At 34.6% G+C, this 115,343-nt stretch carries 102 protein-coding genes, 2 tRNA genes, 1 rRNA gene and 1 riboswitch (1 of these 106 running past the window's edge); of the genes, 20 read left to right on the plus strand and 85 right to left on the minus strand.

Features of this window, described 5'->3' with window-relative positions:
- The 21 genes from BUB90_RS14590 to BUB90_RS14690 all read right to left on the minus strand — a co-directional run.
- A 16S ribosomal RNA gene (locus BUB90_RS14590) occupies window positions 1–154 on the minus strand; the annotation flags it as partial.
- 716 nt (window positions 155–870) lie between these two features.
- Window positions 871–1,971, minus strand: coding sequence for a non-hydrolyzing UDP-N-acetylglucosamine 2-epimerase (wecB, locus tag BUB90_RS14595; RefSeq protein ID WP_073289328.1), 1,101 nt, complete (start codon window positions 1,969–1,971; stop codon window positions 871–873).
- Between the two features lies 1 nt (window position 1,972).
- Window positions 1,973–4,432 (minus strand): 6-pyruvoyl-tetrahydropterin synthase-related protein, encoded by a 2,460-nt coding sequence (locus tag BUB90_RS14600; protein WP_073289093.1) that lies wholly within the window; start codon window positions 4,430–4,432, stop codon window positions 1,973–1,975.
- A gap of 12 nt (window positions 4,433–4,444) precedes the next feature.
- Entirely contained in the window at window positions 4,445–4,882 is a 438-nt protein-coding gene (locus BUB90_RS14605; protein WP_073289096.1) for a 6-carboxytetrahydropterin synthase, read from the minus strand.
- Between the two features lie 53 nt (window positions 4,883–4,935).
- The gene (locus tag BUB90_RS14610; protein ID WP_073289098.1) at window positions 4,936–5,340 is read right to left on the minus strand and encodes a GtrA family protein; all 405 of its coding nucleotides are present in this window, start codon (window positions 5,338–5,340) and stop codon (window positions 4,936–4,938) included.
- 81 nt (window positions 5,341–5,421) lie between these two features.
- Window positions 5,422–6,510, minus strand: a complete 1,089-nt coding sequence (locus BUB90_RS14615) for a hypothetical protein (protein WP_073289101.1) — start codon at window positions 6,508–6,510, stop codon at window positions 5,422–5,424.
- Between the two features lie 28 nt (window positions 6,511–6,538).
- Window positions 6,539–7,321, minus strand: a complete 783-nt coding sequence (locus BUB90_RS14620; RefSeq protein WP_073289103.1) for a glycosyltransferase — start codon at window positions 7,319–7,321, stop codon at window positions 6,539–6,541.
- Window positions 7,311–8,699 carry a TIGR03111 family XrtG-associated glycosyltransferase gene (locus tag BUB90_RS14625; RefSeq protein WP_073289106.1) on the minus strand — a complete coding sequence of 463 codons (1,389 nt, stop codon included), beginning with the start codon at window positions 8,697–8,699 and terminating at the stop codon, window positions 7,311–7,313. Before BUB90_RS14625 ends, BUB90_RS14620 begins: the two co-directional genes overlap by 11 nt.
- Window positions 8,686–9,276 carry an exosortase family protein XrtG gene (xrtG, locus tag BUB90_RS14630; protein WP_073289108.1) on the minus strand — a complete coding sequence of 197 codons (591 nt, stop codon included), beginning with the start codon at window positions 9,274–9,276 and terminating at the stop codon, window positions 8,686–8,688. The genes BUB90_RS14625 and xrtG overlap by 14 nt, the downstream gene beginning before the upstream one ends.
- Window positions 9,277–9,392: 116 nt before the next feature.
- Complete coding sequence (locus BUB90_RS14635; RefSeq protein ID WP_073289110.1) at window positions 9,393–10,397, minus strand: Firmicu-CTERM sorting domain-containing protein; 1,005 nt, start codon at window positions 10,395–10,397, stop codon at window positions 9,393–9,395.
- Window positions 10,398–10,421: 24 nt separating this feature from the next.
- Window positions 10,422–10,874 (minus strand): 6-carboxytetrahydropterin synthase, encoded by a 453-nt coding sequence (locus BUB90_RS14640; RefSeq protein WP_073289111.1) that lies wholly within the window; start codon window positions 10,872–10,874, stop codon window positions 10,422–10,424.
- A gap of 144 nt (window positions 10,875–11,018) precedes the next feature.
- Window positions 11,019–12,161 carry a CAP domain-containing protein gene (locus BUB90_RS14645; protein WP_073289113.1) on the minus strand — a complete coding sequence of 381 codons (1,143 nt, stop codon included), beginning with the start codon at window positions 12,159–12,161 and terminating at the stop codon, window positions 11,019–11,021.
- Window positions 12,162–12,371: 210 nt separating this feature from the next.
- A complete protein-coding gene (locus BUB90_RS14650) occupies window positions 12,372–13,745 on the minus strand; it encodes a YjiH family protein (RefSeq protein WP_073289114.1) in 1,374 nt (457 codons plus the stop codon).
- A gap of 177 nt (window positions 13,746–13,922) precedes the next feature.
- Window positions 13,923–15,713 carry an ABC transporter ATP-binding protein gene (locus tag BUB90_RS14655; RefSeq protein WP_073289116.1) on the minus strand — a complete coding sequence of 597 codons (1,791 nt, stop codon included), beginning with the start codon at window positions 15,711–15,713 and terminating at the stop codon, window positions 13,923–13,925.
- A complete protein-coding gene (locus BUB90_RS14660) occupies window positions 15,713–17,467 on the minus strand; it encodes an ABC transporter ATP-binding protein (RefSeq protein ID WP_073289117.1) in 1,755 nt (584 codons plus the stop codon). The genes BUB90_RS14655 and BUB90_RS14660 overlap by 1 nt, the downstream gene beginning before the upstream one ends.
- Before the next feature lie 313 nt (window positions 17,468–17,780).
- Window positions 17,781–19,931 (minus strand): DUF6449 domain-containing protein, encoded by a 2,151-nt coding sequence (locus BUB90_RS14665; RefSeq protein ID WP_073289119.1) that lies wholly within the window; start codon window positions 19,929–19,931, stop codon window positions 17,781–17,783.
- The gene (locus tag BUB90_RS14670; protein ID WP_073289120.1) at window positions 19,906–20,808 is read right to left on the minus strand and encodes an ABC transporter ATP-binding protein; all 903 of its coding nucleotides are present in this window, start codon (window positions 20,806–20,808) and stop codon (window positions 19,906–19,908) included. The genes BUB90_RS14665 and BUB90_RS14670 overlap by 26 nt, the downstream gene beginning before the upstream one ends.
- A complete protein-coding gene (locus BUB90_RS14675) occupies window positions 20,801–21,178 on the minus strand; it encodes a GntR family transcriptional regulator (RefSeq protein WP_073289122.1) in 378 nt (125 codons plus the stop codon). Before BUB90_RS14675 ends, BUB90_RS14670 begins: the two co-directional genes overlap by 8 nt.
- A gap of 260 nt (window positions 21,179–21,438) precedes the next feature.
- On the minus strand, window positions 21,439–22,242 hold the full coding sequence (locus BUB90_RS14680; protein WP_073289123.1) for a class I SAM-dependent methyltransferase: 804 nt from the start codon (window positions 22,240–22,242) through the stop codon (window positions 21,439–21,441).
- Window positions 22,243–22,841: 599 nt separating this feature from the next.
- Entirely contained in the window at window positions 22,842–24,326 is a 1,485-nt protein-coding gene (locus tag BUB90_RS14685) for an aminotransferase-like domain-containing protein (protein WP_073289124.1), read from the minus strand.
- Window positions 24,327–24,359: 33 nt separating this feature from the next.
- Window positions 24,360–25,259: a D-alanine--D-alanine ligase gene (locus BUB90_RS14690; RefSeq protein ID WP_073289126.1), complete on the minus strand. Its 900-nt coding sequence runs from the start codon at window positions 25,257–25,259 to the stop codon at window positions 24,360–24,362.
- Between the two features lie 303 nt (window positions 25,260–25,562).
- Here BUB90_RS14690 and BUB90_RS14695 point away from each other — a divergent pair, with 303 nt between their 5' ends.
- The 5 genes from BUB90_RS14695 (at window position 25,563) to BUB90_RS14715 (ending at window position 30,791) form a co-directional block, all read left to right on the plus strand.
- Window positions 25,563–25,961, plus strand: a complete 399-nt coding sequence (locus BUB90_RS14695) for a BlaI/MecI/CopY family transcriptional regulator (protein WP_073289127.1) — start codon at window positions 25,563–25,565, stop codon at window positions 25,959–25,961.
- Between the two features lies 1 nt (window position 25,962).
- Window positions 25,963–27,966, plus strand: a complete 2,004-nt coding sequence (locus BUB90_RS14700) for a M56 family metallopeptidase (protein WP_073289129.1) — start codon at window positions 25,963–25,965, stop codon at window positions 27,964–27,966.
- Window positions 27,967–28,086: 120 nt separating this feature from the next.
- Complete coding sequence (locus BUB90_RS14705; RefSeq protein ID WP_073289130.1) at window positions 28,087–28,716, plus strand: TetR/AcrR family transcriptional regulator; 630 nt, start codon at window positions 28,087–28,089, stop codon at window positions 28,714–28,716.
- Complete coding sequence (locus BUB90_RS14710) at window positions 28,713–29,963, plus strand: cation:proton antiporter (RefSeq protein ID WP_073289132.1); 1,251 nt, start codon at window positions 28,713–28,715, stop codon at window positions 29,961–29,963. Before BUB90_RS14705 ends, BUB90_RS14710 begins: the two co-directional genes overlap by 4 nt.
- 309 nt (window positions 29,964–30,272) lie before the next feature.
- Window positions 30,273–30,791 carry an ECF transporter S component gene (locus BUB90_RS14715; protein ID WP_073289133.1) on the plus strand — a complete coding sequence of 173 codons (519 nt, stop codon included), beginning with the start codon at window positions 30,273–30,275 and terminating at the stop codon, window positions 30,789–30,791.
- A 182-nt stretch (window positions 30,792–30,973) separates the two neighbouring features.
- Here the strand turns inward: BUB90_RS14715 and recQ are convergent, their stop codons facing one another.
- Both recQ and metF read right to left on the minus strand, forming a co-directional pair.
- Window positions 30,974–32,806: a DNA helicase RecQ gene (recQ, locus tag BUB90_RS14720; RefSeq protein WP_073289135.1), complete on the minus strand. Its 1,833-nt coding sequence runs from the start codon at window positions 32,804–32,806 to the stop codon at window positions 30,974–30,976.
- A 71-nt stretch (window positions 32,807–32,877) separates the two neighbouring features.
- A complete protein-coding gene (metF, locus tag BUB90_RS14725) occupies window positions 32,878–33,744 on the minus strand; it encodes a methylenetetrahydrofolate reductase [NAD(P)H] (protein ID WP_073289137.1) in 867 nt (288 codons plus the stop codon).
- Between the two features lie 383 nt (window positions 33,745–34,127).
- Between metF and BUB90_RS14730 the strand changes: the two genes are divergently transcribed.
- The gene (locus BUB90_RS14730; protein ID WP_073289138.1) at window positions 34,128–35,675 is read left to right on the plus strand and encodes an AbgT family transporter; all 1,548 of its coding nucleotides are present in this window, start codon (window positions 34,128–34,130) and stop codon (window positions 35,673–35,675) included.
- Between the two features lie 274 nt (window positions 35,676–35,949).
- On the opposite strand, the gene BUB90_RS14735 is transcribed toward BUB90_RS14730, so the two are convergent.
- The 6 genes from BUB90_RS14735 to BUB90_RS14760 form a co-directional block, all read right to left on the minus strand.
- Window positions 35,950–36,213, minus strand: coding sequence for a zinc ribbon domain-containing protein (locus BUB90_RS14735; RefSeq protein ID WP_073289140.1), 264 nt, complete (start codon window positions 36,211–36,213; stop codon window positions 35,950–35,952).
- An 83-nt stretch (window positions 36,214–36,296) separates the two neighbouring features.
- Window positions 36,297–37,229 (minus strand): helix-turn-helix transcriptional regulator, encoded by a 933-nt coding sequence (locus BUB90_RS14740; RefSeq protein WP_073289141.1) that lies wholly within the window; start codon window positions 37,227–37,229, stop codon window positions 36,297–36,299.
- Window positions 37,230–37,300: 71 nt separating this feature from the next.
- A complete protein-coding gene (locus BUB90_RS14745; RefSeq protein ID WP_278277299.1) occupies window positions 37,301–37,546 on the minus strand; it encodes an aminotransferase class I/II-fold pyridoxal phosphate-dependent enzyme in 246 nt (81 codons plus the stop codon).
- Window positions 37,547–37,897: 351 nt separating this feature from the next.
- On the minus strand, window positions 37,898–38,347 hold the full coding sequence (locus tag BUB90_RS14750) for a hypothetical protein (RefSeq protein ID WP_139241778.1): 450 nt from the start codon (window positions 38,345–38,347) through the stop codon (window positions 37,898–37,900).
- A 210-nt stretch (window positions 38,348–38,557) separates the two neighbouring features.
- Window positions 38,558–39,514 carry a peptidase U32 family protein gene (locus tag BUB90_RS14755; protein ID WP_073289147.1) on the minus strand — a complete coding sequence of 319 codons (957 nt, stop codon included), beginning with the start codon at window positions 39,512–39,514 and terminating at the stop codon, window positions 38,558–38,560.
- On the minus strand, window positions 39,492–40,352 hold the full coding sequence (locus BUB90_RS14760) for a hypothetical protein (protein ID WP_073289150.1): 861 nt from the start codon (window positions 40,350–40,352) through the stop codon (window positions 39,492–39,494). The genes BUB90_RS14755 and BUB90_RS14760 overlap by 23 nt, the downstream gene beginning before the upstream one ends.
- 250 nt (window positions 40,353–40,602) lie before the next feature.
- On the opposite strand from BUB90_RS14760, the gene BUB90_RS14765 reads away from it, so the two are divergent.
- Window positions 40,603–41,163, plus strand: coding sequence for a GNAT family N-acetyltransferase (locus tag BUB90_RS14765; protein ID WP_242952555.1), 561 nt, complete (start codon window positions 40,603–40,605; stop codon window positions 41,161–41,163).
- 103 nt (window positions 41,164–41,266) lie between these two features.
- Here BUB90_RS14765 and BUB90_RS14770 read toward each other — a convergent pair.
- Window positions 41,267–41,351: transfer RNA gene (locus tag BUB90_RS14770), tRNA-Leu, on the minus strand.
- A 232-nt stretch (window positions 41,352–41,583) separates the two neighbouring features.
- Between BUB90_RS14770 and BUB90_RS14775 the strand changes: the two genes are divergently transcribed.
- Together BUB90_RS14775 and BUB90_RS14780 are read left to right on the plus strand one after the other, a co-directional pair.
- The gene (locus tag BUB90_RS14775) at window positions 41,584–42,675 is read left to right on the plus strand and encodes a PfkB family carbohydrate kinase (protein WP_073289154.1); all 1,092 of its coding nucleotides are present in this window, start codon (window positions 41,584–41,586) and stop codon (window positions 42,673–42,675) included.
- A 37-nt stretch (window positions 42,676–42,712) separates the two neighbouring features.
- Window positions 42,713–43,633 (plus strand): pseudouridine-5'-phosphate glycosidase, encoded by a 921-nt coding sequence (locus BUB90_RS14780; protein ID WP_073289156.1) that lies wholly within the window; start codon window positions 42,713–42,715, stop codon window positions 43,631–43,633.
- A 184-nt stretch (window positions 43,634–43,817) separates the two neighbouring features.
- Here the strand turns inward: BUB90_RS14780 and BUB90_RS14785 are convergent, their stop codons facing one another.
- A complete protein-coding gene (locus BUB90_RS14785; RefSeq protein WP_073289158.1) occupies window positions 43,818–44,249 on the minus strand; it encodes a DUF523 domain-containing protein in 432 nt (143 codons plus the stop codon).
- 414 nt (window positions 44,250–44,663) lie between these two features.
- Here BUB90_RS14785 and BUB90_RS14790 point away from each other — a divergent pair, with 414 nt between their 5' ends.
- A complete protein-coding gene (locus BUB90_RS14790; RefSeq protein ID WP_073289160.1) occupies window positions 44,664–46,730 on the plus strand; it encodes an LTA synthase family protein in 2,067 nt (688 codons plus the stop codon).
- Between the two features lie 349 nt (window positions 46,731–47,079).
- Entirely contained in the window at window positions 47,080–47,973 is an 894-nt protein-coding gene (locus BUB90_RS14795; protein ID WP_073289163.1) for an AraC family transcriptional regulator, read from the plus strand.
- Window positions 47,974–48,030: 57 nt separating this feature from the next.
- Here BUB90_RS14795 and BUB90_RS14800 read toward each other — a convergent pair whose 3' ends face one another.
- The 17 genes from BUB90_RS14800 to BUB90_RS14880 all read right to left on the minus strand — a co-directional run bounded on the left by BUB90_RS14800 (window position 48,031) and on the right by BUB90_RS14880 (window position 61,684).
- Window positions 48,031–48,501, minus strand: a complete 471-nt coding sequence (locus BUB90_RS14800) for a cupin domain-containing protein (RefSeq protein WP_073289165.1) — start codon at window positions 48,499–48,501, stop codon at window positions 48,031–48,033.
- Window positions 48,502–48,512: 11 nt separating this feature from the next.
- Window positions 48,513–49,601, minus strand: coding sequence for an ethanolamine utilization protein EutH (gene eutH / locus BUB90_RS14805; protein WP_073289167.1), 1,089 nt, complete (start codon window positions 49,599–49,601; stop codon window positions 48,513–48,515).
- Complete coding sequence (locus BUB90_RS14810; protein ID WP_073289169.1) at window positions 49,598–50,170, minus strand: BMC domain-containing protein; 573 nt, start codon at window positions 50,168–50,170, stop codon at window positions 49,598–49,600. The genes eutH and BUB90_RS14810 overlap by 4 nt, the downstream gene beginning before the upstream one ends.
- Window positions 50,167–50,439: a EutN/CcmL family microcompartment protein gene (locus BUB90_RS14815; protein WP_073289171.1), complete on the minus strand. Its 273-nt coding sequence runs from the start codon at window positions 50,437–50,439 to the stop codon at window positions 50,167–50,169. Before BUB90_RS14815 ends, BUB90_RS14810 begins: the two co-directional genes overlap by 4 nt.
- Window positions 50,440–50,453: 14 nt before the next feature.
- Complete coding sequence (locus BUB90_RS14820; protein ID WP_073289173.1) at window positions 50,454–51,119, minus strand: hypothetical protein; 666 nt, start codon at window positions 51,117–51,119, stop codon at window positions 50,454–50,456.
- 13 nt (window positions 51,120–51,132) lie between these two features.
- Window positions 51,133–51,765 (minus strand): ethanolamine utilization phosphate acetyltransferase EutD, encoded by a 633-nt coding sequence (eutD, locus tag BUB90_RS14825; RefSeq protein WP_073289176.1) that lies wholly within the window; start codon window positions 51,763–51,765, stop codon window positions 51,133–51,135.
- Between the two features lie 34 nt (window positions 51,766–51,799).
- On the minus strand, window positions 51,800–52,609 hold the full coding sequence (locus BUB90_RS14830; RefSeq protein ID WP_073289178.1) for a cobalamin adenosyltransferase: 810 nt from the start codon (window positions 52,607–52,609) through the stop codon (window positions 51,800–51,802).
- An 8-nt stretch (window positions 52,610–52,617) separates the two neighbouring features.
- Window positions 52,618–52,917, minus strand: a complete 300-nt coding sequence (gene eutM, locus BUB90_RS14835) for an ethanolamine utilization microcompartment protein EutM (RefSeq protein ID WP_073289180.1) — start codon at window positions 52,915–52,917, stop codon at window positions 52,618–52,620.
- Window positions 52,918–53,028: 111 nt separating this feature from the next.
- Window positions 53,029–54,510, minus strand: coding sequence for an acetaldehyde dehydrogenase (acetylating) (locus BUB90_RS14840; protein WP_073289182.1), 1,482 nt, complete (start codon window positions 54,508–54,510; stop codon window positions 53,029–53,031).
- A gap of 12 nt (window positions 54,511–54,522) precedes the next feature.
- On the minus strand, window positions 54,523–55,170 hold the full coding sequence (locus tag BUB90_RS14845; protein WP_073289184.1) for a BMC domain-containing protein: 648 nt from the start codon (window positions 55,168–55,170) through the stop codon (window positions 54,523–54,525).
- A 3-nt stretch (window positions 55,171–55,173) separates the two neighbouring features.
- Window positions 55,174–55,830 carry an ethanolamine utilization microcompartment protein EutL gene (eutL, locus tag BUB90_RS14850; RefSeq protein WP_073289186.1) on the minus strand — a complete coding sequence of 219 codons (657 nt, stop codon included), beginning with the start codon at window positions 55,828–55,830 and terminating at the stop codon, window positions 55,174–55,176.
- A gap of 32 nt (window positions 55,831–55,862) precedes the next feature.
- Window positions 55,863–56,750, minus strand: a complete 888-nt coding sequence (gene eutC / locus BUB90_RS14855; RefSeq protein ID WP_073289188.1) for an ethanolamine ammonia-lyase subunit EutC — start codon at window positions 56,748–56,750, stop codon at window positions 55,863–55,865.
- A 14-nt stretch (window positions 56,751–56,764) separates the two neighbouring features.
- Window positions 56,765–58,129 (minus strand): ethanolamine ammonia-lyase subunit EutB, encoded by a 1,365-nt coding sequence (locus tag BUB90_RS14860; protein ID WP_073289191.1) that lies wholly within the window; start codon window positions 58,127–58,129, stop codon window positions 56,765–56,767.
- Between the two features lie 69 nt (window positions 58,130–58,198).
- Window positions 58,199–59,632, minus strand: coding sequence for an ethanolamine ammonia-lyase reactivating factor EutA (gene eutA / locus BUB90_RS14865; RefSeq protein ID WP_073289194.1), 1,434 nt, complete (start codon window positions 59,630–59,632; stop codon window positions 58,199–58,201).
- Between the two features lie 49 nt (window positions 59,633–59,681).
- Window positions 59,682–60,125: a EutP/PduV family microcompartment system protein gene (locus BUB90_RS14870; RefSeq protein ID WP_073289196.1), complete on the minus strand. Its 444-nt coding sequence runs from the start codon at window positions 60,123–60,125 to the stop codon at window positions 59,682–59,684.
- Window positions 60,126–60,177: 52 nt separating this feature from the next.
- On the minus strand, window positions 60,178–60,543 hold the full coding sequence (locus BUB90_RS14875; RefSeq protein WP_330393801.1) for a BMC domain-containing protein: 366 nt from the start codon (window positions 60,541–60,543) through the stop codon (window positions 60,178–60,180).
- Between the two features lie 10 nt (window positions 60,544–60,553).
- Entirely contained in the window at window positions 60,554–61,684 is a 1,131-nt protein-coding gene (locus tag BUB90_RS14880) for a 1-propanol dehydrogenase PduQ (RefSeq protein WP_073289198.1), read from the minus strand.
- Between the two features lie 265 nt (window positions 61,685–61,949).
- Here BUB90_RS14880 and BUB90_RS14885 point away from each other — a divergent pair, with 265 nt between their 5' ends.
- A complete protein-coding gene (locus BUB90_RS14885) occupies window positions 61,950–62,573 on the plus strand; it encodes a chromate transporter (protein ID WP_073289200.1) in 624 nt (207 codons plus the stop codon).
- On the plus strand, window positions 62,567–63,133 hold the full coding sequence (locus BUB90_RS14890) for a chromate transporter (protein WP_073289203.1): 567 nt from the start codon (window positions 62,567–62,569) through the stop codon (window positions 63,131–63,133). Before BUB90_RS14885 ends, BUB90_RS14890 begins: the two co-directional genes overlap by 7 nt.
- A gap of 220 nt (window positions 63,134–63,353) precedes the next feature.
- Here the strand turns inward: BUB90_RS14890 and BUB90_RS14895 are convergent, their stop codons facing one another.
- From BUB90_RS14895 to BUB90_RS14975, 17 genes are all read right to left on the minus strand, one after another.
- A complete protein-coding gene (locus BUB90_RS14895; RefSeq protein WP_073289205.1) occupies window positions 63,354–64,220 on the minus strand; it encodes a hypothetical protein in 867 nt (288 codons plus the stop codon).
- 86 nt (window positions 64,221–64,306) lie between these two features.
- Window positions 64,307–64,795: a restriction endonuclease gene (locus tag BUB90_RS14900; RefSeq protein ID WP_084139290.1), complete on the minus strand. Its 489-nt coding sequence runs from the start codon at window positions 64,793–64,795 to the stop codon at window positions 64,307–64,309.
- 20 nt (window positions 64,796–64,815) lie between these two features.
- A complete protein-coding gene (locus tag BUB90_RS14905) occupies window positions 64,816–67,107 on the minus strand; it encodes a CDP-glycerol:glycerophosphate glycerophosphotransferase (RefSeq protein WP_073289207.1) in 2,292 nt (763 codons plus the stop codon).
- 174 nt (window positions 67,108–67,281) lie between these two features.
- A complete protein-coding gene (locus BUB90_RS14910; RefSeq protein WP_073289209.1) occupies window positions 67,282–68,766 on the minus strand; it encodes a methyltransferase in 1,485 nt (494 codons plus the stop codon).
- Between the two features lie 104 nt (window positions 68,767–68,870).
- Complete coding sequence (locus BUB90_RS14915; RefSeq protein WP_073289211.1) at window positions 68,871–69,998, minus strand: aldo/keto reductase; 1,128 nt, start codon at window positions 69,996–69,998, stop codon at window positions 68,871–68,873.
- Window positions 69,999–70,187: 189 nt separating this feature from the next.
- On the minus strand, window positions 70,188–70,388 hold the full coding sequence (locus BUB90_RS14920; RefSeq protein WP_073289213.1) for a hypothetical protein: 201 nt from the start codon (window positions 70,386–70,388) through the stop codon (window positions 70,188–70,190).
- A 442-nt stretch (window positions 70,389–70,830) separates the two neighbouring features.
- On the minus strand, window positions 70,831–71,667 hold the full coding sequence (locus BUB90_RS14925) for an HNH endonuclease (RefSeq protein ID WP_073289215.1): 837 nt from the start codon (window positions 71,665–71,667) through the stop codon (window positions 70,831–70,833).
- A 325-nt stretch (window positions 71,668–71,992) separates the two neighbouring features.
- Window positions 71,993–72,077: transfer RNA gene (locus tag BUB90_RS14930), tRNA-Leu, on the minus strand.
- A gap of 182 nt (window positions 72,078–72,259) precedes the next feature.
- Window positions 72,260–74,617, minus strand: a complete 2,358-nt coding sequence (locus tag BUB90_RS14935; RefSeq protein WP_073289217.1) for a SpoIID/LytB domain-containing protein — start codon at window positions 74,615–74,617, stop codon at window positions 72,260–72,262.
- Window positions 74,618–75,059: 442 nt separating this feature from the next.
- Window positions 75,060–75,188, minus strand: a complete 129-nt coding sequence (locus BUB90_RS14940) for an AgrD family cyclic lactone autoinducer peptide (RefSeq protein WP_084139293.1) — start codon at window positions 75,186–75,188, stop codon at window positions 75,060–75,062.
- Window positions 75,172–75,771 (minus strand): accessory gene regulator B family protein, encoded by a 600-nt coding sequence (locus tag BUB90_RS14945; protein ID WP_073289219.1) that lies wholly within the window; start codon window positions 75,769–75,771, stop codon window positions 75,172–75,174. The genes BUB90_RS14940 and BUB90_RS14945 overlap by 17 nt, the downstream gene beginning before the upstream one ends.
- 92 nt (window positions 75,772–75,863) lie before the next feature.
- Complete coding sequence (locus BUB90_RS14950; RefSeq protein ID WP_073289221.1) at window positions 75,864–77,201, minus strand: sensor histidine kinase; 1,338 nt, start codon at window positions 77,199–77,201, stop codon at window positions 75,864–75,866.
- Window positions 77,201–77,914 (minus strand): LytR/AlgR family response regulator transcription factor, encoded by a 714-nt coding sequence (locus tag BUB90_RS14955; RefSeq protein ID WP_073289223.1) that lies wholly within the window; start codon window positions 77,912–77,914, stop codon window positions 77,201–77,203. Before BUB90_RS14955 ends, BUB90_RS14950 begins: the two co-directional genes overlap by 1 nt.
- Window positions 77,915–78,176: 262 nt before the next feature.
- Entirely contained in the window at window positions 78,177–78,932 is a 756-nt protein-coding gene (gene dapB, locus BUB90_RS14960; protein WP_073289225.1) for a 4-hydroxy-tetrahydrodipicolinate reductase, read from the minus strand.
- 51 nt (window positions 78,933–78,983) lie between these two features.
- Window positions 78,984–79,868 carry a 4-hydroxy-tetrahydrodipicolinate synthase gene (dapA, locus tag BUB90_RS14965; protein WP_073289227.1) on the minus strand — a complete coding sequence of 295 codons (885 nt, stop codon included), beginning with the start codon at window positions 79,866–79,868 and terminating at the stop codon, window positions 78,984–78,986.
- 455 nt (window positions 79,869–80,323) lie between these two features.
- Window positions 80,324–80,497, minus strand: a riboswitch (Lysine riboswitch).
- Between the two features lie 164 nt (window positions 80,498–80,661).
- Entirely contained in the window at window positions 80,662–81,153 is a 492-nt protein-coding gene (locus tag BUB90_RS14970) for a cob(I)yrinic acid a,c-diamide adenosyltransferase (RefSeq protein ID WP_073289331.1), read from the minus strand.
- Between the two features lie 232 nt (window positions 81,154–81,385).
- Window positions 81,386–82,018, minus strand: coding sequence for a single-stranded DNA-binding protein (locus tag BUB90_RS14975; RefSeq protein WP_073289229.1), 633 nt, complete (start codon window positions 82,016–82,018; stop codon window positions 81,386–81,388).
- A 520-nt stretch (window positions 82,019–82,538) separates the two neighbouring features.
- On the opposite strand from BUB90_RS14975, the gene typA reads away from it, so the two are divergent.
- A complete protein-coding gene (gene typA, locus BUB90_RS14980) occupies window positions 82,539–84,371 on the plus strand; it encodes a translational GTPase TypA (RefSeq protein ID WP_073289231.1) in 1,833 nt (610 codons plus the stop codon).
- A 110-nt stretch (window positions 84,372–84,481) separates the two neighbouring features.
- On the opposite strand, the gene BUB90_RS14985 is transcribed toward typA, so the two are convergent.
- The 9 genes from BUB90_RS14985 to clpX form a co-directional block, all read right to left on the minus strand.
- On the minus strand, window positions 84,482–85,282 hold the full coding sequence (locus tag BUB90_RS14985) for a type II toxin-antitoxin system antitoxin SocA domain-containing protein (protein ID WP_073289234.1): 801 nt from the start codon (window positions 85,280–85,282) through the stop codon (window positions 84,482–84,484).
- Window positions 85,283–85,681: 399 nt separating this feature from the next.
- Window positions 85,682–86,830 carry a sporulation integral membrane protein YtvI gene (ytvI, locus tag BUB90_RS14990; RefSeq protein WP_073289236.1) on the minus strand — a complete coding sequence of 383 codons (1,149 nt, stop codon included), beginning with the start codon at window positions 86,828–86,830 and terminating at the stop codon, window positions 85,682–85,684.
- 65 nt (window positions 86,831–86,895) lie between these two features.
- A complete protein-coding gene (locus BUB90_RS14995; RefSeq protein ID WP_073289238.1) occupies window positions 86,896–87,756 on the minus strand; it encodes a DUF368 domain-containing protein in 861 nt (286 codons plus the stop codon).
- 104 nt (window positions 87,757–87,860) lie between these two features.
- The gene (hisC, locus tag BUB90_RS15000; RefSeq protein WP_073289240.1) at window positions 87,861–88,919 is read right to left on the minus strand and encodes a histidinol-phosphate transaminase; all 1,059 of its coding nucleotides are present in this window, start codon (window positions 88,917–88,919) and stop codon (window positions 87,861–87,863) included.
- 12 nt (window positions 88,920–88,931) lie between these two features.
- Entirely contained in the window at window positions 88,932–90,116 is a 1,185-nt protein-coding gene (locus tag BUB90_RS15005) for a pyridoxal phosphate-dependent aminotransferase (RefSeq protein ID WP_073289242.1), read from the minus strand.
- Window positions 90,117–90,337: 221 nt separating this feature from the next.
- Window positions 90,338–90,610, minus strand: a complete 273-nt coding sequence (locus BUB90_RS15010) for a hypothetical protein (RefSeq protein ID WP_073289245.1) — start codon at window positions 90,608–90,610, stop codon at window positions 90,338–90,340.
- Between the two features lie 26 nt (window positions 90,611–90,636).
- Complete coding sequence (locus BUB90_RS15015; protein ID WP_073289247.1) at window positions 90,637–91,314, minus strand: beta/alpha barrel domain-containing protein; 678 nt, start codon at window positions 91,312–91,314, stop codon at window positions 90,637–90,639.
- A 116-nt stretch (window positions 91,315–91,430) separates the two neighbouring features.
- Window positions 91,431–93,155: a S8 family peptidase gene (locus BUB90_RS15020; RefSeq protein ID WP_073289249.1), complete on the minus strand. Its 1,725-nt coding sequence runs from the start codon at window positions 93,153–93,155 to the stop codon at window positions 91,431–91,433.
- 116 nt (window positions 93,156–93,271) lie between these two features.
- On the minus strand, window positions 93,272–94,735 hold the full coding sequence (clpX, locus tag BUB90_RS15025) for an ATP-dependent Clp protease ATP-binding subunit ClpX (RefSeq protein ID WP_073289251.1): 1,464 nt from the start codon (window positions 94,733–94,735) through the stop codon (window positions 93,272–93,274).
- Window positions 94,736–95,010: 275 nt separating this feature from the next.
- Between clpX and BUB90_RS15030 the strand changes: the two genes are divergently transcribed.
- Complete coding sequence (locus tag BUB90_RS15030; protein ID WP_073289253.1) at window positions 95,011–96,156, plus strand: ROK family transcriptional regulator; 1,146 nt, start codon at window positions 95,011–95,013, stop codon at window positions 96,154–96,156.
- A 66-nt stretch (window positions 96,157–96,222) separates the two neighbouring features.
- Here the strand turns inward: BUB90_RS15030 and BUB90_RS15035 are convergent, their stop codons facing one another.
- Window positions 96,223–97,062, minus strand: coding sequence for an Mrp/NBP35 family ATP-binding protein (locus tag BUB90_RS15035; RefSeq protein ID WP_073289256.1), 840 nt, complete (start codon window positions 97,060–97,062; stop codon window positions 96,223–96,225).
- Between the two features lie 284 nt (window positions 97,063–97,346).
- Between BUB90_RS15035 and rpoD the strand changes: the two genes are divergently transcribed.
- The gene (gene rpoD, locus BUB90_RS15040) at window positions 97,347–98,465 is read left to right on the plus strand and encodes an RNA polymerase sigma factor RpoD (protein ID WP_073289258.1); all 1,119 of its coding nucleotides are present in this window, start codon (window positions 97,347–97,349) and stop codon (window positions 98,463–98,465) included.
- A gap of 331 nt (window positions 98,466–98,796) precedes the next feature.
- Here rpoD and BUB90_RS15045 read toward each other — a convergent pair whose 3' ends face one another.
- The gene (locus tag BUB90_RS15045) at window positions 98,797–99,930 is read right to left on the minus strand and encodes a DEAD/DEAH box helicase (protein WP_073289260.1); all 1,134 of its coding nucleotides are present in this window, start codon (window positions 99,928–99,930) and stop codon (window positions 98,797–98,799) included.
- Window positions 99,931–100,527: 597 nt separating this feature from the next.
- Here BUB90_RS15045 and BUB90_RS15050 point away from each other — a divergent pair.
- Window positions 100,528–101,283 carry a lysophospholipid acyltransferase family protein gene (locus tag BUB90_RS15050; protein ID WP_073289261.1) on the plus strand — a complete coding sequence of 252 codons (756 nt, stop codon included), beginning with the start codon at window positions 100,528–100,530 and terminating at the stop codon, window positions 101,281–101,283.
- 83 nt (window positions 101,284–101,366) lie between these two features.
- On the opposite strand, the gene BUB90_RS15055 is transcribed toward BUB90_RS15050, so the two are convergent.
- Both BUB90_RS15055 and BUB90_RS15060 read right to left on the minus strand, forming a co-directional pair.
- Window positions 101,367–103,304 (minus strand): hypothetical protein, encoded by a 1,938-nt coding sequence (locus BUB90_RS15055; protein ID WP_073289262.1) that lies wholly within the window; start codon window positions 103,302–103,304, stop codon window positions 101,367–101,369.
- 13 nt (window positions 103,305–103,317) lie between these two features.
- Complete coding sequence (locus BUB90_RS15060) at window positions 103,318–105,390, minus strand: efflux RND transporter permease subunit (protein WP_073289263.1); 2,073 nt, start codon at window positions 105,388–105,390, stop codon at window positions 103,318–103,320.
- A gap of 283 nt (window positions 105,391–105,673) precedes the next feature.
- On the opposite strand from BUB90_RS15060, the gene BUB90_RS15065 reads away from it, so the two are divergent.
- The gene (locus BUB90_RS15065) at window positions 105,674–106,282 is read left to right on the plus strand and encodes a TetR/AcrR family transcriptional regulator (protein WP_073289264.1); all 609 of its coding nucleotides are present in this window, start codon (window positions 105,674–105,676) and stop codon (window positions 106,280–106,282) included.
- Here the strand turns inward: BUB90_RS15065 and BUB90_RS15070 are convergent.
- From BUB90_RS15070 to BUB90_RS15095, 6 genes are all read right to left on the minus strand, one after another.
- Complete coding sequence (locus BUB90_RS15070) at window positions 106,272–107,441, minus strand: DHHW family protein (protein ID WP_073289265.1); 1,170 nt, start codon at window positions 107,439–107,441, stop codon at window positions 106,272–106,274. The genes BUB90_RS15065 and BUB90_RS15070 overlap by 11 nt on opposite strands.
- Before the next feature lie 18 nt (window positions 107,442–107,459).
- Complete coding sequence (locus tag BUB90_RS15075) at window positions 107,460–108,872, minus strand: MBOAT family O-acyltransferase (protein ID WP_073289266.1); 1,413 nt, start codon at window positions 108,870–108,872, stop codon at window positions 107,460–107,462.
- A 4-nt stretch (window positions 108,873–108,876) separates the two neighbouring features.
- On the minus strand, window positions 108,877–109,503 hold the full coding sequence (locus BUB90_RS15080) for a hypothetical protein (RefSeq protein WP_073289267.1): 627 nt from the start codon (window positions 109,501–109,503) through the stop codon (window positions 108,877–108,879).
- Entirely contained in the window at window positions 109,493–110,080 is a 588-nt protein-coding gene (locus tag BUB90_RS15085; protein WP_073289268.1) for an RNA polymerase sigma factor, read from the minus strand. The genes BUB90_RS15080 and BUB90_RS15085 overlap by 11 nt, the downstream gene beginning before the upstream one ends.
- Before the next feature lie 249 nt (window positions 110,081–110,329).
- Entirely contained in the window at window positions 110,330–110,887 is a 558-nt protein-coding gene (locus tag BUB90_RS15090; protein ID WP_242952556.1) for a DUF4358 domain-containing protein, read from the minus strand.
- 122 nt (window positions 110,888–111,009) lie between these two features.
- On the minus strand, window positions 111,010–112,386 hold the full coding sequence (locus tag BUB90_RS15095) for an MATE family efflux transporter (protein ID WP_073289269.1): 1,377 nt from the start codon (window positions 112,384–112,386) through the stop codon (window positions 111,010–111,012).
- A 364-nt stretch (window positions 112,387–112,750) separates the two neighbouring features.
- Here BUB90_RS15095 and BUB90_RS15100 point away from each other — a divergent pair, with 364 nt between their 5' ends.
- Complete coding sequence (locus BUB90_RS15100) at window positions 112,751–112,975, plus strand: hypothetical protein (RefSeq protein ID WP_073289270.1); 225 nt, start codon at window positions 112,751–112,753, stop codon at window positions 112,973–112,975.
- Between the two features lie 187 nt (window positions 112,976–113,162).
- On the opposite strand, the gene BUB90_RS15105 is transcribed toward BUB90_RS15100, so the two are convergent.
- Complete coding sequence (locus BUB90_RS15105) at window positions 113,163–114,845, minus strand: S1C family serine protease (RefSeq protein ID WP_073289271.1); 1,683 nt, start codon at window positions 114,843–114,845, stop codon at window positions 113,163–113,165.
- A gap of 346 nt (window positions 114,846–115,191) precedes the next feature.
- On the opposite strand from BUB90_RS15105, the gene BUB90_RS15110 reads away from it, so the two are divergent.
- Window positions 115,192–115,343 carry the start of an undecaprenyl-phosphate glucose phosphotransferase gene (locus BUB90_RS15110; protein WP_073289272.1) on the plus strand. 1,249 nt of this gene lie beyond the right edge of the window, so only the first 152 of its 1,401 coding nucleotides appear in the window; it begins with the start codon at window positions 115,192–115,194; its stop codon lies off the right edge, out of view.

The raw sequence follows: 115,343 nt of genomic DNA on the forward strand, positions 1-115,343 counted from the left end.
TTATCCCCCTGTATGAGGCAGGTTACCCACGCGTTACTCACCCGTCCGCCACTAAGTCAACTCTCTTGCAAGCAAGATAGTTGCTTCGTTCGACTTGCATGTGTTAAGCACGCCGCCAGCGTTCATCCTGAGCCAGGATCAAACTCTCAAATTAAAATTTTGATCTCTTTATTCAGAACTTACTAACCTAAAACTGGCTTTTAGTTTCCGTATGTCTTTCGACATAAATTTACAAAAGCGAATAAATTCGCTTGGTGTATCAAATTTGATTTGTTATTACTAACTCCTCACAATGATACGGTTCGTTTATTTATTGAAAATCTTTTTTCGAATTCTATCAAGTAAAACTTGTGAATACGATTAGAATTTTCAGGGTTGTTTCACTGTTCAATTTTCAAGGTTCGTTGTTTGTATTATTTCGCCGTTTTATAAGCGACTTCGATATTTTAACACTTTCAAAATTGTATGTCAAGTAGAAAATTCTTTTTTTATTTTCTTACAACTAAGTGTTTAACTGTTTTTTTCAGCTCAATCAGCTTAACATATTTTGATTTGTTTGTCAATATCTTTTTTTCAAGATTATTTTCTGTGAATTAAGTTATTTTTTAATTTAAAAGCTTAATTATTTTATCATGACACAAATTGTTTGTCAAGCAGAAAAAATTCATCTTATTATCAGTTATTTAAACGCTGATATTCAGCGACGAAATTAATTTTATCATTTATACAAACATTTGTCAACAATTAAATGGCATTTTTTTTATAGAAATCTGTTTTTCTATAATTTATATCATTTTTCTCCTTTAATCATTGTTTACGTTGATTCACAGTGCTTAATATCTCCATATTAGGAAAGTAATATTCCTAATATCACATATTTTCTTCTAGAATTTTTCTTATCTGCACAGCGGCAGTTCCATCTCCATACGGATTCTTCGCTTTACTCATTGTTTGATAACACGCCGAATCATCTAGCAGTTCACTGCAAACCCTATAGATTTCCCCTGAATCTGTTCCAACAAGACGTAATGTCCCTGCTTCTACTCCTTCTGGTCTCTCAGTAGTATTCCTTAATACAAGAACTGGTTTATCATATGCAGGTGCTTCTTCTTGCAATCCACCACTATCCGTCATGATAAGGTAAGATTTACTAATAATATTATGCATCTCATCTAATTGCAATGGTTCAACGATACGTATGCGTTCTAGGTTTCCTAAATATTGATTAACTAGATTTCGTATCTCCGGATTTTTGTGTACCGGGAATACGATCTTAACATCTTGATATTGTTGCAGAATATCTTTCACTGCCATGAATATTCGAATCATCGCTTCCCCAGTATTCTCTCTTCTATGAGTTGTTAACAAGATCAGCCTACTGTTTTTTGCCCAATCAAGCAAAGGATGCTCAAACTTTTCTTTCACAGTATATTTCATAGCATCAATTGCAGTATTCCCTGTTACATAGATAGAACTAGCCTGCTTACCTTCTCGAATTAAATTATCCTTTGCCTGTACTGTCGGTGCAAAATGGTAATTTGCCATAACGCCAACTGCTTGTCTATTAAATTCTTCCGGATATGGCGATGTTAAATCATGGGTACGCAACCCAGCTTCAACATGGCCAATAGTAACTTTTTCATAGAAAGCTGCCATTGCCGCTGCATAAGTTGTGGTTGTATCACCATGAACCAACATAAGATCAGGCTTTTCCTTAATAATAATTTCACGCACCCCAATAAGTACCTTAACTGTAATATCTGTTAAAGTTTGTCCTTCTTTCATAATATCCAAATTGTAATCTGGTATTACATGAAAACAATCTAGTACCTGTAACAACATTTCTTTGTGTTGACCTGTCACACAAACAACTACTTCGAATCTTTCACTTTTCTTTAATTCTATAATCAATGGACACATCTTAACCGCTTCTGGTCTTGTACCAAAAACAAGCATTACCTTCTTCTTCATCTTACTCATGCTTCTCCTTTCTTATCCAGAAATATAACATACACGTAAGTAAAATTCCTACACTGGTAGATATAAGACCCACTTTTAATAGTGGATACTTTAATTGGATATATGTCTGTTTATCCTCTACTACTAACAAATTATTAGAACTTTCCATTGCGTTCTTTGATTCAAACGTATCTTGATATGCTATCGTTGTATTAACTGGTACTGACTCTGCAACGATAGAGATGTAGTCTTTCCCATAATCGGCCTTAATTGGTACAATTTCACGTTCTGGAATAACATCAGTTTGAAGCCCTAATATATCATTTATAATGGTATACGCAGAACTATCCGATGTTTGCAAGCCATGATATAAGAGATTAAGCCCTAGGAATATAATATTTTCATTATCATTTGTACCAACGTATGGGAGATTCATATTCATAAAGTTAACGCTACCAGTAATATCTTTTGCTCCATCTATATAAGAAGCTCTCCACTTTGTATTCTCGCTTTCAAAATAATCCATCTTATACGTATTCTCTTTATATTCTAAATCTGGGAAACGACTATTAAAGGTAACCGCTTGTCCTGTGACACCTAATATACTCGTTCTTTTGGTAACCGGATCTTCTGGTACATAGGACATATCAATTACAATACGCACTCCTGCATCTGCTGCTTCTGTAAGTAATTTCTCTGCCGCCTTTTTATCATGATATCTAAAACCAGATAGATATAACACTTTATATTTTGTTAATTCCTCAATGGAATATGCATCTATATATTCTTTGCTTGCTACCTCAAACACCGGATAGGATAGTACTATTAATTCAGCATTCTTACCAATCGCTAACCCTTGATACGAGGTACGTACACCAAATTGTTCTGGTGTATCTCTGTGAAAGATATATGTGTTGTTTGATTTTCTCATAAGAACATATTGGCTTTGCTTAGCTGCACGTAATAATTCACTTTCAGCCGTATTCGAATCCTCCACTAGATTAATTGGTAACACTACTGTATCATTACCTAGTTCAATACAACGATCAAACACATAGGCATATTTTCCGTATTCAACAGCCGTATTCAACATAACTATATTTGAAGATGTAGTCGCACCTTGCCAAGCCCAGCCATAGGAATAGTCAACACGGTCTTCACCCACACATAATTGCCAAGATGGATAGGAACCATATGCACTCAAATCTAATACTGCTACTCTTTGTGAAGTTATACTTTTTGCATATTCCAAATCTTCATCTGCTTTTCCTGCTACCTGTGTATAGTATCTTTCTATATTAAATGACGGTACACAATCTAATATTAATATTCCCATAAGGATAATACAGAAATACTTCCTTACACTGGTCCATTCAAGTAACGACCAATAAAAAAATGCATATGCAATGGTTGCAAAACGCATCATCCAAAGCAATTGGCTTAGTGGCATCTTAGAAAGAATAGGAACAACTTCAACCGTAGTTAATAAAACAATTACAATAGCTGTAATAAATCCTGCCTTTTTTCCTTTCCTAGCAAGTAAAACACCGATCACTGAAATTATAACAATGGATATCCCATAATAAAACGTATCAATAATACCATTTATTCTTATCAAAGGATTAAGAGATTCATTGAACGAATAAGCTAACGATTTCATTACAGAAGCACTTGCCTCTGGGTCCATACCAACTAATCCACCGGATAAAGCCGGTAATAACCAAAATCCGCTTATCGCAAATGAAACAAGCATAAGAAACAATGTCTGTATTGCTCGTTTGTACTCTTTATTAGATAATACATAGAATAACAAGAAAATAAATGTTGCAATCCCGACCATAGCAGAAATCATAACATGGCTTAAGGTGATTCCTACCATACTTGCAATAATTCCAAACATTGCATTGTTTTTACGTTTAATAAAGAATAACCATATTGCATATACACAATAGGGAATAATAATTGCGGTAACCATTCTTGGGATATTTCCTTCGCAGAAGTATACCCGAATATTCTCTGGTAAAAAAAACCAAAGTATTCCTAGCGTAGTTCCTAAGACAATACGATTTTGTGCTCTACCAAATAATACCCACCCAAGAGCCCCAAAAAACACAGATACTCCAGCGAACAATACATAGGCACCAGTAATACTCCCACCGGCAATCCATTGTAAGAAAGCTAGAATATAGTAAGGTAATGGCGCCCAATACCGAAAAGGCTGCACCCCGTTATACCATAAAGATGTGTACAAAGGATATGTATTTCCTTCTTTTATATTCTCATATAGAAGATTAGACTTAAATAAATGCCCCCAAGCATCATTTCCTGATACAACATATCCATAGTGGAACATGAAATATACGAACGCGATTGAAATAAGAAGAAGTAATAAGATTACTTTAACCATGGAAATATTATGCTTTTTAACTTTCGTAACTTCAATTTCTTTCGTCACTTCAATTTCTTCACTCATACTATTAACCTACTATCTTTCTACTAATTTATCTAATATAGCATCCGCAATTGCTTCCATATCCTTGTTATGATTATCTCCCATCTCGTCTAATAAGTTTATTACATATGCTCTTGTTGGAGTTTCACTCATCTCAATCATTAACAATAACCAGCCCTCTTTTCGAAGTAATTCTGCTAACTCTTGTTTAAAGTACTCACAACAATTTTCTAATGTAGGGTTCACATGATGAAATGGAGGAATTTCGTTAATGTAGTTTTCCTGGTATTTACTGAAGTATTCTTCAATCTGTTGTTCAAGACGGTCAAACTGAACAAAGTTATTCTGTATCTTAAGTGTATTTATTGTAATTTCCCATGTATGTGAATGCCTCTCACCTAAATTACCATTTATATAGATTGCATGGCTTGCATTCACATAGAACTTAAATTTATATTGGTGATATCTCACGAATTAACCTCCCTTCCAATTAATTACTCAGTTGCAAAACTATTTCGTCTATCTTAGACATTACAAGGCGTTTCATATAGTTTCTTTCTAATATAATATAATACAAAGAAAGGACCAATAATGGATAGACCTTTGCTAAATAGAAAATTCAATTTTTCTGGAAATGTAGCAAACAAAAATGTATTTCCCATATATATTAATGCATTTGCTAAGAATAGTCCAAACAAAAACGTAAGGATGTAAACAAAGGCTCCCCTTTTCCCTTTTGCTGCTATAAAAACATATTGTGCATTCAAAAAATAACCAACAACAGTTCCTGAAACTACACCGCACGTATTTGCTATCACTAAATCATAGCCTAATAGTATATTCATAAACCATACAATAGCTGTATCCAATACAGTTACAAGAACAGAATTGAGTAAATAAGTTCCTATTCTTTTGTACTTCTTTAGCATTTTTATCTGCTCCTTTCAGTCTTATTCTCTATTAGAAAATCGTAAAACTCTTAGTAATGGCGACAAATGTATCTGTATTTCCTATATCCTCTCACGTATCTTTTCTAGTTCCATTAAAGGATCTTCTATTACATTAGTAATAGTTCTACATTTAACAGTTGCTTTAATTCCATTCTCTTTTGCAATATTCTCTGCTCTTTCTTCTACTATAACAAGGGATTTCATAAAATCACCAATCTCCGTTCTTATCAGAAGGAATATAAACTCACCTTTTCCAACCTCAAACAACTCATAGTTATGAACTAATTGAACTCGTAATTGTTCTTCGATTTCACTCATTCTCTTCTTCGTGAAGTATAGATTCCCCATATCAAATCGTACATAAATTATAGTGACTGGCAGATAAGTAGTAGCATTTGTCTTCATTAATAATACTCTTACTAATTCCATATCATATTGAATTGCTTGATTTATCTGGCTCAATCCTTTACTCTCTTTTTCCAAAGTAATCCGATCTAATTCCTGGTTAATCTCTTCTACCTTGCGATTCAGACTCACCACTTCTTTTTCTAAACGTACTACTTCCATAGACGCCATCATCGACTTTCGTATAAAATCGATTCCAATTAAAGCTAACAACAGCGTCGCTACAATAATTTGAAGAAGTAACACCATATTGAACGTACTATATCCCCAATCCATGAGAACCATATTCTTACTTGCTGTTAAGCCAATCGTAAAGGTTCCATTGTCATAAGAAAATGAACTTTGCGTCGTAATTATAGAGTTCTCTTGTAACTGTACCACAAACTTATCCAATGAAATTGTACGATTGGCCTTTATTAAGTCATGGTTTTTATAGTAAAGAACAACTCCCTCATACGCTACATACACCCACGACGAATCATCAATAGAATCTTCTCTGCTTATAATCGCTAAGAACTTATCCCAATTATTAATTTCAGCAATATTCCCTTGTAAGGAAAACAATACACTCTCCGCAATCAAATCCGTTTTGACTTGCATTTCATTATGATACAAATCTAGGAATTGCTTTTCTTGGTTCTTTATACTTCTACTATTAGATACTATCGAATAGATAATAATAAGGAGTATTAGAAAGACAGCCGTGTTGTACTTGTTTATCTTAAAGACCCTCTTATCTTTCAAACTTACACCTCTTCTCTCTAATTTTCTCCTACCGCTTCCTTCTCTTAATACCTAGTTGCCTTAGTTGAATCCCCAAGCTTATACTTCTTACAGACGTTTTTATTACTTTCATCTTGCTTGCTCCCACTTTTTCATCATAATGAAGTTCAAATGGTATTTCAGCAAACGTAGCCCCGATTATGTTTAATTTATAAAGAAGTTCTACCATACAAGTAAAACCAGCATTCTCGATAATTTCTTCTCCAAATTCCTTGTATGCACATTCTAATAAAGTTGTACGATACAAACGGTAGCCACAAGTATAATCTCTTACTTGTTTAACTGGTAGTAAAAGTTTAAATATCCATCTTGCTCCTATACTAGTAAGATGTCTATAACCTGCTAACCCATGAACCTTTGCACCTTTTTGATAGCGAGATGCAATGACAACATCCACTGATTCATCGTCTTCTGTCTTCTTTAACATATCCAAAACATAGCTTGGATCCTGCGTATTATCACAATCCATAATACATAGATACTTACAGGTATATTTATGTTCAATTGCATATTTTACACCAGTCTTAACAGCTTCTCCTAACCCTTTATTAACCTCATGATTGATCAGAGTAACATTCTCATAGGTATCAGATAGTTTCTTACTTAATATCTCTGTCTTATCACTACTACCATCGTTAACGATTGCAACTTCTAAACCGAGCCCATATCTATCTTTTATTACTTCCTCCATCGAAAGCCATCTCTCAATCATTCGTTCCACATTCCCTTGTTCGTTATACGCTGGTAATGCAACTATTAATCTATTCTTCATCGTTATTCACCTTCTCTATCATTTTATCCAATATTCGAGTAATTCCCGAAAAATCTTTTCTTATAGTTTCTGTAAAATGTTCGCGCTCCTGCGTTAAATTATTCGTACGCCATACTTGTTGCCCTTTAATTGCATTAATAATTCCAGCGAAACGGAACCAAAATACCATCGAATTATAAGGAGGAAGCAAGAACATTAGATACCACTTGCGAACGTAATAACGCCTAAGTTCTTTGTTATTTTTCAAGAATAATGATATACAGAGGTAGAACAAAAATGTTGTCATTACATTGAAGAAATAGATCAGAACCATCGATACAATAACTAACCGCAACGGATAATTCATAAAAATCAAGGAAAGTAATGCAAAATACCATATCATACGAGGTAATGCAAATGTATGATCATATAAAATTAATTTTGTAATTACATTAAAAGACTTCTTTTTTTTCTTATTCGAACGATTGAATGTCTTCTTTTCTCTTTCAAACATATGTGCAACTTCTAGTTCTCCTCGCTGCCATCGTTGTCTTTGTGTATAGAGTTTGTTCACATCTTCAATTGGATCAACAAAAAAATACGCGTCTGGACACAAACTAACTTTCTGATTGAGCCATTCTCTAACTTGAAAAGTGATTTGTGTATCTTCACAAACAGTATCCGTATTATACAATTTTGTCTTTAGTATCGTTGATTTTCTAAAAGCAGAGAATGCACCCGATAACGTGTATATATTATTGAACTCTGCTTCAAAATTTCTTCCTGCAAGAAATGCTTGTGCATACTCGCAAAATTCTATCTTTCGTAAGATTCGTAAGAAGAATTTATCGGTCTCATCAATTAATGTTGGATCCGTAAGGATTGTTCCTGTTACACAATGAACCTCCTCATTCTTCTCAAAGTAAATTACCATATTACGTAGTGCTTGTGGGTGAAGAACTCCATCACTATCAATATGAATAATATATTTCCCTGTACTATTAAATAACGCCAGATTTAAAGCCTTTGACTTTCCTTGTTTTGACGTCAACCAGTTCATGTTCAATTCAGGAAAATCTAATTGACACTTACTAAATACTTCGAAACTGTTGTCATTACCACCGTTGTGTACAACCATAACATAAATCAAACGATTATCGTAATCCGAGTCATAGACAGACTTAATACAATTCCTTAATGTATCTGCTGAATTATAAACCGGTATAATTACTGTAATCTCGGGTAAGTATTTTAATGCTTCCCCTCGTTTATTGATTAAACGTTTTTTGATTAGAATGAATACATCAAAGATCGCCGGAATTACCTCTAACAAAATAGGGATAATAACCCATGCCATATAGAAAACGATAGTACTAACTATGAAATCATTTATCTTCATAACTAAAACTACCTACCTTCTGTCTTATAATCTGTGCTTTCGTAAACACAAAGTAGTAAAGTAACATAGATAATCCATAGAAGATTATCCTTCCCAAAATTGTGTGAGCAAGAAAATAGGCTTCATTTCCAAACATACTGATTGCTACACAGATTACAGCTAGTCGAATAACATTAGCAAGGAATAAATACAAACCACCGATGATACCTACCAATACCTTCTCCATATGAAGATAAGCAGGAAAAAAAATAAGCAAAGAAAAGAATGCTGCCATTTCAATAATTCCAGCGCATTCATAATCCACAACCAAAGAAATAGCACCGCTCTTATTCTTAACAAAAAGTAATGCATATTCTGGGTACCCTTCAAACAAACGCAACACCTTTCCTACACCACCCGTAACCATAGTAACTGCTTTGATCAAAGGTGTTGTTAGTACAGGTTGAACAAAAACCATACACAACACAAATAATCCGGCACTCCCTATCAGAAAGTACCAGAAATCTAGTTTTCCGCGTCGTAATACGGACAATATATACACCCAAATAATCAATGCAACTAATGTCAACCAATTCATACTATTTCACAACTTTCTTTTTCATATCACAGCAAGAACACCACAGCACACTTGCTGTGGTTTAAACATCAATACATACAATTCTCACCAATGTAAATCTATACTCCTGCCATCTGTTATGCCTTAGCCTTAACTTTTCTACGTTTTAGATATACCACTCCACCTGCTGCTATTGCCGTCATAACGATCACACCAACAACTGCTCCTGATGATGAACCTGCCATTACGATTTCATCTCTACCAATATTCGGATTGTATAACTTAATCTCTCGCATCGACTCAACCGGAATACCAGTTATATGAGAAATTACATTCAAATCAATCGCAAATTCAACTTCATCACCAATTGAATGATTTTTATCATATACAGTAAAAACCGATTCTCCCATATAATACTTCGGATAATCATTGTAAAAAACACCCAACCCAGTTGTAATACCTTCCGGAAGATTAGACATGTCTGTATCCCAATCAATGTTACCGTCTGATGTACCCTTTTGAATAGTCAACCCAACCTTCGTACTGTTGTTTATTGTAAGTTCCATGTAACCTACTATCATCTGTCTATTGAACGCATTGTTCATCTTATAATGTCCATAAAGAATATCACCATCAAGATATAATGCACCTTGATGAACTTGATCTGGATTAGGTGAATACCATGAGATATCTGTATGCGGAATGTGATTCCAATCTGAATACGTACCGTCTACCTGGATAGTCCCCCCATATGTAAGATTCTCATCTTCAATGCCTTCTAATAAATCTTCCGCAGTTTCTTCCGTTTCTTCACTAACTATATCACTTTCCTCTTCTGTCTTGTTATCTTCTGTCTTGTTATCTTCTGTCTTGTTATCTTCTGTCTTGTTATCTTCTGTCTTGTTATCTTCTTCCGTTACGTTACTTTCTTCCTTATTATTTTCTTCTTCCGTTATATTACTTTCTTCCCTATCAACTTCTTCTTCCGTTACATTACCTTCTGCATCGGCACCTTCTGCCTTAGCAGAATCCTCTTCCGTTACGACACTATCTACGGTCTGACTAGCGATAGCATTGGTAGGTATTGCAATTGCTTGTGTGATTAGTAACAAGCTACAAATAATTAATAAACTTCTTTTCATAAGAATCACTCCGTATTCGACTACTTATAAGTACTTTTTTTGAGCTTCTAATATTCTCTCAAGTTGTCTTGAACTATTCTGTATATGAGCAGAAGAAAGAAGAATACGATCAGAAATCGAATAGATACGCAATGGATTTTCACAGATATCAATCTGAATTAAATCCAAATTTACACTCTGTAACTTTTCTTTAATTTCTTCGTAAAAATACTCCCCCATAACTTCTATGGTTGGTACTTCTTCTTCAAAACAGGCAAGTTTATTTAATTTTTCTCCTGAAAATCTGCTGAAATACTCTTCTAGGAAACGATCAACTTTTGAAAAAAGGTCAATATTATAATTCTCATATGTTTCCATATACAATAAGATAGTAAATGTGTGAGGATGCATACCTTCATCTGACTTTGTCATAGAATGTTGTGCACTAAAATAATATTTGAATTTGTAATAATGCAACAACTTATCTTGTAAAATCATAGCTACTCCTCACACTTCTATCTTTTGATTCTTATTTTATCACATTACATAGTAATAACAAATACCTTTTTCTAATTTTCTACAGATTTCATCATAACACACAATCATATTGTAGTTTTTTAGAAACTAATGGTCATAAGCAATCTAATTTGTAAATATTTGAGTCCAATACACTACATTATTACTATCAATGTAACACCCGACTCCTAGTTTATTGTAGTTCTTTGACATAATATTTGCACGATGACCAGAGGAATTCATCCATGCATTCACAACATCTTCTGGTGTTCTTTGACCGTATGCAATGTTTTCACCAGCCGCTTGATATGATATACCCATTTCTTTTAATATACTTGAAAACGAAGAACCGTTAGGTCTTGTATGTGAAAAGCTTTTCTTAATCTCTTGCGATCTAACATATGCTGCCTTCTCTATCGTTGAATTTGTTGTTAATTGACTTAAACCTTCTTTGGCTCTTTCAATATTAACAAGACGTAACACTTCTTGTGTATAGGCCGCATTACTTGATGTAGACGAACTTTGGTTGTCTTGATTGATATCTGCATTTTTATCACTTTCGTTATTGCTTCCATTATTACTTCCATTAATGCTTCCGAATGTAATCTTGTTTGATTTAATCTTGCTTGAATATACGCCGTAGTACTTTATGTTCGCACTCTTCCTATAAGCTCGCACCCTATAATAATATGTTATAGAGGAATCAGCTGACATATCTGTATAGCTTAATGTTGTTGAACTTCCTATATATTCATATTTACCATTTAGCGAATTGGAACGATATACGTTGTATTTACTTGCGTTTGACACGTAGTTCCAACTTATCTTACGTCCATTTGTTTGATTTGTAACTTTTACATTCGCTGTCTTTTTCAACGTAGAGGAAACATAAGCTACATTAGAATAAGAACTATAAACCTTCTTGCCATTTACAGTTTTGTAAGCACGTACCTTGTAGTAATAACTGCTTGAAGACTTACGCCCTGTATCTTTATATGTTGTTGATGCTACGTTTGCTATGTGCGCATACTTTCCAGCTTTTGAGGTTGCACGATAGATGCTGTATCCTTGTGCCCCTGAAACTTTACTCATGGAAAGTGTAGCCGTTGTTGCCGTTCGTTGTTTGATTGTCAGGTTCGACTTAGATAACGATGTAGCAGCATGTGCTTTCCAAACACCTTGGTTTGCAAGCGGCATTGTTATGTAGCTAACTACTATACACAGTAAACAGGCTAAAATTGATATTTTCAGTATTTTCTTTCTCTTCATATTCTTTTCTCCCTTGTATTAAATTCATTTATATCGTAACACTTTTGTAACATTTATGTAATATATTATTAATGGAAATATTGCTACGATTAGGTATTATAAGGGAACAAATGTAAAAAGACCATTTATCTAGTCATACATTCTAGACAAATGGTCTTATAATTTGATCAACAACACGAATCTGAGGTAGGTTTCAACTAGAACCCTGCTCTAGAATAAAAATCTTGCTATTATCGCAACAATTGGTAACGTAATTAAAGTTCTCTCAATAAATATCAGAAAGATTTCCTTAATATTAACTGGAATCTTTGATGCAATTAGTAACGCTCCTACTTCTGATAAGTAGATTAATTGACATACAGAAACTGCGGCAACGACAAACCTTGTCATATCGTTTGTTACAGTAGCGATTAATACAGAAGGTAATAACATATCTGCGAACCCAGCAAACAACGTTTGTGATGCAACCGCTGCCTCTGGTACCCCTAGTATCTCAAGAAGAGGTAAGAAAGGTAAGCCAAGGATACGAAAGATTGGTGTATATTCTGCAATAAGCAAAGCGACGGTTCCTATCGTCATAACAATTGGGATAACTGCAATCCACATTTCAAGTACATTCTTAAATCCATCTATCAATACACTCTTACATACATTGACACCATCAACTTTCTCTAGAGCTTTCTGCACTCCATATTGAAAACATTTTGTGTCAGTGGGTATCTCCTCTTTGTCAGTCTTATGGGTTCCATCATAAAAACGATCTTTCTTTCTTGAAAGTGGCGGCAATTTTGGTAACACTATCGCTACCATGATACATGCAAATGTAACAGTAAGGTAGAATGGCACAAACATATGCGATAGACCTACGGTGTTAATTACAACTAAACTGAAGGTAATCGATACAAGAGAAAAGTTTGTTCCAATTACACAAGCCTCTTTCTCGGTGTAGAATCCCTCTTCATATTGCTTGCTGGTTAATAAAACTCCAATTGTACCGTCTCCTAGCCAGGAAGCTATTGCATCAATAGCTGCTCTACCAGGCAAACCAAATACCGGGCGCATAACCTTAATTAGTAAAGCACCTGCGAATTCTAACAAGCCAAAGTTTAATAACAATGGTAATAGAATACCTGCAAGTAAGAATATAGTAAACAATACAGGAAGCAAATTGTAAAATACAAGGCCCCCTGTATTCGTTGATGCAATAAAATTAATATCTTTTGCAAATAATACGATACAACCAAATGCGAATGCAATTCCCCTACCAACTAACCATAATGGTGACACGGCAAATAACTCCGACAATACTTTGTCCTTGTTCGAATATTTATTAAAAATTAGTGTTAGTAAGCTTCCAAAAAAGGATATTGTCAATACTCCAATTAAGATATAGTCAATATAAGGTGCGATATAGTCACTCATCAAATTAGATAGTAGTGCAATTGGAATTGTAACTTCTCCCTCCTTCACTACAGGAAACATAAAGAGTATAATTCCAATAACTGATGGAATTAAAAACTTTATATAATTCTTTCCTTTTTTAATATATAATTCTTTCTTTAAATAATTATTACTTCTGTTCATTCATTCTCCCACTTATTACTGTTTTATCCATAGTTTTAAGCTGACGCGTGTATGAACTACTATATCCAATGGTGTATAAAAAATCAATATAAATACATAAAGATAACGGTGGTAAGTTCTACCACCGTTATCTTTCAACACTTATAATTATATTTAGCTACTCTATTAAATGTAACCTTAGTTGTTCAATAAAAACTTATATTGAGACATATATAATTCCTTATATTCACCACCATAACGAATCAATTCATCATGGCTACCTTTTTCAATAATTTCTCCTTTGTCAACATACATAATACAGGTTGAATTCTTAATTGTTGACAAACGGTGAGCAATAATAAACGAAGTACGATTTTTGAGTAGGCGATTTAATCCCTCTTGCAAGGCAATTTCTGTTTCCGTATCAATACTTGATGTTGCCTCATCTAAGATTAAAATCTTAGGGTTTGCAAGCAATGCTCTCGCGAAAGAAATTAATTGTCTTTGTCCTGCTGATAGTCGATTTCCTCTTTCATTCACTTCCGTTAGGTATCCGTTCTCCATCTGCATGATGAAGTCATGTGCACAAACCGTTTTTGCAGCTTCTATAACTTCTTCATCTGTTGCTATCATATTACCGTAACGGATATTGTCCATAATTGTTCCAGAGAATATAAAGCTATCCTGTAGCATAACCCCCATCTGAGAACGTAAGGATTTAATTGTTACTGTATTAATATCAATTCCATCAATTAAGATCTGTCCTGAATCTAGATTATAGAAACGACTAAGTAAATTGATAATGGTTGTTTTACCTGCTCCTGTAGGACCTACAATTGCATAAGACTCACCTTTATTGATCTTGAAACTAACATTTCTAAGAATCGGATTCTCTTTCTCATAGCTAAAATATACATTCTTGAATTCCACATCACCATAAATAGGTGGCATTGTAATAGCATCTGGTGCATCCTTCACGTCAACTGGCTCATCAATAGTTTCAAAGATTCTCTCAAGATAAGAAATCGCAGTTAACAAACTATTATAGAAACTTGCCATATTCGTAATTGGTGCCCAGAAACGACTTATATAAGAAGCAAATGCTACCAACGTACCAATTGTAACTCCATTCACTCCGCCTACCAACCAAGATATACCTAATACGTAAATAATCGATGTGGTAATGGCTGATATGTTATCCACAAGTGGAGATAACATAAAGTTATAGTGTACCGCCTCCATCCATGCTGAACGATAATTATCGCTTAATGTATTGAAGATATTTGAATTCGTTTCCTCACGTACGAAGGATTGTGTAACTCGGATACCATTCATACTTTCTGCAATATAAGCATTTAGATTCGATGATTTATTACTTAACTTCTGCCATGCACTTCTTTGTTTCTTCTTAATAGTTATTAAAAAGGCTACCATGACTGGAATACCACATAGACAAATCAGTGTTAATTTCACATTGATTGTAAGCATGAATATAATAATGAATACTAAACTGAATAAATCAGTAATCGTATTAATAATACCATTGGATAATAAATCACTAATATTATTCACATAGTTTACGACACGTACTTGAATCTTACCATGTGGACGGTCGTCATAATAGGAAAATGGTAACTCCTGCAAATGAACAAACAAGTCTCTACGAATTTGGTGAATAATATCCTGTCCGATTTGTGCCATGCATTTAATCTTAATTCTAAGTGTAATTACAATTACTAGCACAACAATTAGATATAAGATACTCATCTTAACGATTCCGCTAATATTCTCATTTGGAATATAATTATCCATAACAACCATAAGAAGTTTTGGTCCAAGCATACTTAATGCACTGGCTGTTAGCATAATTATAATTACAAATATCATTTTATTACGATATGGTTTTATATAATGAAATAATCGTTTTAATTGGTTTACGTCAAATTGCGTCTCTAAGGATTCATCTACATCATATTTATTTCTAGCCATTACTTGATTCCCTCCTTCATTGATGCAATTGTATCAAACTCACCATATTGATGGTTAAACACAGTATAATAATAGCCCTTTTTATCAAGTAAACTATCATGATTACCCGATTCCACTATTCTTCCATTATCAAGTACAAGAATTAAATCTGCATCTTTTATTGAAGATATTCTATGGGCAATTACGAATACAGTTCTCTCATCAGCTAAATTCCCTAGAGCCTCTTGAATCTGTGACTCCGTCTCCATATCAACTGCAGATGTTGTATCATCAAGGATTACAATTGATGGATTTTTAAGCAGTGCTCTGGCAAGTGATATTCTTTGCTTCTGACCGCCTGATAGCCCAACTCCTCGCTCACCAACAATAGTATCATATCCTTCTGGCATCTTAAGAATGAAATCATGTGCATTCGCAATCTTCGCAACTCTCTCCACCTCTTCGAAGGTACAATTCGGTCTACCATATGCAATATTACCTTCTACGGTATCTGAGAATAAGAATACATCCTGCATCGCCATACCAATATGATCTCTTAGATAATGAAGATCCATATCCTTAACGTTCACGCCGTCGATACACACTTCACCTTTTGTTACATCATAGAAACGACAAAGTAGATTCATAATGGTCGATTTACCTGAACCGGTAGCACCAATAATACCTACCGTCTGCCCGGATTTAACAGTAAAATCAATATCTTTAAGAATTACATCATCCTCTGCTTTATAGTTTACATGACGAAACTCAATATTACCTTTGACACGTTTTCCCTTATAAGCACCTTCTGGCTCTTTGATATCCGGTTCTTCACAGAATGTTGAATAGATCTTCTCAACCGATGTTACAAATCTCTGTACATCATTGGTTAACCAACCAGCCATACGAAGCGGATTGTTAAGCATCCATAAGTATCCATTAATAGTGAATAGATTACCAAGTGTCATCTGCTTATTAACAACCATAATACCACCAACGAGCATTAATATTGCATATAACAAATTGGAGAAGAATTCAAAAATAGGTATGTATTTGGTCCAGATAGCAGTCGCACCAAGCTCTGCTGCCCGATATGCATCGTTTTCTTTATCAAACTTCTCTATTTCAAAATCTTCTTTTGCAAATGCTTTTACTACTCTATTTCCACTAATATTCTCTTGTGCGAAGGTATTAAGACTAGAGAATTGATTACGAATCTTATGAAACGCTGGCTTAATATTCTTCATTTGAAAATAAGTTGTCAATGCAGTAAACGGTAACACTATAACCATACAAAGCGCTAAGCGAACATCTACTGTAAAAATCATAACCAGAGCAATTATAAATAGGATTACATTCTCATAGATTGCATAGATTACGTAGGCTACAAAGTGGCGGATTGCATCCATATCTCCTGTCTGTCTAGACATGAGATCTCCTGTACGATTCTTATTATAGAACTGGAAATCTTGTTCTAATAACCGTTTATATAAGGCATCTCTCATAGAATATAAAACGCCTTGTGATGATTTCTCGAAAATCATCAGGAATAGATAACGTAATATAGATCGTACTACTGTTATTCCTATCAATATTACAATTAGTTTTGGGAGTAACGAATGCTTTCCTCCCTCTATTACCTCATCAATTAACATACCTGAAACGTATGGATTGATAATTGCAAGTACCGATGTGATTGTTACTAATAATAATGCACATAATAGTCGATACTTGTATTTCTTCACGAATGTGTAGAACCATTGCATTGCCGACATACTGTCCCTCTTTCCTTTCCATGGTCTCGATTAGACCAATTCAAAATATTACACCATAACAATTATGTTTAGCTTCCATTCATTATAGGGCAAACAATTTTTGAATTCTAACAATTTTATTGCAAGTTATAACAATTTCTTTGCATGTATTGATTGGATAATCGCAAAACATCCTGTTAATTTCCATTTATTTATGCAAAAAATAGCTGTAACAACTTTACTAGGCATATAATAACATGCCTAATGAATATGTTACAGCTATTTATATTTACTATATTAACTTACTGTATTACGTAGTTCAGTTTCAAGTCTATTATTTGCTTGTCTCTGCATACATAATATCTTCTTTCACAAAATCAGGGATATTATTGCTAACAATAGCATATTGATTACTCGTCACATTACCATACTCATCAGTTTTCCAGGTAACGGTAACGGTGACATTAGGGTCGTAATTAGTTAGTATACCATTGTTCCATGCATAACTATTATTAAAAAGATACGGAAGAATTTCACTTATAGTATCACCATCCTTATACATAACACTCTTGTCATAAGTCCATTCTGGATTTTCTTTCATATATGCAATGTATTGCTCCTCCTCATGAGCATACTGTGGTATTCGATAATCAATACTCACATTCATTATATCGGCAAGATTAAATGTTTTCGTAAAATCAAATCCATGCATGCTTAAGAAGTCGATTGTTCTTGTGAACGACGGATATACCAATGCACTATAACTAAGAACGTCATTCTCATCAGTAGTATACCCAAAGTCTATGGTGGCTAGTGGTACTTCATTTCTTACATCTTCCAAAGAAAGTGCTAAAAGTTCATCTCGATACAATGATAATAATTGTGCTTTCTCCTCTTCTGTTAATGTAATACTCAACTTTTGGAATTCACTATAGCAAGTAACGTTTGTTACTTCCTTCATTGTATATATTGGGAAGGCACCCTCTTTATATTCTTTGTTCTGATATAATTGGTTTAGCAAATCAAAATAAGGTTCTACAGCAATTGCATAACTTCTATAGATATGTCTTCCTGAGTTTAAGCGATATTGTACATGAATAGTCATGTATTTATCATAATCGCTATCACTATCGATTTCTCCCTCATTCAATACGGCCTCTCCTTCAACTGCCATCTTTGCAATTTCATAGGCAGCATCTTTGTCCTTCAGATTCATATATTCGAATGCATAACCTATTCTATCCATATAAGAAATCTTGTATCTACTATTGTCCTCGTTATAAACCCTAAACTCTAAGTTATTGTCTATACCTGATAGTGCAACACTCATGCTCTCAATCTTATCTTTACTAGGTATATACTTATCATACTGTAATAAGTCCCACTTAAACATAGAGAATATCGCAAACATAAGGACTGCGCCAACAAGTAATGAACCACGACTCTTGAAAGCTGCTTTAAAATCAAAATGATAGATGATTTCCATAATACAGCTACATAATAAGTACCCGCAAACCATACCAAAAATCAACCAAAAAGAGGAATTTGCATTCATTAGTGATGTGAAGATTATACCACTCCATAAACCAATTGGTACGCTAACCACTATCTTAATATAAGGCTGCAATACTTGGTAAGAGATTGCCTTTCCTGCTGCTTCTGATGATCTCTTGCGATATAAGAAAACTGCTAGAATTACTAAAACCATTGTAACCGCTATATAAATCAAAGTGATAGCGAATGATAGTGTCTTCTCATACACAGCATTAGTCATATTAAAATATGCACTAATTGGTGAGCATCTGAAAAGGAATGACTCTGTAATGGAACCATATTCATAATACGTCTCAAAGTATGTGTCTTTTAAAGAGCCAATAAGAACTGCTACCACTGGTCCATATGCAAGGAATACACCACTTGCCAAGATACTTACAATAAGCTGACCAGTTAATAATACTGCTATAATTACAACAGTATATGTGAGACAATAATTTAATAGATTAACGCCGAATGCTTTCCATGCTTCTATCCACACATTAGAACCAAAGGCTCCATTGGTACCAACTATGACAAATCCAATGGCTAGGGATACAAGATAAGGAATCACATAGATGGCAATACCGATTATATAGATGGAGGAAAATAATGACTCTCTCTTAACCGGTAAACTATGATAGAAATCTACCTTTTTCTTTGAATGTAGATAATAAAACCCACTAATACCACATAATATGGCCAATATAATTGTAAGTAATACTAACGCTGAATTTCCTACTCCTAAGCAATACATAGCAGTATTTGATAGATACTCATGTCGATCTCCCAGTGCCTGCCCCTGCTTAAACATATTCACTACTCGTTCTACTGAAGTAGCAGTATATACTGGTATCGCGAATAAGAATGCTACAAAAGAAATGGCAATCGCCCATAAACGTCTCTTCACATCTTCTCTCATTAGTCTACATAATAAGTTTCTTGATGTCATATCCTACTACCTCCGTTTCGCTAATGAATATCTCTTCCAAACTAAGCGGTAACACTTCGACGAAAATTGGATTTCTCTTCTGAATAATAGCGGTAATTTCTTCGCAAGTTCCCCTTGCTGTATACGTATACAAAGAACCTCTTTGTTCTTTCTTTAATAGATTTAATTCTTTCTCTACCTCTTCTACTCTATCTTGTGTTTTGAAGACGCATTGTACCTTATGAATACTACATTTCATATCGAATAAATCCTTCGACAACAGAATTCCTCCCTTATGCAAAAGACCTACATGATCACAGATATCTTCTAGTTCTCTTAAGTTATGAGATGCAATGATAGGTGTCATCTCACGTTCTGTAAGTTCTTTTGCGAATATACTCTTAACTGCTTGACGCATTACAGGATCAAGACCATCGAATGTCTCATCACAGAAGAGATATTTTGTATTGGCACAGATACCACAAATTACTGATAGCTGCTTCTTCATACCCTTTGAAAATGTATTAATTTTTCTTGTCAGGCTTAATTCAAACTGACCAATCAATTTATCAAATCGATTTACATCAAAGTTCTTATATATACTACGGTAAAACTCCCTCATATCTTTTGGTGTTGCATTAGGAAAGAAAAATTGTTCATCTGATATATAGAAGAAACGTTCTTTTGCTTCTATATTCTCATAAACATTCATTCCATCTAATTTGATTTCCCCGCTATCAGGTTTAAGAATTCCACTCATCATACGAAGAAAAGTACTCTTACCAGCCCCGTTTGTTCCAACGAGTCCGAATACATTTCCTTCTTTGATCGTAGCAGATATCTGATCAACAGCCTTGATGTCATCAAATGTCTTACTTACATTAATTGCTTCAATCATTGATTTGCTCCTCCTTATAGATTTCCTGACTAATCTCTACTAACTCTTCATAATCAATCCCTGTTTTCTTAGCCAGACTAATAGCATCTTCTAACTGTTTTAATACTTCCATTTTCTTATAATTCATTAAGTCCACATCCCCTGCTATAAAACTTCCTTTACCTTTAACCGAATAGATATACCCTTTCTGTTCTAGAGTTGCATATGCTCTTTGAATGGTATTCGGATTTATCGATAATTCCATTGCTAAATTACGAACAGATGGTAACTTCGTATCGGCTGGTAGTGCACCCTTTAAGATTAGTTCTTGAAATCGTTCTACTACTTGCTCGTAAATTGGTCGTCGGTCTTTGTAATCAATAACTATCATCCTGCTCTCCTTTCCTTAATTCGTTTTCGAGTTTCAAAAGGTCAATCTTCTCCCTCAGATGAATAACTATGAAAATCTTAATATTCATAAGAAATTATACTAACTGTATTATCACTCTTAATACAGTTAGTATAGTTGTGTGTATGTATTTTGTCAAGGTATATTTTCATTTTATTTCCTATTACGTTCCTTCAATAAAAAAGCTAATGCAAATGGAATTTTCTCCAATATGCATTAGCATCAATATACCTTTTTGTTATTTATTTTCTTGCCTTTATAGTAAATGTCTTAGGGATTCCCTTATCAAACTGTTCACAAGACATATTCGGTTCTTCATCTAAACCTTCGATATGAAAACCAACCTGTGCCATTGCTGTAATAATTTCTCCCAGATTCCATTTCCGTAGATATACTTTCCTTGTCTCACTTTCTGGCATATATTTCGCAAAAGATATCTCACTTTCAACTAATTCTGTACTAAAATAATCCCCTGTTACCTTGTGTTTACGAATCTTAGCAGTTGTCCCTCGAGACGTAATTAACTTATTGCTTACGGGATGGAAATCACGTAAAACAAAGATTCCATCTTTCTTCAATAAACGAAATGCCGTTTGGAACAATGGGTGTAAATCAGTAAAGTAATGTAGTATTCCTATCTCAGCAAAAACAATATCATAATCTCCTGTTAATTCTTCTTCAGGAAGTTCTACTACATTCTCAAGCACATAGCGGATTGATACTCCTGCACTCTCGGCTAATTCCATTGCATATCGACGATTTCCTTCTGAGAAATCCATAACAACTGCTTCTGCACCAAGCATTGCTAGTGCAACGGCTTTTGTCCCATTCGATCCCATTAAGTTGGCAATCTTCTTACCATTCACATCGCCAAACTTAGGTAGTAATACGGATAACACCTTTTCTGAATTCTGACGAATTCGCTCTGCTGCCTTATCAGAAGTACCAAATTTATTAATCCAAGCCTCATAAGTAAGCTGATTCCAAGCTTCTTCATTCTCCTGCTTACAAATCTCACTTGCTTTTTCCTTTTCAAATTCACTCATTCTAGCAAACGTACTCCTTTCATCTATCAACGCTCATATTGGATTGGAGGTTCCAAAGGTTAATCTCTTATATCAAATGAATACTAGGGACTATTTATTCATCTGAAGTTGGTTAATGTACTTGTGTATTATTATTTTTGATGCAAAACTCTTATACATTTTAAAGCTTCTATACTGCCGTACTATAACACAAAACACGCTACACACCTAAGTACTTCTAAGTGTGTAGCGAAAGGTATCGAACAATGCGGAAACGCCTTCGATTCGGCATCCTGCCTCAGCTTCGGCTAGCTCGGCGTCCATGCCTCGCCTTCCTTGATTATCTAGTACACACTAAGAAGTACTATAGATGTTTCGCTATCGTTTTTTAGTCATAGTACACCAGCATAGAAGCAACTCCATATAACTAAGAGTTTTGCATATATACATTAATCATACACAAGTACAGTTTAAGCGTTTAATGAATAAATAGTCCCTAGCATTTATCTCCAACGTTGTTATAACCTTTTGACCCTCTAATCTCCTATAGACTATCGCCCAACTTACTCTCTATCCATCGCATTAATATATCACAGATATCGTAACTTTTCAATTATTTCCTACTCTGCTTTATTACGAAGTTGCGCTAGACATTCTCCCATAATTTTAATCCCTGTTTCAATTTCTTCTAAGGACACCCTTGATAGACCTAATCGCAATGTATTCTCTCCTCGATCATCTAATGAGAATATGTCGCCTGGCATAAAAATTACCTTTCTCTCATAACAGACTTGTAATAGTAGCCTCGCAGATACCTCTCTTAATCCTACATATAGATGCAACCCTCCATCGCCCCACACGAACGCTGGATCTAGATATTGTTCCACACACTGTTTGGCAAATTCGAACCTCTCCTTATAAGATTTTCGCATTCGCTTCATCTGCCGCTTCAAGATTCCTGATTGTAGATATTCATATAAGATGCCTTGGTCGATAGACGAAGTATGAATATTCTTACATCTCTTCACACTTTCTAATAGAGATATTACTCGATTGTCTCCCATAACCCAACCTATTCGTAATCCTGGAAACAAAATCTTCGAGAAGCTACCAATATAGACAACTCCATTACGTTCTTTGTCTAGAGAGGCAATCGGTGTAATATGACTGCTGCCATATAGTAATTCTTCTGTAAAACCATCTTCTATAATCGGGACTTCATATTCTCTGCACAACTCATATATCTGAGATCTTTTCTTCTCCCCAATTACAATTCCAGTAGGATTATGATAAGAAGGAATTACATATAAGAAACGAGGTTGATACTTCTTTAGGTATTGCTCTAACTTCTCTATATCTAATCCATCTTCTAACATAGGAATTCCAATTGTCTTGATTCCATGTAATTTCATGATTCTTAAGGCTGTATTATGAGTAGGGTTTTCACACAATACATAATCTCCAAGGTTAGTGAACGCTTCAATCATCATCTCAAACCCTTCTGTAAAACCATTAGTTACAATGATATCTTTGTGTTCTCCACTCACCCCTTTCTCTAACATGTATTGCTTCAAGTACTCAATTAATGGTTTGTAGCCCCTGGCATATCCATAGTTAAGGATCTTATTACCTTCCACGGATAAACGATACAAAAAGGATCTCTTAAACTCCTCTAGATCAAACAATTCTCCATCTGGGGAGATGCTTTTGAACGAAATTAAGTCCTTACTCCATGGAATTTCATTCTTGATTATATCCATCTTCTCCGCTTCGATGGAGTATGCATTCGCCTTGGTTTCCCAATCCACATTCCATTTCATTTTATTATTGCTATTATAATCTTTTTTTCCATATCGTTCAAAGGCACTTTTCGTAATGAACGTTCCTTTTCCCTTTTTGGTATAGATAACATTCTCTGCTTCTAGATTCTCATATGCTACTAATACAGTATTCCTACTTACACCTAGAACCTGAGATAGCTCCCTTGTGGAAGGGAGCTTACTATCAGGTGTAATCATATTCGTATGAATACTACATTTAACATGATTCTCAATCTGTTCATATATTGGACTGTCATTATTAATTATAAGGTCATGAAATAACATCATTATCCCCCTTGTTACCTACTACTTCCATTGCTATACCAACGAATACTCTATTATTTTATCCAGTAGTTCTGGATATTCCATTCCTCGTGCTCTTGCACTCTTTGGTATTAAACTTGCACTCGTTAATCCAGGGAGTGTATTGGCTTCTAATATATATGGTACACCCCTAGCAATAATCATGTCAAATCTTACATAACATTTACAATAAAGTTCTCTCCACATTATCTTAGAGGCTTCGTTAATCTTGTTTTGCAATTCTTCATCATATTCTACTACCTCTTCCTTAGCACCTTGTTCATGGTACTTCGATTCATAATTAAAGAATTCGCCTTTATTTGCTTTAATTAGTAGAGTTGGGAATACTTCTCCGTTTAAAACGAAGGATGTAATTTCCTCTCCATTTACATATTGTTCAACGATTGCCTCTGTATCATACTTCAATACTTCATGAACTGCACTCTTTACTTCCGATTCGTTCTGAATAAAAAATGTAGCTACACTAGAACCACCATGATTCGGCTTAATGAATAAAGGATATCCCAGTCGGTTCAATGCATCATAATCTATCTCATCAATACTTCTAAATGTTATCCAATCTGGTGTTGCAAGCCCATATTGTTTTACAATCGTCTTAGTTAGCGATTTATTCATACAAATTGCACTACTTAATACACCACAACCACTATATGGAATCCCTATTGTTTCAAGCGCTCCCTGAATTGTTCCATCTTCGCCAAACTTACCATGCAAGGCTAAGAAAGCAAAATCAATTCCTTTCACACGTTCAATTACATCTTTCTTATCATCTATCATAATGGGAATTACTTGATCGTATTTGTCGCGATGCATGTATTTCATAACCTCAGCACCAGACTTAAAACTGATTTCTCGTTCTGTAGAAATTCCACCCATAATTACACCTATACGCATAAGACTCTCTCCTATCCAGCCAATTTCAAAACTCTTAATTATCTAAAACATGCAATAACTTGTTTGAAGTTTTGTAATTTCATAGCTTCCATACCAATTTCTTTCTTACTATATAGTATACAAAGTTCTCACTCTTTGGTAGTACCACGTAAATGTCACATTACATCCTAGGTGGTTTTTTTCGTTGACAAATGTCATTAAATATATATTGACATTTGTCAATATAGGCATTATAATCCAACTATGGTACCTAATAGAAATAAGACATTCTAATCAAACTTTGAAAAGGAGACTGTTGGTAATATGAAAAAAGAAGAAAAAAAAGAATTTGTTAAGCTTCCTGATTCCGAATTGTATATTATGCAAACAATCTGGAACACTGCAACTCCAGTTGGAACCGGGAAAATTGTAGAATTGATTACTAAATCAAAAGACTGGTCTCGTTCTACAATCCAAGTCTTATTAACTCGGCTAGAAGAACGTGGATTCATTAAGATGGAAAAGAAGGGAAGACTCAAATACTATAGCCCTATTATCAAAGAAGAAGATTATCTATCGGGAGAAACGAAATCGTTCTTAAAACATTTCTACAACAACTCATATAAGAAATTAATTGCCTCTCTTGTACAAGATACAAGATTAACAGATGAAGACTATGAAGAACTGTTAACCATCATTCAGAACGCAAAGGAGAGTGAATAGCATGCGCAATGTATTCACAACATTTTTGGATATTTCTCTATCTGTCTCCATACTATTCCTGCTATTTAAACTCGTGGATTCCATACTTAAAACGCGGTATTCCATACGTTGGAAGCATCTTGCTTTCTTATTACTTGGTATCCGTTTGCTCCTTCCTATTAATCTTGGAGTGATTACTTTACCTATACTGTCTCTGGACGATAGCTATCACAAAGAGTCACTGACAAACATAGCTCTAGATTCAAACTTTAACGATTCCACTACCGATTTGATTAACCTTCCAGCCGCGAATAAGGAAGTTGCAAACACAGATTCTTCCTATCCACTCGATAGCCCTAACAATTCCTTACTGGATTCCAATACAGATAAGGACTTATATAGTAAGAATCCATCAAAAACAGTCGATTCTTTTAGCATCACTAGGTTATACCAATCCATAAGAAACACATCATACGTTCCACTCATAATACTATGGCTAATAGGAACAATTATTTTTTTATTCTATCATCTATCTTCCTATATGGCATTTCACAGAAAAGTTAAATATACTGCAAAGACTACCGTTAATGCTACCTATCTAGACATTATGCAGGAGCAAAAAAATCAATTACATATTTCGAAAGATATTCAATTACTCATCTATAATGATATTAGTTCTCCACTATTGCTTGGACTTCGTAACCCTTGTATTCTCTTACCGAACAACAATTACACAAAAGATCAAATCGCATTTATTATAAAACATGAACTTACACACTATAAGCATCATGATTTGTATATTAAATTGTTACTTATTGTCTCTAATGCCCTACATTGGTTTAATCCAATCATATACCTTCTTGTTAGGGAAGCTTCCTTAACCATGGAACTGTATTGTGACGAGAGTGTAACAGCAAAACAAACTCTTTCCTATCGAGAGCAGTACAGTCTGACATTGCTTCAGATAATGAAGGGCGGGAATTCCCATTCTCCGGCACTTCTCTCCACAGGTTTTACAAACTACGCAAAACCTATGAAAGAACGTTTTCTACATATTATGAATACTTCTACGAAAAAGAAGGGAAGTATCCTTATCATATTGTCCATTGCTATTATCTTAATTGGTAGTAATCTCACAACTGGAAAAACAGAAAAATCTGCACTTGCAGATACCACTCAAGACATTGAATTAGAGGACAAGAATATCAATACTAATGAGGCAGCAGAATCTTCTAGAGAAACTGAAACTATTACCAATATTCTAATTCTTGGTCTAGATACAACCGGTTTTATGAATTCCGAGTATCCACCTAGACCAGATAGCATACTTCTATTAACACTAAACAAAGAGAAAAATACAGCCACCTTTAATACGATTCTTCGTGACATTCTAGTAGATATTCCTGGAGATAAAAAGAATAAGATTAGTAATGCCTATGTATTAGGTGGTGAAGAATTAATGAAAACAACCCTTAACCAAAACTTTGGCATAACAATTGACCATAGTATTGCGATTGACATGAGTGGAGTAGAAAATTGTATCAACTTATTAGGAGGTACTGAAGTTACACTGACCGCAGAAGAAGCTTCTTACCTAAATCAGACAAATTTCATCTCTAACAAAAGTAATCGTAATGTAGTAGAAGGCCTTCAAAACATGAATGGTAATCAAACCCTTGGTTATCTTAGACTTCGGTATGTGCCCACAGCAACGGGTGAAACGAATGATTACGGTCGTACCAAGCGTCTTATTCAAGTTATAAAATCACTGGCGCAGAAGTTAAGTTCGAAGAACATGGAGCAAATACTTGAGATTGCAAAGAGCCTACTTCCAATGATCGTAACCGATATGTCCCCTGAGGAGATATTTGATTCCCTTGCGATATTACTGTCTTCTAGTAAGAACATGGATTATACTTGCATTCCACGACTTGAAGATTGCACTTCTTCCACTGAAAATGGAATGTCAGTCTTAATACCAGATCTTGAACAATCACGTAATCTTTTTTCAGATTACTTACAATAATATTCTCTAGTTGAAAGTTAGTTAAGAAAAAGTTCACAATTTAAATATTGACCACATGGTCTGTTTTTGTTACAATCAAAACAGACTATGTGGTCAATATTATTTTATGGAGATCAATTAATGAAAAGAGAAGAAAAAAAACTAAAAAGCAGGCAGAAGATAATGATCGCTGCCATACAAGAGTTCGGCCACAAAAGCTATGGAGAAGCATCCCTCAACACCATTTGCGATACAGGTAATTTATCAAAGGGAATTATTTATCACTATTTTTCAGACAAGGATGAATTATACCTTGCTTGTGTGAAGGAATGCTTTGATGAACTGACAAGTTTTCTGAATCGGGATGACTATGATTTTGCCGATTTTCAAAAAGGGATTAACAACTACCTTTCAGCAAGGTATCAATTTTTTCAGCAATATCCCCATTATAGTCACCTCTTTTTTAGCACGTTTTTACAGCCGCCTGCACACCTAATTCAACAAATAAAAGAACTAAGAAAAGACTTTGACGTACAAAACACTCGTTATTATGAAACTGCGCTTGCGCATATTACTCTTCGTGAAAACGTCACTAAAGAAGAAGCCATGGAGTATTTCTTTATCTTCCAAGAGATGTTCAATGGATATTATCAAAGCAGGGCCTATGAAAACACAGATTTCAATTCGCTCATAAAGGATCACGAAATGAAGCTATCTAAATTATTAAATATGATGCTTTATGGTATTACTAAGGAGGACTCCAAATTATGATTCTATTAATACTTCGGCTTTTGTCCGCAATTGCTATCGCGTTTCTTGTGGGAAAGCTTGTGTCAAAAATCAAGCTTCCCGCGATTTTAGGGTGGCTTCTTACCGGTATGCTTCTCGGCCCACACGCAATTGGGCTTATGAACAATACTCTTCTAGATTCACCATGGTATCACTCCATCGTCAATATATTAGAATGCGCTGTTGGTCTTCTAATAGGTACAGAGCTGGTTTGGAATAAAATAAAGAAATCTGGAAAGCAAATTATTATCACAACTCTGACGCAGTCACTTGGAACCTTTTTTCTCGTGTCCTTGGTATTCGGCATCGTTTTCTATTTTACCGATGTACCTGTTTATCTTGGTGTAATCTTTGGTGGTATCGCACTTGCCACTGCACCAGCACCCGCACTTTCCATTGTGAATGAGTTTAAAACGGATGGTCCTGTTACAAGGACCTTGATTCCCATGGCAGCACTCGACGATATGGTAGGTGTTGTTGTATTCTTTTCAACCATATCAATTATTTCAGCGAATATTTCTGAAAACAAGTTGCCTGTATACATGATTTTGCTAGTTGTCCTACTACCCATTCTCATTGGTATTGTAACCGGTCTTCTTGCAGGTTTGCTATTAAAAAAGGAACGGTCAACTTCGGCGTCTCTGGCATTACTATTGGGAACTCTCTTACTTGCATGGGGCGTTGGTTTTATCTGTAATTCACTGTTGTTGCCGAAACCTGTATTGAACTTCATGATTATTGGTATGGCATTCTCCGCAACCTTTGCCAACATGATTAGTGAAAAGCGTTTGGAGCAAATCATGCATGATTTTAACCCTATTTTGGGCTTTTCCATGATTGTTGTAATTCTGAATCTTGGTGCACCTCTGGATTATCATTTGATTTTAGGCGCAGGCTTGTTTACTGCGATTTATATACTTGCTAGAGCAGCCGGTAAATACGGTGGAAGTTACTTCGGTGCGCGTATAACCCATTCCTCCGAAACAGTAAGGAAATATTTAGGCTTGACGTTACTTCCACATTCTGGTGTTTCTCTGGTATTTACCGGGATTGCCGTTTCTGTTTTGAGCGTTCCTGCACCCGAATGTGCTAAAATCATTCAAGGTACCATTGCTGCCGCAGCCGTTATAAATGAAGTAATTGCCGTAATCATATCAAAGAAGGCCTTCGAATGGGCTGGAGAATTTCATAAACGTGAAGAAATCCCAAATTTACAAGGTGATTTATAGAAGCCTCAGACAAATTATTATTATACTTTGGAAGGATTATGAACGAAATAGACAGTAAAAATGACATTAAGCCAAATTGGTTTCATGTCATTTTTTATAGTGTTACTTCAAAAAAGTACACCGATAAAGGCTTCTGATTCATTCAAAAGTATAAAATCAAACTGGCACTGTTACTTTTTCCTTTTCTGTCCCTTTTAATTATGCCAAATATTTATTATAGTTAAACTATAAATTTCCCCAATTTTTCTGGTGGATTGAAACTTGCAAGTATAGTTATGAAATAAATTATTAGTATATTAGGAGGATTCTATGAAAAACAATACAAAAAAACTCGTATTCGCTGCACTGATGGCTGCTCTTACATATGTAGCAACAATAATTATTCAAATCCCAAGCCCGACAAATGGCTACATCCATATGGGCGATGGTCTTGTTTTCCTATCTGGTGCCTTACTTGGACCTCTATATGGAGGATTAGCTGCTGGTATTGGTTCTATGTTTGTTGACTTACTGTCCGGTTATACCCATTATGTAGTAGGAACTTTCCTTATTAAGATGTTAGCTGCCATGGCTTGTGGTTTCTTATGTAAGCACCTCACTACTACTATTAAGAATCCAATTCCGCGTACCCTAATCAGTGGTTTGTCGGGAGCACTTATAATTGTGGTTGGGTATTTCTTGTATGAAAGTCTCTATCTTGGTTACGGATTTGCCGCTGCTTCCGGTGTACTAGGCAATATTGCTCAAACGGTTTTTGGAACTATAACGGTTACTATCCTTTACCCCTTATTAATGAAAGCAAATATTCAACGTATTATGAATGAGTAACTGGTTAGGGTTATCACGTGCGATGTTTGAGTACGTACTATTTATAATACATTAGATATCAATAAAGAATCGCCTTACAACATCTTGCGAGCTTAGAGCCTGCTAGAAAGTTTTAAGACGATTCTTATTACTATTAAAGTATTTGGTTACCAATACACATTTTCGTAGTGAATTGATTCCGATTATCTTTCCCTGCTTTTATATTCCTTAATTGCAAGCAAAAACCTTTCACCGTATCTCTCGTATTTCACTTCACCAACACCCGATACAGTCAGCATCTCTTCCTTTGTCTCTGGCATAACGCTGCACATATCCACTAATGATTTGTCTGCAAAAACCAAATATGGTGGAACTTTCTCTTCTTTGGCAATTGTTGTTCGGATCTGTCTTAGTAATTCGAACAATTCGTCACTAATATCTACACGGCTATGCACCTTCTTCTTCGCTTGTTTCGAAGGCTTCTTCTCTTCTTCTGCAGCTATTTTCATCCATATTGGTTCTGTTGCTTCTAGAATTTCACCTGCCAATTCTCCTAACATAACAACTGGATATTGTGAATCCGATAACACTAGATATTCTCTATGAATCAAATGATTAATAATCTGTCGTAATCTAGCAACAGTAGTATCTGTAATACTTGCAAATTGCGAATTCTCATCCATTCGATATTGTTGAATCTTAGCATTCTTACTACCATGTACCGTATCAAGAATCACAGTTATTCCAAAACGTTCTCTACATTCTTTTACACAGGTAACAATAGCTTTAGCTGGTTTTGTAATATCCATTGTCTCAAACTGAGTTAAACAATTTGAACAATTTCCACAATACGGATCCCCCTTTTCCCCAAAGTATTGCAATACATATTCCCGCAAGCAATCTGTTGTTGTGCAATAAAACGTCATCTGCTTCAAGCGTTGGCGATCACGTCGGTTTACTAACTCTTGTGTTGCATAATCAAGGGCTTCATTATCTCGATTCTGATCTATTAAAAATTGATTCATAATAACATCTTGACCATTGAATAGAAGGATACACTCTGCTGGCTCACCGTCTCTTCCAGCTCTACCCGCTTCTTGATAATAGCTTTCTATATTCTTTGGCATGTTATAATGTATTACATAACTAACATTAGATTTGTCAATTCCCATTCCGAAAGCATTCGTAGCCACCATAACTGGCTTTGTATCGTATATGAAATCATCTTGATTTTGTATTCTTTCATTATCAGAAAGACCTGCATGATATCTGGTAACCTGTACCCCTTCTCGCTGCAATCTCTCACTAACTTCTTCTACCGTTTTTCTTGTAAGACAGTAGATAATCCCACTCTTATCCAAATTGGTACTCACATAATTTCGTACATATTCATATTTGTCATTGGGTTTTACAACTTGATAGGATAGGTTCTTACGATCAAAACCTGTAATTAATAGTTGGGGATTTCTAAGTTTTAGAATCTTAATGATATCTTCTTGAACCTCTATCGTAGCTGTGGCAGTGAATGCACTAACCACTGGACGTCTTGCTAACTGATCAATGAACTCTACAACCTTAAGATAACTAGGTCTGAAATCTTGTCCCCATTGTGATACACAATGTGCCTCGTCGATACTAATCATAGAGATATCCGCTTCTAAGGCAAAGGACAAGAACTCGTCTGTCGTTAATCGTTCCGGTGCTACATAGATAATCTTATATCGTCCTTGCCTAGCATAAGATAATGCAAGACAGTATTGATTATAAGTTAGTGAACTGTTTAGGTAAGCCGCATGAATACCCGCTTGATTTAAAGCCCCTACCTGATCCTTCATTAATGAAATCAGTGGAGATATAACTATCGTAATTCCTTGCATTACTAAGGCTGGAATCTGATAACAGATTGATTTACCTGCTCCTGTTGGCATAATTCCAAGAGTATCCTGCCCCTTAAGGATACTATCAATCAATACTTCCTGACCTTCTCGAAAGGAATCATAGCCAAAATACTTTTTTAAAACCTCATATTTATTCATCTCAAATCCTTTCATCAATTAATAAAAATCTAATAAAACTTTAGGCAAATCCAAAACTCATCCGCATTTGTTTAACCAATAATCTTAGAGATATTATGATAGATGCTACTAGCTACTTCTGGCTTATTCATCGAATAAACATGAACTGCATTCACTCCATTAGCATACAAATCAATGATTTGATCTGTGGCATATGCTATTCCAGCCTGTTCCATCGCTTCTTTGTTATCACCAAACTTTTCAACGATAGCTTTAAATCTCTGCGGTAAGACAGTACCTGATAATTCGCATATTCTCTTTATTTGACCAGGATTCGTTACAGGCATGATTCCAGCAATCACAGGAACTGTAATACCTGCTTCCCTTAACTGATATAGATAATTATATAAGATATTGTTATCAAAAAACATCTGCGTTGTTAAAAAATCACAACCTGCATCTACCTTTTCTTTCAGATAAACGATGTCTTCTTTTCTGTTCGCAGCTTCCACATGTCCCTCTGGATAACAAGCAGCCCCTATACAAAAATCTCCATAACTCCTAATTACTTGTACTAGTTCAGAGGCATATTGATACTCCTCCCCACCTGCAATCTCTCTTCCTGCTACTCGGTCTCCCCGTAGTGCTAATATATTCTCGATACCTTGTTCTTTCAGCTTACCTAATTGATTCGCTACTTCCTCTTTCGTTGAAGATGCACAGGTCAAATGCGCTAAAGGAGTTACTCCACAACTGTTATATAGCTTTGCTGCAATATCAACAGTATGTTTACTCGTTCCACCACCAGCACCGTATGTTACACTCATAAAGGCCGGCTTAAGCTTAGCTATCTTAATCGTTGCTTCTTCCACTTTCATATAATCACTATCTTTTTTAGGCGGAAAAACTTCAAATGATAATGTTGGTTGTTTTTTATTTAATATATCTTTAATTTTCATTTTGACTTATACTCCTCATTCAATAGTATGGTATCGGTTATTGCTACCTTGTATTATACCGTTTTTTCGCATCTTTTTCCATAATGATTTATACTTCTTCATCATTTTGCAAGAAAACGGATTCATTCTTGCATTTCGACATTCTATTATCATAGTAATTTTTCTCAAAATTTAATTTATTTTACTTTTTTATATATTCTTTTCTTGTTTTTTGCGTTTTTTTATGATTATTTTTCTCTATTTTTACTCATAAAGAAAATTGTACCATAATTGGAATAATTGTCACATTGCGAATTCTGTCGTTTTCCTTGATTATATATATATATGTGACCTAAAATAAATAACTTCTATTGTGTTAATTTAAAAGAAAAGGTAGGAAATTAATGAAAAATAACAAAGAAACAAAACAGACGAAAGTATCCATTATTGAGCGCGTTGGTTCTAAGATACCTGATCCCGTGATCATCTTCATCTGCTTATATGCCTTTGTAATGATAATTACAGGATTATTCGGAGGTTCAACATTCGAAACTCTTGGTCAAGATGGTTCTAATGTGGTCTATGAAATCAAAAACATGTTCCATACTGAAAACGTACTTTGGATCTTTAACAATGCACTCTTAACGAACTGGTTAGCATATGCAGGGGGTATCCTTGGTACTATTCTTATCGTAATGTTCGGTATTGGTATCGCGGAAGAATCTGGTCTTCTAGCAGCATTAATTCGTAAGATTGGTGGTAATATATCTCAACGTTTGTTACCTTACTTATTAGTATTCTTAGGTATTATGAGTAATATCGCTACAGATGCTGGATACATTATCTTAATTCCACTTGCAGGTTTATTGTATCTTGGACTAAAGAAAAACCCCTTAATTGGTATGTTCGCTGCATTCGCTGGTGTATCAGCTGGTTTTAGTGCTAACTTAGTTCCAGCTACTGTGGTTGATATCATTATCGGAAAAAACGCACAAGTATTTGCTGAAAGTCAAGGTGTTCCTTTTGTATCTTACTTAGGAAAATCAATCAACCCATTCATGATGCACTACATCTTCATGATTGCATCAACCGTATTGTTAGTGTTGCTTGGCGGTTTTGTCACAAATCGTTTTATTCGTCCTAAGTTCGAAAAGATAGATTATATAGTTCCAAAAGATTTCCAAATTAACGAGTATGGTGTAACAAAAGAAGAAACTAAGGCTCTTAGATGGGCAGGTCTCGGATTCATATCATCCCTTGCTATCTGTGTAATCATTGCAATGGGACCACTTGCTACTTACGTAGATGATGCTGGCCAGAAAGTAATGCCTTTCCTTGACAATATCATCTTATTAATCACATTCGTATTCTTCACAAGTGGTTTATTCTATGGTATCGCAATAGGTAAATTCAAAAAATCAAACGACGTTGTTACTGCAATGTCAAAACAAATCGGTGGAATGGGATATGTTATCGTTCTTACATTCTTCAGTTATAACTTCTTAGCGTTGTTAACTTACAGTAATATTGGTACGTATATTACTTATCTTGGCGCTAACTTACTTGAAGTATTGAATCTTTCAAGTTCTCCAACACTATTAATTATTGCTTTTATTATCATCACAGCAATCATCAACCTTTTTGTTGGTGGCCTTACTACCAAATGGATGTTACTTGGACCAATCTTCATTCCAATGTTATACCAAGCTAATAGTAATATGACACCAGACGTTGTTGCTGCTGCTTACCGATTAGCAGATTCTTCAACAAATATCATAACACCACTTATGAGCTATGCGGGTGTTGTTTTAATCTACATGAGAAAATATAAAGAAGATTTCACTGTCGGTAACTTAATTACAGCTATGTTACCATATTCAATTACATTCTTAATTAGCTGGACATTATTATTACTCGCATTTATCGGATTCAAGATTCCACTAGGATTCTAGATTGGATCTAGACAATAGAAGATAATATACAAAGAGGCCGTTGCAAAATTAAAGTCTTCGCATATTTTTCAGTCGGAATACTTTCACACACCATCAAAAAAACAATCTTCACGAATTATCTGTCCATATGTAGACACTACGTGCCTACTCTTGCCAGACAATTTGTTAAAGATTGTTTTTTTGATGTGCATTACAATGCTTTCTGTCTAATAAATATGTTATAGATGTTGAAACCATATTTAGCAACAGCCTCTTTGTTATATTGGATTATAGTTTAAGCACTTCTCCATCTCTTAAGTGTTGGAAGATAGTTTGTAAGCATCTCTCTTGCTTCATCTTCTGTTTTAAATTCACCATCTTGTAGTACGAATGGAATACAACATTCTATCATCTCTTCCATCGTCTCTTCTTTACTAAATGCTCCGTTTGGATAACAGTAACAGCAATATTCATCATTCTTACTGCTATCTGCATTCTTTCCAAACTGTTCTTCCTCCTTCATTGGCATTCCACAACTTTGACAAATCTTTACTTCCATAATACATTCTCCTTTTAGTATATTCTCATTACCTTTTAGATTCTAACATGTATTAGTTGACACCGAATGTCATATTTAAAATGCTACTCATATTCTTTTATCGTTTCTAATAGAATGCTTCGAATTCTCTCTTTCATATACCCAGGTTCCACTACTTTGGCATACTTTCCATATGATAAAATCATTCCATATACCCAATCATCTAGTATATATTCCACTTTAACCTTGAAATTGCCATCTTCAAGTTTAGTTACACACTCTGCCTCAAAGTTATCATATACACGGTACCCCTGTGATTGATCGATATATATGGTTAATGCTACACTTTCTTTCTTTTGGTTTGAAAGATTCTGTTCTTCTACTTCAGATTTCTCCTCTACCTCTTCTATAAGAAACTTAACTCTCTGGTTATACTCCTCTTCAAAGGATTCTTCTAATATAATCACTTGTTGCATACGATTCAGCTTAAAAACCCGTAACCCTTTCTTCTTAATACAAAACGCTTTCAGGTACCAGGTATAATCCTTAAACCATAACTGCAAAGGTTCTACCACACGCTCCGTAACTTCGCACGAGCGACTATAATACTGAAATCGGATCCTTTTGTGATGAATAATTGCTTGTTTAAGATTAGAGTATAATTCTTGTTTTTGATTGCTCCAGTCAGAAAAGTCCATTGCAAGCCATCTTGGTTGCCTCATCTGAAATACACTACTCAACTTGGCTAGTATTGCATCTGTACTTCCTTTTTCAACTTCAGCCATACTTTCTAATGCTGCTAGAATATCTCTTTGTTCTGTTTCAGAAACTAAACTCTTATCCAGAATGAAATTATCTAGTAAGCAAATGCCACCATAACGGCCTTTTCTCGCATACACTGGTACCCCTGCGAGACTTAGTGCATCGATATCTCTGTATATGGTACGAACGGAAACCTCAAACCGCTCTGCCAATTCCTTTGCTGTTATACTTTTCTTTTGTAATAATATGTACAGAATCTCAAACAAGCGGTTCATGTCTCTTCCCTCATCTCTTTATTATTATAGATAAACTAATTACATGATTATAGATACTCTTATTATCTAGTTTACTCTATACTACCTTTATAAGTGGTAATTACCTTCCCTAACCGTTTTATTCCTTCCTCAATCATAGTAGCATCTGAATTCGTATAATTCAATCGTAATGTACGCACATCGCCCTCTTTCGTATAGAAGGGATTACCAGGCACGAATGCTACATTTTCTTGTAGTGCCATCTGAAACAGTTTTGCACTTGACAATCCTTCTGGCAATTCTGCCCACATAAACATACCGCCTTTGGGGCTCGTCACCTTAACTTCCTTAGGAAATTACTTCTCTGTTGCCGCTAACATTGCATCCCTTTGTTCCTTATACAAGTATTGCCATTACTAGTCCCAGATCATTTGAAGAATGTCAAACTGGACTTTTACAACTTAAAAAACTTCTTAACAATTCAAACGACTTTACTTATCTATAATGTTTCTGATATAAACATAAGGACCTGTTGCCCGAATATTTCCCCACATATATTCTATCCTAAAGCACTAATCTTACGATTTGCTTTTAGAGAATATCGGAAATCCTCGTGCAACAAGCCCTTATTATACTCATAAGCCTACACACTACTATCATTAATATCAATAGAAAGTGAATTCATCTTTCTATTGTAAGTTGTATTCATCTATCATAGTATTCACAGCAGTATAGATTGCATCTACTAAATCTTTTTTAGTGTAAGTCTTTTCTGCATTCTTAGACACCCAACCATTAACTCCTTCTGTGAAATACACAATTGCATCATATTCCTTGTTTGTAACTACAGCATCTTCTTTCTTCGTACTAATGTTTGCAAAGAATACGATTTCGCCATTTAATGCATAAGCACCTGCACTTAGCAACTCACAACCTATAGGGACAACTTCTTCCTTCGTAGTAATGAATTCACCAACTAGTTTTTTCGTGATGCTTTTAATTGCACATTTTTCTTTCTTTGTTACTTTAGTTTCTGGTTTAACCGCTGTTTTTGTTACACATTTCTTGTCTGTACCTGCTAAAGCAACATTCACCATTTTCCTCTTGTTGAGAGATTTTTTTAACTGTCTTTTGTTCATACTTTCCTTTCCTTCCAGTAACTTTTCAGTCAACATTCGCCTTAAGTTGACGACTTCGTCAACCTTACGATGATTATTATGTGATGTGCATTTACACAACAATGTATAATGATAGCATAACCTGTTAATATTTGTCCATACAAATTTTTTCCACAAGTATAGGGTATATCAACTAATCAGCATAAAAACCAGTTCACCGTAACCTGTACCTTAGAAACGCATCTCTGGATAATAACAGGAAAGACCAAGTTTACACATAAGACGGCTTTCTTCTGGTAATTGCATACGTTCAAGATATTCTTCTTGTGACTTACAACTCTCAGCGATTTCAAGATTTTGTTTTACATAACGGATATCGTTACATATATTCTTCCATTCATCCGTACGTCCAACAATTTTACATGCGGTAATATTCATCTTAACAAAACGATAGATAGAGCATAAGCCACATGCATATTCATGAAATGACTTAGTATAGATTAAATCATTCAACTCTATATTATGTCGCTTTTTAAAATTATTATCTTTGATATGAATCTGGCTATCTGCGCTGATTAGACTTCCACAGATGGAGCACGATTCATTCCTATGCATTCCAAGGCAGTTAGCATCTGAGAACATGCAACCATTACGCATCATGAAAACTTCGTATTCTACATCTGGTACTTCTTTAACTATTGTCTCGATTTCATCAACCGATAGATCTCTAGGAATTATAATTCTATTCGTACCTTTGTTTCTATAAAATTTAGCTATCTGTGTATTGTATACCCCGCTAATTGTACTTACAATAACCGATAATTCTAGTTTATCCGCAATTTCTACTAGTTCAATACAGGATACAATAACGCCATCCACATCTGCTTCTTTCAAGGCAATAAAGTATTTCTTAATCTCCCCCAATTGTTCTTCTGAATAAATACTAGAGTTAAACGTTACATATATCAACATTCCTTTGTTCTTGACAGTATTAATGATTTCTATAACCTCTTCTAAGGAAAATGGATTCGCGTTCTCTTTAAATCCAGACATACGATTGATATCTGCAAAATCACCAAATCTACTCGTCCATTCCTCATCATAGAATCCTATATAGAACTCTCCTGCTCCGGCAGCAATATAATCATCAATATGCTCCATATTATTAAGTGGAACTAATATCTTCATTGATAAATCCCTCCCATTCCACAGGAAAATATATTTCACGGTATTTACTTACTCCTTCAATCTCACAGTCTCTATTATCAAAATAGATTGCTCTTCCAACCCGAATCCATTCTCTACCATCTTGCATGTCATATCGAATAATTGTCTCTTGGCATTCTTTCGCACAAGACTGATTCGGTCTGAATTTCTTCTCAATTTGCTTATTAATAGAGGCATATTCACAAATCTGACCTACTGTCATATAGCAAAATGGTGTATGCACTCCTATCACAATTCCCTTTGGCTTATTCTCAAAATTAATAGACACATGGGTTAATTCAAACTCCATACCGTCAATCTGATATTGTTCTATCAGACGAATTAGATATTTCGTGAATATCTTTGGTTTTAGTACAGTTTTAAAATAGGCAGGATATCTAGGATCACGGTAGTCTTTCATAAATAATCTTCCCATATTCAATCGTACCTCATAATTCTCGTGAATGTATGCAAGCATTCCATAATCATTTACTGTAATCTCATCTAAGCAGTCTTCAAAATACTCACTGTAACCTTCTAACTTCTTAAGTACCGTATTAAGATCTTTCTGAGGTATAACAGGTATTACCAATGTAACTTGTATCTTCATATTCTTAGCTTGCGTAACTATGTCATCAAACAATATGTCATCCATATGCAAAAAGTATTGCGCACAAAAATAAGAGCCGATATAGATTCGCTCAACATGTTCAAATCCTGCTTTTTTTGCTGTCTTCTTAATGATGGCTTCGATCGTCTCTTCCTCTTGGTTCAGATAATTCATAATATCACAAAAATTCAGACAAGATATCTGTTCCATACATGTCTCCTTCCTTCATAACTAAAGACTTTAGTTCAAATCTCTCAATAAGACATATATTTACCAGTTAATACGAATACTATTCATTAACGTGAACCTGTCTTCGTACTTATCTTATAGAGGGAATGACTTCTAATTTAAATTATGATAGAATCTAAGATAGATATAATCCAAACGATTAGGTATGTGTGTTGAAATAATTAGGATATCTATACCTTGTGTGATGTATAAAGATATAGGAGGTAGTAAATTGACTAAAATAAACCGCGAATGGGAAAAAGATGGTTTTGTATTAAGGCTTGCAAAAATCGAAGATGCTGAGCAATATTATGAGGATAATTTTAATCCGTTAGATGCTCAAATAGCTAGATTGACGGGATGTAAAAGTGAGTTCTCTCACGATGAAGTGGTAGGATTTTTTAAAAAATGTGTAAAATCAGAAGAACGATATGATTTCTTAATTATATCTCCAGAGGGCAAAATTATCGGAGAAAGTGTTATCAATGAAATTGATTCTGAAGTAAGGAGTGCCAATTTTAGAATTGGATTATTTCACTCAACCGAATGTGGCAAAGGAATTGGTTCATGGGCAATCTGTAAGACAAGAGATTTTGCATTTGAAGAATTGCAGCTACATAGACTGGAATTAGATGTTTTCTCTTATAATACAAGAGCTGAAAAAGCCTATATTAAGGCTGGTTTCAAACGCGAAGGCGTCCTTAGAGATGCAATCAAAGATGGAGATTCATATGCTGATGATATTCTAATGGCTATTCTTGAAGAGGAATGGAAAGAATTGAAGACTAATTAATAGTTATAACTTATAGATGCAAAAAACATCGCTAGATTATAATTTAATAATCCAGCGATGTTTTTTATTGCAATATGCTTAATCGTCTGAAAACCTTGTAAATTGCAGTTAATGGGACTTGAACCCACACTCAGTAAACCTGAACTAGAATCTGAATCTAGCGCGTATGCCAATTCCGCCACAACTGCATAATGAGTACTTGTTATTATTACCATTTACCATTTATAACTATTTTATTATATCATATGCTTTCTAAAAATCAATGCTTTCTTATTTCTTTTTCTCATAATTATTGTTATTTTTTAAATAATTGCAAATACTTATTTTAAGGAATTTTTAATTGACATTTGGATATATATGATTCATACTATAAACATAAGATTGCTTCAATAAGCAAATATTTAGGAGGTGCCATTTTACATGACTCGTAGAGAGAAACAATTGTTAGAGTGGATTGAAGAAAACCCCTTAATATCACAACAAGAATTAGCTGACCTTGCAGGAATCACTCGTTCCTCGGTTGCAGTTCACATATCTAATTTAATGAAAAAGGGTATGATTCTTGGTAAGGGATATATTGTTCAAAAAAACAATTATGCAGTTGTTCTTGGTGGGGTTAACATGGATATATTCGGAAGACCTTATAACCCACTTATATACAAGGATTCAAATCCTGGACAAGTAAGAATGACATTCGGCGGAGTTGGCAGAAACATTGCGCATAACCTCCGTCTTCTTGGAACTAATGTCAAACTAATCACTGCATTTGGTGAAGATATGAATGCACAAAAGATAACGAAGAATTGTATGGATCTTGGTATTGATACTACTAATTCCTTGACAGTTCCTAATGGCATTACCTCAAGCTATTTATTCATCACTAGCGATGACGGCGATATGGAATTAGCAGTATCTGACATGGAGATATATCGTTACTTAACACCTGATTATATCTCCAGTAAAATGGACATTATTAATAATGCTTCCATCTGTATCATCGATACAAACCTATCAGAAGGAGCGATCAACTATTTAGCACAATATTGTACGGTTCCTATTTTTGTAGACCCTGTTTCGTCAACAAAAGCCAGAAAGTTAACCACTTCTTTAGGCCATTTTCACTCGATTAAACCCAATCGTATTGAAGCTGAGTTACTAACAGGTATCCAAATCACAGATGAAAAAAGTATGAAAAAAGCTACTAAGCATCTATTAGATTTAGGGATCAGTCAAGTGTTCCTCTCACTTGGAAAAGACGGTGTATTCTGCGCCAATAAGTATGAATCCGCACTTTTACCTTGTTTGAAGACTACTCTTGTGAATACTACAGGTGCTGGTGATAGTTTCATGGCTGCTATAGCATGGGGCTACTTAAACGGTCTTAGTTTGATCGAAAGTACTAAATTAGGCCTTGCAACATCAAGTATCTGTTGTGAAGGCAAAAATACTATTAATGAATCTCTTACCATTCAGGCTGCACTAACAAGGGCCCGAATTGATTTGAAGATATAAACACATAATGATAAGATAAAAACTAGGAGGTTATCACATGAATCAATTAAATAAATATCTTGACGTTGCACCAGAAGTGCAACAAGCTCTTGCTGAAGGAAAACCAGTTGTTGCCCTTGAGTCTACAATCATCTCTCACGGTATGCCATATCCACAAAACGTAGAAACTGCTCTTGCAGTAGAAAAAATAATCCGTGATAATGGTGCAATCCCAGCTACAACAGCAATTATCAAGGGAAGACTAAAAGTTGGTATTTCCAAAGAAGAAATCGATTATTTAGGAAAGAAAGGCTTAGGCGTAACAAAAACTAGCCGTCGTGATATCCCTATTCTTGTAGCAAAAGGTGAAGACGGTGCTTCAACAGTAGCTACAACAATGATTCTTGCTTCTTTAGCCGGTGTTAAAATCTTCGCTACAGGTGGTATTGGTGGCGTTCACCGTGGTGCCGAAACTACTATGGATATCTCTGCTGACCTTGAAGAACTTGGAATGACTGATGTTATGGTTGTTTGTGCTGGTGCCAAATCAATCTTAGACCTTGGCCTTACATTAGAATACTTAGAAACAAAAGGTGTCCCAGTACTTGGTTACCAAACTGAAGAATTACCTGCTTTCTACACAAGAAAGAGCGGTTTCAAAGTAGATTATCGAATGGATACTCCAAAAGAATTAGCAGATGCTTTTAGTGCTAAATTAGATCTTGGATTACGTGGTGGTATGTTAGTTACTAACCCAATTCCAGAAGAATATGCTATGGATTATGATACTATTAACAATGCAATCAATGACGCAATTGCTAAGATGAATGAATTAGGAATCAAAGGTAAAGAAACAACTCCTTTCCTTCTTAATGAAATTCAATTAATTACAGGTGGAAACAGTTTACAATCTAATATCCAACTTGTATACAACAACGCCAAACTTGCAGCACAAGTTGCTTGCGAGATGTGTAAATAATCCTCACTAAAGTTCCCCAACTTTAATCATAGAAACCAATCTAAATCTTCAAACACCAATAAAAAGACAATTTTCATGGTTTTATGTGGATATTTCCCACACAAACCTTTGAAACATTGTCTTTTTATTATTCGTTTCCTTCATGTAAATAACTAATAAAGTAATCTCAAACCTTTTCTTCAACTTACCTTATAAGCTCTGTGTAAGTATCTTCATTGAAGATACGTATCCCCTTATTAGCAAGAAGTTCTGCAGTGACACCATTTCCTTCTACTTTATTACCTAAAAAGGTGCCATCATAAATTATTCCAAATCCACAAGAAGGGCTATTCTTCTTAAGGATGGCTGTTTCGCACCTATATAGCTCACTAATACAAAGTGTTTGTTTGGCACCTTTCCTAAAAGCTTCTGTTACATCCGTCCCATCCTTCCCAACTATGTAATCACCTTTTCTCTCTGAAGGCACTCTAGGTGTCGGTAACCCACCTAACTGTTCTGGACATACTGGTATTAAATTATGTTCTTTTCTTAGCTCTAATATCCCTTCGTTCTTACAGTTATCTCCACAATATCTGCAATCTACCCCTAATAAACATGCACTGACTATAATATTCATTCTTGCTATCTCCTCATTATGATTAAAACATACATAAAGTATAGTAATCGATTCTCTACTTGTCAATCGGTTATCCATAAAGACATTTTGTTGATTCTTCCATGTATCTTAAGAAAATTTTAAGGGTTTCTTTCATAATAATTTGTTGACTTTTCTATACATCAGCAATTAAAATCTATATTCATAAAGGTGCTGAAAAAAAGGTTAAATTTACTAAAATTTTATCTGTTTTTAACATTGAAAAACAAATGAAAATGTTATATCATAAAACGGCAAAAGCTTTGATTTCATAATATATTTGGAATGTTCACTTTAATTAGTTATGTATATAGATACTTGGGGAGAGTAGGGTATCAAGATTAAGAATCGACATTGTCTTAATTAAATGATATCACCATGTGGAGGAGGATAATAATGTTACAAAAATTAAAGAATTTATTTTCAAAAGAAGAATTGAAGAATCTGATTCGATTCATTTATCTATCGTTAGCGATAAACCTGTTTATCGAAATTCTAAACAGATCCTCGCTATTAGGAGCGTTAAAACATGTTGTAACGAATCCACTTGTATTCCTTTATAATACATTAATTGTATTACTAACATTCTCAGTTGCTTTTCTAGTAAAACGAAGATTTTTCGTTTCAACCATTGTATCCATCATTTGGTTAGGTTTTGCAATAACGAATGCCGTATTACTCTCATTTCGTGTAACACCTTTTACAGCGGTTGACTTATCTTTAATGGATGAAGCAATACCTATGATTCATGTATACTTAACTAAATGGCAAATCGTACTTATAGTTATAGCTGCTATCGTTGTGATTACTCTCATCGTATTATTATTTATATTTGCTCCAAAATATAAGCAACGTGTAGCTCGTATTCGTAATGCAGTGTGTATCGTTTTGTTATTTGGTTCAATCTTATTACTGACTAGTCTTGGTATTAGTACGAATGCATTAGCTAAAAACTTTGGTAATCTTGCTGATGCATATAAAGATTATGGATTTGTATACTGTTTTACTAACAGTCTTGTTAACACCGGTATTGATAAACCAAAATCATACTCTGAAGAAAAGATGGTAGAACTTGCAGAAGATACATTAACGACTCCACCAGAAATTAAAGAAGACAAAAAGAAAACACCTAACATCATTATGATTCAACTTGAATCCTTGTACGATGTAACACTTATGAAAGATTACACCTATTCTGAGGACCCATTACCTAATTATCATGCATTACAAAAAGAATTTAGTCATGGTTTCCTCAATGTTCCTTCTGTAGGTGCTGGTACAGCGAATACAGAATTTGAAGTATTAACGGGTATGGACTTAGATTTCTTCGGTCCTGGCGAATATCCATACAAAACAATACTGAAAGAAAAAACTTCCGAAAGTATGGCCTATAATCTAAAAGAGCTTAACTACTCTACTCATGCAATACACAATAATGACGGTACTTTCTATGGTCGTAACCAAGTATTTAGTAATTTAGGATTTGATACTTTCACATCTCTAGAATATATGCACAACGTTGAACTAAACCCAATGGGTTGGGCAAAAGATCATGTTCTAATTGAGGAAATACTAAAAGCATTGAAGTCTACAAAAGAACAAGATTTTGTTTATACGATTTCTGTTCAAGGCCATGGTAAATACCCTGGTAGTGAAGATGATTTTTCTGTTCCAGATAGCGCAACATTATCAAGTTCAAATCCAAGTGAAGAAGAACAACGTCAATATACATTAACGGAAGGCTACACACCTGCCGTAGATGCAATCACAGTTGATGGAATTGCAGAAGCAGATCGTTGTGCTTTCGAATATTATGTGAATCAGATTCATGAAATGGATGCTTTCATTGGTGATCTTATTAATGAATTCAAAAAACTAGATGAAGATGTTGTATTAGTATTTTACGGAGACCATCTTCCTAGCTTAGGTATTGAAGCTAGTGACTTAGAAAACGATAATATCTATCAAACATCTTATGTAATTTGGGATAACATGAATCTTCCTAAGATTGATATGGATATGGAAGCATATCAGATTACTGCTTCTATTCTAAAACGCCTTAATATCGATAATGGATATCTTACTAAGCTACATCAGAATTCATTGAATACAGCTAATTATCTAGAAGAATTAGAATTACTTCAATACGATATGCTATATGGAGATCAAACAATCTATGGCGGAACAAGCCCATATATTGCAACCAATCTACAAATGGGTGTGGACAAAATTAAGGTTAATGGTATTCTCACCTCTGGAGACAATATATATATACAAGGAGAAAACTTCACGGAATACAGTAAAGTATTCTTGAATGATACGGAATTAGAAACTACGTATGTCGATGAAAAAAACCTATCAATCAGTACTACTACACTAAACACTGGTGACGAGATTAAAGTTGGCCAAAAAGGTGATGACAAGGTAATCTTAAGTTATTCTGAACCATATGTAGTAAAATAGAATCATATAACAAGAGGAAAGCCTAGTAACAATTCGTTACTAGGCTTTTTTTGGGATACAATTACTCCAGTATGAAGATATCCTTATGCAAATGTCAGGGATACACTTGCAATTTTTAATGATACCTTTATAATAAATATAGATGGTATTCCGCTAAGATTACAAGAACTTTAGGGGAAGTTTTTTCTAACGGAATACCAATATTATAGCGTGAAAAAAGAGCAATTTCTTCATTCATAGTAACCTTAACTAATACAAAACTGCTCAACTAAACAAAAATTTCAATTTTTAGAAGAAAGGAACCAATTTTGTATACTACAAGTATACTTGTGATATACATGGGATGACGATGAATCTACAAGAATATGTTAAATTACACGAGAATAAAAAACACGGTAACTACTTATTACCTATAAAGCTCTATCAAATGAAAGTTCCTGATTACTTTACTGATATCAATATTCATTGGCACGAGGAACTTGAAATAGTTCTTATAACTAGAGGAAAATGTACCTTTCATATCGATTTAAAACCTTATACAGTAACCGAAGGAGACTTCTTAATACTGAATCCTTATGTATTACATTCTTGCTCCCAATACAAACAAGAAGAATATGAGGCTGATACGTTCGTATTAAACTTGTCTATGCTAGATACCAATCATGATAGTTGTTCTATCAAGTTTATTAATTCTATTGCTGATAACAAAGTGATCTTTCCATTCGTAATCAGACCAGATACTCCTGGCTATTCCTTGCTGAAAGAATACTTTTTAAAAAGCAAAAATGCATATGCTGGTAAACAAAAAGGGTTTGAACTTGAATTAAAAGCTTACCTATATCTATTTCTTCATACACTTTTTACTAATATTCCAGTTGAAACACCAGATCCTGTTAATGTTGATGATGTTGTAACCGATAAAATCAAAATTATTCTTAGATACATCAAAGATAATTATACAGAGCAATTAACAGTAAAGGATATGGCAGAACAACTTAATTTTAGTGAATATCATTTCATGCGCTTCTTTAAGAAATATCTTGGTGTTACTTGTATTGAATATATCAATAACTACAGACTTGACATTGCTGCTAAAAAATTATGTATGACCAATCATTCAATCATGGAAGTCGCCTTAGAAACAGGTTTTAATAACATCTCTTATTTTAACAAATTATTTAAAGAGAAGTTCAAATTAACTCCAAAAGAATTCCGTGTTTCAGTAACTACTAATATAAATTAATAGAACAGGCTGTTGATAAAGTTTTCAACAGCCTGTTCTATTTATTAATTATATTAACTAGCCTTGATTAGCCCAATCAGCGGGATACGTCACATAGATAAATCTTGCATAATTTGGTACAGAGAATTTGATTGAAGAACCTTTTGGAATCAAAATCAGTTCCCCTGGTCCTGCAGAAACTGTTTTCCCATTGATTATGATACTAAGACTTCCTTCTATCACATAATCAATCTCATCATAGTTTAATGTCCAATCGAATGTGGTATCTTTCATCTCCATAATACCACAACCAAGACGAGGACTTTCTTCAAGAGAGAATAAATCTTTCGTATACACGATATCTCCGGGCTTACCTGTATCCATTCTATCTTCTTCTGCTACCTTAATTTCTGGAACACGAACAGCTATTACGCCTTCTCTCGTACAATCTTTTTTCGCGTCCAACGAACATCCACTGCCTAGATTAGTTAGTTTCTCATTTAGTATTTCACGAATCATCGATTCAATTGTATAACGATTAACTTCCATTCTTACTCTCCTTAGACTTCTTTCCCTAATGTCTTATTGGCAATAAACATAGCAACGATAACTGCTGTTATACCCGCTACTAACTTACCGATAATCATTGGAACGATCATCGTTGAATCGAAACCAGCAGTAAAACCTAAGTGATCGCCGAATACAAAAGCTGCTGATACTGCAAAGGCAACATTAAGTATCTTACCACGATTATCCATATCTTTCATCATACCAAACATAGGAATTGAGTTTGCTAAACTGGCAACTAAACCTGCTGCTGCAACATCATTCATACCAAGAACTTTACCTAGTGCCATAAGAGGCTTCTTGAATACCTTCGTGATTACATACACTAATGGGAAAGCACCTGCTAACACAATTGCAATATCAGCTACAATTCCAAAACCTTCACTTAAAGGATTCATACCTTTAATTACAACAATACCTGTAAGTTGCTCTACGATACCTGCAATTAATCCAATTGTAATAACTGCAACAACTATTTTACCGAATATAGTAAATCCTTTTATCATTCCGTTTTGGAATTTTAATAGACCTAGTACAATCAATACAGCAATTATGATAATAGGTATTAAGTTTTTTAAAACCATCATAATTGGATAACCTGCTACTAATCCACCAATAAAAGAACCAATTGGAATTGTTACAACACCTGCTAAAACACCAGTTGCAAGGAATCTTCTATCTTCAGGAGCAATAATACCAAGCGCAACTGGTATCGTAAATACGATTGTTGGTCCAAGCATAGCTCCTACAATTAAACCACCGAATTTACCAGCATCTTCTGTTAACGCTAGAGCTTGTGCCAATGGTGCGCCACCCATATCATTCGCAAGTATCGTACCTGCAAACATAGCAGGATCAGCACCTAAAAAACTATATACTGGCACTACAATAGGTTTTAATAAATCTGCAAGGACTGGAGCTAACGCAATTATTCCTACCATAGAAATTGCAAGAGATCCAATTGCTAGTATACCTTCCTCAAACTTTTCTCCTAATCCAAACTTATTTCCAATTATACGGTCAATTGCACCAAGAACTGCAAATACAACCATAATGTAGACAATTATCTCATTAACGCTCATTCGTTTACCTCCTTTTTCCCATGCACTAGTTGTTCTAACATCTCTTCACTTGGTGATGGAATAATTGCGATATTCTCGCTTTCATAATCGCTTAACAGTGCCTTACCTTCCGAAAACGCATACTGGATGCTACTTACCGATCCTGTCACTAGAAAAACCAGTTTTCCTCCAATAGCGAAAGCCATATATAACTTCAAAAGGGATACATCTGCTGCCTTCAATGCAATGTCAAGTACTCGAATACCTGTACAGACTTTTCTTGTTTCAATAATCCCAATTGCATCAATATAACTTGGATGCACGTATCGATTGCGGAACCCCTCTACGATTTCCGGTGAAACATTGTGGACCCGAAAACTATCCACAAGACTTTTTTCCGCTAGGTCTTCACCACAATCAATCGCTTCATCTATAGCATCCTCTTCTCCAGTTATGATAACAAGGAATTTACCAGGGCAAATTGTGCGAAAAAAGAGAATTTCTACGTTTGCTTTCTTAACAATAGCATCAGCTATATACATTCCTTTGCTAATACTTTGAAATTCTAAAGCTCCGATACTCTTACTCATGACTTAAGCACCTCAATTGAATCAACAATACCAATAATTGCAGCATCAATAGGAGTATCGGAGCTTTGAATCGCATATCTAGCAGAGCCTCCTCGTACAACAAGTACGGTATCTCCCACTCCCGCACCGACAATGTCTGCAGCAACAGTAATACGGTCATTTAATGTTTCATACTCATTCATACTCTTAATAATCATTAGTTTCAATCCATTCAAAGTCTCGTCTTTTTTCGTTGCCCATACACTGCCAATTACTTTGCCTAATTCCAAATTTGCCGCCTCCACTATCCTCGTTCTATATGAATTTGATGCTCCCTTATATAATCTCTAGCCATTGGAGTAATGATACAATCTTCCGTAATTAATACCACACGATTACGATCCAATCGACTATTCATAAAATCTTTTTCAAGAAGAAGATGTTTCTTCCTCCAATCAACTTTACCGATTATCGTATTCAGTTCATCGTTCCCATTCTTATACGTTTGATCTGTAAACTGCTGATATTGTCTTTTACTATAATAAACGTTTTCTTTATATATTTCTACAGGATCTTGAATTACTTGTATTCCAAAGTTTCTAAGTTTCATCTCATACTCTTGATAAAGATGAAACAAAGCTTTATAAGCAACTCGTCGATATCTTTGGTATTCATATGCATCTTCTAAGATAAAGACTTTCTTACCGTTTAAGAGACGATCTAATATAATTTCTTCTTCTCTTGTTTTTGCCATTCCATTTGCTAAATTGGCTAACATAGTAGGAGACATTGTTGTAACTAGTATCATATCATCGTCTGAACTATAAGAGGCAGACGTTACAAACTCGATTCCCTGATTACTATAGTTATCTTCTGGTAAATCACCGATTACACAGACTCTATTAGAATCCCTTTTTAAACGATTCATTAATTCTGTCACAATATCCTGAATGAAATTTTCTCTATCCATCCTTCCACCTCGATTAAGATAAAATTAATCCCATACTGTTTTTTGTATACCCGCATGCGTTGGCTTCATCATAATCAATGTGAACAGATGTTTTAAATTTCTCACTAACCCGCACATCTAAATCTTCAAAAATTACTGGACGCTCTCCAAATACTTTTACTTTGATTGATTGTCCATTGCTTACACCAAATCTCTTCGCATCTTCTGGTGTGATATGAATATGTCTCTTCGCGACTATAACTCCCTTATCAATGGTAATGCTCTTTCCATTCTTAGGATTTGTAATCGTAATCCCAGGGGTATTGTCTATGTCACCACTTAATCTGACAGGTGCTTTCACTCCAAGAACTAGTCCATCTGTTAAAGAGATTTCAACTTGAGAACTTGGTCTTGTAGGACCTAAGATTACTACGTTTTGTAAAGATCCTCTTGGACCAGTAATGGTCACTCTTTCGTCACAAGCAAACTGACCTGGTTGTGATAAATCCTTGATTGGGGTTAACTGATAACCGTTTCCAAACAAAGTATCTAGGTCAGGTTGACTTAGGTGAACATGACGTCCTGAAGCTTCAACCATTACGAATACTTTACTTTTCAACTCTCTTATTACATTCTCAATGACTACTTCCATATTACAAGTATTCATATATACCCTCCTTCCTAACTAAATATCCTAATTATTAGCTTTTGTATTTATCTGTCATATACTTAAACATCATAATCCAGAATAGAGAAGATAATCGATTAAAAGCTCGAATAATATCTACTCTTTCAACCTTGTTTTCATCCGTTTTGAAGGCTTTGAATGCAATCAATTCCGTTCGTCTCGCCAATGTTCTTAACATATTCAAATGAGCAACCATTTCCCCATGCTTGTAAGTTGGTAAAAAATGTTTGATACCAAAATATTTGCTAGGATGATGAGACTGTTCTCGCATATCTTTTGCATCTAAGCCTTGTAACTGGAATTCACCAACTGGTTCACCAGAAACTTCACTTCTTAACAAGCTACGAATGAATCGAATAACTTCTTCTAAATCATCGACTAATTTCATAGAACCTTCTTTTTGTGCAGCAATTTGAGCAAGTATAATTTCTGATTCTAAGGTATCAATTGCACCACGTAATGCAATTCTTCCATTATCTTTAAAAACTAGCAAATTACCTCGAAGATGAGTCATATGCTCTGGTTTTTCATGCAAGGTTATTCCAAAGAGCGTTTCATAGATTTCTTCCTTCTGCTTCTCGATTTCCATCTCTGTTTCCTTATTCCTAATATTTTCTTTGTCTTTCTTCATTCGTACTGACTCATTCTGGTAATGAGTCTTTTCATCTAGGTGGTCGGTTCGTATTATAATATTCTTATCCGCAAGATACGTTCTTGCTGATGGGGTGAGTATCATATCCTTCTCAAGGTAGAACTCACCCTTTTCCATCAACACTTTTTCATTAAATAACTTACGGATATCATTCTCCGTTAATACTGCCATCTTCTATACTATGCCTGTGGAATTTGACCTTTAGCATGAGGTAGTATTACATCAACCTCTGTATGAGGTCTTGGAATAACGTGAACAGAGATTAGTTCACCTACTCTTTCTGCAGCTGCTGCTCCTGCATCCGTTGCTGCTTTCACAGCACCTACATCACCACGAACCATAACTGTTACAAGACCACCACCAACTTGTTCTTTTCCTACAAGTGAAACATTAGCTGCTTTCACCATTGCATCTGCTGCCTCAATTGCTCCAACTAAACCTTTTGTTTCAATCATACCGAGTGCATTTGTGTTTGCCATAATATGAAACCTCCTATTATTTCATTATTACTAAATTAGTATTCTACATTATTTTTAATATCATGCATAAAGCTCTTAGAAGTGCTTTCCTTTATATATAACACTTATTAATTAAACCAATTCTTTCATAATTTTTTTAACCAAAGTGTCTACTAGTTGTGAGATATCTCCCATGTTTGAACAACCACCTACGTCACTACTACCCTCAAGAGCAGCATCTTTACGAAGCTCTTCCACCTCTCTAACTCCATAGGCAACACGTTTGATGTTAATTAAATCAAGTGGTCCAATATTATTAGAAGAGGAACTTCCGCCAACTGCACCACAACCTAATGTTAATGCAGGAAATAGGTTTGTAGTTGCACCTACACCACCAAGAGAGCCCAGTGTATTAATTAAGATTCTTGATGCAGGTACTCTTAAACTAAAGCGTTTTACTAATTCTTCATTCTTAGAGTGCATACAGAAGGTGTGTCCCATTCCTTCAAAGTATAGAATCTCACAGATACGATCTAAGGCAGTATCTTCATTATCTTCTACATAGAAAGCAAGAATTGGAGCTAATTTCTCATGGGAGTAAGGTACCGTATGCCCTACTTTACATTCCTTAGCGATCAAGACTCTTGCTGAATCTGGAACTCTAGTTAAGTTTGCTAATTCAGCAATCTTTTTCACGGATTTACCTACGATTTGTGGATTCATGGTTCCATTTGCTCTTAGAATGAAGTTACCTAATTGCTTTGCTTCTTGTTCATCTAAGAAGTAAGCGCCCTGGGCTAGAAATTCTTTCTTAACGGTGTCTTCCATACATCTTTCTACAACAACCGATTGCTCCGACGCACAAATTGTTCCATTATCAAAGGTCTTAGAATCCATAATTCGTTTCACTGCTTGTTTCACATCTGCTGTTTTTTCAATAAATGCTGGACCATTACCAGCACCTACTCCAATTGCAGGTGTTCCAGATGAATATGCTGATTTAACCATCGCATATCCTCCTGTTGCAAGAATTAATTTTGTTATATTATTTTTCATTAACTCCTGTGTCGCTTCCATAGTTGGAATAGAGATGCAGGATACTGCTGTCTCTGGACAACCCACTGATTTTAACGCCTTTCTTATTACTTCAACCGTTTCTAGAATACATTTTAATGCACCAGGATGTGGAGAGAATACAATGCTGTTTCCTGCTTTTATAGAGATTAATGATTTGTACATTACTGTGGAAGTTGGATTTGTAGATGGAACGATTCCCGCTATTACTCCTACTGCTGTACCAACATCAATGGTCATTTTCTCTTTGTCTTCTTTTAAGATACCAATCGTTTTTTGATCCTTAATGGCTTCATAAACACCTCTCGAACCAAAAACATTCTTTATTACTTTATCTTGCCATATTCCAAATCCAGTTTCTTCATTAGCCATCTTTGCAAGACGTACTGCATTCTGGATACAAGCATCTGTAACGACTTTAATAATATTGTTAATCTTAGCTTGATCATACGTTACCAAGATCTTCTGTGCCTTCTCAGCTTCCCTTAAAAGGTTTCGCACCTCTTGTATCGAGCGTAGGTCTTTATCTTGATTTTCCATTCGCTGTCTCCTTTATTTCCCGAGTTCCTTACTATACTCAAGTAATAACCTGATTAAATCTTGCTTCTTCATTGTATTCAAGCGCTCAGTTGTTACCTGAATATCTAATGACCTAATAAGATTCCTTAGGTTCACATTACTTCGTTTACTTAATTGTTCTTGTGAAAAGTCTAATATTGGTGACTTTTCTTCTTTCTTCTCTATCCCTTCGGAAACGCTTGGTTTATCTACTATGATCTCTTCTGTTGCAGGCTCATGCCTATCTTCATTTTCTTTCGCTTCATCATTTATATCTGGTTTTGCTTCACCATTTGCCTGTGGTTTTTCATCTGCCTGTAATTCTTCATTAACAACTACTTGCGGATGACTCAAAACTTCTTGATGAACACGCTCTGATGGAATCACTTTGCCAATTAAGTCTGACTCCACTCTTGATATTACATGTCTTGCACGAACAAGTCCAATTCTAGCAGCACTTCTAGCACCAGCATCTACTGCAGCCGTTACTGCCCCAACGTCTCCTATAATTTCAACTGTCATAATACCAGCATCTGCTTTGGCTATGCTAAGCAACGTAACATTGGCTGCTTTCAATGCTGCGTCCGCTGCTTCTACAGCTGGTGGATATCCTATTACTTCAATTAAACCAAGTGCTTGCATCTATTATTGGTATTCCTTCGGACGATCTGCAACACTGCGAACAGCCTCAGCAAATGCAGTACAAGCAGCATAGCAAGCAGATTGTGAACCAGTTAATAAACCGCCACCAAAATTTGTTTCCGATGGTGGTCCAAAGAACTCACAGAGCTTAACGTCAGCAGCTTTCATGGCTGCATCTAATCCATAGATGGATTCAAGTGGAGGGGCGATTAAATAAGCTAATGCTTCTCCTTCTGTAATACCTGCAACCTTTGATAGATAGGAACCTGTACGAGATACGGTATGAGCATAATATGAAATAGAGTCATCTTCGTTTGCACTTACGAAATACGCATCGTTTTCCATGAATGTTATACAAGCACTCAAACCACTTCTTACTTCAGCAGGGCTTGGTCCAGCTAAGATACCAATTACCTCACCTGCTAATTTTGTCGATGCATTGGCAGCACCCGCATACATAGATTTTGCATATACAACTTCTACATCTGCATCCTTTGTTGCTTCATCAAGTCCTGTATACGTTACATCATCAATATCAGCTGTAATTATACCGATACTTTTATGACGAGGGCCTAATTCTAATTTTTCTGCTAGATCAGGACTTACATTTGAGATAATGCGAACTGAAAGTATATTAGGTCGCAATTTATCGTTCTTCATATGATTTCCTCCTTATTCTTGTTCTTACACTTTTATTTTAAATCAATACCAGACGCTTTCTTATCTAACATCTTCTTGATTAGTTCTGCTGCATGTGCTCCTGCTTCAACAGCCGTTGTACCGCCTTTATGAATGTTACTGATAACTGTTCTCTTAGCTTCTGCTAATCCATGTTTTGGCTTATAGGCAATATAAGCTGACATAGATTCTGCTGTTACAAGTCCTGGTCTTTCGCCAACTAACATACAGATAACATCGGCATCTGTTATTTGTCCAATGTCATCCATGGCACCAACTCTGGCATACTTAATAAACAAAATTGGTGGTACATTGATACTGTGCATACTAAGACCTTGTTTGATAGCTGGAATCATATCTTCAACATTGGCTTCAATTGCAGAGGAAGATAGTCCATCACCCACAATAATCAGTACTTTAGGATTTTGCCCACATGTTTTCTTGATCACTTCTATTTCTTCCGGCGAGAATCTTCTACCAAGATCTGGTCTTGTAAGATACTCATCTTTATCTGTACATAATGTCTTAACTGCCACAAAGTTATTCTTCTTAATGAATTCTTCTGATACATCTGAGAATACGGCATCTTGTGCTGCTGCATGGTCAGCACGAACACGTAACATACTTATTGTTTTATATCTAGCCCCTGCTCTTCCTACACCGAGTCTGGCAGGTGTTTTTGCCTTCATTGCTAGATATCCTTCTTTATCCTTTGCGTCATCAACTAAGAATTGTTTTCGTAAGTCAATCTTCGTAATATCAGGGAGACACTCACCACTCACCATAGAAGCCACCGATGACCTAGAATTACTTTCATAAGAAGTGGAAGTACTAGAAGTATCTTTGCTCACCATTTGTTCCACCATCTGTTCTACCATTTTTCTTAAGTCTTGCTCGTTCATGTTCTTCCCTCCTTCTAGAATAATATTGAAGCATCTCCAGCACGCTTCGTTAGCTTACCTTTTTCATCAACAAATCCCATAGTAACTAACCACTCGTGGAATGGCTTGATAGCAGTTAAGCCAAACATCTCACGTAACGCTGCTGTTTCATGATATCCTGTTGTTTGATAATTAAGCATAACATCATCACCATGTGGAATACCCATGAAATAGTTACAACCTGCTGTTGTAAGAAGTACTGATAAATCTTCAATTGTATTCTGATCGGCTTTCATATGATTTGTGTAACATGCATCACATCCCATTGAAATACCTGTTAATTTACCCATGAAATGATCTTCAAGACCGGCGCGGTTTACTTGTCTACCATCATATAGATACTCTGGTCCAATGAATCCAACTACGGTATTAACAACAAATGGATCATAGTGTTTTGCAAACCCATAGCATCTCGCTTCCATAGTTACCTGGTCAGCTCCATGATGAGCTTCAGAGGATAACTCTGAACCCTGTCCTGTTTCGAAATACATTACGTTAGGTCCTTCTGCGGTACCTTCTGCTAACGCTAACTGTCTTGCTTCCTCTACTGTTGATGCATTAAAACCAAATGCCTCGTTACCTTTTTCAGAACCTGCAATCGATTGAAAGATAAGGTCTGTAGGTGCACCCTTTCTAATGGCCTCCATTTGCGTTGTAATGTGTGCAAGAACGCAAGTCTGTGTTGGTATTTTGAATTTTTGCTTGATTTCTTCAAAACGTTTTAATACACGTACAACACTTTCTGTTGAATCATCTACAGGGTTAAGTCCTAGAAGCGCATCACCAGCTCCATAAGTCAATCCTTCTAATAAAGAAGCCATAATTCCATCTGGATCATCCGTAGGGTGATTTGGTTGCAGACGTGAACTAAGTGTTCCTGGTTCGCCGATTGTTGTATTGCAGTGTGCAGTAACACGAATTTTACTAGCTCCATAAATTAAGTCCATATTCGACATTAATTTAGCAACTGCCGCTACCATTTCAGAAGTTATTCCACGGCTAATGCGGCGAATATCAGTACCCTTTGTTTCTCCGTCAAGAATCCATTCACGAAATTCCGCTACTGTCCAATGTTTAATTTCATTGTAGATTTTTTCATTTACATCATCTTGAATAATTCTTGTTACTTCATCGATATCATAAGGGACTACTGGGTTTTCTCTTAATTGCTCTAATGTAATGTTAGCAAGAACAATTTTAGCTGCTACACGTTCTTCTGCAGAACCTGCTGCAACACCTGCAAGTAAATCTCCTGATTTCTCTTCATTTGCTTTCGCCAGTACTTCCTTGAGAGATTTAAACTCATACGTATGGCCAAATAACAAGGTCTTTAAAATCATAATACGCCTCCTATTATTGAGTTTTATTCCATAAACTTTTTATCTAAAAACTTACTCTATTGCATTCTTCTATTCATTGAATACAAGTGTCTTTACTACAACTGGTAAAACGGTTCCTTCTGCCACAGGTTTTCCAATGTCAATGTAATCCCCATTGTCTAGTTTAATACTATCAAGACAGATAACATCTTTTTGAAATTGTAATTCATGGTACATTGCTTGTCCTAACGCTTTTGCCATATCATATTCTACAATGATAATCAGTGGTAATTCCCTGCTTATTAACTCTTGCAACCCCTTCACCAAACCTTTTGCATAATCCGATACTTGAACAAAAGATGGATTCTTTATTCCTTCAATTGCAATTGCTACCCTCTGAAGGTTTCCTTCTAATTTGAACCAATCTAATTTTTTCTGTAGTGCTTCGCTTAAGGTGTCTATATTCTCTTCTTCTTCTATTCGCATCTTCAGAATCGGTAGATTCTTAATTGGGAATGGATTACTTGTATACGTAATCGTACTTCCACTAATCTCTGTAGTATGTGCACCAGCTCCAACTACAGTGGCTCGTATTGTTTCTACACTCTTTACCAAGTGTAACTGCGTACATAACTCGGATTGTCTTATTGCTTCTCCTAGTAATACTCCCATATCCCCATAAGCAAAATATTCTTTCCCTTCTCTCTCATGATAGATATAATCCGCTACACCTCCAGAGAAGGAGATATTCTCAATCTTCTGATTTGGGGCAATGCTCTTATTGGTGATCATGATTTCATAATCCTCATCAATCTCCGCTAAGCCAACACTTTGTTTTAAGCCTTTAATCATCACCTTAACAATTGGATCAAGATTTTCTTTGGTTGCCACCATTCCTATATGAATATTTAGGTTATGCTTCGCAATTAATTTCTCAACCTTTTTCGATAGATACGTAATCTCATGGGTAGATGGATTAATCTTTATTAACCGTCCTCCAATATCAAGACAACCAGTATCTACAACTTCTCCACGCAAGAATAATGCCAAATTACTTGTTCCACCACCAACATCGATATTAACAACACTAGTTGAGTGTTCTTTCGAATATGCATGTGCACCTGCACCTTTACCAGCTATAATACTTTCAAGGTCAGGTCCCGCAGTAGCTACAACAAAATCACCAGCAAAACCACTGAGGAATTCCAGTACTTCCTTGGCATTTTCTTTCCTTGCAGTCTCTCCCGTAATTATTACAGCCCCAGTATCAATACCTGACTTGCTGATTCCTGCTTTTTCATATTCCTGTTCAATAATTTGCCTTACTCTAGGTCCATCGATTTCAGTTGGTGTCTTTAGTGGAGTAAAATATATCTCACTACGGTATATGATTTCTTTGTCAACAATTACGATTCTAGGGACAGAATAACTAGACGCCATATTCTCAATGTATAACTTTGAAAATACAAGTTGAGTTGTACTAGTTCCAATATCTATTCCAACGCTAAGTAACTCTTCTCTCATATACTCCACCTCCTAATCCTAACTATTTAGTCGCTACAGACCAGCACTTCTAATCATCAATTTTTTCATGAATATAAGCAAAAAGTTCTTCAATACCGATATCATCAATGGTATCAACTTTGAAGATTTTCGCTACTCCTGCTTCCTTCAGATTCATCTCTACCTTCGTAATTGCCGCTTGGTCTTTCACAAGATTTATCTTCGTGACAATTCCAATCAACTCTTTCGCAAATGTTCCAGCAAAAGCGGGTGGAATATAATTATCGTGAGCCGTTGGGTCTGCAATGAGTGCAATTAACTTCGCATCTACAGCTGTATTAATTAAAGCTCGGTAATAATTTCTATTCTCTAGATATTCTCCTGGTGTATCGATTGCATTATCATACAACTCAATCGCTTGTGTTTTCCTATACCGTATCTCAAGTTCACTTAGTTTTTGACATAAAGTCGTCTTACCACAACCTGTTCTACCCATAAATATGATTTTCCCCACAGCCTTACCTCCTAGTGAAATGTCAAATCTTATACCTACTTATCTGGCATTACTAAGTCCTAGTAACCTTTGTAGGAGTAAAACCAAGCTGCATCTCCAATACAGATACAATATCTCTTATTCCAGCTTCAACAGAACTTACATCACCAGTTATTACAAGAGCACCGCTAAATCGATCAATGAAGCCAAGTTTAATATCCGAAGCCTTAGTCGCAACATCCGCAGCAATTATTGCCCCTTCACTAGGTGTTATTGTCATAATTCCTATTGCATTAATCTCTTCTGTAATTAAACCCATCTTTAGATAGATCTCTTCTGTAGGATTTGCAATAATATGTGCCAGTGTAATCTGTTTACCTGGTACAAATTCTTGAATAATTCTTTGTTTTTCCTCAAGTTGTAATGCTATTGTTCTCACCTACCCGCCATTACCTAATTAGATGAAGAATCTCTAACACCTCAGATACGGTTGTCTTTCTAGGATTAGTAACCAAACATGCATCTTCCAAAGCACCCTCAGCAATACTTTTCTTAGCATCTAGATATTCCTCCTCTTTGATTCCACATTCTTTTAAGGAACGCGGCATCTTCATCTCTCGTTCTAATCGTACAACCTCTGCTATTAATCCCTTAACAAGTGCTCTAGTTGTTGCCCCTTGTATTCCACATAACTTAGCAATCATTGCATATTTCTTAGCTGCTACCGTATAGGTCTTAGGATTATACCCTTCCATATTACTGTTGTACTCAATAACATGCGGTAAAAGAATTGCATTCGTTCTTCCATGTGGTATATGGAGTTTACCTCCGATATTATGCGCGATAGCATGGTTAACACCAAGGGAAGCTTCATTGAATGCCATACCCGCTATACAAGACGCCGAATGCATCTTCTCTTTTGCTTCCATATCATCACTGCTCTTATAAGACCTGAGTAAATAGTCAAATACAAGTTTCACTGCTTTCTCTGCTAAAGCATCTGAAAAATCAGTAGCGTTAGTTGAAACATACGCTTCTAGTGCATGGGTCAATACATCCATCCCCGTATCTGCTACGATTTGACATGGAAGACTCTTTACAAGTTCTGGTTCTAGTATTGCTACATTTGGTAATAGTTCGCTAGAGACAAGTGGGTATTTCACACCTTTTTCCTTATCTGTAATTACTGCGAAATTGGTTACTTCTGATCCTGTTCCACTTGTAGTTGGAATTGCAATGAATAGCATATTGGGTAGATTTGCGGCTTTTTTAGAGAAGTTCATAATTGCTTTCGCTGCATCTATAGCAGAACCACCACCAAGGGCAATTACTGCATCTGGTTTATATGCAGTTACTTCACTCACTCCCTGGACAACCAGTTCCATTGGAGGATCAGGTACAACATCGCTGAATACTTGATAACTTCCACTTGTTAATTTGGACGTTATTCTCTCTATCATTCCTGACTTTACCATAAATGGATCGGTTACAATAAAAACTTTCTTATTCGCCAGTGAGGTGATGTATCCAAGTGCATTTTCACCAAACACAATCTTGGTCTTAACTTCAAATGTTTTCATGTGATATCACCCTATCTTCACTTAAATCGACGATTTTAATTAAGCACATCTTCGACTTTGTTCCATGGTTACTCAGTTAGAATATGTATATTTTTGATAAATATTCTCTACCTGATAAAAAAGCTTATCTCATATTTAATTACATAGGTAAAACCTATGTTTTAAATAGATATCATATATTTTACTTATAACCTTTTGTGAACTATAATGAATATATCAGTGCTGACAAAATAAATTAACGTAAATTAGAGGAGTAAATGAACTTATGAAGAAGGAATCATTGATTTCGGAAGAAATTTTAGAAATTAATAATTATAAAAAAACAGAACATGTCTTATGGGACTTATTTAAAACTATGTTCATGCTGAGTGCCTGCACCTTTGGTGGTGGCTTCGTTATTGTTTCATTAATGAAGAAGAAATTCGTAGAAGAACTTGGTTGGCTTGAGGAAGATGAGATGCTTGATATAACAGCAATGGCGCAATCCTGTCCTGGCCCATTACCGATTAATGCTTCCGTAATTCTAGGTTACAGAATGAAAGGTATACTTGGTTCTTTCGTGGCAGTCATAGGAACTTCACTACCACCACTTATTATTATTACAGCTATCTCTTATTTTTATGAAGAATTCCGTTCAAACAGAGTTATCGCTACAGCACTTCAAGTGATGAGAGCTGGTGTAGCTGCGGTAATCTTTGATGTTGTATATAACTTAGCTTCTAACATAATAAAAACCAAAAACAGATTCTATATTTTATTAATGATTGTTACATTCATTATGAACTACTTCCTTGGTTTTAGCGCAATGCTTATAATCCTAACTTGCCTATCCCTTGGCATATGTACTATATTACTTGATCTTCGAAAGGAGCATAAAGCAAGATGTTAATCTTATGGAAATTATTCTTTAGTTTTATAAAAGTAGGATTATTTAGTGTTGGCGGTGGTTATGCCGCAATACCATTAATTCAAAATCAAATTGTCGATATACATCACCTTATGACTATGGAGGAATTCGCGGATTTGATCACGATCGCTGAAATGACACCAGGTCCTATCTCAATTAATTCAGCTACCTTCGTAGGTAATAAACTCGCAGGTATCCCTGGTGCACTTTTATGTACCTTTGGAGTGGTACTTCCCGCTTTCCTACTTTGTTTACTCCTTGCTTACTTCTATTACAAATACCGTAGCTTTGGTGGAGTTCAAACAATATTAGCAAGTCTTCGTCCCGCTGTAGTCGCTTTAATCAGCGGTGCTGGACTATCCATTCTAAGTCTCGCATTATTCCAAGCTCAAAAGGCTGATATTGTACTATCAAACTTCCATATTATAGAAGCCATATTATTCGTAGGTGGAATAATTGCTCTTAGAAAATTCAAAACGAATGCTATCTTAGTAATATTCGGTTCTGGAGTAATTGGTACAATCGCGTATTATCTTGTATAAGTTTGTAACAGCTCTCTATTCTTATTCCTATATCAAGTTCTTATATATGTAGGATTACACGATTATAAACAAAAAAAGCTACTTAAACTTCGTTAAGTAGCTTTCATTATTTATTAGAATGTATAATCATTACTTTTAATTATGTCAATATAGCACTAAACTAGTATAGCATTATCTCAAACGTTCATCAAATCGGAAATTGTTATGGTTCAGATTATGCTTATACTATGCGATACTTCTCTGATAGCAATGCATATAGTGTTATCCATTTATTAGGTTCCCCTATATTCCCCACCTCAAAGTACGGAAAAGATTTATCAAGAATATATTTACCCTCACAATCCTTTTTACTCTCCAACAATGCTAACGCCTTATTACAATTAGAATGATTTGCCCCACCGAGAACCGAAAGACCATATATAGTCATCTGTAACCCCAATTTCACATGGTCAAACGGATAATATGTCCCCACCATTTCTTTAATGATAGCCTTTCCTTGGTTATCAGAGTGGAATGCAACGTAATGGTTGATATAAAAATTTATTAGTAATTTAAACTGTGGCAGAATAACGTCGATCTTTTTCAACTCCGCTGCAAGTAAAAGGTAGGTTGTAGTTTGTCTGTAGCATCCCATATCTGGAAGCTTTGAGTCGTTTGATTTCTTAGTTTTGTCCAGACACCGGAATGTGCCGTCTTCCCGTATGTTGGAAAAGGCCAAAGCTATTTCTTCTTTCACCCACGTATGCTTATAATATCCAAGAGATACCAGATTTCTTAACAGCAATATTTTGGCACACTTCATACTATAATCCATATTCTTGATGACACGTTCAATATAATCATCAATAGGAACATCAACGCGTGTTAAGCCAAATTCTGCAAGAGCACACAAAGCAGTGACATCCTCCCATTTATTATTAAGCTTAAACTTATCCATAATTAAACCAACAATGTCTGATTTTAATAAATCGTCATAAGCCTTTTTTACTTCAGGGTCATCTTTTGGTATATCTAAAAGCTCTATCATTGTACGGTATTTCACCTCTGGGTTTTCACCCTCAAGAAGCCAACTGATTACATTATTCATTGATGTACCACATCTCCGTTTTCGCAGATTTACCTTTCGGTATACTTTAGGAACATAAATCGTCCAGAACGTAGTTATATCTAACGCTATGGTAATAGTACCATATCTTTTTCTAACATATGAAGCAATGCATTCCGTCCAATTAAGGTAATTCCGTTGGACTTTGCTAATACATATGCACTTTGTGTATAGTAACTATTCGTTATTACCATTCCTTGTTTTGCTTTATAATAAGCCATTGAGCCTATCACTTCTTGAACCGCCTTAATACCTACTCGCTCTTTATAACGTTTTACTTGAACTACAATTCGCTTTCCACGAGATTTAATCACTAGGTCTGCTCCGAAATCATGGGTTACTGGCGTTAATCTCACACGATAACCGTGTTTTTTATAAAAATAATAAAGGAATAATTCAAAATCTTCTCCTGACAACAGATCAATATCATAGATATTGCTTTGAAGTAATTTCTTTTTCTTATGACATTTCATAATAAACTTCAGTAAGAAGATACTCGCAACAACAGCTGCTGACAGAAGGATTAGTTGTTCCACTTGTTGCGTATCAAACTGCATTATATCCTAATAATTCCTTTCTAAACTCCTTGTTTATTTCTAAACACTCGCTCTACAATTCTCTTTGAAGCATCCCCATCATCCACATGGCAGAAACGTTCATAGAATTCATCGTATTTGTCCTGATACTTCTTCTCGATATTGGCAATATCCTTAATTGCAGCAATTACTTCCTCTTCCGTGAATAATAAAGGACCTGGCATGTCCTCCTCAATATCTAGATAGAAACCACGTAACATATCCCTATATTTCTCTAAATCATACGTATAGAAGAGAATCGGTCGTCTTAGATTTGCATAATCAAAGAATACAGAAGAATAGTCCGTAATAAGTAAATCTGAAATCAAATATAACTCTGATATATCATTATATTTACTTACATTGAACGCAAAGTCTTCTATTCCCGTTGTATCTATGGAATCTGCAATGTAATAATGCGTACGAAGTAGTAATACATATTCATCGCCTAACTGTCTCTTTAATTCATGTAAATCTAATTTTAAGGCGAATTTATATTCACCCTTACCATAATACTCATCATCTCTCCATGTCGGTGCATAGAGAATGGTTTTCTTATCCTTTGGTATACCTAGCTGATCTTTTAATTTGATAATTCTTGCTTCTTTATCCGGTGCATATAAGACATCGTTTCTTGGATATCCACATTCCACAATCTCATTATGGAATAAGAATGCTCTCTTGAATGTCTCTGTAGAGAATCCATTATCGGATATAAGATAATCCCAATCCCTTGATTGACGATAAAATTGTTGCTTATGAAGTGGTGATGCACCACATACTTCTTCCTGATCAAAAACCAGTCTTTTAAGAGGGGTTCCATGCCAAGTCTCAAGAAATACATTTCCTTTTCTCTTACGTATCCAGTTTGGTTGCCTCACATTCAGTACATCGTATTTACAACGTGCAAAATAATAGGCATATCGAATACTAAAACGCTTAACTTTAATTGCTCCATACGGAATCTTCGTCTTCTTATCATTAATAACCCAGATACATTTGTATTCGTTCGGATATGCTTGATTCAGATACTCATAGATATACTTCGGACTATCCGAATAGCTTTTCCCAAAGAAACTTTCAAACAAGACCCAATTATCTTTCATCTTCATCTTCGTAAACAGATGAAAGTATAGATAGCATGCAAATGCCCTTGGATTTGATTTGATTTTACGGACTTTTTTTGAGCCAAGATGTATGTTAACCACACGTTTTGTAGCTGACAAATCGCCTTTTATCAATCTCTTCACTAACTTATTCTTATATCCTGATAAATTAGCAGTTATCTCTGTTGGAATCTTCGTTATTAATTCTTGCATAGAAGAAAAACGCTCTCCTTGCCAGTAGGATTGTTCACTCCTTCTAATCTTAGTTGCATGATAATTTGTATAGTAATTAATTAATTTGAAGGCTAATAGGTAAGCAATTACATCATGATCTCCCACTGCATTTACAGTATTTTCATACGCATGCAACATATTACTGAATTTATCTTCTGTTTTTATCTGCGTAATGGCTGGATAATGAATGGGGTCATTATGTTTACGCTTAACATATCTTGCATCAGCCACTGAGACCGCGTTCTTAGCCAATTGTAATGTTCTTGCTACAAAAGACATATCTGCATAGAATAATACTTGCTCGTCAAAAACAATCTCATTCTTAATAAGTAGTTCACGCTTGATAAGCAGATTTAATGCTGATATCGCTACTAGCCCACGCTTTTTACCAATTAAATCAATTACTGCTTCCGAGGGTTTTTGTTCTGTAATGACTTTCTTGTGATAATCTTCTTCGTCATCACCTTCTGTCGCATTCATGGTAGCCTCTTCCGATGCCGTATTCACTTGTTCTACATCATCATCATAAGAATCAAAGAATACAATTCTCTTAAACCAAGTATCAACAATTGTTCCGTAAGCAACACTAGCTTGTCCCTCATCAACTGCCTTTACTAGTTTTTCTAATGTATTATGAAACAGATAGTCATCTGAATCTAGGAAATATACATACTCACCAACTGCTTTTTCTATTCCAATATTACGAGCAGCACTTACCCCACTCGTATTCGTTGTATGATATACACAGATAGGGAAAAATTTCTTATAGTTATCCACAATGTTCGTAGGTTCCTCCACTACATTTACATTTTCCTTTTCTGTTAGATACTTGCTTGGTTTATCTTGTATTAACAATACCTCAAAATCTTTCCATGTCTGATCCTTCAAACTTTCTAGACAATCCTCTAGAAAATGAGGACCATTAACATAAGGTATCACTACACTAATCTTCACGATCTCTACCTCACTTCATAAATTATACTGTAACGATTCAGGACTATGTCCTTCCTAGTCAAATTCTTGCTTATTCCTTATTAACTTATCAACTTATTATCTTTTTATCTTTTTATCTTTTTAACTATTATTTTATTATCTTAATTAAGACCTTTTGTCTCCAAAATCCTATCCTTACTTTGATACAATCATGACATATGTTCCTTCTTTTCTTGATATCTCATAGTCCTCTCGTACCTGATACCCTGCAGTCTTACTGAACTTACGCACAAGTTCGCGATTATGCGTATACATAATAATTACTCCATCTTCTTTCAGATGTTCCTTTGCTTTCTTAAAGAAGAGTTGGTACAAATCTATAATCTCTTGTTCACGATTTTTTGAATTCGAAAAAGGCATATCTGTAATGATTTCATCAAAAAGATACTCGTGCTTGAAATCAAAGAAATCACGATTAATATAATGAATAACTTGTCTTGCTGCTTGCGTATTCTCTCTTGCTAATTCAATAGCATCTGCGAAGATATCAAGCCCATATGTGGAATATGCTTTTACTTGCTTGTGACGTTCAATTAACATTGTTCCCACTCCACAGAATGGATCAAGAACCTGCGCATCTTCCTTCATATAATCCTTTGCTAAAGCAACTGTTAGCGCTGCATTAACTGGTCTGATACTGGAAGCAATTACATTCTTTCTATAAGCAAAACGACTATCTTTAATGGTATATAATTTTAATAAAACATTAAAGTTTTGTTCCTTGTTTTCAATAAATCGAATTTCGAATTCGTAGTTATTCGTAGAATTAATCAATTGTCTTTTTGTCAAACGTTCTAGCTCACTGGCAAATTTCTTAGCAAATTCACTTTTCTTACTCAATTCCATCTTGCTCTTAACTTCAACTCTAAAGTAAAAGGGTACATTACCATTATGTCTATCTGTTAAGAATTCAACCAAATTTCCTGCACACAGAAGTTTCGCCGCTTGAATTGGATTCATCTGACAAACCTGTACCCCATCAAGAGCAAACAAAATCTCTTGATAAGTTCTTATAGGTAGAATCTCATCTAGTTCATCTGTCTTTACCATAACCCCAGCATTGAATTCTTTAGCTGTTGGTGTAATCATCTGTACTTGTTGTAATGTAACCGGAATATGATTACGATTTGTTAATAACAATACTTTTGATAATTTATGAAATCCTGTGAAGGAATGTTTCTTAACACCTTCCATAGATACAATCAACGCAGTCAATTCTCTAATCTCTTCTTCTGTATGTTTCTTATTCTCTGCTGTCAATTTTATCCCTAATAAATTATCTAAGCACTCTTTTAGGAATGGCAGATATTCACGGTAATCAAAACTTCTTAAAGCTACAAGATACGAACTCTTAATAAAACGTTGTTCTTCCTTCTGATACCCTTTAATAATATAAGGAAGATATTCTTCTAACGCAAGATCTCCCATTAATAATGCGGCGTTCTTTCTTGTCTTCGCATCCTCATTCTCTAATAGTGCAGGAATTATGTCTTTCTTTTCTCCTAGATAATATAGCAATGCATATTTATTCGATTCTTCTTTGATCTCTTGTCTTAATTTACTAAGATTTTGTCTAACATCAACATTATTAACAATCTCATCAAACGTATCACGTACCATTCTAATCTCCTATTGTAACATCTTGGATAATCTGTTACTTACAATCTTTATTCGATACCGTTTATTATATCTTTTTCTGTAAAAAATGTAAACATCTACGGTATCTATTTAATTTTATCCATATCTGATACAACTTTACTCAAATCATCACGAATTGCGATTTTTTGTGGACAGACCGTTTCACATTTTCCACAAGAGATGCAACGGTCAGCACGATTTTCTTCATTAAAGTTCGTAAAGTAGGCCCACTTAGTATGACCAGTATTCCCGTACATAGCATGTTGATTCCATATAGCAAAATTCTTCGGAATATCAACGCCAGCTGGACATGGCATGCAGTATCTGCAAGCAGTACATCCATTCTTAACTCTACTCTTAATTGTCGCAGCTACCCTCTCGACTACTAGTTCTTCTTCAGAAGTTAAAGCTTTAAAAGCTGAAAATGTATCGAGATTATCAAGTACTTGGTCATATGTTGACATACCACTAAGGACTGTCTTAACATTCTTACGACTCGCTACAAATCGTAGCGCCCAGGAAGCAACCGATGCTTTCGGATCTGCTTTTTTAAAGATAGCCGTTATATCTTCTGGTAGTTCTGCTAATGAACCTCCCTTAATCGGTTCCATAATAATAACAGGGATACCTAATTTCTCAGTTAATTCATATCCTCTGTCACCTGCTTGTTCCTCTGTATCCATATAATTATATTGTATTTGGCAGAAATCCCAATCTCTATATGTAAGGATTTCTTCGAATGCATCATAATCATCATGAAAAGAGAAGCCTAGATAACGAATCTTGCCTTCTTCTTTTAATTTTTCACAAAATTCAACTATTCCTAATTCCTTCATCTCATTGAATCGATCTCTATTAAGCGCATGTAACAGATAGAAATCCACATATTCTTGTCCCAAACGTTCTAACTGTTGATCAAAGATACGCTCGGCATCTGCAACTGATTTAATCTCCCAACAAGGAAGTTTCGTTGCTAGATAATACGTCGAACGATCATATTTACTTAAAACTTTCCCAACAAAGGGTTCACTGTCACCATTATGATATGGATAAGCAGTGTCTATGTAATTCACACCTTCAGCAATTGCCTTATCAATCATCTTCTCTGATTCTACTTCATTAATACTACCATCTTCTGAAAGTGGAAATCTCATACAACCAAATCCAAGTAATGATATTTCAATACCTAGTTTATCTAATTTTCTATATTCCATAATCGTCCTCCAATTTAATTAATTTACGCGGAACTACCACTATTGTCTCTCTAATATAGTAACAGTTCTATGTGTTAAGTCAAGAAAAAAGAAACCGTTACACACAGGTAATTTGATTACAATTCCCTCGTGTAACAGTTCCAATGATTAATTATTTTTTATCAAAAAGTATGAAGAGTTGTATGGATATCATACTTCATATAAACAAATATCTCTTTCATAATTATTAATTTGATTTTCCAAACTTCTCTTGCACGATAAAAGAAATTTCATCGAATCCAAATCAACGATCTCTTTGTCCGATAATAATTGAATTGAGTTAATTACATCTTTGTATTCCCCAATTAAAACTCTTTTCCAGTCATCAAGCTGTTTTGCTGATACACCCATACTATCACTCCTACTCTTTTCAGAAAATCCTTATACAATTATACCAATATTATAGCATAAATTCACAAAATATCAATATAATTATCGAATATTCTATCTATTTATTATTATTATCGTATATTTATTAGCTATTGTGTATATTATTTCTGTTTTCTTCCTGTATTTTACCACCATAACATACATAATGCAGGTTAATCCGCCTCATTTTACAATTATTCAGCTCTTTTACTACTGTTTTTAGTCATTTTCAGCTAGACTTTATAAAATATGCTATTATTAAAGGGATACAGTCATACAATTGACCTTATCCCTAATATTGGTTTTTTATTAATAAATTATTCAAGTTAAATCATTAACTCAGTATGTATTCATTACTATACTCGTTCCACCTATTCTATCCTCAAAATAAGAACCAACGTTTTGGTCCCTATTTTTACTAATTTTATTCTTCTAAGAACTTATTCCGATGATACGCCATATATTTTGCTATTCGTGATTCCATTTCGATTTTTGATTCTTCTGTTATATTGCATAGTGCTCTGTCCTTAGTATTGAGTTTTGTTGAAATCATAATCTTTCCATTATCATCAAATGTAATGAGATGCTTGTCAAATAAAGAATCATGAAGTGTACATAACAATAATCCATTATTACAATCTACACGCTCTTCATTATTTGCTTCACTCCATTCCTTTATATGACTAGCTATTAATAAACCTTTGTATTGTAAGCCACATAACATACATCTGCTTTCATGCTTATTTAATAGATTATCTCTATATATACCTTGTCCTATCCTGGCTTTTGCAAGTATTTCTTTTTCTGTTTCAGAAATACTTGGAACTGTATACGCCTCATTAACGTAGTCAATATTCAATTTTATCCTACCAATATATGAGAATAACTCAGGGTAGTTGATTGATTTATATGCTCCCTGTATTCTCTTCTTAATAAATCCCAACTTATTTAACCGATTTAATGATAATTCATCTGTATCATAGTTCGATATGAGTTTTAATCTAACGTACTGATTATCAATATCGAATTGATCTTCTGTAATCCAGAATTTTATATCATCTATTATATCATTTTTATCAACCATTTGATTCGTACATATAGTTTTAAACATAATACGACTATATGGAGCTCCAACGTAAATGTATACTATATCCCCTTCTTCTATACCAAACCTTGATTTTGACCAATCAATTTCAGAAAGTTCAGCAAATGCAGCAATCACATCATATGTCCCCATGTCTGCCGTTCTTATCCATTCCATAGACATCCTCCTCATAATTCAATGTATATACACATATTTACTATTGTTTAATATAAGCTTTCTTCCAATCAAAATCAATATAATGCTGTCAAGCACTTCATAACACACTTATATTAAGCATTCTCCCACCAAGTGCCATAAAGGTGCCCAGCCCCTAGCAATCATTGCACATACATAGCCCTATTTACCCATACTTACACCCAACCCAGTCACCCATCAATTTTCTTCTCGACCCAAGCTTCCATCATCACTTCACCCGTTTCGTCGACTCTTTCCTCAACGAAAAAAGGACCAAACCTCCCGGTTTGATCCTTTTCATTCTTTATGCAGTCGAAGGGACTTGAACCCTCACGAGCGCAATGCTCACTAGATCCTTAGTCTAGCGCGTATGCCAATTCCGCCACAACTGCTCATCAGTACGAGAAATATTATATCCTTTGTGAGCTTCCTTGTCAATATTGTTTATTGAATTATTTCAATTATTTTAATATTTAATTAATTAACCTGTAAATATACATAATTTTTTTTCTAACAGCTGAAAGTATATACAGTGCTTTCAACTGTTAGAATATATTGGATTGTCAAATAACTATTAATATATGGAAGCAATATTGGCCCCGGTATAATAATGTTCTAATATTTCTTCGTATTTGAAACCAGCCTCTACCATTGCCTTAACACCATTCTGACTCATACCAACACCGTGACCATAACCTCCACCACGGATCTTATAACCAGTAAGTGTATCATCCTTGGTAATTTCATCAATAATTATAAAAGCACTTGGCAATAAGCTCATATTAGAAATCTTACTATCGTCCTTACGAACTACATCATTTCCACTTGGTGATAACAAAATCCGAATATTATATTCAGAGATAACCTTCACAGTATTCTTAGATCCCTTAATAATTACTTCTGTTGCTACACCTCCTGTTGCACGTTTGGTAATAGTAATACTTTTAATATTACCTACTGTGTTGATTGGTGTACTAACATATTTACCACCAACAAGGGTTAGAATTAACCTACTATTTGCATTATATCTTGATTGTAATTTTGCATCGATTGTGCTTTTCAGATCCTCTAGAGATACCTTTGTCTGCCAACGATACCAAGCGAAATCACTATCGTAGGTCTCATAATCATCATTCATAATAAAGTCTCTGAATTTCTTATCTTCGGTTAAGTCTAATTCTTTCGACTTATCTTCATCAACTTGTAATTTTCCTGTTAGATATTCCAACGGTGTATTGTTCATCCAAACTTCACTTGCACTTGAGGTGTACCCACATGAAGTAGAGAAATAGTAAGCAGTGATAACCTCACCATCATAATCCAATACCTTACCATAAGTATCTTTAACCGCTTCAATTGAAGACTCATTCTCTTCCACGTTATTATACACCTGGAACGATGTACTATCATCAACATGCGCACCATATTCACTGTACTGATTAGTAAGTAATTGATTATATGCATAACTTCTTGCGCAAACAGCTTGCACTTTAAGAGACTCTTTTCCATATGAAGTTGGCATCTCACTAGGAACTACACTGTATAGATATTCTTCTAAAGGTAGTTCATTCACGATGGTTAAACCTTGTTCATAAGATACGATTTCCAATGAACCTCGATAACTTGGAATGCCATATGATCTTTCTATAGAAGAAACTGTTATTTTACCTGTATTCGTTGTTTTAACTCGTAGTCTTCCTTCTTCTAGCATCTTACTTGTTGGCTTGATTGTTACTTGCTCTTTCGCATCATATTTCTTTGTCTTCTTTCCATATGTTATTGTAAATGGTTCGTTAGAAGTTAACACAACCTTGCTATGGAAGATATCTTTGAATCCTGTAGTCTTTAATAACACACGAATATTCTCAGCTTTAGCACTTTCTTTAATTAATGCCGCACTAATTTTATCATTCGATACAACAAAATCTGTAACCGTATATCCTACAAGCACTGCATTACTAACTTTTGACTCAACATCGCCATAGATCTTATAGATTCTGTAATTATCTTCTACATCTATCTTTCCGTAATCTTCGATTTCAATATATTCTTTGGTAGCTGCAAGTACCTTTCCTGAGATACGATTCGGTTTCACAGAGACTTTTGTAACCCTTTGATTACTTATAATTAAGTCACCAACAACACTAGTAATCTCTTCTGCCAATACATTCTCTGTTTGAAATGTCCTCTCTACACCATTGATAAAAACCGATATACTCTTTTCTTTCCCGTCAATAATCCAAACATTCTCAAGTGATATGGTATCGTCCTTAACTTGCTTAATTGCTAGGATCTCACTCCCTTTAACGATAGCAGTTACCGTTTGATTTAGAGAGTTTTCTAAAGAAATTCCATCACTTTGATAGGTTTCATCTTCTCCTACAACTTTCCACTTATTTTCCTTCTTATCACTACCAGCCATTACCACGAAGATATCTTTTTCACTAGGAACATAATTATATATTTCTGTACAAATATATTCATAAACAGATAGCCAATCAATAGAACTTATTTGGTTACTTAAGATATCATCAGTTATCTCAAATCTAAGACGTTTATAATCCGTTAATTGTAATTTTTCTAATATTTGCTTTGCTTCTCCATATGTAAGTGCGTCATTTGGACGAAAATTCTTATCTTCTTCCATTAATTCCAATACGGTAACTGCATTGATGTATTTATCATACCACTTATCCACATCCGTATCTTTATATGTAATAACTCGAACTAATTGTTCACATTCTTCCCTCGTGTATGCGGCAAAACTAATCATTTTGGCAACTTGTGCACGAGTTATTGTTTCCTCCAACGGATTTTGAACTTGATCATTCCCACTATTGTTGGTATCTTCTTTACTTGAATTACCATTTCGTAAAAATATACCACATATAATAATGATACAAAGTATAATTAATACTATTTTACGCTTCATACAACTACCCATGCTCCTTTCAAAGTCTGTGAAAAGAATCTTCACACTATAACTAGCTCTAAAGCTTCGCCTTATATTTTATACTGCACGTCCACATATGTAAATATATTATATTACCTACTTGATTATGATAAGTATTAATTTAAATTGTGTTTATTAGTATGCTTTATAAAAATGTAGTATATTGGCTTTTTGATGTTGATTCTTAGTTAATTTATTAAGTCTATTGATTTTATCACATTAAACTATTACAATAGTAGTGTTGTTAATTTAAAAACACATCACACACTTATTTAACTGCTTTAAGAGCAAGAAAAGAAGGACAATAACTTATGTTATCGTCCTTCTTTTCTTGCCTAAAGATTAATATTGACTAACGTCAAAATCAGGGTGATTTACTACTTATGGTGGTTAACCAATATGTATAGAGTTTCACAATATCTTATTTCTTTAATTTCTTTAATTCAGCTGGTTCTTGAGGTTGGTAACATCCCCACCATGAACTCTTACTACTAGCACTTTTTGCTGAATATAAACCAACTTTTGCTACTGTATTAAGTACTTTTTTCATTGTGTAATACCTCCTCTCTATCAAGCATATGTTGTATTACTATAAGCACTGCTACAACAAACAGTGTAATAGCCACGATTAAGGCAACTTTGAAAAAAATAAAGCAAAGGATTAGAATTAAGATTGTCCATATTGCAGAGAGTAATAAAATCTTCTCCCGAAACTTCACTCTCTCTGCTTCGCTTATCTGCTTCTTAGAATTTGGTACGGGTGCAAATTTAAGAATAACAGATAAATAAAATAGGACAAATACTACAATTGTATAACCTGATTCTGTATAGACAAGAGCTTCGACTAACGTTATTGTAATTATATAAACAGAAGCTAAAATCAAATTACACTTTAGATAGGACTGTGCATGATAACCACCACTATAAACACGAGTCAAAGCAAATACCACAAAAAACACGATTGGCTGCCATCCTTGGTGAAGTATTATACCTAATGTAAGAATTAGTATAAAATTCACAATCGAAGCAAGTAGTGCTTCGTAACCATATACATAGATCGGTATATCCTCCCTAGATATAATCTCTCTATTAAATAAAAAAATGGTTAATTTATTGGCTATTTTGGTAATCATTTGACTTCCTCCCATAGACATATATTAACCTTTTTCCCTATCCTTTTCAACACTTTGAACACGACTGGTACTCCACAGTACATAATTGGTAGTTATAATTCCTTTAATCCTCTTTTTAGTGTTATTTGAAACTCTATTTTGTTGTTAGCTTCAGAATTTTCCATTATTCCTTCGTATTTATCCACAATATCTCGTATACTAACTATACCTAAACCATGATTTAATTTATCTTTTTTGGTTGTGAAAAACTTTGGATTTTTCTTCATAATTGATTCCGTAATTGAATTCCGTAAGATGATAATTATATAATTTTTCTTACTAAAAACCTCGAATTCAATTTCCTTCTCGGTTACTAGGTCCTGCGTTGCCTCTATCGCATTATTCCATAGATTCCCCAGTAAAACACAGATATCCAGTTCATCAAATTCATCAAAGTCAGATAGTATACTATATTTTACTTTAATTCCATAATTGTTACATAGATGTAATTTATTATTTAGTACCGCATTAATCAATGAGTTATTTGTAATGATGGTATAATTTATTGGCTTAATTACATTTGTACAAATATTATAAAGATATTCTTGTGCACTTTTATGTTCTCCAGATTGCATTAATGCAAGGCAAGCCTCCATATAATTTCGCATATCATGTCGGATTTTTCGTATCTCTAAATTCTTTTTTTCAAATTCTTCATAAGATTGTTTCTGCTGTTCTAATTGTAATTTAACAAGTTCATACTGTATTTTTTCTTTGTTATCCTTTTCTATTTTCAAATAAGAAAGAAAAGTTAAAACATTGATTACAATCAGGCCAAAAACCGCCGAAATAAAGTATAAAATACTACCATTATCCCCATCAACCTCTAACTTAATTTGCTTGTCAAATATAAAGCCTGCTATTAGTAAGCTCGAGACGAATATAGAAAGAATTGCTACAATTTCGCTTTTCTTAAACATAAAGTCACTTTTAGGACTTAATCTAGAAATTAAAGAAATTGCTAATATAAAACTTCCTTTAGTTATTACTAATAATAGTACTCTTATTGCATTCCTTTCAAAAATCAAGGTTTTCATCGTTGTGCTCGTTAATACAGAAAAAACATACAGTACTACAGTATTAATAACTATAATAAAAACAAAAGGTATTAATGAAGTAAAAACCGTACTTAAAAAAGACCCTTTCAAAAAAAACAGGCCATAACAGATACATACAACAATCGCTAATAAAGTGAATACAACTTCATAAGTTGTAATGTATGAACTTAGATTACTTAAAAAGCATAACAAACACGTGAATATAACCAACATAGCTCTTCTATATCTTAAAGCTACATGATCTTTAAATCCTAGATAATATGACATAAAATAGAGTATTACAAAATTTTCAATTATACTCGGCATCCAATCAAAAGCGATATCTTCTATCACTACAAATCACTCCTTATGTATTTATGGAACTCCGTTTTCACTTGTTCTGTTCTATGGCGGCTCATTGGCACGCTTGTTTGGTTAACAAAGATTATCTCGGTTTTTTCTATAGAAAATATATATTTCATATTGATTAAGTATCCTATATGCACGCGAATAAACCCGAAATCCTTCAGGTTCTCCTCTAGTTCTCCAATCTTTGCTTTCGTAACAATATCTTTTTTTTGCGTATAAACTGTTACTTTATGTTTATTACTCTCTATGTACATAATATCTTTAATATTAATTGCTACTATTTCCCCATTTATGCAATTAAATACTTGAGTTTTATTCCTTTTAAGATACATATCTAAGAAGGAAATAATTGCTTCACTCAACTCTGCCACAAAATATGCCTTCCTAATAAAACGGAAAGGACTGTATCGTAAAGAGCGATACACCAATTGTTCTTCGTTGGTGACGAAGATAATAACGGTATCCGCATTTATATCGTTAATCTTTTCTGCTACATCAAATCCTGACATTTCTGGCATATCAATATCTAGAAAAATTAAATCAAATGCTACCTCTTTACATTCTGTAATTAACTTACTTCCCTTTGTATAATCGAAAATAATAGCATCTACGTGTTTACTCTCAAACAAAGCTTTAATACGATTCTTATAAGAATGTAATAATGCTTGGTCATCATCGCAAATGGCTATCCTCAACATAGAATCACCTTCCCACTTTATACGAACCCTGTTACCATACGGTCTTGTATATTAGATTATACATTAAATTATATATGTTGCAAAGCAATTGTTTGTGTCCTTTTCCTTATTTTGATAATTAATATAATTTTAGTAATTGCATACGATATAGACAGAATATCTCAAACTAAATAACGGGGAAAAATTTGCGATGTGCGGAGTTTACTAACATAATAAAAAACACTGTCACTGGAGTACTATTCTTCATTGACAGTGTTCCTTATTAAAATTTTATAACATCACTCATATCATATCTTCCGGCAGGTTTACCTGCTAAGAATTTGGCTGCTGTTACAGCCCCCTTTGCAAAAACTGCCTTAGAATAGGCGCTATGATGGAATTCGATAACCTCGTCTAATCCAGCGAATATTATATCATGATCTCCCACAATACTTCCCCCGCGAACCGCACTAAAACCGATTTCCTTCTTACTTCGCTTCTTTCTCTCTGCTGAACGATCGTATACATATTCATATTCATTATCTAATACTTCGTTAATCTTGTCTGCAAAAGCAAGTGCAGTACCAGATGGTGCATCAACTTTTTGATTATGGTGTCGATCAATAATCTCAATATCATAGTCTTTTGCTAACATCTTTGTGGCTTCCTGTACTAATTTGAATAACAGGTTAACACCAACGGACATATTTGCCGATTTCAATATAGCAACTTCTTTACTAGTTTCTTCTACTGTTTTAAGTTGTTCTTCGGATAAACCTGTTGTACATAAGACTACAGGAATTTTTCTTTCCTTTGCATAAGCAAGTAATTTATCAACTGCTGTCGCTGTAGCAAAATCAATTATTACATCTGCAATAATATCGCATTTATTAATATCATTAAAAACAGGATATTCATTTTCTCTCATAGTATATGGGTCGATTCCTGCTACAATTGTTAATTCTTCGTCATTTCTTACTATTTCAGAAATCACTTGACCCATCTTCCCATTGCAGCCGTGCATAATAATCTTTATCATATATTTGCCTCCAAGTTCTATCCTATGTAGCTCTATTATTTCTATTTGTTATTAAATAATACCTATTAATTTCATTTCTTTCATAAGGCGAGATGCGTTCTCTGGTTCCATCTCTGTTAGAGGTCTTCTTAAAGCTCCAGAAGCTAGACCAGCTAACTCAACTGCTTTTTTAATAGGAATTGGATTTACTTCACAGAAAAGTGCATTAATTAAAGGTAGATATTTTAATTGTAAATCAAGACTGCCTTTAATATCCCCTGCCATGTATTTAGCTACTATATCATGAGTATCTCTAGGGGCAATGTTTGATAATACAGAAATCACACCTTTACCACCAAGTGATAAGATCGGTAAAATCTGATCATCATTTCCTGAATATAAATCGATATTTCCTTCTGTTAATAAGACCATCTCTGCAGCTTGTGACATATTTCCACTTGCTTCTTTGATACCAACAATGTTATCAACATTATTTACTAATGTTGCTGCAGTCTTCGCAGCGATGTTGCAGCCAGTTCTTCCAGGTACATTATATAAGATAATCGGAGCATCGGAAGCTTTCGCTATGTCAGTAAAATGTTCAACCAAACCTTTTTGTGTTGCTTTGTTATAGTAAGGTGTCACGAGCAATAAACCATCTACACCTGCTTGACAGGCTTCTTTTGAAAGGTATATTGCAGTATCTGTACAGTTAGAACCAGTTCCAGCTATAACTGGGATTCTTTTGTTAACTCTGCTAACAGCTACTTTGATACATTCTAAATGTTCCTCGTGTGTTAAGGTCGATGCTTCGCCAGTAGTACCACAAATAATTATACTATCCGTTCCATTGTCAATTTGATAATCAATAATTTCTTCTAATTTGTTATAATCTACCTCTAAATTCTCTTTGAATGGTGTAACGATTGCAACACCTGCTCCTGTAAAAATAGCCATAATTAAGCCCTCCTAATATTATAATTAATTACACGGCTTTTTCTAACAGCACAACACCTCTATGATGTTTTTTGTAATTAATAGAATAATTGTAACTATAACTCTTTACCTTCGGTCTAATTAAACGTCTTTGATGCAATTTCCATACATCTAGCCAAGCTAAGTAGTTGAATAGTTACTCTTATAGATTTATTATATTCTATCATTACTTCCTTGAAATACTTTTTACAAAATTTTTCAAATTTTATGTACTGTTTTTATAAGATGAAAATATAATAGTACTTAAGGTTCTCTTTCTTAAGATTCTTTTCATCCTTATCACCGTATCAGTAGTTACGGAGAGTTTTTAGTTATTGAAATTTAAAATACATTTCGTATAACTAAAAAAAGTCGACAACACGGTCGACTCCTAAAGAATACTGCATATGTATATCTTCATTGATATGCGAAAAAATTCTTTAGGTAGCACTCCATCATTGTATTGATGACAGTCATATAGTTATTCACTATATGCCCAGCCCTTATTGTTCAGGTTATAAGAACTTCGGCATCTTTTCCTTTCTACTGTAATCGACTATGCCTGACATATCCTACAGTATACTGATAAAAAATGCGCCTCTACCAAATATATTTGAATTGCGTTTATCATAGCACCTTACTTTATCTTTGTCAAGTGCTAATCAATAAACTAAATAAAGGTAACAAAAAAGCAATCTTTTACGTTATACGATTAATGTAAATACTGTAGATTCACATCAATCGTGCATGTAAAAAATTGCCTTTTATTCTTAAGTTAGAACCCCTTAATTTGCTCTATCTTCGATATCATATCAACATGATCAATTAGTTCCTCTGGCATATTAAGTCCAGTAAATACTAATTTATAATAATCATCTCTTAAATTAATTAGTTTCACAATGTCATCAATGGTTATCAATCCAAGATCAACTAAGCCAAGAATCTCATCTAATACTAAGACGTCACATTCTCCAGTTTCAATTACTTTTCTTGCAAAATTCACACCGTTGAGTATGTTCTTTTTTTCCTCTAGCTGCTCTTCTTCTGTGAGGTCAATGTAAGATTCCTTTGCTTTCTCAAAACGGAAAAGTTTAATATCTGGTTCCAATTTACTTAAAAAAGAGAACTCTTCCGAATCTCTTCCCTTCAAAAATTGAATAATAATAACTTCATAGCCTAGACTTGCTGCTCGTATACACTGGCCAACTGCTGCAGTTGTCTTACCCTTACCGTTGCCATAATACACTTGCACAATCTTTTTATCCATCTTGCCCATGTCCTTTCTTATAACGTAACTGTCCAGTTACCAACCTATAGAAATTATATCTTCTTCTAAGTTGGAGTATACAATATAAAGTAACTCTTTATTTTGCCCTGGTTAACTCGAAAAAGCAAGCTTTTCCTCGCGGGATTGAATATTTACCCCATTACTAAAAAAACACATTGCTTTTTGATATACCATAATACAACATTATTTTTTAATTGTAAATAGCTATCGTCTAATTGTCTTCAATACATTCTAGTTTGCTAACTGAAACTTCGTATGCTACTCTTCTTTCGAAGTCTTCGTCACCGACTTTCTTTTGGTATTCTCTACTTTGAATACGACCAAATACTTGAATATGCCCACCAACAGTAAAATTTTCTGCAAATCTAGCATTTCTTCCCCAGCAGATACAAGGGATATAATCGGATTTGCCATAAGGTCTGTTTACAGCCAATAGAATATCCGCGATTTCTCTTCCTAATGGAGTTTTTCTATAGATTGGCTGCTTACATACATAGCCATCTAAAAAGATATAATTTGGTTTTGGACTCTCATAGCCCTCATCACAAATTTTAACTTCTCTTACAAATACAGAAAGAACTAAACGATTACGATTCTCTTCATGCCTATTGTATGACCGAAATTGTCCTAGAATCTCGATATACTTTCCTACATAGCTCTTTTTCACATCCATGAGACGTTCTGAAATCATTAGTGGGATTACATCAGATGAATTACTAAGCCTGCCAACGGATACATCAATGGTATAAAATCCTTCTCCAAACACATCATGGCTGTACTCAAATTCACTAATTACCTCTCCTGCAATACTTACTTGATTATTATCAAATACTTTATCTGTCATATGGTACGACTCCTCTCTTAATCCTGCTCTAAAAATAGCAACATTGTATATTGATTGCTTCACTAATATATCTATGCTGAACTTTTCATTTTTAGAAGTAAAATATTGTAATTCAATAAAGTATTTCCAATTTTAGTACATTTTAACCCAAATGTAAATATTAGTTTTCATTTTTATTTGAAATTTAACACTTTGTACATTTTTTATGTTATTTTTTGTAACTTTTGTCTTATGAAATAGTCAAAATGTTTCTTTATAAACGTTTAATAATAAGTGTCTACTTTCATTCTACTTCTTGATTTAAGTAAAATTTCCTTGCTTAAAGACAATAATTATAAGAAAATGTTACATATTTCCCAAAATTCTTTGCTTTTCTTATAACTGCTTGTAAAATGTAAGATTTGTGATAAAATATATTAGTTGTACATTGAAAGTTATAAATAATGAAATATATGTGAACAGCTTCACATTTGTTTTATTCGTATACAGACAAAACAGTCTGGTGCAGATTGGAGAAATAATGAAAACAAAAAGAGAAGATATTAGAAATATAGCTATTATTGCACACGTTGACCATGGAAAAACAACTTTGGTTGATGAACTATTAAAACAAAGCGGTGTATTTCGTTCCAATCAAACCGTGCAAGAAAGAGTTATGGACTCTAATGATATTGAAAGAGAACGTGGGATTACAATTTTAGCAAAAAATACAGCCGTATTTTACAATGATGTAAAAATAAATATTATTGATACACCAGGACATGCTGACTTCGGTGGCGAAGTTGAACGTGTTCTTAAGATGGTAAATGGAGTAGTTCTTGTAGTAGACGCTTATGAAGGTGCTATGCCTCAAACCAAATTCGTACTCAAAAAAGCCTTAGAGCTTGAGTTACCTGTAATCGTATGTATTAATAAGATAGATAGACCAGAAGCAAGACCTTCGGAAGTTATCGATGAAGTGCTTGATTTATTTATTGAACTAGATGCTTCTGATGAACAACTAGATTGTCCTTTCGTATATGCTTCTGCTAAAGAAGGTGTTGCTATTCTTGAACTTGATCATTCACCTGAAAACATGAAGCCATTATTCGAAACGATTATTAACTACATTCCTGCTCCAGAAGGTGATCCAGATGCAGAAACACAAGTTCTAATCAGTACAATTGATTATAACGAATATGTTGGTCGTATTGGTGTTGGTAAAGTAGACAACGGTTCTCTTCGTTTAAATCAAGAGGTTATGTTATTAAATGCTCATGACCCTGAAAAACGTAAGAAAGTTAAAATAGGAAAATTATATGAATTCGAAGGCCTTAAGAAAATAGAAGTGGAAAAAGCAGATATTGGTGCGATTGTTGCTATCTCAGGTATTCCTGATATCCATATTGGTGATACTTTATGCTCCTTAGAGAATCCAGTACCAATTCCATTTCAAAAGATTTCTGAACCAACAATTGCTATGCATTTCATCGTTAATGATAGTCCATTTGCTGGACAAGAAGGTAAATTCGTAACTTCAAGACACCTTAGAGAACGTCTATTCAGAGAATTAAATACAGACGTAAGTTTACGTGTTGAAGAAACAGAATCTACTGAAAGTTATAAAGTATCTGGCCGTGGAGAATTACATCTTTCTGTATTAATTGAGAACATGCGCCGTGAAGGTTATGAGTTCGCAGTAAGTAAGGCAGAAGTTCTTTACCGTACAGATGAGAACGGTAAACTTCTTGAGCCAATGGAAACTGCTATCATTGATGTTCCTGAAGAATATACTGGTACAGTAATTGAAAAATTAAGTCAACGTAAAGGTGAATTACAAGGTATGTCTACTGCTAATGGTGGATATTCTAGATTAGAATTCTCTATTCCAGCAAGAGGCCTAATTGGCTACCGTGGTGAATTCATGACTGATACTAGGGGTAATGGTATCATTAATACAGTATTTGATTGCTATGGCCCATACAAAGGTGATATACAGTACAGAAAACAAGGTTCTTTAATTGCTTTTGAAACTGGTGAATCAATCACTTATGGTTTATTCAATGCACAAGAACGCGGTACTTTATTCATCGGTGCAGGTGAAAAAGTTTATGCTGGTATGATTATTGGACAAAATGGTAAAGCAGAAGATATTGAAGTTAATATATGTAAGAGAAAACAATTAACGAATACTCGGTCTTCTGGTGCCGATGATGCACTTAAATTAACAACTCCACGTATCTTAAGCTTAGAACAAGCTCTAGAATTCATTGATACAGATGAGCTATTAGAAGTAACTCCGGAAAATCTTCGTATCCGTAAGAAGATTTTAGATCCTACACAAAGAATGCGTGCAAAGAGAAACGGTAAATAGTTTCATACTCTATGAACGTTCAATATAGTAGTAATATAAAAACAGGCGGTTAAGCAACCGCCTGTTTTTATTTATGTACTTACTATTCATTTATTTACTTTTAATTCCTATTAAATGGCATATATCATATCTCTACGTAATTCGGATAATGTGATATCTGGATATCTACCAATTTCTTTTATATTGCTGATATTATATTGGATTAATGCTTCTTTATAATAATTCTTTAATACATCTTTTGATATATACTTATTACTACGATTTTCGACAGAATCACTTAATACCTTGCTTTCTCTTTCTAATAGAGCAAACAATGCTTTTGGTCCATACCATGTAAACCCTTCAATTACTGCATCAATTAAATCCTTTTCTTCTTCTGATAACACAGAATCATCGATTTCAAGTTTAACCATTCCATACTTTTTCATGTTTTCATATACATTTGGATAAGGAGAAGAGTTTCCAATTGCAAAACATTCATCTTCAAATATTTCTTTTCCGTGAAATGCAAGAGAAAAAGCTTGAATGTAGAACAAAAGCACTTGAATGTATCCAGCGCTTATCTCTGAATCTTTAAGATTAATTATATACTGAGCAACTATGTCAATCTTAGATTGCATAAGTCTCTCAAGTACTGCCTTCTTACTTTTTCTAAAAGCTACATTTGTTAGATTCCCTTTGTTTCTCATAAGTATACTATAGTAATACGTTGGATTTCCAAGTATTGCGCGTAGCTTATCCGAATACTCTGTAGTTGGCGCATCACCTTCAAGATAACGTATAATAGTTGTTTCTCCCCAACCAAGTAATCTTGCAAGTGGTTTTTTACCAATTTTATAATTTGTTATTATTTGTTGAATTTCGTCGACTGATACAGCAACATGTATATCTGGTAAAAGTTCATTCTCCATTCTTTTCTTTCCTTTCCCTTCTCTTACTGAAAAAGTGGCGATTTATGATAATATTACTACTTTATCAATACTATAATATATAATATTTTCCATTTGGTCAAGTTGCAAATTTATGCATAATTATACATTTGCAACTTTTCCTCGCATTTATCGCCACTTTTTTCTTTATTTTTGATATTTTTTATAATTTTATTATATAATCAGCGGTTTAAATATAGATATTTAAACGAATCTGTTTTTCAAGCGATTATCGTCAAATTATTTACACTATTTCAAATCTTTTTTTTACAAATATTTGAATTAAAATACAGGTCTAAAGTCCTACGCTTTGATTTTCACTATTTTTACTATAAAATATGCAAGATATTGTATTTTATTACACGAGTAAATAAACCAATATTACTCATGTTTTTTGTCATTATAATCTTTATGCCTTCGGATATTTATTATATCGTTGGTAATATAGCGAATATCCTCAATTATGCCATCAAAAGCACCTGATTTATAGAAGTTAACAAGTATCATGCCAATTGGTATTCCTATGATAATTCCTAGCAATCCTTTTACCTTATAACCAACATACATAAATATCAGCGTCTCCAATGGACTTATACCAATACTATCCCCTACTAATTTAGGTTGAAGAATCTGTCTTACAATTTGACATATTAAATAAATAATTAATAATACAACCGTTCTAAAGTAATTACCACTCACCAATTCTACCACGGCCCACGGCCATAAAACCGCACCAGTTCCAAAGAAAGGTAGGAAGTCTAAGAAAGCAATCCCTAATGCTAATAGAATGGCATACCCAACATTGATAACCTCAAAACCGGCAAACAAGATAATCGTAATAACAAGCATAATCTTAAATTGTGCTTTCAAATATCCACCGAATGCTAATTTAAAATTATCAGATATCATTTTGACCTTATCCCCCCATGTTTCTGGAAGAATCTTCTTTATTTGCAGTGACATTCTTTCTCTTTCGGCAACGAAAAAATAAGCAGACATAATTGTTATAATCATCATAAATAGAAACTCAGCTGCATTTTTAACAAGCAATCCCGCATCACTTATAGTTGGTAACTCCATCTTCTGTACAAACACATTAACGTATGAACCAATATTATCTCCTAAATTATCTATGAACTTCTGTATACCAAGTGGAAAGGCCTTATATACCCCTTGTAGATTGTTTTGAACTTCCTTAATCTGTAGATTAAGGTTTTCATATAGATTCGGTAAATCCGTTATAAACGAAATACTTTCTCGGACCAACACACTAATTATTAGATAGAGTGCCCCGATAATTAGTGCCAAAACAACTATAATAACAATAGCAGAACCATGCTTTCGTACTATTTTCAATCGTTTTTCTAAAAACTTAACCAATGGATTGGCTATCAAAGCGATAACATACCCTATAACAAATGGCAAAAAGAATGCAATTAGTTTAGGAGCTACAAAAATTAACAAGAGTACGATTACTATTGTAAGTATTAAATCAATTGCGATCTTCTTATAAATATTAGGATTCTTCATCTTATCACTCCCCGTTTTCTAGCGACGGGTCAAAGTAGGCCCGCCACCTTAGATTCACTCCTATATTAAGCGTCTTTGCCGCCCAAAAAATATGTTACTGTAATTCCTGCCACGCAAGCTATCACTCCAATAATAATATTCGATATCTTTGGACTACTTCCCCCACTACTCATCAATACCGCAAAAGGTGATGCTGCAACTAACCCAATAATTCCATAGAAGGTTACCGTTTCAAACTTTTCAAACAGGAATGTAATTAGTTTAGCAATAATTACGATTCCTAAAAGAACACCTATTATAAAAGGTAAGAGAATAATTCCATTCTTAAAAATCAATCCGATATTAAAACCCTTTAATGCAGACACACATTGACTTACCATATCAATAATCGGCTGATAAAAGCCAAGTAACATTAGAATCATTGAACCGCTAACCCCTGGTATAACCATTGTTGCCGAGGCTATTATACCAACTAGGAATAGGATAATTATCATCTTCGGTGATGAATTCAATACTACCGCTGTACCTTCATTTCCTTGTAGCAATTGAAGACCAATTATGAATGCAAAGAAAAAGAGAAATGAGATAGCATACGATATTCGAAATCCCTTATCCTTTACCTTCTTAATAAGAATCGGTATACCGCCAATAATAAGTCCTATAAATCCTAACGAGGTTTCTAATGGTCTTCTATCAAATAACATCTCAATAACAACGCTTAAAGCAGCTATACCAATAACAGCTCCAATTATATAAGGTAACAGAAACTGAATACTTTTTTTGAACTGCTTCCTAATATTGTTAACCGCATATATCATCTTATCATAGATTCCCATAGAAACGGCCATGGTACCACCACTAACTCCAGGAATAATATTAGCTATACCAATTATTACTCCCTTAAAAAATTCTTTCATTAATTTCATAAATCATAATCCGCCTTTGAACTCTAACATTTGTTTACTTTATCGTGTGTTTAGAATACCTAGAGTATTACACACTATTCCCTGTGCTATACGTAATATATGTATTACATTACGTATTCTCGTATTGCAGTAAAGAGTGAATCCATCTCTTCCCTTGTTCCAACTGTGATACGTAGATAATTACTAATACGAGGATTGCTTGCAAAGTTTCTAACGAATATATTCTGTTCTCTTAACATCTCTAACAATTCAGCAGCTGGGGCAGTCTTATGCTTGGCAAAAACAAAATTAGTCTTGGAGTCTGTACACGTAAAACCTAGTTTCTTTAATTCTACAATTGTTCGTTCTCTTTCTTCCATAATCTTCGCAAGATTTTCTCTAAAATACGCCTCATCTTTAACCGCTTCTACTCCTATATATAGTGAAGTTTGATTCATTGTATAAGAGTTATAAGAATATTTAACATCGTTAATAACTTTAATTAAGTCTTTGTTTCCTATACAGTAGCCGATACGCATACCTGCCATTGATCTAGCCTTTGAAAAGGTTTGTACCACAAGAAGATTCTCATATCTATCAATTAATTCAATCGCTGATTTTCCTCCAAAATCAACATAAGCCTCATCAACAATTACGATAACATCTTGGTTATGTTGTAATATATCTTCAATAAAAGTAAGATCCTCGTAGATACCTGTTGGAGCATTGGGATTTGCTAAAACAACTCCTCCGCTCTCTTTATAATAATCTTCTTTTTTTATACGAAAACTATCGTCGAGCGCAGGTGTCTCGTAAGGAATCTTATAGAGATTCGCCCACACTTGATAGAAGGAATACGTAATATCAGGGAATAGGATTGGCTTGTCTGAATTAAAGAAACTTAGGAAAGCCATTCCTAGTACATCATCTGATCCAACCCCCACGAAAACCTGATTTTTATCTACTTGATAATAATCTGCTAAGGCTCCCACTAATATGTCTGATTTATCATCTGGATATAGACGTAACTTGTCTACATCAAACTCTTTCATTGCCTGTAATACCCCAGGTGCTGGTGGATATGGATTCTCATTCGTATTCAGTTTAATCATCGTATCAAGTTTCGGTTGCTCACCTGGTACATATGGTTCTACTTTTCTAAAATTTTTCTCCCATGCTCTCATCCTGTCTCTCCCTTACTGATATTCTTTCACTAGTTTTTCAAATCCTGCTAGTGCACCCGTTACTTTGCTATAATCTACACAGTACGCAATTCTACAATATCCAGGACAACCAAAGGATGTTCCTGGTACAATTAAGATATTATGTTTCTTAGCTGCATTAGCGAATGCAAAATCGTCACCACCTAATGCTTCAATGAATAGATAGAATGCCCCTTGAGGTTTTATACAATGATATCCAAATGCAGTTAAATTGTTATATAATTCTTCTCTATTACGATTGTATATCTCTACGTCTACTTTAGCATCAATACATCTAGCAACTACACGCTGCATGAGTGAAGGTGCATTCACGTATCCTAAGATACGATTTGCAACATTAACAGCTGCTGAAACATTCAAGAAATCATCCATTTCACTTGGTAACACAAGATAACCAATTCTCTCACCAGGTAATGATAGCGATTTGCTATAGGAGTACCCCACCACCGTATTCTTGTAATACTTTGTTAGGTACGGTACCTCTACCCCATCGTAAACAAGTTCTCTATATGGTTCATCAGAGATGAGGTATATACTTGTCCCAAACTCCTTCTGCTTTTCTTCTAGGATGCTTGCTAATTTACAGATTGTTTCTTCACTATACACAACACCCGTTGGATTGTTAGGTGTGTTTACTATTACAGCTTTGGTTTTAATCGTAATTTTTTTCTTAAACTCATCAAGGTTTGGTTGAAAATCTACAGTATTGGGAGATATTTCTACTAATACGCCATCATAGTTACTTACATAGTTACGATATTCTCCAAAATAAGGTGCAAATACAATTACTTCATCATCTTTATTAAGAAGTGCTTTGAAGATCACATTTAGTCCCCCCGCTGCACCTACGGTCATAACAATATTCTCCCCTACGAATGTAGTTCCATGCGTGTTATTAATATGCTTAGCAACAACTTCTCTTACATCTTCATATCCTGAATTATTCATATAACCATGTACTAAATTAGGACTATCATTTGTTATGATATCTATGATTGCTTCTTTTACCTCTATCGGTGGTTCAACGCTTGGGTTTCCTATACTAAAATCAAATACATTCTCTTCTCCATATATATTTGCTAATTCCCTACCTTCTTCAAACATTGCACGAATGACGGAACTATTCTGTACTAGGCTTACCATTTTTTCTGAAATCATTGTACTCCTCTTTTCTATGTTTATATAATTATTTACCTGTTAATATACTTTAGTATAGCACAGCAGACATGTAATAATCAATCTTTCTAGTCAATATAACCCAAATAGAAAAGGTTATCAAAGTCCTTATCACAGTCACTTTGATAACCTTTCATTATTCTTTTTTCCCTTCTATGCCAATGAAACTCAAATTGTTGCCATAAACTAAGAGAGTAAAGATATTACTTCGATTCTTGATCTCCCATGTCATGGATCTCTCCACCACATCTATCACAAAAATCAAGTCCTTCCAGTGTTAAACCTCCACAATCAGGACATATAATCTTTTCAGGATAAATCACACGCTCTACAATTTCATACTCCTTAGTATTTTCATTGTTATCTTTCGTGCTACTGCCTTTTAATTCTATTGTTGCTGCAAACTTGGGTTCTAAGGCTTTTTTTCCTTCCAACCATCTAGTCTTATCTTTACTTTTTTTCCATAGAACTTTCATAACATCCCCCGTATTGCATCCCTCATCTAAATAATGTACTTTTCTCCTCGATAATTATTCATCATCATCTTAAAGATTTCACCACTACTTGGTGGAGTAAATGTAATTGCATTCGCCCCCGCATCTATTGTTCTTAATATACTCTCTTGAGTAGGTCCCCCCGTGGCAATAATCGGTACATCAGGAAAATCTTTTCTTATATCGGAAACGATTTTAGCTGTATTCGACGCACCTGATACATTCAGTATTGACGCGCCACTTTCTAGTCTTTTCTCAATATCAGTTTTTTCAGAAACAACGGTTATCACAATTGGAATATCTATTTTGCAGCTTAAGTATTCTAATGTTTCATTGGGTGTTGGTGCATTGACTACAACCCCCATGGCCCCTTGGAATTCCGCATCTTCTGCTAGATTCGTTACTCGCTTTCCAGTTGTTGTTCCACCACCGACTCCGCAAAACACAGGGACATCGGAACAATTAATAATAGAATGCGTAATTATTGGTTGTGGTGTGAACGGATAAACTGCAATTACTGCGTTCGCATTACAATTACGTATAATTGCAACATCCGTTGTAAAAACCAACGATTTTATCAATTTACCAAAAATCCGTATTCCACTTACCTGTTCAATGACCTGAGGCACACGAACCATATGTTTCCGAAGGTTACCATCAATTTCAGGAATATTATATTTTTCCATACTCACTTTCCTTCCTTCGCCCAAGCCTGTATCTTTATTATATCCTTTTTTTCTATTACTTTCAATTCAATCCTTATATAGTTTTGTATAATTTTATTTAAGGTAAGTGCTTGCGATTACACCGTTGTACGAATGGAGTCGAACGTATTATAGATATCTAATTCCCCATATCCCCATTCTGGATTTGGATAATTCAGATTACCTCGTCTAGCTCCTCGAACTAAGAACCGATTTATCTTATAACCAGACAGTGATATATCATTTTCTAATACAATCCCCCATTCTAACAAAAGTGCAATTGATCCAGCCGCTAGGGCCGTAGAAATACTTGTTCCTGACTTAGTTGTATATCCTCCATTTTCCGCTGGTCCGTACACATCCACTCCCGGTGCTACCAAATCTGGTTTAACAAATCCTTCTGCAGCAAAACCATGACCAGAATTCACATATAGACTCTCTGTTATATGATTATATGCCCCCATTGTAGTTGCCCTTCTTGTATAACCAGGAGAAGTAATGGTTGTTTCAGGGTTTGGCCGAAGAAATTTCGTTTGATCTTCAATAAAGTCATGTATTGGTAACCACATATTATACCTTCTATCTCCATTGCCTCCTGGAAACACTCGAACTTTCCATATACCTGGGGTAGGGTTAACAAGACGTATTACAATTAATTCATTACCACTCTGCCTTTCGGACAATTCATAATATACGTAGGCTTTCGTCGGTTCTAATAGAAAACTTATACGTTGTCTTTGATTTAGTCTTGGTGGAATTCGGTCAATATATTCTCCCCCAGGTGAAATCAAACCGATAGAAAATGTATGTAATGGCCCCGTCCATAATTCCATTACAAATCCTTTCTCATCCGTGGCAACATTGATTTCAACATCTTCATATTCACGGTCCAATGTAAAATCACCATGATAGTGATGTCCACGATTTCCTTCGTTGCCAGCTGCTATCGTTGTACATAACCCTACAAAGCCAGAAAAAGAATCAATAAAATCCTCTAAATAAGAATCTCCATTGTGATCTCCCGAACTTGTTCCTACTCCAATACAGATTACCAATGGTCTAACTAACTTCTCTGCTATATTCAACAAATAACTAATTGCTAACATGAGATCATTCTCTTGATAACATGGTACTCCATCTGGTATTTGATAGAATTCTTTTATATATTCTTTTGCCTCTTTTAATTTAACCATCGCTATATTTGAGCTAGGTGCTACACCAGAGAAATCATTTATCATATCTTCATTCCCAGCTGCGATTCCAGCTAAGAAAGTACCATGACCAATGGTGTCAACACTTGGAACAATACTTAATGGATCCTCACTTGCTAATGCTTGATTTATATCTTCCTCTGTATAGGTTGTTCCAAATTTAATTTCAAATTCATTCGTATTATCCACTGCTGGTATCGTCTGATCCCAGATACCTACAATCCTTGTCGTATTATCAGCATGTGAAAATATTGGATTTCGGTAATCAATACCAGTATCTATAAAACCGATAATTATATCCTGACCTCTTAGATTCAAATATGGTTGGCGTCTCACCCGATTCACACCAATTGCTTCTAACGCAGACTGATCCATCAGTCCATATACTTTAGGAAACGATCGGTATCCAAATCTTTCAAAGGTATGCAAAACATCTCCTTTTCTATCTACATATATTGCCTGATACCGATTACCGATTCGCTTTATACACTCATAATTGTACGTTCTCATAAGTTCTTCTGATACTCCAACTGCCTGTATAATGTAATCTGCATAGTCGTTTGAATATATAATATCCTGACATGCTTGAAACGTCTCTATATCAGTTGCCATAGTTGACCTCATAATGTGTTTTATATTATTCTATTCAATATTACTTACTATGTATCTTGTTTCAATATAAAAGAGCAATTTCACCAAAACGAAATTGCCCTTCTCTATTATTAATATTATTCAGTTAATAAAGGTGTGATACAACCTCTCATCTCAATAACAGGTCCACCCTTTTTCTCAATATAATCTCTTGTTATAGTAACTCGACCTATATTATCGTCCTTCGGAATCTCATACATAATGTCAAGCATGAATTCTTCAATAATCGCACGAAGTGCTCTTGCTCCAGTCTTTTTCTCTAAAGCCTTTTCAGCAATTGCTTCCAATGCTCCGTCGTCAAATATTAAATCTACCTCATCTAATGCAAGTAATTTTTTGTATTGTTTCAATATTGCATTTTTAGGTTCTTTTAATACTTCTACTAACATCTCTTTTGTTAATCCTTCTAAAGAATAGATAACAGGAAGACGTCCTATGAATTCTGGTATCATACCAAATTCTCTTAGATCATCTACTGTAACCTTTTGCAAAAGATTTGTTTCTGTATCATATTTGTCTTTCAATTCAGCTCCGAAACCAATCGATGATTTCTTATTCAATCTTGCTTTGATTATCTTCTCAAGATCCGGGAAGGCACCTCCACAGATAAATAAGATATTCTTTGTATTTACAGTTGTAAGCGGAACCATTGCATTCTTGTTTGTTGCTCCAACAGGTACCTCAACTTCAGCACCTTCTAGCAACTTTAACATACCTTGTTGTACGCTTTCACCACTTACATCACGATTTGTTGTACTCTTCTTTTTCGCAATCTTATCTATCTCATCAATAAAAACAATTCCACGTTCTGCTTTCTCTACATCATTATCTGCTGCTGCTAATAATTTAGAAATTACACTCTCAACGTCATCGCCGATATATCCTGCTTCTGTTAAAGCTGTCGCATCTGTAATTGCTAATGGTACATTCAACAATCTTGCTAATGTCTTAACTAGATATGTCTTACCGCATCCAGTTGGCCCAATCATAAGCATGTTAGATTTTTCAATTTCAATATCATCCATTGCATTCGCTGCAACACGTTTGTAATGGTTATAAACTGCTACAGATATAACTTTCTTCGCATGTTCCTGACCAATAACATAATCGTCTAATTGACGCTTTATGACATGAGGAGCTGGGATATTCTTCAAATCTATTGTTTTCGTATCCTCTTTCTTCTCTTCTTTTTTCTTCTTTAATTTCTGACTCTTTGGGATTTCATTCTGAATTCCACTAAAGTTCATCATAGGCCCTAGGTTCATCATATCCATGTAAGGAACATTCCCAGTATTAATGGTATCAAACGTCTTTTGCATACAATCCGAACATATACAAATATTATTTGGTATATGAATCATCTTACCAACTTTACTCTCTGGTCTGCGACAGATGTAGCAGATATCCTCATAATCGTCTTTGTATTCTTTTTCCTTATCAATTATCTTCTTATCTTTTGCAGAATCCTTCACTTCTTGTTTGTCTTCTTTGTTTGATTCTGTTAGATTATATTCTATATCTTTATTCATATCATCTGACATAAATATCTTCTCCTCTATATAGTTACAACTATCAAACATGAAGTTTGTAGCCCTTTTGTAACCAATTTGCTCTTTTATCAACTTCCTACTATGTACATGTTATTATAACGTACTGATTCTTATAGTACAAGGTTATAATTCTTAAATTTTATTAAAGTAAATACTCCGTTTTGCTATAACTAATACTCATTTTATCACTCTTCTTTTTTCTCATGTGACAAACGGAATTAATTATGCTACACTTATAATCAAACTACCAAGCTCGGAGGTTTTTTATGATTACTGGAAGTAAAGAATTAATTCGCGATATAAATAGTAACCTTGTATTAACTCAAATCGTTAATTTTAGCCCAATATCTAGATCTACTATTGCTAAAAAATTAGGACTGACCAAAGCAACCATATCCGCTATTGTTGCTGACCTACTTGTAAAAAAACTTGTTGTTGAAATAGGTAGTGATGACACAAGCTTAGGTCGTAAGCCAATTCTCTTAAGTTTTAATCGTAAAGCTGGATATGCGGTATCGGTCGATATTGGTGAACAGATGATTACTGCCCTAATTACTGATTTACAAGGTGATGAACGTCAATTAAAACAAATTGCTACACCAAAGTATAGTGCCGATTTATGCCCTGCATTAATCGAATTGCTTAGATCTATGACTACAGGAATCCCTGAACGCCCTTATGGTATCGTTGGTATCACTTTAGGTATTCATGGTGTCACTTCAGATAATGTAATTCATTTTACACCTTATTATGATTTTACCGATTGCAATCTGGTTAAAGAATTAGAAGATAATTTCCATACAACGGTCTTATTGGAGAATGAGGCTAATCTATCTGTAATTGGTGAGAAGACGTTTGAATATGACTATCCAAATATCGCTAACATCAGCGTACATACTGGAGTTGGTCTTGGTATTCTTATGAATAACACCTTATACTCAGGTATCAAGGGCTATGCGGGCGAAATCGGACATACGATTGTTGACATAGATGGTAAACCTTGCCCATGTGGTAATCAAGGTTGCTTAGAACAATATGTTTCTGAACGAGCCTTATTACAAGAATTAGCTTCAAAAAAAGGGCTTGAACATATAGATTTCCTATCTTTTTCCAAACTGTATCAGCAGAAAGATTCTGATGCACTTTCTATAATGGATACCTTCGTTCGTTATATGACCATATGTGTGAACAATGTCCTTAATATGTTTAATCCCGATCTTGTTATTATCAATAGTCGATTTATAGTATTAGATCCCACTTTGTTAACTCGGATTATTCATAACCTATCTAGCCGCATTAATAATTACCAAAAGATTGCCCCTTCTGTTCTTCAAGAAGGTTCTGTCTTACTTGGTGGAATCAGTGTAACAGTAAGAAGTTTCTTAGGCGTAGACGTTTCAATGATTCATTAATAAAAGGTTGAAGCACCAACTTACTCTCTGGTACTTCAACCTTTTAATTTAATAGAATAAACTATATTATTTTACTAATTTACTCTCTAACTTCGTTACTGCATCGTCTAGCCAGTTAGCTTCAATCTCTTCTACTTCTCCAGCATCTACCTTCTTAGCAATCTCAGGGTTTATTGGAATCTTAGCTAATACATCTAAATCATATTTCTTAGCAATTTCTTCTACATGACTTTCACCGAAAATGGATACTTTCTTACCACAATCATCACACTGATAATAACTATAATTTTCGACCACTCCTAGTATTGGTACTTGCATTGACTTAGCCATATTAACTGCTTTCGCTACAATCATGGAAACCAATTCTTGTGGTGATGTAGCGATAATGATTCCATCTAGTGGAATAGATTGGAATACGGTTAATGGTACGTCTCCAGTTCCTGGTGGCATGTCAACAAACATATAGTCAACCTCTCCCCAGTTTACTTCGGACCAGAATTGTTTTACCGTTCCTGATATTACAGGTCCTCTCCATACAACAGGTGTTTCTTCATTATCCAAGAGTAGATTAACAGACATCATCTTTATTCCCGTCTTAGTTTCTGCAGGAATAATTCCATATTGATCTGCTAATGCTTTCTCATGTACACCAAATGCCTTTGGTATCGATGGACCTGTTACATCTGCATCAAGGATTGCAGTATTATAACCCTTACGTCTCATTAATACTGAAAGGCAAGATGTGATTAAGGATTTTCCAACGCCACCCTTACCACTTACTACACCAATTACTTTTTTTACATTACTATATTCATTCGACTTCTCAAAGAGGTCTTCTCTTGATGGCTTACTGGAATCACATTTTGAAGGACAAGTCGAGCAGTTGCTTGTACAATTATCACTCATAATTTCATCTCCTATTCTCATATATTATTAATTGGTATGAACAATTTATCCAACTAATATATACAAATATTATTATACTACAGCACTTTGTGAATTACCATACTCCCTAACGGAAATGTTGCGAAATTTGACTATATTTTTTGCACAAACATGTAGGTTTTTTCAATTTCTTGTAGCATTATCGCATTATATGTGATACAATGCTATTTGGTGATATTTTCGCCCATTTGTGGGATTATTATATACAGTGTTCGCTTACAACCAAGAAAGGACAGATACTAATAATGAGTGATTTAATTAATAGTTTCGAGGAGAAATTAAAGGAACTAGTTTCTCTTGGTAAGAAAAACAAAGGTATACTTGAAGTTGAAAAAGTAAATGACTTCTTCAAAGAATTAAATCTTGATGTAAATCAAATTGACAAGATTTATGAATATCTTGAAAATCATAATATTGCTGTTATCAATCTAGTAGATGATGCAGATGAGGAACCTGATGAAGATCTTCTTCTTGAATTAGAGAATGACGAGGAAATTGCATTGGTGGAGGATATTGCTAATTCAACTAATGTTATGAGTGATGATCCTGTCAAACTTTACTTAAAGGAAATTGGTAGCTATCCTCTGCTTTCAATAGCTGAAGAAATTGAATTGGCTAAGAAAATTGAACAAGACGATGAAATGGCAAAGAAAACTCTAGCAGAATCTAACCTAAGACTTGTTGTAAGTATTGCAAAACGTTATGTTGGTAGGGGCCTATCTTTTCTCGACTTAATTCAAGAAGGTAATCTTGGTCTTATCAAAGCTGTTGACAAGTTTGATTATACAAAAGGATACAAATTCAGTACGTATGCAACTTGGTGGATTCGTCAAGCGATTACAAGATCAATTGCTGACCAATCTCGTACCATCCGTATTCCTGTACACATGTCTGAAGTTATTAATAAAACATACCGCGTTTCTAGAAGTTTATTACAAGAGTTAGGACGTGAACCTACGGAACAAGAACTTGCGGATGCTATGAACATGCCTTTAGAAAAAGTTCGTGAAATACTTAAAGTTTCTGCGGATCCAATTTCACTTGATACTCCTATCGGTGAGGAAGATGATAGTCACCTTGGTGATTTCATTCGTGATGAAACAATCGTTGGACCGGAGGATGCCGCTGCTTATTCTGTATTACAAGATCAGATTTCTAAACTTCTGGATACATTAACAGAAAGAGAGCAACGCGTATTAATTCTACGTTTTGGTCTTAAAGATGGACGTACAAGAACACTTGAAGAAGTAGGTAAAGAATTCAACGTTACAAGAGAACGTATTCGTCAGATTGAAGCAAAAGCTCTTAGAAAATTAAGACATCCTAGCCGTGCAAGAATGCTAAAAGGCTACGAAATTATATAAGGTGTGTGGTCTAACATGATTTTGTAAAAGTGATACTTAGCTTGTTTTTTAGCAACTGAATACACTCACACGCCAGCAATAAAAACACTCTCTATTCGTTGTATGTCACTGTCGGATATTTATTATCCGCCCTTGACACACAACTTCGATAGAGAGTGTTTTTTTGATGTCGCATTTCATTGTATTCAGTTGCTAAAAAACGATATAAATGCAGCAAGGGGGCTTTTACAAAATCATGTGTTACTACACTATATAATTTCTTAAATTCTCTATTATGTAGGAAGGCCGATCACATTTATTTGCTTTGTCTTCGGCCTTATCGTCCTATTTTTTACCCTTTTACTAATTTCCCTTGGTACATCTTCTTTTCTACAATATTAATGCCGAATTTCTTTTGGTATTTCTTTAGGAGTGGTAATTCTTCTTTCGTTACGATTAGTACACTTCTTCCAGGTTGTCCGTTTCTTCCGGTACGTCCTGAACGGTGTAGATATTCCATCTCATCTTCTGGTATTGATATATGGAAAACGGTATCAATTCCGTCAAAATGTAAACCTCTTGCCGCAATATCTGTAGCTACAAGGTAATTAATCTTATTGGTTCTAAACTGTTCTACTACACGCTTACGATCTTCCTTCACATTAGAACCATGAAGACACTCTGCCTTCAATCCCTGATATACTAATTTGTAGGTAGCCTCTTCAATATCACTTACCTTATTAATGAATATCATTGCTCTCTTTGCTTTCATAATTCTAGTTAATTTACGCAAGGCCTCTAACTTATCTCTACGTTCTACAACAAGACAGATATGCTCAATATTAGCAGGAATCGTCTGTGTCTTCTCTGTCTTAATTACTTTGGCATCTTTCATCATGTCCATAGCGACTTCCGACGCCTTCTTCGTTACACTTGCTGAGAATACTAATAATTGACGATCTTTCATCGTACACTTGATTACTTCTTGAACACCCTTTATATTATCTGGATTTAATAGCTTGTCTCCTTCATCTACGACAATTGTCTTAACCGTATGTGCTGCTATCTTTTTCTTCTTAATTAATTCATGAATTCTTCCCGCAGTACCAATGATAATCTGTGGTTTCTCTTTTAGCTTTTCAATCTGTCTTAAGATGTTTACATTGCCGATGATTACCGCGGATTTTAATTCGATACCAGAATTTTTTGATAATCGTTCTACCTGTGCGTGTACTTGCATTGCTAACTCATGTGTTGGTACTAATATAATGACCTGATTTGTCTTCTGGATCTCACTATACTTTTCAAAAATAGGTACTAGATAAGCAAGTGTTTTACCTGATCCAGTCTCTGACTCTGCTATAACATCTTTTCCTTCTATTATAATAGGATACACAAGTTCTTGAACCTTAGTTGGCTTTGTTATCTTCTCTACCTCTAACGCTTTCACTAACTGGCTCTGTGTAATTAATTCACTAAACTTCATTTAATCCTTACTCCAATCTACTGTATTATAACGTTTAATATTTATTTTATCACTAATCATACCTATTGTCTAAAGTTTTATCTTTTTATTTGAGTGTTAAAAGGTCAATTTTCTCTTTCTTAATGAATAGCGATGGATATTAATTCGATGAATACCTTCTAATCATCTTATTAAAAGTTATAAATTTTTAACATTTTATTAAGGAAGTTTTATGTTCTTTCATCTGCATTTCATATGTGGTATAATGTAACTTATCGGAAGGTAATCAAGCACGAGCGAAGCGAGTATTTGATTTCACCCGATAAGTTAGCGATAGAACGAAGTTCTAGAGCTTTATCAAATCCACACAGTGGTTCTGATAAGATTATTAGAGATTACATATAATGTAATCTCTTAACTCCGTAAGGAGTCATAAGTTAACGAGGAAAATTACAACGTAATTTTTCGAGTCTAACCTAGCGATAGAACGAAGTTCTAGAGCTTTATCAAATCCACACAGTGGTTCTGATAAGATTATTAGAGATTACACATAATGTAATCTCTTAACTCCGTACGGAGTCATAAGTTAACGAGTTCAAAAGAAAGCGAGCGAGCATAATGAGAAGAATTGCATTAATGATATTACGAAATCTCTTTGTATTTCCTTCTTGGTTTTATCATATCTATAAATATGGTAACCACTTTGAGAAATACGATGCAAATACACGTTATTCTTATTTGCGCAAAGTTACGAAACGTGCAGATAAATCAGGCCGAATAAAAGTTGTATGTGATGGCCTTGAAAACTTACCAGAAGAATCGGGATATATTCTCTTTCCTAACCATCAAGGTCTTTTTGATGCACTGGCTTTTCTCGAAACACACGAAAGACCTTTTGCAGCAATCATGAAAAAGGAAGTAAAAGATATCATCTTAATAAAACAAGTGATTCAATTACTTCAATGTCTTATTATTGACCGTGAAGATGTAAAGCAATCCATGATGGTTATTCACAACATGGCTAAAGAAGCAAAGACAGGACGTAATTTTATCATATTTGCAGAAGGTACGCGTAGTAAAAACGGTAATCACATTGGTGAATTCAAGCCTGGTAGTTTTAAGAGTGCTGTTTATGCCAAATGTCCTATTGTACCAGTGGCACTACTAGATTCTTATAAAGTATTTGATACAAATTCTATAAAGAAAGTTACTGTTCAGATTCATTATCTTGAACCTCTTTATTTTGAAGATTACAAAGATCTTAAAACAGTTGAGATAGCAGCTATCGTTGAAAAGCGCATCACAGATGCAATTGCTAAAGCAGAAGCAGAACGTGGTAATGAATATATTATTGCAAAGACTGAAACCAAATAAATTACTTATTAAAAAATTACCCAGTTGACATTCATATCAACTGGGTAATTTTTATCTATATATTATGAGGAGAGAATTGTCTACTAGTTTAATTCTATTATGAATTTAACACTACTTTTAAATTCACTGTTTGTATCTGTGAATGTTGTATATTTACTTGCGGCATCTTGTAAATCATCGAATTTGTCTATTACATCTCCTAATTTTCCATCAACTGCATCAATTAATTTGGAGATACCTTCACGGTTAAATTCTTCCAGCCCTTCTTTGAGTGTCTTACCTCCATCGGCTGCCGACTGTACGCCATTATCTAACTTGGAACTTGCATCGTTTAATTTTGGAGTAGCACTCTTAATTTTTGAACTAGCAGTATCAAGACTTATACTACCATCATATAGTTGCTTTATACCTGAGCTTAAACTTCCAGATACAGAATTTAACTTATTAGCTCCCTCTAATAAAGTCTTGCTTCCTGCCTCCAATTCTCCCATGGCAGATTGAAGTGATTTTGCACCTTTCTTCATCTTAGTAAGTCCAGATGTTAGTGTATTAGATCCATCTGCTAGTGAAGAAGCGCCCGTAGATGCTTTTGATAAACCTGCTTCAATTTGCGCACCACTAGCAGTTAGGCCTTCAGCAATTTGTTTTTGACCAGCTGTATTCTTCTCAAGCATTCCAACAATGGATTCCTCTACACCTGCTGCTTTTAAAGCTGCTATAATCTTTTCATTATTCTCAACGGTAGCTGAAAGAGTAGCATATGCTTCATTCTCCGCTTGTTTACCAGCTTCTAATTGTTTCAACGCCGTATTAAGTGAATCTGCTCCGCTCTTGATAGAACCAGCGCCTGTCACTAATGCATCAAAATTATTAACTAGGGAATCTACACCGTTACTTGCTTGGTTCAAACCTGAATTAAGAGATTTCGCTCCAGTTGCAAGACTTGATACCCCTTTTGTTAATTCCCCTGCGCCATTATATAAGGTCTTAATACCTGATGTCACCTTTGATACACCCGCGATGTAATCATCAAGACTACCAGTTAACGTTGTAACTCCCTTTGTATATTCTCCGGTTTTATCTTTTAATTCATTTAATCCATCGGATAAATCGGAAGATCCATCAACTAACTTCTTAGAAGCATCTGCTAATTCGTCCATGGAATCTGCAAGATCCTTTAATTGATCGGTGTCATCTAATTTTATTTCATTTAATAGATCGGCAGTAACAACGTTTAATACTGTAATTGGTTCGTAATTCGTTACATCTGCTGTAATTGTAATCGAACCAGGTACTTTGGTTTCATCACCTAAAGCTAAGCTATCTTTTAATCCAGGCATTGCAACACCCACAACAGCGTATTTATCACCATCGGAGATTACTTTTGCATTCTCAGCTGTAACATTTGCAAAGCTATCTGTTTTTAACATCGTAGCTGCTACTACAGTGAATGGCGTATACATATCACTACCAGCTACTTTTGAATTATTTTTATAAGTATATTCAATTGTTAATTGACCACTTTTACCTTCTAGTTCAGATGGTTCAATCTCAACACCATCCAATTTGTAAGTTGCTTGTATTGTTACAGGTAACTCTGCATCCGCTGTTCCTTGGTAATAGATATCATTCCCGTTAGCTTGCCATACGATTTCACCGTTGGCACCTTGTGAGTAGGTCTCATCACCCTTTACATTAACAATATCCTTCAATGTAGTTTTATCTGTAATGGTTGCGTCACCACTATAGTTCTTAATCCAGTCGCTAACGATTACTTGGCTTACTTGACCCGTTGCATCAGCCTTTGCATATACCGTTTCTTCTTTTTCTATACCTTCGCCTGTTCTTGTAACTGTGGAATCTGTAGTTGCTACATCATTTACAATTTGGTTATAACTTTCATTCGTTAATACATTCCTATATGTGCTCGCATTTACTGGTATCTGAGTTGCTCCAAAGACTGCGGATACTCCTAGTGCTCCAATAATAACGCTAGTTGCAATTTTCTTATTCATGTTCATAATAAATACCTCCTTAATTTTCTTTTATACCGAACTTCATTGATGTTTTACAAATAACCTTATCAAAAATCATAAACATAGCTGGCAATACGAAGATTACCACAACCATACTGATTAATGCACCTCTTGACATTAATGAACATAAAGCACTAATCATATCGATATTGGAATATAAACCAACTCCAAACGTTGCTGCAAAGAAACTAAGCGCACTAACAATGATGGATTTGATAGAAGCTTGGTGTGCTATTGTAATAGATTCTTGCTTACTATTACCGTTATTACGTTCTTTCTTATATCTTGTTGTCATTAAGATTGCATAATCTACAGTAGCACCAAGTTGAATTGTACCAATTACAACGGAGGCGATGAAAGGTAATGTCGTTCCCGTATAATACGGAATACCCATATTCACAAAGATAGCAAATTCAATTACCGATACAAGAATTATTGGTAACGATATAGAGCGGAATAATATTAATATAATTAAGAAGATGACTCCAATTGATACTATATTAACATTCTTGAAATCAATATCAGTGATATCAATTAAGTCTTTCGTTAATGGTGCTTCCCCTACTACTAAAGAATCCTCACTGTAGGATTTTACTATATTATTTATCTCATCAATCTGCTCATTCACCTCATCACTAGCCACTTTATAACTTGAGCTGATTAGTTCTAACTGATATAAATCTGTTCTTACAGTACTTATTAAACTCTCTGGTAACATACTAATTGGTACAGAGGGACCAACTACACTGTCAAGGCCAATCACCCATTGAACTCCATCTAGATTACGTATCTGATTCATCATATCACGATAATCCTTGCTACTAACATCATTCTTAATCAATAACATATGAGTTGTATTCATGTTATACTCATCTTGTAATTTCTTGTTTGCTTTCACACTATCCAAACTATCTGGTAAAGAAGCTGTTAGGTCATAGTATACTTTTGTATGATTGTTACCGTAAACAGCTGGTACTAATAAGATAAGGAATAGTACTGCAAATGTAATATAATGTTTTGTTACAAATCTTGATACGCCATCTAAGCTTGGAATAATGTCTCTATGAGTCGTTTTCTCAATTGCCTTCTCACACAGAAGAATTAAAGCTGGTAATAAAGTTACACAAGTGATAACACCCATTACAACACCTTTTGCCATTACAAGGCCAAGGTCTTTACCAAGAGTAAAACTCATAAAACACAAAGCCAAGAAACCTGCTACTGTTGTAACAGAACTTCCAACTACAGAACTAATTGTGTTTGAAATTGCATGTGCCATGGCACGATCATTTTCCCCTGGATATCTAACTTTGTTTTCTTCATAACTGTGTAACAAGAAGATTGAGTAATCCATTGTAACTCCAAGCTGAAGTACTGCACTTAACGCTTTCGTTATGTAGGAGATTTCTCCAAACATGATATTGGTTCCCAAATTATAGATAATTGCCACACCAATACTTAACATGAATAAGATTGGTACTAAGAACGAATTCATTGTTAAACCAAGTACTATCATTGATAATATTACTGCGATCAACACATAGATTGGTGTTTCTTTCTCAGATAATTCTTTTGTATCTGTAATGATTGCTGACATACCACTGACAAATACTTGCTTATCTGTTAACTTTCTAATTTCTTTAATGGCATCCATTGTTTCATCTGCTGAAGTAGATTGTTCGAATGTAACAGCCATCATTGTAGTGTTTTCCGTATTGAAGGCATCTTTGATTTTGTCTGGTAACATTGTCATTGGAACGGAAATATCTAATAACGAATCATACCAGATTACATTGCTTACACTTTCTACCTTTTCAATCTTTGTTTTTAAAGCGGCTACATCCTTTTCTTCCATTCCCTCTAATACAACCATAGAGAATGCACCTGTTTTAAAATCATCTACTAAGATTTGCTGTCCTACCATTGTTTCAATATCCTCTGGTAAGTAAGATAAGATATCGTAATTTATTCTTGTATTGATATACCCAAATACCGCTGGAATTAATAACAGTACAGATAAGATTACGATTAGCTTCTTATGCTTGGTGATAAATTTTCCAAACCCTATCATAACACTTCACTCCTTTTTCCTTTTCCCTTTTTTGAATCAGCACACAAGCAATCAGGAATCTTAATTTGCTTGTGTATAGTTTTCGCTAATAAATGACCAGTAGTCATATTTGACATATATCGTTATATCACAAAAGTGACCATCGGTCAATATATTTATTTATTTTCTATATTTTTATTCATTTGATTCCTATTTTCCTTGGTGTAAGCCTGTTTACATTTAGAAATGATTGTGCTACTATGAGTATGATTAAGAACAAATTATTAATCAGGAAGTGAAGATAATGGGAAGATTAGACGAAAAAAAGAAACAAAAAAAAGACACCTTATTCACAACAGCCTTTGAGCTTTTTACATCTCAAGGCTTCAATAAGACGTCTATATCAGATATTGTTCAACAGGCAGGTGTTGCCAAGGGAACTTTTTATCTATATTTTAAAGATAAATATGATGTTAAGAATAAACTAATTGCATATAAAGCAAGTTCTCTATTCAGTAAAGCTGTGCGCGCACTTGACGAAACGACTCTTACTGATTTTTCTGATATTATGATCTTTCTAATCGATCATATTATTAATCAATTGGAAGAAAACACTAATCTTCTACGATTTATTGCAAAAGATTTAAGTTGGGGAATATTCAAATCTGCCTTATTAAGCAATGACGAGCATATGGACACCGATTTTTATGATCGTTATCTTATGCTCGCCAAGGAATGCAACGTTACCTTAAACAATCCTGAAATCTTACTCTTTATGATTGTTGAATTAGTAGGTGCAAGTTGCTACAACTGTATTCTTAATTCTACTCCTCTAACTATTGAGGAATATAAGCCATTCCTATACCAAAGTATTCGAAGTATGATTGCTACTCAAATACAAACTAATTCGTAAGCTTAACAAGATTCTTATCTGACATAACACTGCTATCGTTGTATAAAAGTAATACATCCGTTATACCAAATTGATCTACAATTGCTTCCATTCCCATATTGAGATGCCTCAAATCTACAAGAACGACTTCCTCAAAATGATGAGCAAGAATTGGTACCATTGTATGTGCATAAGAATCTTTTACCACTAATAATTTTTTGCCATTCTTATTACCAGAAGTAACTTGAACCAAAGCATTGTTACCACCTAAGAATATAGAATATTTGTCTACACTATCTAACTGTTCATAGTCAAACAAGGAATCTAATTCCTTTTCTCCCATGTTGATGTTAACCTTATATTCTCCTCCATCATCAAAAAGAGTTATTTTGTCAGGCGATACATTGGTATTGACTTTATTGTAAACTGTCCCATAAAAATCAGAAGTTGCTACTGACTGCTTATATTCATTAAGTGGCTTTGGTGTTAATCCAAGTGATTTAGCCCAAACTTCATAAGCGTAATACGCACCTAGGCTAGTCCAGTGGTGATCGGTTTTATAATAGATATATTCATCACTCTTATCTTTAAGTGCCTGATTCACATCAACAACTAACTCCTCTGCTACTTTATCAGAAACCTTCTTTTCTAACAATTCACGTATATCTTGATTGATTAACCCTTGATCAAAGAATGGTGCATATGGTGGCAGTTTTTCTTGCAAAATATAACCCGCAGTAGGGGCCAATATGGCTCTCACATGTTCTATTCCTAACTTTTCTTCATACTTAGCTAAGAACTGTGCAATCCATTTTTTATTCTTCTCCCATTGCTCTTGATCGATATCTTTATCTTCTACCTTTTCAATCAGATATCCATCTTTTGCAAAGTATACATTATTAATATCTTGTTTTCCTGCCATCCTCTCCGCTATGGTTTTAATACGAATCCATTGGTCTCTTCCTACGAATTGATCAGTAATATAGGTTTCGTATTTGGCTGTGAATTCTCCCTTAAGGATAGCTTCCTTAGAGAACTTAGGCATCTGTTCTAGATACCTTCTCTCCCTCTCGGAGTAATCTTTTGGTTTCGTTACTAAGCTGGCAATTGTAAATCCAAAGATGAATAAGCAAAATATCCCACAAGTTATTATATTTAAACGTTTTTTATTATCTTTCATAATAAATCCTACTCCTTCCTAAAATCTAAAATATAAAAATGGATTATAGGACGCATCAACAAGATATGCTACTGATAAGAATAATATCAATAGATAAAAGATGTTACTAATAATCGTAGTTGGTATCGTTACTTTCTCCATCTTCTTCTTAACAAGTTTCGTTATTACACCTGAAGAAGCTAGGATTAGAATTATGAGTAATATCCCATTATTATATAACAGATATAGCGTATCTCCATTTATAAATGAATTATTTAACCCACCAAACATTGCTGCAAAATATGCTTTTCCTCTTGAGACATTGTCAAAAGCAAATATTACCCAACCTAATAATATAAAGAACATGGCGTATATTCTTGCTACCCACGCTGGTGCCTTTTCTAGATATCGTAGTAAAAAGATCTTTTCTACCATTAATAAAACTGCAAAATACAATCCCCAGTATAAGAAATTCATACTTGCTCCATGCCAGATACCTGTTAATAACCATACGATAAAGATATTACGAATCTGCTTTCCTAATCCCTTTCTACTTCCTCCAAGAGGAATATATACATAATCACGGAACCAACTGCTTAATGATATATGCCATCTACGCCAAAACTCAGTAATACTCTTTGAAATATATGGATAATTAAAGTTCTCTAAGAAAGTGAAGCCAAACATATGACCAAGTCCGATGGCCATATCAGAGTACCCCGAAAAATCAAAATAGATTTGGAATGCAAACGCTAAGATTCCAATCCATGCAGTTAGAATAGGTACATTCTCTATATTCATTGCACTGATGTTATCCCAAAGCAAACCAATGTTATTGGCTAATAATACTTTCTTACCTAAACCAATTACAAAACGTTGAATACCATATGCAAATTGCCCTACGGTCTCTCTTCTGCTCTTTAATTGTTTATCAACTTGGTTATACTGAATAATTGGACCAGCAATCAACTGTGGGAATAACGTTACATACGCACCAAAACTAATAATATTCTTCTGGACAGTTGCATCGCCACGATAGATGTCAATTGTATACGACATAGTTTGGAATGTATAGAACGATATACCAATTGGCAGTGCTAAGGACAATGGCGTAAGTGATCCACCTGCAACTTTATTGATAATATCGATTACAAAATCTGTATATTTAAAGAATCCTAATAAACTCAAATTAATAATAACTGCCAAGATAACAAAGATTTTGGCTTTGCTTCTCTGGCCTTTTTTAATATAATAATCTACGAATCTACCATTCGCATAATCTACTACAGTGGAGAATAACATCAGCAGAATATAAACAGGTTCTCCCCATGCATAGAATAATAAGCTCATGAAGAACAATACCGCGTTACGATATGCACGAGGCACAATATAATACAATAGTAACACTACTGGTAGGTATCGAAACAGAAATAATAAACTACTAAAAACCATTACTCTACTCCTTTATCTGAATTGTATCAATTGGATAAACAGCAATTGTATCTGCGATAGGCTTTCCCGCCAACTCCTGACCAAACTGTTTATTCAAAGCATCTTGAATATCTGTTAATAAAGAAACTGGAGCTTCCACATAAGTAAACGATATATTCGTTCCAATTGTGGCTTTCTCTAACTCATCTCTATTAAATCCATTATCATACAAAACAATATATGACAAACCCGCATCTGCTGCATTACGTTCACTCGGTGCTACCAAATAATACCCTTCCCCATTATTGATATAAGAATCCACAAGGATTCCTTCTCCACCAATTGTTTCTGCAGGAAGTACACGTTGATTATCTATTCCGTAAGCTGCTGGTTCAATTGAATACTCATCAACATTGTCAGACACTTGTTTTCCTTGATTCACCAATATATTTGGTATTAAGATAACTGCTACTACAGCCATAGCCACAACGGCCATACCTGCACGAAATTTATTTGTGTTAAAATTCCTTCGAAACCAAGATTTGTTTTTCTTTACTATCGAATAACTTCCTTGCTTATTATGTGTTTCCTGTTCCTGTAACATGCGAGCTTTTTCGTATATACCGTCTATAAACTCTTTATCACTTTTCATACGTAAAGCCCTCCTCTTCCAACATTTTTCTCAGCGATTTCCTGGCCCGATGAACCAATACTTTAACTTGGGATGTAGTTTTTCCCAGTACATCAGCTGCTTCTTTATAAGAAAAGTCTTCAAAATCAATTAATATAAGCACTCTAGCATACTCTTCTTTCATTCTCTCTAGTGTGTGAGCTATCAGTCCTTTATTCTCCTGCTGAATAATATAATCAATTAACTCATCTTCTTCACTAGATATCTCCGTCTGCTCTTCTATATTGACTGTATATTGCATATGTTTGTTTTTACGAATATAATCGATTGCCTTATTACGACCTATAGTAAATAAGTAAGTCTTAAAACTTGTTTTTCCATTATAACGTTCTTTATAAACATATACATCGACGAAGGCATCCTGAGCAATATCCTCAGCAATATTTAGATCTTGTAGATACCTATTTAAAAAATAGATTAACATGTTTTTATATGCAAGAACTAATTCTTCAAACCCTTCTATATCTCCATTAATAAATCTCTGATATCGTTCTTTATCCAATTCATTTAAGTTATCTTTGTTTTCATTCAAATTCATTAATCAATACCCTCCAAGGTATAATAATTCTTACCCTTTAGTAACGACAGTAACTAAGTAAACTCCAAGAGTTAACATATGACTCCTCAGAAGTTACGGTTTAGCACATCACGTAACCTCAAGAATTAACTTTGCTACTTCACATAAACTATATTATACCATGTTAGGCAATTGATAAACAACAGGTACCGAATATATTACTCGCTACCTGTTGTTTTATATCTAATTACGTAATCCGATTACGTAACCTTATTTTGTAAGAACTTTATTAATTGCATCCACAGCAATTTGAGCTTGTTCTTTTGCTGCTGCAAGAATTGCATCCTCGCCTTTTTCTTCCACTTCCATAGGAATATCACCTAATAAGATAAAGAATACATAGTTACCCACTTGTTCAACCCTTGATGCTTGAACCTTAATCTGATTCATTGGATATTGCATTGAATCATTCACTAAATAATCACGGTATGAATTAAGTGCATCAACAACTTCTTTTACGTTTGCTTCCTTTGCTTTAATTGCAACAAATGTATCTACTTGAGCACTTATCATTGGTCCCTGGGCAACGAACTCTTCATACCAGTCCTCTTTTACGCCAAAGATACTTTCTAATGCTTGTGCATCATAATCCATATTAGGTATATACGCTTCTCCATATGCATCTTTTACCGCTGTTTGAATCTCACTTACTGGTACGTCTTTTACATTTCCTGTTCCTTGGTCGTCTTTTTTACTAGAACATGCAGCCAAAGAAAATGCCATTATTCCTACCATAACTAAACTAACAATTTTTTTCATTCTTCTCATATTATTTTCCTCCAATATCGTGCGCGCTTTTGGCGCAATTCTTATTCATATTATTATTGTTTTAATGTTTACACTTATTATTCGTAAATGAGAAGAAAAGGTTACACCTTTTTTTATTTTTTTTATTCTACTATATTATTGAGCCAAACTCCCTTTTTAACCAAGACATAACCAATAATACATTTAATTATATCTGCAAATTGACAAATAAAATAAATCCATAAAATCGACATACCTGTAAGTCTAGTTAAAAATAATGCCACTGGGATACTTACTACCCATACAAAACAACTGTCAAAAAGGAAAGTTATTACTGTCTTACCTCCCGAACGTAACGTAAAATAGGCCGCATTTAAAAATGCCTGTATAGGCATCATAAGTGCAACAATGCGTATAAACGAGCGGGCAAGGTATTTTACTTCTTCATCTGTTTTGTAGATATTAACAAATACATGGGCAATTGCACCCATGAAAAGTCCAACTACTATACTTGTTATAACAGAGAAGAATATCATCTTGTTTGCCGTATCCTTCGCTTCTTCCATCTTACCTGCACCGAGTAGCTGCCCTACAACAATAGATACTGTGCTACCCATAGCAATAAATACAATATTGAACATATTAGAAATAGTTGATGATATATTGTACCCAGCAACAACAGCAATGCCACGAACAGAATAACACTGCATAAGCATCGCCATACCTGCCGACCATAGTGCTTCATTCACTAATAATGGCATTCCCTTTACTATTATTTGTTTACTCAAATCTGTTGGTATTCGTAATGTCCGATATATTCCCACAATAAACTGGTTCTTTTTATAATGAATATGTGTCCACACAATAATAATTCCTGCTTCAATAAATCTAGCAATAACAGTTGCTATAGCAGCTCCTTCCACACCAAGTGCAGGGGCTCCAAATTTACCAAATATAAGAATATAATTTAGTGTAGTGTTGACGATAACAGAGATAATACCTGCTATCATAGGCGTAAGCGTTTGTCCCGTTTCTCGCAATGTACTAGCATATATTTGAATCATCATGAAAGGTATAAGTCCAATTAACATGATTCTCATATAACTCTCTCCATAGGAAAGTGCCAATGTAATATTCCCTACATTACTGCCTTCATGAAGATACATTGATATTAATGACGTTCCAAAACCCGAGAATATAATCATGCTAATCGCAAGCATTATTGTACATATAATAATCTTAAAACGAAATGCACTTCTTACTCCTTCCTGATTATCTTGTCCGTAAAACTGCGCTCCGAAAATTCCTGCTCCCGATACACCACCAAAGATACAGAGGTTGAACACAAAAAATAATTGGTTCACAATTGCGACACCAGACATCTGTTCCGTTCCAACCCTACCTACCATGATATTATCTATCATTCCAACAAAATTCGTAATTCCATTCTGTATCATAATAGGAATCGCAATTCCTAGTATCATACGATAGAATTTTTTGTCTCCAATTAGCTTTCTCATAACATTCTCCTTTTTTAATTACTCAGACTTTGCACTTGAAGATTTCGAAGAGTAGCTAACTGCTATGTTCAACGAAAAACCCTCTCTCGCGAGGTAATTCGACAGCTGCAATTCTAAAGAAAATTAAATTGAAACTGTCGACTCATTCTACTATAACAATTTCTATTAAAAACTGCTATAATAATTTTGCCTTAAACTAGTACAAATCTACCAGTTTATGTTTTGTTATTAGAATCTTAATAAACATTAAGTTGTATCACTTATCTAGCTATGCTATAATGATGTGGTATTATTAATTATTTGTGTATTATTTAAACTTTTGAGTTTAATTAGTTACAAACTTGTTCACCTAAGGAGGATATCAATGACTAATATCACAGCAGATGTAAAGTGTCCATACTGTAAAATTGGATTTGAGATTAATGTAGATTTAGAAGCAGAAGATGAAACAGAATTAGAAGGTGCAAACTCTTTCGACATCGATTTTGATGAAATGGAGTGCCCTAATTGTGAAAACTTCTTTGCTATGCATGGTAAAGTAGAAAAAGTTGATGAGGAATTCAAATTAGTAATTGAATCAATTGACTAATTAAAGTAAAAATAACTGTATTCCATATAAAAAGCTCCTTCGGAGCTTTTTTTGATTTCTAATCCTTAATATTTTCATACAAAAAAACAACTTAGCTGCTGAATGCTATCTAGTGAAACGGTGTGTTCACCTATAGCATCTAGCATAACTAAGTTGTTTAATATTGCACTCTATGCATTATGGATATTTAATTTCCGAATCCAGGAATCTGTAAGCTTCCATCTTCACCATAGAATTCACTAAATGGATCAGTTTGTTGATCATTCTGGCTATCATCTGGAGTTGTGGTTCCTTTCGATTCTGAATTATTTGATGTTGTTGTATCTTCTTTAATTACCTGTGTCTTTTTCTTTAACTTAACTTCGAAAGTTTTCTCTACGAATTGACCATTTTCTAGTCTTTGAATCGTTACATTTACTTTTGTTCCTGCTCGATAGCTTGATATTCTTTCTTGCATCGCTTCCATAGTAGTAACATTCGTATCATTAATCTTTGTTACGATATCTCTAGGTAAGATTCCACTCTCTTCTGCAGGTCCACCTTCTACTACGGAGTCAATATAAACACCTTCTGGCCAACCATAACCACTAATCATATCAGAGGATACTGTGCTTCCAGCGATTCCAAGGAAACCTGCTTCCCCTTCTGCAATCTTTTCACGGTTCATAAGATCATTGATAATTGGCATTGCACGGGTAATTGGAATTGCAAATCCCATACCTTCTACAGAACTATCTGCATATTTAACTGAATTAATACCAATAACTTCACCAGCGATATTAAGTAATGCTCCACCACTGTTACCTGGATTAATTGCTGCATCTGTTTGTAATAATGTCATAGTATTATTCTCGATGGTAACTTCTCTTTCCTTGGCACTAATATAACCAACTGTTGTCGATTGACCATAACCTAATGCATTACCAATAGCGATAGCCATTTGTCCTACCTTAATATCATCAGAGTTACCTAAAGTGGCAATCTTAATCTTTCCCATCGTATCATCACTAATATCTTTTAATTTAACCGCGATTACTGCTAAATCTGCCGTACTATCTTTTCCTTTGATTTCAGCTTGATAGATTTCATCATCAATGAACTTAACTGCAATAGCTTTCGCACCATCTACTACATGGTTATTGGTAACAATCAATAATTCATTATCATTCTTACCAACGATAAATCCGGAACCACTACCTTCGACTTCCTGCTCATAGTTTTGGCCGAACCAATCGTTATAAGATTGTGTCACGGTACTTGTGATTGCCACAATGGAAGGCATTGTTTCATCAACCACATCAGATACGTCTGTATTATATACAACTCCAGCATTGGAAATCGTCGTTGTTGCAATGGAATTATTACCAGCACCCTGATTGGTATTCAAGGAAGAATTACCAGCTCCTGCGTTTCCTACTATTACACTTTCATTTGCTTCTGGATTAATTCTATAATATATTGCATTCGCTCCTAAGAACGCTACACTCGCTATAAGACCGAAAGCAGCAGCTTTTGCTATGAACCTTACAATATTCTTGCTTTTTTTCTTAGGCTTCTTCTCTTCATTCTCCATCTGAGATACAGGTTCTTCGGAGAAACTTTGTCCTCCATTCATAAAATCATCTTGTGGTATCTCTTCTTTAACATATCTATAAGAGGTATCTTGATATTGATGAATATCATAGAATTCTCCGCCAGTATACTGTGAATCCTCATTGCTCTTTGTATCATAGTATCCGTTATTATATTGATTTACCTCTTGGTTACTATTGTTCTGATACTGCTCATTGTAAGTGTTTGTATATTCATTCCAACCATCATTGGAATTACTATTTGAATTCATATTGCTATTATCATAATCCTTCTCCATAGGTTATCTCCTTTCCATACAAAACATCGTATAGTCTTACACTTTGTGTAATCCCTAGAAACAGCTTCGCTGTTTCTCATTAGTTACATATGTTACATATATTAAATATATTTATTTAAATGTTATCATAACATCAAAATGTGTAAAGAATGTGAATAATAAGAAATTATTAAGAATTTTTTTGTTGTAGATTAAAAGTTGGTAATGTATTATAATAAGGACGTTATGTCATAACTTTTTCCGATCTATGGTTATTACATAGCAATTCAGTAATTCTGTTTTTTGGGGAATTTCTGAATACCATTTTATTTATACATTATGAGAATACAGAGGTGATTTCATATCAATGATTAAAGATAATCAGAAAACATTTAATAGGTTTCATGGAATTTTGGACTTAATTGCGTTGTTCATCGCTTACACATTGAGTTACGTAACACGTTTTATTATCTTTAAGCCAGACAAGGGGTTCTTGCCATGGTCAACCATGCTACATTA

It is taken from the genome of Anaerosporobacter mobilis DSM 15930 (assembly GCF_900142955.1).
Lineage (GTDB): Bacteria > Bacillota > Clostridia > Lachnospirales > Lachnospiraceae > Anaerosporobacter > Anaerosporobacter mobilis.

What these genes read in the sequence shown, in the direction of transcription:
- typA (WP_073289231.1), top strand. Translation starts at nt 82,539, where the DNA reads ATGAAAACAAAAAGAGAAGATATTAGAAATATAGCTATTATTGCACAC.
- rpoD (WP_073289258.1), top strand. Translation starts at nt 97,347, where the DNA reads ATGAGTGATTTAATTAATAGTTTCGAGGAGAAATTAAAGGAACTAGTT.
- BUB90_RS15085 (WP_073289268.1), bottom strand. Translation starts at nt 110,080, where the DNA reads ATGAATTTGAATGAAAACAAAGATAACTTAAATGAATTGGATAAAGAA.
- BUB90_RS15065 (WP_073289264.1), top strand. Translation starts at nt 105,674, where the DNA reads ATGGGAAGATTAGACGAAAAAAAGAAACAAAAAAAAGACACCTTATTC.
- BUB90_RS14645 (WP_073289113.1), bottom strand. Translation starts at nt 12,161, where the DNA reads ATGAAGAGAAAGAAAATACTGAAAATATCAATTTTAGCCTGTTTACTG.
- BUB90_RS14820 (WP_073289173.1), bottom strand. Translation starts at nt 51,119, where the DNA reads ATGGATAGAGAAAATTTCATTCAGGATATTGTGACAGAATTAATGAAT.
- BUB90_RS14845 (WP_073289184.1), bottom strand. Translation starts at nt 55,170, where the DNA reads ATGCAAGCACTTGGTTTAATTGAAGTAATAGGATATCCACCAGCTGTA.
- dapA (WP_073289227.1), bottom strand. Translation starts at nt 79,868, where the DNA reads ATGGCTATTTTTACAGGAGCAGGTGTTGCAATCGTTACACCATTCAAA.
- BUB90_RS14730 (WP_073289138.1), top strand. Translation starts at nt 34,128, where the DNA reads ATGAAAAATAACAAAGAAACAAAACAGACGAAAGTATCCATTATTGAG.
- BUB90_RS14975 (WP_073289229.1), bottom strand. Translation starts at nt 82,018, where the DNA reads ATGACAGATAAAGTATTTGATAATAATCAAGTAAGTATTGCAGGAGAG.
- BUB90_RS14860 (WP_073289191.1), bottom strand. Translation starts at nt 58,129, where the DNA reads ATGATTTTAAAGACCTTGTTATTTGGCCATACGTATGAGTTTAAATCT.
- eutC (WP_073289188.1), bottom strand. Translation starts at nt 56,750, where the DNA reads ATGAACGAGCAAGACTTAAGAAAAATGGTAGAACAGATGGTGGAACAA.
- hisC (WP_073289240.1), bottom strand. Translation starts at nt 88,919, where the DNA reads ATGAGAGCATGGGAGAAAAATTTTAGAAAAGTAGAACCATATGTACCA.
- BUB90_RS15075 (WP_073289266.1), bottom strand. Translation starts at nt 108,872, where the DNA reads ATGGTTTTTAGTAGTTTATTATTTCTGTTTCGATACCTACCAGTAGTG.
- eutM (WP_073289180.1), bottom strand. Translation starts at nt 52,917, where the DNA reads ATGGCAAACACAAATGCACTCGGTATGATTGAAACAAAAGGTTTAGTT.
- BUB90_RS14600 (WP_073289093.1), bottom strand. Translation starts at nt 4,432, where the DNA reads ATGAGTGAAGAAATTGAAGTGACGAAAGAAATTGAAGTTACGAAAGTT.
- BUB90_RS14625 (WP_073289106.1), bottom strand. Translation starts at nt 8,699, where the DNA reads ATGAAGATAAATGATTTCATAGTTAGTACTATCGTTTTCTATATGGCA.
- BUB90_RS14740 (WP_073289141.1), bottom strand. Translation starts at nt 37,229, where the DNA reads ATGAACCGCTTGTTTGAGATTCTGTACATATTATTACAAAAGAAAAGT.
- BUB90_RS14955 (WP_073289223.1), bottom strand. Translation starts at nt 77,914, where the DNA reads ATGTTGAGGATAGCCATTTGCGATGATGACCAAGCATTATTACATTCT.
- BUB90_RS14910 (WP_073289209.1), bottom strand. Translation starts at nt 68,766, where the DNA reads ATGGTACGTGATACGTTTGATGAGATTGTTAATAATGTTGATGTTAGA.
- BUB90_RS14795 (WP_073289163.1), top strand. Translation starts at nt 47,080, where the DNA reads ATGAATCTACAAGAATATGTTAAATTACACGAGAATAAAAAACACGGT.
- BUB90_RS14610 (WP_073289098.1), bottom strand. Translation starts at nt 5,340, where the DNA reads ATGCTAAAGAAGTACAAAAGAATAGGAACTTATTTACTCAATTCTGTT.
- wecB (WP_073289328.1), bottom strand. Translation starts at nt 1,971, where the DNA reads ATGAAGAAGAAGGTAATGCTTGTTTTTGGTACAAGACCAGAAGCGGTT.
- BUB90_RS14970 (WP_073289331.1), bottom strand. Translation starts at nt 81,153, where the DNA reads ATGGATAAAAAGATTGTGCAAGTGTATTATGGCAACGGTAAGGGTAAG.
- BUB90_RS14885 (WP_073289200.1), top strand. Translation starts at nt 61,950, where the DNA reads ATGAAGAAGGAATCATTGATTTCGGAAGAAATTTTAGAAATTAATAAT.
- BUB90_RS14675 (WP_073289122.1), bottom strand. Translation starts at nt 21,178, where the DNA reads ATGATAGTTATTGATTACAAAGACCGACGACCAATTTACGAGCAAGTA.
- BUB90_RS14685 (WP_073289124.1), bottom strand. Translation starts at nt 24,326, where the DNA reads ATGTTATTTCATGACCTTATAATTAATAATGACAGTCCAATATATGAA.
- BUB90_RS14735 (WP_073289140.1), bottom strand. Translation starts at nt 36,213, where the DNA reads ATGGAAGTAAAGATTTGTCAAAGTTGTGGAATGCCAATGAAGGAGGAA.
- BUB90_RS15090 (WP_242952556.1), bottom strand. Translation starts at nt 110,887, where the DNA reads ATGAGAAGAATGAAAAAAATTGTTAGTTTAGTTATGGTAGGAATAATG.
- BUB90_RS14895 (WP_073289205.1), bottom strand. Translation starts at nt 64,220, where the DNA reads ATGAATAATGTAATCAGTTGGCTTCTTGAGGGTGAAAACCCAGAGGTG.
- dapB (WP_073289225.1), bottom strand. Translation starts at nt 78,932, where the DNA reads ATGATAAAGATTATTATGCACGGCTGCAATGGGAAGATGGGTCAAGTG.
- BUB90_RS14635 (WP_073289110.1), bottom strand. Translation starts at nt 10,397, where the DNA reads ATGAAAAGAAGTTTATTAATTATTTGTAGCTTGTTACTAATCACACAA.
- BUB90_RS15030 (WP_073289253.1), top strand. Translation starts at nt 95,011, where the DNA reads ATGATTACTGGAAGTAAAGAATTAATTCGCGATATAAATAGTAACCTT.
- BUB90_RS14880 (WP_073289198.1), bottom strand. Translation starts at nt 61,684, where the DNA reads ATGAAAACATTTGAAGTTAAGACCAAGATTGTGTTTGGTGAAAATGCA.
- BUB90_RS14995 (WP_073289238.1), bottom strand. Translation starts at nt 87,756, where the DNA reads ATGAAATTAATGAAAGAATTTTTTAAGGGAGTAATAATTGGTATAGCT.
- BUB90_RS15020 (WP_073289249.1), bottom strand. Translation starts at nt 93,155, where the DNA reads ATGGCAACTGATATAGAGACGTTTCAAGCATGTCAGGATATTATATAT.
- BUB90_RS14695 (WP_073289127.1), top strand. Translation starts at nt 25,563, where the DNA reads ATGAAAAAAGAAGAAAAAAAAGAATTTGTTAAGCTTCCTGATTCCGAA.
- BUB90_RS15105 (WP_073289271.1), bottom strand. Translation starts at nt 114,845, where the DNA reads ATGGAGAAGGATTATGATAATAGCAATATGAATTCAAATAGTAATTCC.
- BUB90_RS14700 (WP_073289129.1), top strand. Translation starts at nt 25,963, where the DNA reads ATGCGCAATGTATTCACAACATTTTTGGATATTTCTCTATCTGTCTCC.
- BUB90_RS14665 (WP_073289119.1), bottom strand. Translation starts at nt 19,931, where the DNA reads ATGACATCAAGAAACTTATTATGTAGACTAATGAGAGAAGATGTGAAG.
- BUB90_RS14800 (WP_073289165.1), bottom strand. Translation starts at nt 48,501, where the DNA reads ATGGAAGTTAATCGTTATACAATTGAATCGATGATTCGTGAAATACTA.
- recQ (WP_073289135.1), bottom strand. Translation starts at nt 32,806, where the DNA reads ATGAATAAATATGAGGTTTTAAAAAAGTATTTTGGCTATGATTCCTTT.
- BUB90_RS15050 (WP_073289261.1), top strand. Translation starts at nt 100,528, where the DNA reads ATGAGAAGAATTGCATTAATGATATTACGAAATCTCTTTGTATTTCCT.
- BUB90_RS14760 (WP_073289150.1), bottom strand. Translation starts at nt 40,352, where the DNA reads ATGGAACAGATATCTTGTCTGAATTTTTGTGATATTATGAATTATCTG.
- BUB90_RS14670 (WP_073289120.1), bottom strand. Translation starts at nt 20,808, where the DNA reads ATGATTGAAGCAATTAATGTAAGTAAGACATTTGATGACATCAAGGCT.
- BUB90_RS14985 (WP_073289234.1), bottom strand. Translation starts at nt 85,282, where the DNA reads ATGGAGAATGAACTTTTACCAGATATACATGTTGCTGTATCAGTCGAC.
- BUB90_RS14920 (WP_073289213.1), bottom strand. Translation starts at nt 70,388, where the DNA reads ATGGGTGTATCAGCAAAACAGCTTGATGACTGGAAAAGAGTTTTAATT.
- BUB90_RS14710 (WP_073289132.1), top strand. Translation starts at nt 28,713, where the DNA reads ATGATTCTATTAATACTTCGGCTTTTGTCCGCAATTGCTATCGCGTTT.
- BUB90_RS14650 (WP_073289114.1), bottom strand. Translation starts at nt 13,745, where the DNA reads ATGAACAGAAGTAATAATTATTTAAAGAAAGAATTATATATTAAAAAA.
- BUB90_RS14690 (WP_073289126.1), bottom strand. Translation starts at nt 25,259, where the DNA reads ATGCGTATAGGTGTAATTATGGGTGGAATTTCTACAGAACGAGAAATC.
- BUB90_RS14890 (WP_073289203.1), top strand. Translation starts at nt 62,567, where the DNA reads ATGTTAATCTTATGGAAATTATTCTTTAGTTTTATAAAAGTAGGATTA.
- BUB90_RS15055 (WP_073289262.1), bottom strand. Translation starts at nt 103,304, where the DNA reads ATGAACATGAATAAGAAAATTGCAACTAGCGTTATTATTGGAGCACTA.
- BUB90_RS14945 (WP_073289219.1), bottom strand. Translation starts at nt 75,771, where the DNA reads ATGATTACCAAAATAGCCAATAAATTAACCATTTTTTTATTTAATAGA.
- BUB90_RS14715 (WP_073289133.1), top strand. Translation starts at nt 30,273, where the DNA reads ATGAAAAACAATACAAAAAAACTCGTATTCGCTGCACTGATGGCTGCT.
- BUB90_RS14780 (WP_073289156.1), top strand. Translation starts at nt 42,713, where the DNA reads ATGAATCAATTAAATAAATATCTTGACGTTGCACCAGAAGTGCAACAA.
- BUB90_RS15095 (WP_073289269.1), bottom strand. Translation starts at nt 112,386, where the DNA reads ATGAGAAAGCTAATTGGAGACAAAAAATTCTATCGTATGATACTAGGA.
- BUB90_RS15015 (WP_073289247.1), bottom strand. Translation starts at nt 91,314, where the DNA reads ATGGAAAAATATAATATTCCTGAAATTGATGGTAACCTTCGGAAACAT.
- BUB90_RS14935 (WP_073289217.1), bottom strand. Translation starts at nt 74,617, where the DNA reads ATGAAGCGTAAAATAGTATTAATTATACTTTGTATCATTATTATATGT.
- BUB90_RS15045 (WP_073289260.1), bottom strand. Translation starts at nt 99,930, where the DNA reads ATGAAGTTTAGTGAATTAATTACACAGAGCCAGTTAGTGAAAGCGTTA.
- clpX (WP_073289251.1), bottom strand. Translation starts at nt 94,735, where the DNA reads ATGTCAGATGATATGAATAAAGATATAGAATATAATCTAACAGAATCA.
- BUB90_RS14655 (WP_073289116.1), bottom strand. Translation starts at nt 15,713, where the DNA reads ATGGCTAGAAATAAATATGATGTAGATGAATCCTTAGAGACGCAATTT.
- BUB90_RS14915 (WP_073289211.1), bottom strand. Translation starts at nt 69,998, where the DNA reads ATGGAATATAGAAAATTAGATAAACTAGGTATTGAAATATCATTACTT.
- BUB90_RS14680 (WP_073289123.1), bottom strand. Translation starts at nt 22,242, where the DNA reads ATGAGTGAATTTGAAAAGGAAAAAGCAAGTGAGATTTGTAAGCAGGAG.
- BUB90_RS14790 (WP_073289160.1), top strand. Translation starts at nt 44,664, where the DNA reads ATGTTACAAAAATTAAAGAATTTATTTTCAAAAGAAGAATTGAAGAAT.
- eutH (WP_073289167.1), bottom strand. Translation starts at nt 49,601, where the DNA reads ATGAGCGTTAATGAGATAATTGTCTACATTATGGTTGTATTTGCAGTT.
- BUB90_RS14640 (WP_073289111.1), bottom strand. Translation starts at nt 10,874, where the DNA reads ATGATTTTACAAGATAAGTTGTTGCATTATTACAAATTCAAATATTAT.
- BUB90_RS14660 (WP_073289117.1), bottom strand. Translation starts at nt 17,467, where the DNA reads ATGTCGGCAATGCAATGGTTCTACACATTCGTGAAGAAATACAAGTAT.
- BUB90_RS15060 (WP_073289263.1), bottom strand. Translation starts at nt 105,390, where the DNA reads ATGATAGGGTTTGGAAAATTTATCACCAAGCATAAGAAGCTAATCGTA.
- BUB90_RS14775 (WP_073289154.1), top strand. Translation starts at nt 41,584, where the DNA reads ATGACTCGTAGAGAGAAACAATTGTTAGAGTGGATTGAAGAAAACCCC.
- BUB90_RS14840 (WP_073289182.1), bottom strand. Translation starts at nt 54,510, where the DNA reads ATGGAAAATCAAGATAAAGACCTACGCTCGATACAAGAGGTGCGAAAC.
- BUB90_RS15005 (WP_073289242.1), bottom strand. Translation starts at nt 90,116, where the DNA reads ATGATTTCAGAAAAAATGGTAAGCCTAGTACAGAATAGTTCCGTCATT.
- BUB90_RS14620 (WP_073289103.1), bottom strand. Translation starts at nt 7,321, where the DNA reads ATGAAGAATAGATTAATAGTTGCATTACCAGCGTATAACGAACAAGGG.
- eutL (WP_073289186.1), bottom strand. Translation starts at nt 55,830, where the DNA reads ATGAAGAACGATAAATTGCGACCTAATATACTTTCAGTTCGCATTATC.
- BUB90_RS15070 (WP_073289265.1), bottom strand. Translation starts at nt 107,441, where the DNA reads ATGAAAGATAATAAAAAACGTTTAAATATAATAACTTGTGGGATATTT.
- BUB90_RS14925 (WP_073289215.1), bottom strand. Translation starts at nt 71,667, where the DNA reads ATGGAATGGATAAGAACGGCAGACATGGGGACATATGATGTGATTGCT.
- eutD (WP_073289176.1), bottom strand. Translation starts at nt 51,765, where the DNA reads ATGAATACTTGTAATATGGAAGTAGTCATTGAGAATGTAATAAGAGAG.
- BUB90_RS14940 (WP_084139293.1), bottom strand. Translation starts at nt 75,188, where the DNA reads ATGAAAAAAGTACTTAATACAGTAGCAAAAGTTGGTTTATATTCAGCA.
- BUB90_RS14830 (WP_073289178.1), bottom strand. Translation starts at nt 52,609, where the DNA reads ATGGCAGTATTAACGGAGAATGATATCCGTAAGTTATTTAATGAAAAA.
- BUB90_RS14750 (WP_139241778.1), bottom strand. Translation starts at nt 38,347, where the DNA reads ATGAACAAAAGACAGTTAAAAAAATCTCTCAACAAGAGGAAAATGGTG.
- BUB90_RS15080 (WP_073289267.1), bottom strand. Translation starts at nt 109,503, where the DNA reads ATGAAAAGTGATAAAGAGTTTATAGACGGTATATACGAAAAAGCTCGC.
- BUB90_RS15100 (WP_073289270.1), top strand. Translation starts at nt 112,751, where the DNA reads ATGACTAATATCACAGCAGATGTAAAGTGTCCATACTGTAAAATTGGA.
- eutA (WP_073289194.1), bottom strand. Translation starts at nt 59,632, where the DNA reads ATGAGAGAAGAGTTACTTAGCGTTGGAATAGATATTGGAACTAGTACA.
- BUB90_RS14785 (WP_073289158.1), bottom strand. Translation starts at nt 44,249, where the DNA reads ATGAATATTATAGTCAGTGCATGTTTATTAGGGGTAGATTGCAGATAT.
- BUB90_RS14810 (WP_073289169.1), bottom strand. Translation starts at nt 50,170, where the DNA reads ATGAGTAAGAGTATCGGAGCTTTAGAATTTCAAAGTATTAGCAAAGGA.
- BUB90_RS15035 (WP_073289256.1), bottom strand. Translation starts at nt 97,062, where the DNA reads ATGAGTGATAATTGTACAAGCAACTGCTCGACTTGTCCTTCAAAATGT.
- BUB90_RS14900 (WP_084139290.1), bottom strand. Translation starts at nt 64,795, where the DNA reads ATGCAGTTTGATACGCAACAAGTGGAACAACTAATCCTTCTGTCAGCA.
- BUB90_RS14705 (WP_073289130.1), top strand. Translation starts at nt 28,087, where the DNA reads ATGAAAAGAGAAGAAAAAAAACTAAAAAGCAGGCAGAAGATAATGATC.
- BUB90_RS15010 (WP_073289245.1), bottom strand. Translation starts at nt 90,610, where the DNA reads ATGAAAGTTCTATGGAAAAAAAGTAAAGATAAGACTAGATGGTTGGAA.
- ytvI (WP_073289236.1), bottom strand. Translation starts at nt 86,830, where the DNA reads ATGAAGAATCCTAATATTTATAAGAAGATCGCAATTGATTTAATACTT.
- BUB90_RS14755 (WP_073289147.1), bottom strand. Translation starts at nt 39,514, where the DNA reads ATGAAGATATTAGTTCCACTTAATAATATGGAGCATATTGATGATTAT.
- xrtG (WP_073289108.1), bottom strand. Translation starts at nt 9,276, where the DNA reads ATGAATTGGTTGACATTAGTTGCATTGATTATTTGGGTGTATATATTG.
- metF (WP_073289137.1), bottom strand. Translation starts at nt 33,744, where the DNA reads ATGAAAATTAAAGATATATTAAATAAAAAACAACCAACATTATCATTT.